The sequence below is a fragment of the Candidatus Phytoplasma fraxini genome (assembly GCF_038024965.1).
Classification (GTDB): domain Bacteria; phylum Bacillota_I; class Bacilli_A; order Acholeplasmatales; family Acholeplasmataceae; genus Phytoplasma; species Phytoplasma fraxini.
The window spans coordinates 57,672-173,014 of the sequence record NZ_CP146843.1; the positions used below are offsets into that span (position 1 = coordinate 57,672).

Consider the following 115,343-nt stretch of genomic DNA (forward strand, 5'->3'; position numbering starts at 1 on the left):
AAAAAATATTTCATTTTTGATAAACAATCTTTAAAGGTTAAAAATTTTAGAAAATTGGCTAAACGAGATGCTATTGTTTTTTCTAATCAAATCGAAGGGATTCATACTAAAGATAATAGGGTTGATAAAATTATTTTTTCACACGAAACAAATTTGAAAAACAATAATGAACAAGAAATATTAGGATATACTGAAGTATTTTAATTTAATTGATGATAATTTCATAAATATTCCAATTGAACCTAGATATATTTTACAATTTTATGGGATGTTATATCAATATACTAATAAGATTGGTGGCAAATATAAAACAGTTGATAACAATATTACTGAAATAAGGTCTGATGGTACACAACAAATTAGATTTCAACCATTAGCATGTGTTCTAGTATCATCCAAAATGGATGAATTATGTCAAACTTTTAATGCTAATTTTAATAACCCTAAAATAAACCAACTTATTTTAATACTTAATTTTGTTTTTGATTTTTTGTGTATTCATCCTTTTCTTGATGGAAATGGAAGAATTAGTCGTTTATCGACACATCTTCTTTTATATAAAAGTAATCATTTTTATTATAAATTTCTTCAAATTGACAAATTTATTTTTAAAACACAACAACAATATTATGATGCGCTCTTAAAAAGTTCTTTGGATTGGCACGATAATCAACATGATCCATTACCATTTATTTATTATATGTTAACTATTATTTTACAAAATTATCAATTTATTGACGAGTATTATAAGAAAGCAAAAATTAAAAATCCATCTATTGTTCAACTTCAAAGATATTTCGATAAACATCCTAAAAAAGATACTTATAAAAATAATTTAATTGAATTATTTCCGGGATTAAGTCTGCATACAATTAAATTCAATTTAATGCAATTGTTAAAACAAAATTATATAATTAAAAAAGGAAAAGGACGTAATACTTTTTATCAAAAAAATCTGCTTATGAAAAAAATATAAAAATGAAACATTCCTTGCAACCTTCTAATTGTTATTTGTGATAAATATTTCATTTATGCACATTTGAAAGTAATAGAAGGCCAGGTAGTGTTTGTTAGCTACCTTTATCACAAATACTTTCAAATCTACATAAATAAAATATAAATACATTTTTTTAATTTTCAAAGAATATAAAATAAAAAAGTTAAATCGTTTATTTTTTGTTAATAAACAATTTGACTTTTTTAGTTGATTTAATCAACTTTTTAAAAATCTTTTTTTAATTAAATGTTTAATTTTGAGGACACTGCGATTTGTTTTTTCATGAAAAATTATTATCTCCAAAAAGTTGTTTTTCAGTTCTTTCGATTAAATTATCTAAATCATCTTCTTGTGGAGTAAAACCAAAGACTTGTTGATATAATCTTTGATTTAAGTCTACTAAAGTATTTACTTTTGGTTCTTCTTTCAAATACAAAATTTTCTTTTGAAGATCAAAAGTATATTTTGTAGCCATGTTTAAATTCATTTGAATTTTAAAAGGCAGGGTTTTAATATTTTTTAAAAGTACTATTGTTTCATAAAGATCGGAATAATTTAAATATAAAGTTTGGTTATCTAAGTTATAATTAGTTTTTTATTTCTTTTAAACCATATAAATATTTATTCATTTTTTAAAATCTCTTTTTTTAGTTTGAACTATTTTTTGTAAGCAAAAAAATAAGTCAAACCGTTTTTTTAATAAATAGTTTGACTTAAATAACGAAATCTAAACTGGTTCCATTTTGATGGAACAGGACAAACAGCAGCCGCCGCCGCAAAAATGGCCGCCGATGATTGGGATAAAAAACATGAATTTAGTTTCGGTAATCTTCGTGACGCTATTTTCCAAGGTGCCGAATTATATATGGATGCTTTTTGGGAGCGTGGTATGTTAAAAGCAGTAAGTGGTGGAATAACTAAAAAAGCCGCTGGAATTATCGCGAAAGGTGGATTAATTATTCACGAAGCTCACCGTGTAGCCAATTTAGCCAAAGATTTATTTCAAAACGAAGATGGAACACCTAAAATGATGAGCAAAGAAACATATGAAACTATTACTAAAAGAATAGAAAAAGATTTAGTTGAAGCCAAAGCCGACTATAAAGACGCCGAAAAGAAACTAGAAGAATATAAAATTTGCATGAAAGATAATAATTTAAAAAACGAAATGCAAGTAGATAAAAAACAATTAACTGAATTTAAAAAACAAGATGAATCAGTTATAAAAGAATATAATGATATTATCGAAAATTTAATTTATAATAAAAATTTATTTTCTGATGCCACAAACAAACATAAAAAAAAATTGAATTAGAAGAACAAATAGAAGAAACAAATGAAGAAATCAACACTAAAAAAGAAGAATTAAAAAATAAATCACCAAACTACGCAAGAGCCCAAGAAAAAATAAAACAAAAAAAGATATAATAAATTCTTACAACCTATTACTAAGTAATTCATATATTAAACTTTTTTCTTCAATATTAATCAAATAAAAATGTATAATAGTAGTAATTAATTTCTTTAAAAGATAATACCAATTACCACTATTATCGGAAAGGCTATGAAATAATGAACTTTTTTAAAAAATATTGGATCGTTATTTTAATTATTTTCGTATTTATTGTCGGTATAGCATTATTAGGTATTAACAAACTAAATAAAAACCCCCAAAATAAAGACTCAGAAGATGCAATTTTAAATAATTTAGATTTTTTGCCGTCCCAAGACAAAATGAAAATTAAGCAAAAAAGAAAAGAAATAAAAGAATTAGAAAAAGAATTTTCTAATTTAATACAACAATGCAAAATCACAAAAAATTTTGACCCTTCAAAACCTATAAAGAATGAAGATAAACTAGGTACGATTTTGTTTCTGAAACAACAACGATTAAACAGTTTAATATATAATTTTGAATTACCATACATATTCGAAGGCGTAGATATTACCAAAGAACATCTAAAACTCATGATTACAACTGATAATTTTTTTGAAAGAGAAATTTTAGATTTAAGAAAAAATATCTACGAATTAAAACAAGAAACAGCGCCTCCAAAACCTAAAATTCAAATAACACAAGAAAAATATGATAAAATTAAATCTTACATCTTATCAGAAAACGAAAACGCATTTTTAACCTTAAATCTCCCAGAAGAAGAAAAAACTATAATTGATAAAATAAAAAATAGTTGGAAACTTTCATTAAGTTTTTTAAATAAAGAACAAAAACTAATTGACGAATACCAAAAAAATGCGATGATTATAATAAACAAATAAGTGAACTGGATTCCAAAAAAAATGAAAACGAAATCGAGATGTTAAATAATATGTTCAAACGCGACGAAGATTACAAAAAACTATTAGAAAAACGAAATAAAGGCGCTGAAATACAATATAAAGACGTAATTATATTCGACCTCAACTCACTCTACGAAATCACCTCAAATGAGGGATAAAATAAAAAGGATAATTGAATTAATGGTTAAATTCAAAAACCAATTTTTTTATAAAAATAAATATTTTTTACTTATATTATTTTTTTTAATCTTTGCCATTTTAAAGCAAAAAATTTACGCTTACCCTTTGTTAGAAAAACGTAATACAGGTCTTCATACAGATTTTAAAGAAGTTTCGAATGCTAAAGCTAATATAGTTGTTACCCATGGAATTGCTGAAAGTTCAAAAGAATACGAAAGATTATCAAATTTTTTAAATAACAATAATTATAATGTTTTACTTTATGACATTAGAAGTCATGGGCAAAGTAGAAACAATTCTAATGATATAGCAGATATTAATAATTTTAATATTTTAACAGATGACTTGCATTTAATAATTAACTCTTTAAAACGAAAAAATAATTTAAAAAATATTTTATTAGGACATAGTTTAGGCGGCGTGATAAACAATTGTTATATTTATAAATATAACAATGTAGAAGGCGTAATTAATAGTGGCGCCCCAACAAAAATAATAGATTCTGTAAATGCATTTATCGAAGAAGAATCAATACAAAATATACCAAATATTTCAGTAGGAATGAATTATGATAGATTATCAAGATTACCTTTAACACAAGAAATGAAAAATTTTAGAACTATAAATTACTTAACTCCAAATTTTGTAAGAAATACTATGGTTTTAAGTATTCAATATTTTCAAGAAAATTTAATAAATAATTCATATATTTATCCACAACCTCTTTTATTATTGCATGGGAGCTCAGATTCTGTTATTTTATCAGAAAATAGCCAAGAATTGTTTGATATCCTCACAGAATCTAATAAAACATTGAAATTGTATCCTGATATGTATCATAATTTATTTAATGATTTAGATAGTGAACAAGTTTATCAATATGTTATAGTGTGGTTAGAACAAATTGTATAAAAATTTAAATAAATAAAAAAAGCAAAAAAATAACTAATTAAATTATATAAAAATTAAAGACCCTACCCAGGGTCTTTTTCTTTTACCCAATCACAACAACAACTGGCAAGGCCATTAAACCAAAACCCCCAGGAGGCAAACAAATCATGATTAAAATCAAATCCTTAAAAAAGTTTTATTAACCATTTCTTTATTAATCACTATTTTATTCCATCACCCTATCTACGCCCATAACTATTTCCACGAACAAACAAAATCTAAAATAAAACTCGCTGACTACCAAACTTTTCAAAAAGAATGGTTAAACACCCAACCAAAAATGAAAAGATACGACATCAACATTCTAGAACTTGAAGATATCCCTAATATCTTAAAATATTACGATATTTCAACAGCCGTTGGTAAAAATATGCCACCTTCATATAATTCGTATAAGACCCCACAAATATTAAATTGGTACCTAAAAAATCTATCAAAAGACCTTTTAGGAATTTATTTTAAGCCACGTACGAACCCTTTTAAAATAGAATATCCTTATGGTGATTATAATTACACCTTAGAAGATCTCCTAAAATACGAAATCGCCATCGAAGAAGCCTTTGTCTTCTGGGATGCCAAACAAAAACCTCAAGAAATTCAACCTCAAATACATTTAGTAGTTAGTAATATCTTCACTGTTCACTTATGAAAAACAAAAAACTCAATTAGAAACGCGTAAATTATGGAATGAATATGTAGCTTATTTAGAAAAACAAATCGCAGAAGTAGAACAACAATTAAAAAATGATAAACAAAAATCAACTGTTCAAACTAATTTAAAAGCATCTAAATTAAAAAAAGAAAAAGAATTAATTGATTTACAAGATAAAGAACAATTATTGGCCGAAGTAGTTGAATTAGAAACGATTCTTATACCAAATACAGAAACTAAATTACAAAATACTAATTTAACAGAAAACAACAACAAACAATTAACCGAAGAAAAAACACGTTTACAAACTAAATTAACTGATAGTCAATTACAAATTCAAAAAATAGTACAAAAAATAAAAATCGTTCAAGAACTTGATAGTTTAGAAAAAGAAATGAAAGAAGAAAATGAAAACCCTTTAAAAACACTTTTAAAAACACGTCAAGAACAATTACAAACACAATTAGATATCTTATTCTCAACTTTAACAGAGGTTTAGGTTGTTTATTGTTCCCTGTTTATAATTGTGACACCTATTATGTATTACTTATTGCTTTATTTAAAAAATAAATTTTTCTAAAGTAGATTAAAAAAAGAAATTAATTATAAGGTTATTTTTTGTTATATAAAGAACTTTTTTCAAAAAGAGATTATCCAAAAAAAGATTAATATTTGTGATTTAACTAATTCTTTTTTTCAATAAAATTAAAAAAATTAACATATTTAGAATTAAATGTATTATTAGCTTATTTTTTATAATTTATTTCTGAGATAATAAAAATCGTTTTTTGGAAGAAAAAATATTTATTTTTGTGTCATTTTAATATCCATCCTGATGGTTGAGTTTTAAAGAATGTTATAATTTACCCAAAATATTATCAAGTTATTAATGAGTTCCTATTTTTAAATCATTACTAAAATTAATAAATGATACTTTTTTGTCTTGATTTATTAGAAGAAGCGGTAAGTAAGTTTAAAGATATTGAATTCAAAAAAATACATATTAACTACTTGTAATATATTATTGTTATCCTATGATATTAAGCGAAATAAATACTTTTTCATATTAAATTTATTAAGATACATTTATATGTTATATTTCACAATCATTTTGTGTCATATTGCATGCCGGTGATAAATATTAATCAAGAATTATATCAATTAATCTTATCTATTACACAATGAAACTAATTATATATTTAAACAATTTATAATCAGAAAAATGTATATAACTAGCAATTGTCATAATCAAAGAAATAATTTTTTGTAAAATTGATTTTTTTAAAAATAAACAAAATTTTTTTGTAATGAAATGAATTTTCTTTTTGAAATAAAGAAAAATAAATTTTGATTTTTTTTGTTTTTGTAATAATTGTGATTTAATCTTTTGTAATTGTTGAGAATGATTATCGATAAATGTACAAAAACAATTTTCTAATATATTAATGTAAAATGATAAATATTTAATATAATTCCTATGATATTTTAAATTATCTTCTAATTTTTGATAGTTAAAAAATGGATCATGGTTAAAAAATGGATCATAATCAGATGCATTCAAATAATATATTATATGCCCATTTCGAATAGAAGATAAAACACCATTTAAATAATGTTCGATTTTTGCTAAATCTGGTTGAGATATTTTTATACTTTTGATTTCGTCTGTAAAACGTTCATAAGGATAGTAATTACCAAAAAAGAATTCATAAATATCGAATATAATTTTTTCTAAATTTTTATAATGTTTGTCTTTTAAAGGTTTGTTTAAAGAATGATTATATTTTTGAATATCTTTTGATAATAAATTAAGTAATATTTTTCTATTTTTTAATTTATTAAATTTTTTAGTATTTTCCTTAATATTTCGTATTTTTTCTAAACAAATTTTACATTTTATAATTATATATTGTTTATAAAATATTTTTTCTAATATTTGTTGCGACAATATATAAAATAACCGCCATACAAAAGAAAAAATAATTAAAAATACTAATAAATAAATAGAAGATATTGAATTTTGACCTAAATTTGAATTTTTTGTCATATATTAAAAACACCCATAATTTTGAATTTATAAATATATTATAAACTTTTAAAATTAAAAAATAAGTTAGAAAGGAGAATAACGATTGAAACTGTTTAATAAAATTTATTTTGTTTTTTTGGTTTCGTTATTATTGAGTTCGACCGGTTTCATTATTTATGGTGTTGCGTAGAATAAAGACAAAAAGACAGAGGAAACCCAACAAGAAGAAATTAAAGAAGGTATTGATATTTTAGCACAACAATTAGAAAATTTACGTCAAGAGAATCAAAAAAAGATTTATGAATCGGATAAGCTTAAACGTCAAGATGATGTTTATAGACAACAAATAGATGACATTATCAAACGTCAAACTCATATTCTTAATCGTTTAAAGGAAATAACACCAGAAATAACGAAGAAAGAAGAAGAGTTAACCAACACTCCGGATACTGAAACAAATAAAAAAGAAACTCTTACTCAAGAAATTAACACTTTAAAAGAAGAAAAAACTATATTAGAAACAGAACAAGGTAAATTATGCACCCAATCATTAGAGTTATCAAAACAACGTGGCGCCTTATTACAAAGAAAACCGTCGTCGACAAAGAAATTAAACAACAAGACATTGTCATCGATAAAACAAGTAAGTTTGCGGTTTTACAAGAAGAAATAGATAATGTAACAGAAGCGATTAATTATAATGATGCCGAAAAAGAGAAAATCAGAATGACTGTTAATCAAAAAGGTATCGAATCAGAAGAAATTCAAAAATTAAATAATTATAGTTTATTTTTAGATAGTCAATTGTTATCTTTTAACAAACGCTTAGAAAAACTCCATCAAGATATTCAAAATATTAAAGAAAATAACATAGAATTAACAAAGAAAAAACCGACAACCTTATCTAATGTTTACGGGATGGAGGAAGAAAAATAACAGTTTTCTAATATTCTTCATTATTTAAAAGAAGGTAAGCATGTGTTAGGTTATCAAAATGTTAAACCGACGGGAATCTTATTATATGGTTCTTCGGGAACAGGAAAAAGTTATTTAATAGAAGCTGTTTGTGGAGAAACAGGAACACATTTTATTGAATTGGAACCTTCAAAACTGGATAAAACTTATGTTGGTGAAGGAAATGAAGAATTAGAAAAAATTTGGGCCGAAGCAGAATCCAAAGACAAATGTATTATCTTTGTCGATGAAATTAGTGGTTTAGCTAACCGCGAAGACAAAAATACAAATCAAACAGCTATCTAATATTGTTAATAACTTATTAACTAAATTAGATGGTTTTAAAAAAAGCGAGAAAAAAATTATTTTAATGAGAGCGACTAATCATTTAGAAAAAATAGATAGAGCGTTAAGAAGTCGTTTTCAACAAGAAAATAAAATTGATTATTTTAAAATAATAACTTAAACCCAAAACCAATAAGAAAATTATTAATAAAGTAAAAAAAATAAACAACCATTTTTTTATACAATTATTAAACATCCTTATTATTATTTTTATCTTTCTTATTTTTCTTTATTCTTAACTGTTGTTTTTTCCTCAGTTTTATTATTATCTGTTATAAATGGAACGTCAATATAACCTTTATAAAATAAAACACAACTAAATAAAAAAATAATCCCAAATACTAACAATAAAAAATTAATAAATCTATAATTACGTGAATAATAAGACATTTTTTTATATTTATATCCTTTCCACTAAATATTTTTTTTATATATAAAAAAAATTTAATTATCTTTTACAATAATTAAATTTTAAATATTCATAATAATTTAATACGTATTAATTAGTACGTATTATTTCAAGAAAAAAAGGTAGTCATAACAATATTTCAATTGCTCAAAACCACCTCGAAAAACAAAAAGAACCCTTTAAACTCGCCAATTACATCAGAGACCGTCATCCTTTCGACCGTTGAAATAATATAGGGCGAATTTATGATAAGACCACAGCGAATGGATTTAAATTTTCTAGATTATATACTAAAAGCGACAACTGTTTAGATGATTATGTCGATTTCTAAAAATAATTAAATAAAGGCCCAGACGGTAATTACTTAATCCTTAAATACAAAGGACCTAAACATTTCTTAGATCAAGATAAAGATTACTACCTAGGTGAGGATTTTGTTTAAAATTCCAATCACGAATTAACTCATTTCCACTTTCACTTCAACCCTATTCGTAAAACTTTATCCATCTTCAAAGATAAACATAATTATGACCCAATACAAGAAGCTGACATGAAAATAAAGATATAATGATGTTTGGTAAATAAAAAATCAAAGGAGATTTAATTAATGATTAAATTACAAAATCAATATCAATTTAAAATAATAAGTTTTTGTTTATTTTATTTTATTAGGAATTTTATTTATAACTAATAATAATTCTGTTATGGCGATGGAAAACAATGAATTACAAAATAGTTCGAATTTTAACGATAATAACATAGAAATACCTTTTGAAAATTTACTTAAACAACAAACAATTCAAATTAATAATTCTTTTCATAAAAAGAATATGGTTGAGTTCCATTTTGATGGAACTCAACCTTTATATAATCGCGAAATTATCGCTTATCATATGGATGAAAAAATAAATCACCAAATAATAATAAAAACTTTAAAATTTTTACCAAATTTTCAGAAAGGTTGTTTATTTCATTCCGACCAAGGCAGTCAATATATTGCCAAAGCAATTCAAAAAGCTTTACAAGTAAAAAATCTTATTCCCAGTTTTTCCGAAAAAGGCCAACCAGCACAAAACGCCTGCATCGAATCTTTTTTCAGTAATTTAAAAGCGGAATTTTTTTATTTAGAAAAAAAGAAAATTTAACTTTAAAATTTTTAAAACAACAAATCCCTTTATTTATCGAAAATTATAATCAAAAACGTCCTTTAAAATGTTTAGGTTATTTATCACCACAACAATTTAAAAATAAAAAAATGAAATAAAACCCCTTTTTTGATGAAGAATAAAACACCTTTATTATGAAGGCCAAATTTCACGTTTTTAGACATAGGATAAAGGCAATATAAAGATAAATTATTTTTTATCCTTTTAATATGAAGTAAAATGAGTCCATCCATCTAGATTTTTTTCTTTATTTAAAATATAATGAATTATGAATATTTTTATAAATATATAATGATTGTTGGAGATAAATTAAGAAAATATTTTGAAAAAAGAATTTTGCACAGTATAGTATAAAGTATTTTTGTATATACTTTTTTATATAAATTTTTTATATTGTATACTATATTTTTAAAATATTTATATTTATTTTATTTTTCTTTTTTCGGTTCTTTTCTTTCTTTTTCTTTTTAATAAATAAATTTTTTTAAAAAAATATTTTTTTTCATGCTATTATTAAAATAATTAATAAACAAATTAAATTTTTAAAACAAATCAATTGTTGACAAAATTATTTACATGTTATGATAAAAATAATTTTTTTACTTTTGCAATAAAAATTTTAAAAAAAATGTTTTTAAAATTTTTTTAATTTAATATATATTTTGGCCATATATTCAAAAAAGAGAAAAAACTAATATGAATCAAGAAAAAATTTACTATCAAAATTATTTGTTGAATAAAAATATGAAAAAAAATTTAAATAAAAGTTGTAATTTTGAACAACAACAAAGTTTAAAATCTGTTTTCTGTAACCCAAATATAACTAATAAAAAAGGTGTTGTTTATACACCTAATTTTATTGTTAAAAATATGTTATCAACAATTGGTTATTTAAGTCAAAATATTTTAAAAAAACATATTATCGATAATTCTTGTGGTGAAGGTGCTTTTTTAATTGAAATAGTGAATAGATATATTGAAAATGCCAAAGAAAAACGATTAACAGAAATAGAAATTGCCAAAGATTTAGAAATTTTTATTCATGGAATTGAAATTGATTATTTGTCGTATACTGTTTGCATTAATAATTTAAACCAAACGTTATTAAATAATGGTATTACAACACCTGTAAATTGGGACATTATCAACGGAGATACTTTAGAAATCGAAAAATATAATTATCGTATGGATTATATTGTGGGCAATCCACCTTATATAAGAATTCATGATTTAGACTCTAACACTAATTATAAAAAATATACCTTTGCTGCCAAAGGTATGTTTGATTTATATTTAATTTTTTTCGAATTAAGCATTAAAATGTTGAATAATAATGGTAGAACGATTTATATTTCGCCTAATTCTTATTTTACTTCTGTTTCTGGTTATAAATTTAGACAATATTTAATTGAAAATAAATTATTAAGTAAAATAATTAACTTAGGACATTTTAATCCTTTTAAATTCGTAACAATATATCCTTGTATTACTATGATTGATAAAAATAATAAAAGTGAAGTTATTGATTATTATGAATATGACGCAAAAAATTTATTAAATAAATTTATAGCTAAATTAAAATATATTCATTTTTTTATTAATGATTCTTTTTATTTTAGTTCTTTAAAACGATTAATAAATTTTAAAAAAATTATAACAATAGATAAAAATCCTTTTTTAAAAATTAAAAATGCCGTTTCTACTAATTTAGATTTTTTTATAATTCAAATTATCAAGGTGAATTTATTCGTTCTGCTTTTAAAATTTCAACATCTAAAATGACTAAGGTTTTTTATCCATATAATAATCAAGGAATTTTAATTCCTTTAGACAAAATAAAAAACAATAATCCTACTATTTATAATATTTTATGTCAAAATGAAAAAAAATTAAACGCAAGAAGTTTGCAAAAACAAAAATGGTATGAATTCGCAAGAACACAAGGAATTTTAGATATTGAAAAAGAAAAAATAGTTATTAATAATATCATTAAAAATTTAGAAAATATTAAATTCAAAATCCTTTCGCCAAGTATTGTTCCATATAGTGGTTATTATATTTTAACAGATAAATATGATTTTGAATTTATTAAAACAATATTAATGAAACAAGATTTTATTGAATATTTAAAAATACTTGGAAAATCTAAAAACGGCGAATATTATTTTTTTTCAACAACAGATTTACATTTATATCTTTCTTATCAAATGTCACAAATTTAAAGGATCATTTTAAAATGACAGATAATTTTGAAAAAGAATTAATAAAAGAAATTACAAACTCGTTTGAATTTGCAATATCAAAAGAAAATAATAATCGAAGTAGCAATAAAGTAAACACAATTCACAGTATAATTGCACAACATTTACAACAATTACTTGGTTGTAAATATAACGTCGTCACTGAATACAATGGCAAAAATGATAAAAATACAAAAATTAAAGGGAGATATAACGATAAAAAAGTAGATATAGCGATTAAAAGAAAAAATGATAATAAAATCATCTCTGGTATTGGTATAAAATTCCCATTAAGTAATTTTCATAAAAATAAAAATAATTATTTCGAAAATATGTTAGGCGAAACCTCTAATATTCGAAGTAATAATATTCCTTATTTTCAAATAATGATTTTACTCAAAATGATTCCGAATTTTTCTGATAAAAAAGAACCAATACCTTTTACTGTTGTAGATGAAAAATTACTAGAAAATTATGCGACTTTATCAAAAGATAATATAACATCTTTTTTTCATTCTCCCTTAAAAACTTTAATTTTGATATTAAAAGATAATATAAAAGTGAAAAAATTAGAATTTAAGAATAAAAAAGAATATTTTGATTTTTATAAAAAAAATCCATTTGAATTTAGTTTTTCTGATCTTGATAAAATTAAATTTGATTCGGGAGTTATTTTGAATGAATATGCTGTTTTCATTGAAAAAATGTCTTATTTAATAAAAGGTTTTGAATAAAAAAAATCAATTAATAATAAATTTTTGAAACGTTCTAATATACTTTTATCAATTGTTTTTGCTATTTTTTTTAACTAATAAAAGGTTTTTTCGAGACATTTGAAATTATTTTTACATTTTGTTAAAATATTTAAAAATTTTTAATACAAATTTAAAATATAATGAATTATGAATATTTTTATAAATATGTAATGATTGTTGGAGAGAAATTCATAAAATATTTATTTTATTTTTTATTTTTAATAAATAAAATTTTTTAAAAAATTATTTTTTTATGTTATTATTAAAATAATTAATAAACAATTTAAATTTCTAAAAATTATTTTTTTTAGAAAGAATTGTTACTTTTTAACGGTTCTGTTTTTAAGAACACTTTAAACTTATCTTCTAAACCTTTTTATAAAATAAAAAAAATAATTCAAAGTTTTTCACGTTTTTGGAATCGTCATTCGGTTATTAACTAAATTAAATTATCAAACACCTTGACAATATATCCAAAATTTAAAATAAATAATTTATATATATATCAATTTAAGAGAGAATAGATTTTCATTCATTTTTTTTGAATTAAAAAAATCTTTTTTTATAAAAAAACATAAAAATTATTATTTTTTAAAAAATAAATTTTTAGAACATTACACTTCATCGTTATATTTTTATTTTGTTCTGTATCAGATCAAGTATTGACTTTTGAAATATGAACTTGAATTCGAATATAAAATAATTACAAAAAATAAAATATAGATTTTATTTTTTGTAATTATTTTATTTTATAAATAAGTATATATTATAATTTGATGCAATTATTTTCTAAAAGAAAATTTATTTTTGAAACAAGTAATAAGTTAAAAATGTTTATTTTTTAATAAATATTTTTGAATAAACAATGTATAAAAAAATTATGCTGGTTTAATATTTTAGATGTATTAATCTGTATTTTGCTTATGATTTGCGCATATTATATTGTATAATTAAATTGGTATTTATATAATTTAATAAAAAATATAAATATTCAAAAAAATTATATAGTATGTAAATAAATATAATATTTCAAGTTTTTTTGTAATTATATTTGTTATAATTTTTACTTTAATAAAAATAAAATATATGAATAATTTAATGAATAAATATATCAGATAATTAATAAAAAAATGCATTCATAAAGGGTGTTTTATTAAAAAAAGAAAGATATTTATGAAAGATGAAGATGATATTTAATTATACCAAAGGTATTATTTTTTTTAGTTTTGGTTGTATTTTTTTAATATCTATTTGTGTTTTTTTGATCTTTTTTTTAAAATCAGGTTCAGACACAACAGAGACGAACGATTCAGATAGTAATGTGGAGATAAATCCAGAAATTAATTCTGAAAGTTTAGATACTTATGTCGAAGAACAAGAAACACCAACATCTATTGATAAAGTGCGCAAGTTCGAGCGTTTAATCTAGAGGATATTAGGGTTCCTTTGATATTGAAGGGTAATATATCACATTATTGGATTAACCTGAGAATGAAAATTCAATAAGGGAAAATAGCATGTCCAAAAAGCACTTAAATTTGTTAAGAGTGCGAAATGAAATTAAAAAAAGCATGAAGTTCTGATGAATTGAAGATATAATAAAATGATTGGAATTATTTTATATAATATTTGTTAGATTTAATAATTTTATTAAAATAAAATTATTAAATTAAGTCTTTGATTATTATCTTTATCGAATAATCAAATTATCCTTATTTTGAAAAAATACTTAATTTTATAAAAAGTTATTTGTCTAATAAAACAATTATTTTAAAAAGGTTATCCATGCAAAATTTAATATTTACCCAAATTAAATAGCTACCTTGGAAAAAGCTAAACAAACTTGAAATTATTTAATAATTTATGTCATTTTGTATGCTTGCAGAGCTTTCATAGTACTCGTAAAATATTTTTTATATATTTTACCAAGGAGAAGTTAATAACTATTACAAGGGGAAGGAAAGCAGAGAGAAAAAAATATTTATTTTTTCTAATTTAATAAAAATTACTACAATTTTTATAAATGAACTTGGAAAGCCGTATGCATAGGAATATGCCTGTACGGTTTGGGCGAGGGTTTTTATCAAAAATAATATTTTTATTGATTGCAAGATTTATAAAAATAAAAATAATGGTATTTTCTATTCGCATGAAGAAGATGTTGTAACGGATGATCAAAATTCTCAAAGTGTATTAAAACAAATTTCAGATTCTCCAGCTTTTAAGAAAACTTATGGTTTATTATATAAGGCAGGCAAAAAAACAATAGATAAAACAATTAGTTCTTTGACTAAGGTTAATATTTTTAAAAAAACTCCAGTTTTATCCAAAATAAAACCATAATATAATTTTATAAAACTAAAAATTTGATTTATAAATTTTTAGTTTTATTTATTAATGATTTTTGTTGTTTTTACATTAAAATGAAATATTAATTTAAATAATATATAAAATTATAATATAGTATAATTTAAATATATAATTTTTTAACATTCGAATGATTGTTGTGAAAAAAATTATATATTTAAATTATATTAATGCTTTTTATAAAAAAATAATTAAATAAAAATTTGTGCAAATTATTCGTATTGAATTTTATTTTGGCAAAAGATTTTAAATATAAATCAAATTTAAATAAATATTATTTTTTGTATTTTCAAAATAAAAAATTATATAAAGGAAATGATTGATTTTTATAAAAAAATAATAAGTGAGGAGAGAATTGTTTGTTATAAACCAGAAATATAAATGAATACTCTTGTAAATATAGTAACCCTTTTATTTGTTTTTATGATTTTTTGTTTTTTTTATTTTTTTAAAAAAAAAATAAATAAAACAATACAAGAAACAGATGATAAAATTAAAAGAAAATTATTAAAATCTAAATTAATTGCAGAAAAAATCATTTTAGACGCTGAATATAAAATTTCTTTATTAAAAAAAGAAGTTGAAGATGATTTGAATCAAAGACGAAAAATAATTATTAATTTAGAAGAAAAAATCATTCATAAAGAAGAAATGTTAGTTTCAAGATTTAAATATTTAAATGATAAAGAAGAATCTTTGTATACTAAAGAAAAAAAAATTCAAATTAATCAAAAATATTTAGAAGAACTAAGAAATAAAATTCAACAAATAATAATGCAGCAACAAGAAAAATTAGAACAAATTTCTGAGTTAACACAAAAAGAAGCGCAAGAAATTATATTTAAACGTGTTAAAGAGAATACTTATAAAGAAATGTTAGCTTATGAACATGCACAAGAAAGAGAATATAAATTTAAAATAAAAAATAAAGCTAAAAATTTATTAGTTTTTGCAATGCAAAAACTTTCAAGAGAAGTTGTTAACGAGCATAATGTAAGTATAGTTTTTTTAGAACAAGAGGAAATCAAAGGTAGAATCATTGGTAAAGAAGGTCGTAATATAAAATCTTTTGAACTTGTTACAGGTGTGGACTTGATAATTGATGATAACCCAAATATAGTTATGTTGAGTTGTTTTGACCCTATTAGAAGAGAAATAGCTAAGAGAACTTTAGAAAGTTTAATTGTTGATGGAAGAATTACTCCTGCAAGTGTTGAAAAAATATTTTCTAAAATATCTTCAGAGGTAGATGATTTTGTGCAAGAAATAGGAGAAGCAACCGTATATGAAGCTAAAATAGGAATGATTGAAGAAGAATTGGTGATATTATTAGGAAAGTTGCATTTTAGAACTAGTTATGGCCAAAATGTTTTAAATCATTCTTTGGAAGTATCTTTTTTAGCTGGTATTTTAGCTGCTGAAATAGGTGAAAATGAAATTATCGCTAGAAGAGCTGGATTGTTGCATGATATCGGAAAAGCTTTAGATCATCATATAGAAGGTAGTCATGTTAAAATTGGGGTAGATTTAGCTATTAAGTATAAAGAACCTATAGAAGTTATCGATACTATAGCTTCTCATCATGAAGAACAAGAACCTACCACTTTAATAGCTGTTTTGGTTTCAATCGCAGATACAATTAGTTCCACACGGCCAGGAGCTAGAAGAGAATCTATTAATAATTATATCCAAAGGGTAACGGAGTTAGAAAATATTGCTGATAGTATCGAAGGAGTAGAAAAAGCTTATGCAATTCGGTCTGGAAGAGAACTCAGAGTTATTGTAAATACCGAAGAAGTTGACGATTTAAATGTTTTTGTTATAGCTAAAAAAATTAAGAAAAAAATTCAAAATAATATTAATTATAATGGTTCTATTAAAATTACGGTTTTGAGAGAATTAAGAGTAATCGATGTTGCAGAAATTAATAGTTCAAATTTATAAATCATGAAGATATTATATTTTTGTTAAAATATTTTTCAATTATTTAATATATAAAGTGATTTTAAGTCAATATAATTTTATTAATAGATAATTTTATTTTTTTGAATATATAAAGAATATCAAATTTTAATTAAAATTAATTTTTAGAATAAATAAAATTTTAATTAATGATTAAAATAAAATAGAGAATTATTCATTAAAATTTTATTTGAATGGAATTATATGAAAAAGGTTATAGTTATCTCTGGGCCAACAGCATCTGGAAAAACAAGTTTATCTATTGAATTAGCTCGTTTTTTTAGAGGAGAAATTATTAATGCAGATTCGGTACAAATTTATAAAAAATTTGATATCGGTTCAGCCAAGGTTACTATTGAAGAAACTCAAAAAGTAAAACATCATTTATTAAGCGAAATCGAACCAGAAGATTATTATAATATTTATAATTTTCAAAAAGATGTTCGAAATTTAATTCCTAATATAAAATTACCTTTTTTAGTAGGTGGTAGTGGATTATACATCAAAGCAGCTCTTTTTGATTATGAATTATTACCCGAAGATCCATTTTTACATTATAGACTAAATATAGAAAATTTAACTTTAGAACAAATGTTAGAACAAATTCACGAACAAGATTCTGAATTGATTATAGATGAAAAAAATTCTTGTCGTATTATAAGTGCTTATAAACAAATTATGCAAAATAGTTTAAGATCTCAAAAAAAAGGTAAAAATACGCCTTTATTTGATATTTTGTTTTTATATTTAGATATCCCCAAAGATATTTTAAAAGAAAGAATTTGCACTAGATTAGAATATATGTTGCACAAAGGATTTATAGAGGAAGTTCAATATTTAATTAGTAACCATTCTAAAGCAAATTTTAATATTATAGGTTATCGCGAAATAAAAGCTTTTTTAGAAAACAAAATAAATTTAATAGATGCTAAAAAATTAATTATTCAAAATTCTTTAAAATATGCTAAAAGACAAAAAACATGGTTTAAAAATCAAATTTATTCTTTAAAAATTATAAATCCTTTTGAGAAACATTGGAAACAAAATACATTTAAGATGGTAGAAAAATTTTTACAAGATAACGGAGCAAGATATAATAATGATTAATACTAATGATTTTAAAATAGGACAAACTATTAAGTTGAATAATGACGCTTATCAAATTTTGCAATTTTTACATGTTAAACCTGGCAAAGGTGCAGCTTTTGTTAGAAGTAAATTAAAAAATTTAAAAAACGGTTATGTTATTGAACATATCTTTAATGCAGGTGTTAAAATTGAAAAAGCAGTAATTAATAAAATGAAATTACAATTTTCTTATGTTTTAGATAATAAATGCATTTTTTTAGATATTGACACCTATGAAGAATTTGCGATTTCTAAAGAAAAATTAGAAAAAATACTGCCATATTTAAAAGAATTTATGACGGCAGAAGTAATATTTGATGATAAACAAGATATTTTAGGTGTTTCTTTGCCTGATAAAATTTCTTTAAAAGTAATTCAAACTGATTTTTTAACAACAACTAATAATACACGTGTAACAACTTCTTACAAAGATGCTACTTTAGAAACAGGTTTAGTTATTAAAGTTCCTGTTTTCATCGAACAAGGCGAACAAATTATTATTAATACAGAAACAGGCACTTATGTTTCTAGAGGTGTTAAAAAGTAAGAATAAAAATTTTAATCATTGACTAGGTTTAATATACATAAAATAAAATAATTTAGATTTTTTTCATTAATATGTTAAAATTATAGTAGTTATATTCAAATAATAGGATGAATAAAATAATTTACAATTCAAAATAGGAGAATTAATAAATTTAAACATTATGGAACATAGTGATCTAGCTGATTATAATCTTAAAAAAATTTATAGTCTAAATTTTTTCATTAATGAAAAAGAGGTTATAAGATAAAAGTGGATTTATCAATAATTTCAATTTTTATAATTATTTGTTTTTTAGTTTTTTTGAATGCTTTTTTTTCTTCTATCGAAATAGCTTTGGTTTCTTTAAGTCAGAATAAAATTGATTTAGAAGTTAAAAAAGGTGTAAAAAAAGCTTGTAAAATAAAAAAAATAAAAGAAACGCCGAATTTTTTTTTATCAGTTATCCAAATAATAATTCATATTGTAACATTTTCACAAGGAATATTAATAAATATTGCAACTAGTCCTTATAATGATAGTTTTATATATTATAAGTACTTTATTGAAATATCAGTAATTTCTGTTTCTATTGTTTTAGGTGAATTAGTACCTAAAAGAATTGCTTTGGCTTATCCACAACAAACAGCTTATTTTTGGATTAGTCTTTTTAATGTAATTTGTTTTATAATAAAACCTTTAGTTTGGGTTTTTAATCAAATGAGTAATTTTATTTTATTTATTTTGAGAATTGATACAAGTGTTAAAAAAGATATTGTAAATGATGATGAATTAAGATTTTTATTAACTTCGTCTTATAAAACTGGCGAAATTAATAATAGTAGAAAAAATATGATTCAAAATGTTTTTGATTTTGATGGAACAACAGTTTCTGATATTATGAAACATAGAACCGAAATTGTAGCTATTAAATCTGACATTAGTAGAGAAGAAATTATAGAATTTATTTCCCGCGAAAAATATACCAGATTTCCTGTATATGAAGAAAATATGGACAGAATCATCGGAATTGTTCATGTTAAAGATATTTTTAAATTTTTGTTAGAAGACGTAAATAAGGATTTGTTTGATATTAAGAAAATTTTGCGGAAGGTTTATTTTGTTATTGAATTTCAAAACATTAGCGAATTATTCAAAGAAATGCAAATAAAACAAAATCATATAGCTGTTGTTGTTGATGAATATGGCGGAACTGCTGGTATTGTCACTATTGAAGATGTAATTGAAGAAATTTTAGGCGATATCGAGGATGAATATGATAAACAAATTAATGAAATTTTAAAAGTTTCAGATAAAGAATATATTATCCGCGGAACAATTCATTTACACGAAACAGAAGAACATTTAAAAGCTGATTTACCTGTAGAAGAATACGAAACGTTAAGTGGTTTTATTTTAGGCCAATTAAAAAGGATGCCTGAGAAAAATGAAACAATTAAAATTGCATATAATAATTGGCAATTTGAAGGTTTAAAATATGATGGATTAGTTATTCATAAAGTTCGTATTACCCAATTATAATTTTTTGTTATAAATTTATAAATTATTCAAAAATTTCTTATTAAAAATATTATTTTTTAAATATATTTTTTTAAAGAAATTTTTTTTTGGTTTTTTTTAAATTTTTAATAAAATTAACATAGAAAGTTTGAAATAATTGGAGACACTATTTCCGCAATCTTCTTTAAAAATATTAGAGAAGGAAATGCAAACTAATTTTAAAGTAGGTTTAACACAACAAGAAGCCACACAAAGAATTTTAAAACACGGACTTAATAAAATAAAAGAAACATCTAAAAATAGTTTTTATAAAAAATTTTTAGCTCAATTTCAAGATTATTTTGTGTATGTTTTATTAATTATTTGTGTGATAACTTGTTATATCGGTATTTTAGAAGACAAAAAAGAAGAATTAGCTGAAAGTATTTTAATTTTAATAATTATTTTGAGTAACGCCTTTTTAGGTTTTTTTTATGAAAATCATAAAGAATTTTGTTTTTTATTAATTCAAAAAAATACAAAACCTTATACTAAAGTTTTAAGAAATAAAAAAATAAGATTTATTTTAAAAGAAGAAATAGTTATAGGCGATATTATTATTTTAGAAGCAGGTGATATTGTTCCTGCTGATTCTAGATTAATTGAAGCTCATAATTTTCAAGTTAATGAAGCTATTTTGACAGGCGAAACTTTATTTATTGCTAAAAATAGTTATATTGTTCAAGATAAATTTTGTTTAATTGATTCTCCTAATTTAGTGTTTATGGATACTACAGTTGTTTCTGGACGTGCCCAAGGGGTTGTTATTAAAACTGGAATGGATACTCAAATAGGTAAAATAACTAAATTAATTACATCAGACGCAAAAGAGAAAACACCTTTACAAAAAAATATTCAACAATTATCTAAACATTTAATTTTCATTATTTTTATTCTTCTTATTATAAATTTTATTTTAGATTTAACAAAAAAATATTTTTTACAAGATCAAATATATTTAGTTACAATTAAAGAAATTTTTTTATCTTCTATTATATTAGCTGTTGCTGTTATTCCAGAAGGTTTATTATCTATAATAACAATTATTTTAGCATCAGGTATTAAAAGATTGATAAAGGATAAAGCTATTGTTAAAGATTTAAAAACTTTGGAAACTTTAGGAGCTATTAATATTATTTGTACTGATAAAACAGGTACTTTAACACAAAATAAATTGAATATTCAACAATTATATTTTAATTATGATAAAATTAATGTCCATTTTAATTCAAAAATAAAACCAATTGTTCATAAATTGCTTATTTATGGTATTTTATGTAATAATATTTGTTTATTTTCTAAGCAAATACAACGTAAAGATAAAGAAACTTTTTTATTTGATCCTGTAGATCAATCTTTTATAGATTTAGGTAATTTATATAAATTAGATATTCCAAAAATTCAAAGCGAAAATCCAAAAATAAAAGAATTCCCTTTTGATAATGAAAAAAAATTCATGATGACAATTCATCAAAAAGAAAATGACAAATTTGTAATAATAAAAGGAGCTGCTGAGATTGTATTTTCATTATCTAATTATATAGAATATCAAGATGAAATAATTGAGAAAAATAAAGACAATATTATAAAAATAGAAAAAGATTTAGATTTGATATCTTCAGAAGGTTATAAAGTTGTAGGTATTGCATATATAAAACTTAATTATTTAGATGATGAATTTGATTTTGAAAAAATATTGTTTAAAATGGATTTTAAAATTATTTTTTTAGGGGCTTTCGGGATAGAAGATCCTTTGCGTCCTGATATTGTTTGTGCTATTCAAAAATGCAAAAAAGCTTTTATTGATATTATTATGATAACTGGTGATCATCTTCAAACAGCTGTTAAAATAGCTTCAGATTCTAAAATTTTTAATTCTTTAGAAGATTTAGCTATTAACGGTGATGCTTTAGATCTTTTAAGCGAAGAAGAATTCGATATTAAATTACCTTTAATTAAAGTTTATGCTAGAGCCACTCCTGAACATAAATTAAAAATTATTCAAGCTTGGCAAAAAAAAGGTAAAATTGTAGGTATGATAGGTGATGGAGTTAATGATGCTCCTAGTATTAAAAAAGCTGATATTGGTATTGCTATGGGTATAACAGGAACTGATGTTACTAAAAAAATATCGGATATCATTTTAACTGATGATAATTTTAATACTATTCCAATCGCTATTAAAGAAGGTAGAAAACTTTTTGATAACATTAAAAAAAGTATTATTTTTTTATTAAGTTGTAATATAGGAGAAATATTTGTTATTTTATTTAATACTTTATTAGGATATTTGTTTTTTAATTCTGATTTTGTTATTTTAAGTGCTTTGCAGATTTTGTGGGTTAATTTGGTGACCGATTCTTTAGTAGCTATTGCTTTAGGTTTGGAATATCCTGAAGAAGATATTATGGATAGAAGACCACGTTTTGTGGATCATTCTTTATTAAATAAAAATATAATTAAAAAAATTTTAATTGAAGGTATAATGATTGGTAGTTTAACTTTTATAGCTGGTTTTATAGGTTTTAAATTGCATAAACATAATCAATCAGAACAATATGGACAAACTTTTGCTTTTATGGTGTTATCTTTATCGCAATTAATTCATGTTTTTAATTTTAGAAGTTTTCAAAAATCTCTTTTTCAATTGAAAACTAATTGGATTTTAATATTTTGTTTTTTGATTAGTTTCGGTTTACAAATAACTATTGTATTGGTACCTTTTTTTAGAAATAATTTTCGATTATCTTCGCTTTCTATTCCAGATATTATAATTATTTTATTTATATCTACCATCCCTTTATTAATTATAGAAATAAAAAAAATGATAATTAACCACCAATATATTAAATAAAAATAATTTGTAAAATTATTTTTATTTTTTTAATATTTGTATTATACTATATTAGTATTATAATTTTTTAAGGAGTAGTACTCAAGTTGGTTAAAGAGGCGTCCCTGCTAAGGACGTAGTCCATTAATATGGTGCAAGGGTTCGAATCCCTTCTACTCCGCCATTTTAATACAAATTTTTGTTTATGATTTTGTAAAAGAATATAATACAAATATTTTTATAAGAGAAACTATTTTATTTTGAATAATAAAATGAATAAAATTCGAATAATATTTTTTTAAATAAAAATTTTTATTCAATAGTTTGATTTTTGTAAATTAAATGTTAAAAAAATATTTTAATTTTGATATCAAATGAATTTTTAACATTAAATTGTAACAACTATCTTTAAAAGGTTGATTTTGATAAAAGACTTTTCCGATTAAACATAAAGTAATTTTATTACTTGAAACAGAAGCTTTTGTAGTCTAACATGAAATATCATTATTGTAACTAGTAACTTAAATATAAGGAAACTAATTCAACATTGTTTGTTTAACATTTTGACTTTCGCATTTGTTCCATTTTTACACAATTTTTAACTATAAAATGATTTTTTAAGGTTGAAAATTAAGTTTATAATTTCATATTTTTTGAAATTAACAAAAATAAGAGAGTAGATTAGTTCAATTTAAAAGTGTTTAATATTTTTTGTAATTTGTTAATTTCAAAAGATATTTTTGAAATATTTGAATATTTATATTATTTCATTATATAAACAAAGTTCAAAACAATATCAACTTATTATGAGGTAGGAAAAGACAAATCTCTTACTAAAATGTATTTATTATTTATTTATATATATTCTTATTTTCACACTATAATTACCATACCATATTATTTACAAAATTGAATTTTTCAATTTTTATGTTATTAAAAAAATTTTTAAATATTTACGATTGTTAATTTTTGAAATTATAACAATGTTATTATGTTGTTGTTTTTGTTTGGTTTTATATAATATATTGAAGTATGAGGATTTTAATGAATTTAAAAAAAATATCTTTTATATCTCATATGGTAAGTTTATCTTTAGTTTTGTATATGTTGGAACCTAACTTTCCTTATAAAACACAACTTACTCAAAACTCTTATATTATACTACCTAGTATTTCTTTGATGTTTATGGTATTAATTTTAGATTTTTATTACAACTTAATTGGTATTTTATTGTTTGGTGTGTTATCAGGTTGGTTTAATGTTGTTAAATATTTAGGAATTTATAATATTTTCAACTATAAAGAACAAATGGATGAATTAATTTTTGTTGGGAGTCAAATTTTAGTAAAACATTTTCTTTTTTATTTTATTTATTTAGGTTTATTGTTGGCTAAAAATTATCGAGAAAAACACAGAAAAATAGTTTTTAAAAAATTTTGGTTATTATTATTTTTAATAACTTTAATTCAAAATATTATTTTAACTGCAAATGGGATTTTTGTGTATGGTTATCTTTTTACAAAAGAAGTTTCTAAAGTTACTTGTTGGCCTTCTTGGTTACCTGATTTAACATCTTTAATTGATAAACATTTTATTTTGATTATTTGGATTTTTAATTTTATACCAACTTTAATAAGTAATTTTTTAGTTGGTATTTTAGTCACTTTTATATATAAACGCATCCAAACAACAAATTATTTATATATATTAAATAAATCCGAATAAAAAATAAATTTATTAAAAAACATGAGAAATAAAAGTTTTGATTGTGTCGATAATTTTATTATTTGAAATAAATAAAATATTTGAATCTAATTATTTATGAAAAATATTATTTTATGTATTTTTGTTGGATATAAAGAATATAATTAAATTTTTCCAATTATTGAGATTGTAGTTTATTTTCTATGATTAAATAATGCTTTTTTATAAACATCAATTATTTTTTTAGAAAATATTTCTTGTTTATAATTATAAGTAGATTTTTTAGCGTTTAATGATATTTCTTTATATTTAGTTTTATCTTTATAAAGGTAATTTAAAGCTTTAAGAAACTCTTGTTCATTATTATAAAAAAAACCATTTTGGTTGTTTTGAATAACTTTATTTAAAGCTTCATCATAACGTGCTATAACTGGCAAAGAGGCAGCTAAAGCTTCAATAAAGGTTAAACCTTGAGTTTCGAATAAAGAAGCATTAACAAAAACATGTCCTAATTGATAATATAATCCTATTTGATCATTAGGAATAAAATCCAAAAAAATAATTTTTTCTTTTAAATTCAATTTTTGAACTTTTTTTTGTAAATGTTTTTTGTCTGGGCCATCTCCGATAATTATAAATTTGCTTTGATTATTGTTCTGGTGGAAAATAGCAAAATAATCTATAAGAATATTGATTTCTTTTTCTTTAGAAATCCTACCAACAAATAAACAAACAAAATAATTTTTTAAATTTAATTTATCTTTTAAAATATTTATTTCTTCTTGAGAATAATTTTCAGAATCAAATTGTTTTAATTTAAGACCACTAGGAATAATTTGATAATTTTGTTCTATTTGATAACGTTGTGTCAAAAAATTGAAAGTTTTTTGTGTAGGAACAATTATTATATTAGCTTTGGAAATAAATTTTTTTAAAATATCATCTAAATATTTTGATATTATTTTTCTAAATATCCTTAGCCAAAGAAAATTATTTTTTTCTAAAAAAACATGATACATAGAATGCATTGTATAAATTAAAGGTAAATTTAATTGTTTATGAGCGTATAATCCTAAATGACCTATGCCAGCTTCTGTATGAACATGGATTATATCTAAATTTAAATTTTTTATTTGTGTTAGATATTTTTTATAACTTATAACTAAACGATAACCTTTTAAACTTTTTAAACAAACTGGTATTCCACCTTTAAGTCTGATTATATAAGGATCTTGTTCTTTTTTTTTAGGAACAGAATCTGTTGTTATAATGTAAACTTTATGACCTAAAGCTTCTAAACCTTGTCTTAAGGATTTAGTTGAAACGATAACACCGTCGATACAAGGTTCCCAACCATCTTTAAATAAACCTATTGTCATTATTGTAATTTAAATCATCTTTCTTATTTTATTTTTCAAAATTTATAATATTTTTAATTATTATATATATGTGTTTTCTTAAAATTTTATTAATAATAAAAACTAAGTTATAAAAAAATAATTTATATATATAATATTTTATATTATTTATTAATATTTATAATGTTATCTCGCATACTTTTTTGCTATTTATATTTAACAAGATTTAAAAAAATTGTGAAGATTATTAATGAAATGAAAAATAAACAAAAATCATAAAAAATATATTTTGATATTTTTGTCTTTATTTCAGTAATATAAATTAAAATTCAAAATATTTATATTATTTAAATTTAATTTTTTTTATGAATTGTTTTTTGTTTATTATTTTTTATAGACCAAAATATTGTAAAATAGAATCCAATTATATATATTGGATTTTTACATTTGTTTCTTTATTTATTTTTTTCTTTAATTGTATTAATTTGTAATTGAAATTTATTCTCTTATAAAGATGAAATTCAATATATTTATGATTAACATAATAAATTTATTTTATTTTTATGTTTTATATTTGTTTTGTATCGTTTTTGTATTTTTAATATTTTTTATAAAAAACAAAAATAAAATGATTCTAAATAAAATACAAAGGAAAATAATAGATAAGAATTATATTTAGATTTCAAAATTAGAATTGTTTATTTTAGTTAATCTTATTTATGATAATTGTTTGTATAAAAATTTTATGATTTAATTTTATTTTAACCAACATATTTTATAAACAAATTTGATAAAAGGTAATTCTTTTTAAGATGAGTAATGAACATAATTGTACAAAAAAATTATTATCAAAAAATTCTGATAATTATAAACGTTTAAAAAATTATATTTTAAAATTTTTTTTTATGATTTTAGTTTCGCTAGTAATGTATTATGCTGTTTTATTTTGTCTTTATTATAATAATAATAAACAATATTATGTTTCAGAAGACGGAGACTCAGCAGAAAATAATTATTGGATTAATATATTAAATTTAGGACTGAATGAAAGGTTAAAAAACAATAACTTAAGTTTTCCAGTTTTCTCATTTTCGAGTTGTTTTGTTTTTATTTATATAGGTTCTTTTTTTTGGTGGTATTTAATAACTCCTATTTTAGCATATAAGTATTTATATTCTGAAAACGGTTCAGATCCGAAAATATTGCATTGTTTATTTAAATCCTTTTTTATATTTTTGTTTATTGCTTCGATGATTTTTTGTATTTTCCCTATTCAATGTTTAGAAATAAAAGATTTCAAGGATATTACATCTAAAGATCATAATTCAATTTGTAAATTTTTGATCGTTAAAAGTAATTTGTTATTAAAACAAATTTATGATTTAGATTGTACTAGATTGAATTGTTTACCTAGTTTCCATGTTTCTAATAGTTGGTTTTGTTATATTCCTTTTCGTATAAAACAAAATAAAAAAATTCCTAAAAAAGTCATTTATTTTCAATTTATTATAGCTGTTTTAGTGTTTATTTCTACTTTTGTAATTAAACAACATTATATAATGGACGGTATATGTTCTATTGTTTTAGTAGAATTGATTTTTAGTTTAGTTTGGCTAAAAATTAAAAATAAAAAATAATAAAATTGCATTTTCAAAAAACTATTTTTATTATATAATTAAATATAAATAGAATAGTTTTTGGAAAATGTAATTTTATTTTATAATTTTATATATTTATATTGTTTGAATAATTTCAAAATGACATTTTAGTTTTTATTAATATAATTCTAAAAATTTTAAAGATAAAAAATTTATATAAAAAGGTAAATTAGATGCAATCAAATTATAATAAATTAGAACAAAAAATGAAAAAAATATACCATTTAAAAAATATTTTAAGTTTAATACATTGGGATATAGCTTGTAATATTAAAAAAGATTCATTAGAAAGTCGTACACAAGAAATTGTTACTATCGAAAATATAATACATCATAAATTAACATCTCAAGAAATACAAAATTTATTAGACAAAACTAAAAAAGATATTCTTTTATTAGATGATTGGCAAAAAGTTAATGTTACAAAGATAGAAAAACAAATTATTGAAGCTAATTTAATCCCGATAGAATTAACAGAAAAAATGACTATAGCAGCTACTCATGCTGAAGTTCATTGGCGTAAAGCAAAACAAGAAAATAATTATAATCTTTTTAAACCTTATTTGCAAAAAGTATTAGATTATACTAAACAAATTGCTAAAATAAGAGCCAATAAATTTAATTTAAGTTTATATGATGCTTTATTAGATAAATTCGATCTAGGGAGCACAACACAAGAAAATAAAGAAATTTTTGAAGTTTTAAAAAAAGAATTACCAATTATTATCAAAAAAACTTTACATAAACAAAAAGATATTGTTTTTCAAGACATACCGATGGATTTAGAAATACAAAAAAAACTTAATTATTATATTGCAGAAAATTTAGGTTTTAACATTCAAAAAGGTCGTTTAGACGAATCTACTCATCCTTTTTGTGGCGGAACTCCTTATGATATTAGAATGACAACAAGATATAATTCAAATAATTTTTTAGATTCTTTTTATGCTACAATACACGAAACAGGACATGCTTTATATGAACAAAATTTACCTGAAAATTATAAAAACCAACCTGTAGGGCAAGCTAAAGGTTTTCAATTTCATGAAAGTGAATCTTTATTCATGGAAAAACAAATTGGAAAATCCAAATCTTTTATTTTTTTGTTAAATAAAATTTTGAGAAATAAATTTATTCAAGAAGACCCAATGTTTGAAGTAGATAAATTATATCAACAAGTAAATCGAGTAAAACCTGATTTTATAAGAATATACTCTGATGAAATTACCTATATTTTACATATAATTTTGCGTTTTGAAATTGAAGAATTGTTAATAAATGATAAACTTAGTTTAGATGATTTACCTTATTATTGGAATCAAAAATCTCAAGATTATTTAGGTATAAAGCCGCGTAATTTTATTGAAGGTTGTCTTCAGGATATTCATTGGTCTCAAGGTTATTTTGGTTATTTCCCTAGTTATGCTAAAGGGATGATTATTGCTGCTATGAAAATGAAAAAATTAAAACGATTATATCCTGATTTAGAACACGATATTCGAAAAGGAGAATTTAAAAAATTAAATTCTTATTTGAATAAACATTTTAGAAATTTAGGTTCATTAAAAAAATCTAAAGAATTGTTATATATATGCACAGATGAACACAAAATTAATCCTTATATATTTTTAGATTATTTAAAAGAAAAATTTTTAGGATAATCCGAAGAATTGTTCTAAAATTTTATTTATCAAATTATTTAAGACTAACTATTCAGTTAGTCTTTTTGATTATTTTAGGAATTTTCTTAACAACAGAACTGTTAGAAAGACACAATTCATTCTAAACATTTATTTTTTAGAAATTCAAATTGTTTATTAATTATTTTTTTAGTAACATATAATAAATTTTGAGTTTGAAAAAAATAATCATTAAATAAAAAAGTTGTATTAAAAAAAAGAACAGTTTAATATTTTTGCTTTTAAAAAATGACCATTAATGGATATATCAATATAAATATTATTATATTGATAATAATTATTTTATTATAAAATGATAACTATTTTTAATATAATAATATTTTAAGTATAATATTAAGTAAGAGGTTTGTTTTATAAAAAAATGAAAAAAATAATAAAAATATCAGCTAATTTAATCACTCTTTTTAGAATTTTTTTAGTTTTTTTTATGTTGATTTTTTTATTTAATCAATACAAAAATCCCGAAACTACTTTATTAGAAGATAAATATGGAATTTATTTTATCTTAGTTTTTCTTTTAGCTTCTTTTACAGACTTTCTAGATGGTTATATAGCCAAAAATTTCAAACAACAAACTGTTTTTGGTAAATTTTTCGATCCTATTGCTGATAAATTATTAGTTATTGTTTCTTTTTTTTATATTTATAGACTATGTCATAGTAAACAATTATTATATGTAGACGATTCTAAAAATATTATCGAACATCTTGTGTTAAGTGTTTTGTTAATAAATATAATTAGAGACTTTTTAGTCATGGGGGTTCGTCTTATGGCTTTTGAACAAAAAACCATCATAACTGCTTCTTTTTTAGGAAAATTAAAAACTAGTTTTACTTTTATTTCTATTTTATTTATATTAATATCTCGACAAATTCCTCTAAATGCATATTTACAAAAAACCACATTAATGACATTAACAGTAATTTGTTTAATTATTAATATTTTTTTAGTGATTTTATCCGGTGCATACTATATCATCAAAAATTTTAAATTTATTCAAAAAAATTTTTAATTTATATAAAGAAAATTTACAAATTAAATTTACAAAGGTGTTAAAATGAATAACGAAAATGATAAAAAAAATATTTTAGAACAAATATTAAAAGATATCGAAAAACGTTTCGGTAAAGGTAGTATAATGAGGCTAAATTCTAACCAAATAAATAAACTTCAATTTATTTCAACTGGTTCTTTAAACTTAGATATAGCCTTAGAAATAGGTGGTTTACCAAAAGGTCGTATCATAGAACTATACGGTCCAGAAAGTTCAGGAAAAACTACTTTAGCTTTGCATGCTGTTGCTGAAGCTCAAAAAGCAGGTGGAAACGTTGCTTTTATAGATGTTGAAAATGCTTTAGATATAAATTATGCACAAAAAATTGGAGTTAACATAGATAATTTTATAGTATCCCAACCTGATTCAGGTGAAAAAGCTTTAGATATTGTTGAATCTTTAATTAAAAGTGAAAGCGTAAGTTTAATAGTAGTTGATTCAGTAGCCGCTTTAGCACCAGAAGCTGAATTAAAAGGTGAAAGCGGAGATTCTTTTATGGGACTTCAAGCTAGAATGATGGGCCAAGCAATGCGTAAACAGTCAGCTATCATTTCTAAAAGCAATACTACTGTTATTTATATTAATCAGTTAAGAGAAAAAGTAGGAATGATATATGGCAGTCCTGAAGTTACTCCTGGTGGCAAAGCCCTCAAATATTTTTCTTCTCTTAGGCTTGATATTAGAAGAACTGAATTTATTAAAGAAGATAATAATATTATAGGTATTAAATCTAATGTCAAAATTGTCAAATCAAAAATTTCATCTCCTTTTAAAATAGCTAGTTTTGAAATAATTTATGGACAAGGTATTTCTAAAATAGGAGAAATATTAGATTTATCAATTGCTTTGGATTTTATTGAAAAAAGTGGTTCTTGGTTCGCTTATCAAAATAAAAATATTGGTCAAGGACGGGACAAAGCAAAAGAATTTTTAGTTCAAAATACCAAAATTACTCAAGAATTAGAAAACAAAATTAAAAAACATTATAAATTAATTTAAATCTCATAAGTAAAGGATAATAAATGACATGAATGAAAAATATACATATAAAGGTGCTAATTGGAATGAATTAGAAGATGAATATACACAACACTTTTATGAACAAAATTTAAGTCAATTTTGGCGCCCTGAAGATATTAGTTTGCAAAGCGATCTTCATATATGGCACAAATTAACTCTTCAAGAAAAAGAAGCTTATTCGCGTAATTTGTTAATTTTAACTTTTTTAGATACTTATCAAGGTGATATTGGAATGCCTACTATTTTACGTTCTTGTCTACCTTGGGAACATCAAAAAAAAGCTACTCTTAATTTTATGGGTGCTATGGAAAATGCTGTTCATGCTAAAAGTTATTCTAATATTTTTATGACTTTTTTAAATAAACAAGAAATCCAAAAATTATTCAAATGGGGCGAATCACAACAAAATGCTCAAAATATTTTAAAACAAATTATTGATATTTACGAAGATTTAGAAAAACACATTTTACAATATAAAATGAATAATTTAGTATTAAATAGTGAAGCAATTAATATTGTTAAATGGAAAGCTATGGTGGCTTCTGTTTTTTTAGAAACTTGGTTATTTTATTGTGGTTTTTATTACCCTTTATATTTTTATGGTCAAGGCATGTTAATGCAAGCAGGAGAAATAATTAATTTAATTATTAGAGATGAAAGCGTTCATGGCGCTTATATCGGAAGATTAGCAAAAGAGTTATATTCTAATTTTTCGGCAAAACAAAAAGTGATTTTACAAAAATGGATGCATTCTTTAATAGATTATTTATATCAAGAACAAAAAGAATTAACTACTGTAATTTATCAAAAAGTTGGATTAGTAGATGATGTTAATGCTTTTGTACGTTATAATGCTAATAAAGCTCTTTTAAGTTTGGGTTTTTCTCAAAAATTTCCGTATGAAGGAATTAATCCTGTTATTCTTAATGGTCTCAACACTGAAACTAAAACTATGGATAATTTTTCTATGAAAGGTAATGGATACCAAAAAATGATATCTGAAAGTATCCAAGATGAAGATTTTTATTTTGAAGATATTAAATAAAAAAAATAATAAAAAGTATTAATGAAATATTTTTTTAAATAAACAAAAAAAGAGAGTTATATAATATATAACTCTCTTTTTTTGTTTATTTATTTTATTTTTATTAAGTTTATAATTTTTGAAAATGGCAGGGATATCAGGATTCGAACCTGAACAAGCGGTTTTGGAGACCGTTATGCTGCCGTTGACATCATACCCCTTTTATCCAAAAATATGGTACAGGTGACAGGACTTGAACCTGCACGCCCTTAAGCGCTAGATCCTAAGTCTAGTGCGTCTGCCATTCCGCCACACCTGCGCTTAATTATCTTGTATATTTTATATTTAAAATTGGCAGGCCCAGCTGGATTTGAACCAACGAATCACGGAGTCAAAGTCCGTTGCCTTGCCACTTGGCTATGGGCCTTTATAAATTCAAAAAAATAAAATATAAAAACATTATTTATATTATATAATGGGGCGGTTGATGGGAATTGAACCCACGAATAACGGCGCCACAAGCCGCGGCGTTAACCACTTCGCCACAACCGCCATTTCTTTTTATTAATATCATTTATATATTCTAAAACATATATAACATTTATTATTATACATGAATAAAAACAAAAATTATTTATTTTCAAAATAAAAAAATATTATTTTTTAAAAAAAAATTGTTATAATTGAATTGTACTTATTTACGAATGAATACTTTCTAAGATTTCATTCGAACAATAAGCACTTTCAATTCAAAATAATTTTATATATAAAGGAGTTGGATTAAATGTCTATTGTTAGTTTAATTAATAGAAATCAAGATTTATTAGAAAATGTATTTGAAGATTTTAAAAATAATTCTTTCTTCGAAAACTCTTATTTTTTAATGAAAACCGATATTAAAGAATATAATGATCACTATGTTTTAATAACCGAATTACCAGGATTCACTAAAGAAGAAATTAAAATTTCTTTAGATAATGGTTATTTAATTTTAGAAGCTATCCCTTCACATAAAAAAGAGGAAAAAACAGAAAAATTTAATTATCTAAAAAAAGAAAGAATAACAGGTGTTATTCGACGTAGTTTTAATTTAGGTGAACAATTTAATATCAAAGATATCGATGGTAATTTAGAAAACGGCTTATTAATATTAAAAATTAAGAAAAAACAGGAAGAAGTAAAACCTAAAGAATATTTAGAATTAAAATAAAAAAAGAAAACAAAAGTTTAGTTTAATCTTTTGTTTTCTTTTTGTTTATTTATTAAAAAAGTTTTGAAAAAATTTAAATCTTGAGGATTTACATATAAAACATTTTTATTAGAATCATAATAAGAAGCTTTATTATGATTATTATCCATTATTTTATTCAACATATATAACTGAACATTTTCAAAATCAGAAATTTTTTCAAATATTTCTTTCAAACTTTCTGGGATTTGTTTTGTTAATATTTCATTTTCTACATTATTTAAATTAGATTTTTCTTCGTTTACATTTTGAGAATTCGGTAAACTGCTATTAATAGACAGTTTTTGTATTTCTTTTTCTAAAATACTCATTTTTTGTTCTAATTTATATATTTCGAATTTATCTTCTATTTTGTTTTGATGTATTTTTTGATCTATCTCTAATTTTAAAAAATTATTTTGTTGTGATTGTTGATTTTTATTGTTATATTCTCGTTGTTTTAACTCTATCATTTTCAATTCAATCAAACTTAAATTTTCATGTTGTACTGGAGGAGTATTATTTATAGAAATATTAGAAGATTTGGGAATGTCATTATTTTGTTTTTGTTCTTTCGGAAAAAAATTAAAATTATTTATCAAAAAATTAAAATTAAATTTTATAACATAAAATAAAAATTGACATATTTTTATAATAACAAATAAAATAGGACCGGATAAAAATAACAAAAACACAATTATTCCAACAAGTGGCCAACCATTTAATTGACTAAAATATTCTTGAAACTTATTTAACAATTTAAACACTTCTCCTTTTTTCTATATATTAAATATAAGCAAAAACTTATTTAATAAAGAAATTGGTTTATACTTAAAATGTTATCACAAAATATATAAATTTATACTTTAAGATTTTTTTTCATAATTTAATTACATATATAATAATTGTAACATATTAAAATTAAAATATTATAAAAAAATAGTAAAATAAAATAAATTATAATAACCTAAATGAAAAAGAAAGTGTTGTTTATTCAAAAATGAAATTTCAAAATATAAAAAAATTTCAAACTGGTTTCAAAGCATTTATAAGTAAAGGTGATGTTGTTAAATTATCAGTTGCTTTCATTATGGGGCAATTATTTACTAAAGTTATTAGTTCTTTATCTAATGATATTATCATGCCACCAATTAATTTATTATTAAATAAACATTCTATCAAAGATTGGAAATTTTTTTTAAATGATAAAATTTCAATTAATTATGGTAATTTTATTCAGATTTTATTTGAATTTTTATTAGTATCTTTGATTATATATACTGTATTAATTTATTTTAAAGAAAAATTGATACAAAATAATGCAAATCAAGAAACAAATCTGCCTAAAGTAGACGTATACACTAAATTAGAATTATTAGAAAAAGAACAAATAGAAACTTTAAAAGAAATTAAAGATATTTTAGATAAAAAAATGAAATAAAAAAGTGAACTTTTTTATTTCATTTTTATTATTTTATAAATCTTTTTGGAATAATTAAGTTAAAATATTCAAATAAAAACCAAATCCTTTAGAACCTAAATGAACAGCAATAATAGATGAAATTGGTCCATAAATAGAAATTTTTATATCAGGATCATTTAATTTTTTAATTTCTGTGATCAAGTTTTGTAAATAAATATCATCTTCTACATACATCATATTAAGTTCTATAGGTTTTTGGGCAACTGAATTTTTAAATTTTAAAATAGATTTAATTAAATATAAGAAACAATTTTTCCAAAGTCTAACGTTTTTTTCAATTGTCAAAATACCCTGTTGAAATTTTAAAATAGGTTTAATTTTAAATAAATTACCAATAAAAAACTTAAATTGACTAATTCTTTTACTAATAACCAATTGTTTTAAATCTTCTAAAGAAAAATAACAACTACCTAATTTTTGTTCTGCCATAACTTTAATAAAAATTTCTTTATAGCTTAAATGAGTATTATAAACGTATTTATGAATTTGTTTAACAGCGAATAAAACTCCAGGACCGATATTTTCACTATCTATAACTGTAACATTGTCATTTCCTAAGATTTGTTTAGCTTGATAAGCGCTATTAAAAGTACCACTTAGTTTTTTTGATATTGTTAAACAAACTATATGTTCATACCCTGCATCTAATTGTTGACGAAAAGCTTTTAGAAATAATTGTGGATTAGGTTGACTTGTAGTTATTTGCTGTTTATGTTTTAAACAATTTAAAAAAAAAGCATTATCTTTTTTATCTAAATACTCTTTACCGTTTAAAATAATAGATAAAGGTACAATACAAATATCAGATAAAAAATTTACATCTATATTGTCGCCTATAGTAGAATCTACTACAAAACCTATTTTTTTGTTTTTGTTGATATTCATATATTTCATTAAAACTCCTTGAATAATATAACCGTAAAATAATACACCTAAGTTATGAAATTATGATGAACATTTTTTCAATGATAATTTCTTAAATTCAATTAGAATCGGAAACCATCTATCTTAAAAGGAAGAAGGTTTTTAGTATTTTTAAATAATAAAAAGAATATTTTAAAAGCATGAAATTATTTATTATAAAATTCAACAATTAATTGTTCTTTGATATCTTTTAAAAATTCATTTCTTTTTGGATATCTAATATATTTACCAATTAAATTTTTCTCATCTAAAGATACATATTCTGCTTTATTATGTTTTTTTTGAACCAAAGCTTTTTTGATGATTTCTAAATTTTGAGATTTTTCTCTAATAGAAATGCGTTGTCCAGGTTTAACACAATAGGAACTGATATCTACTTTATGAGAATCTACTAAAACATGACCATGTGAAATTAATTGTTTGGCTTGTGCTCTGGTTTTAGCTAAATTTAAACGAAAAACAATATTATCTAAACGTGATTCTAATAAAATTAAAAAATTTTCTCCATGAATTCCTTTTAATTTACCAGAATTATGAAAAAATCTTTTAAATTGTTTTTCTGACACACCATAAACGAAACGTACTTTTTGTTTTTCTTTTAATTGAATACTAAAATTACTTTTATCCTTTTTTCTTTTATATTTAATTATATTATTATTTTTACTTATTAATTCTTTTCCTGTTTCAGATAAAGAATAATCTAGATGTCGAGAAATTTTCCAGCTCGGATTTGTATAACGAGACATTTTTAAAATAAACTCCTTTTTGTAAATTTATATACAACTATTTTAAATTCATGAATACTCAATAAAATATATAATTTTTATAATTAAACAATAATAGGGTTATTTTATTAATTATAAAAAAAAATTGCAACAATAATAAAAAAAATATAATTTTAAAATTTAAAAACATTTATTTCATCATCTTTTATATTATAAAATAAAAAATAACTAATTGATAATCTTTTATAAAAAAGTGATGTTTGAAACATTTTAAAACAACTTTCTAATATTTAATTATATTTTAGAATAATAATAAAACTAAATAAATTCTTTTTAAAAAAATAATTTTTTCAATAAAATTATTTTTTTTTCTTATAAACTTTAAACAATATAAAAAACTTTTATATTAAATACTGAGGAGTTGAAAATTTTCAAACACTTTATTAATATTAGATTGTTATAATCATTCACACTCCTTTCGAGTGATGGTAATTATAAAAAATAATTTTTTAAGATCAACTATTTAGTTGATCTTTTTTTTGATATGGGCGAGTTCCATATTTAGGAACTCATCAAACCACCCTGATTTAAATTGTCTTGGTAAATCTGGGAGAAACAAGAATAAGAAATCTTGTTGTTTTTTTAAGAAATATTTTATGATTAATTTAAAAAAGAAGGTTTTACCAGTGTTAAAATCTCCATAGAGATATAAACTGGGTTTGATTTCTTCGTTTTCGAATTCTTTCCAATATTTTTGAACTATTTTTCTTTCAAAAGTGTCTATATTCATGTCTTTCAATTTTTCTAAATCTAAACTTTGATTAAAGAAAGAATGGTTTTTTTGAAAGTTATTTTGAAAACGATGAAATAAACTTTGGTCCGTTTCTCGATAAACTATTTGAAAATAAGGTTTGGTTTTTAAAACTAGTTGATAACCAAAAGGAGTTTCTTTTTGAGTTTTTAAATAATTTTCAATCGTTATTAAATCTTCTTCATGATAATCCTTGTCATAAACTAAACCTTTTAATTCGGGTAAAGTTTGAATTTGGTTTTTGATTGCTTCTTGATAATTAATGATGATCTGATTATCTTGTTCTTTGACAACTTTTGGATTTTCGTTTAAAATTTCTTTTAAAGATCTTTGTTTTTTCATGAAAAATTATTATCTCCAAAAAGTTGTTTTTCAGTTCTTTCGATTAAATTATCTAAATCATCTTCTTGTGGAGTAAAACCAAAGACTTGTTGATATAATCTTTGATTTAAGTCTACTAAAGTATTTACTTTTGGTTCTTCTTTCAAATACAAAATTTTCTTTTGAAGATCAAAAGTATATTTTGTAGCCATGTTTAAATTCATTTGAATTTTAAAAGGCAGGGTTTTAATATTTTTTAAAAGTACTATTGTTTCATAAAGATCGGAATAATTTAAATATAAAGTTTGGTTATCTAAGTTATAATTAGTTTTTTATTTCTTTTAAACCATATAAATATTTATTCATTTTTTAAAATCTCTTTTTTTAGTTTGAACTATTTTTTGTAAGCAAAAAAATAAGTCAAACCGTTTTTTTAATAAATAGTTTGACTTAAATAACGAAATCTAAACTGGTTCCATTTTGATGGAACAGGACAAACAGCAGCCGCCGCCGCAAAAATGGCCGCCGATGATTGGGATAAAAAACATGAATTTAGTTTCGGTAATCTTCGTGACGCTATTTTCCAAGGTGCCGAATTATATATGGATGCTTTTTGGGAGCGTGGTATGTTAAAAGCAGTAAGTGGTGGAATAACTAAAAAAGCCGCTGGAATTATCGCGAAAGGTGGATTAATTATTCACGAAGCTCACCGTGTAGCCAATTTAGCCAAAGATTTATTTCAAAACGAAGATGGAACACCTAAAATGATGAGCAAAGAAACATATGAAACTATTACTAAAAGAATAGAAAAAGATTTAGTTGAAGCCAAAGCCGACTATAAAGACGCCGAAAAGAAACTAGAAGAATATAAAATTTGCATGAAAGATAATAATTTAAAAAACGAAATGCAAGTAGATAAAAAACAATTAACTGAATTTAAAAAACAAGATGAATCAGTTATAAAAGAATATAATGATATTATCGAAAATTTAATTTATAATAAAAATTTATTTTCTGATGCCACAAACAAACATAAAAAAAAATTGAATTAGAAGAACAAATAGAAGAAACAAATGAAGAAATCAACACTAAAAAAGAAGAATTAAAAAATAAATCACCAAACTACGCAAGAGCCCAAGAAAAAATAAAACAAAAAAAGATATAATAAATTCTTACAACCTATTACTAAGTAATTCATATATTAAACTTTTTTCTTCAATATTAATCAAATAAAAATGTATAATAGTAGTAATTAATTTCTTTAAAAGATAATACCAATTACCACTATTATCGGAAAGGCTATGAAATAATGAACTTTTTTAAAAAATATTGGATCGTTATTTTAATTATTTTCGTATTTATTGTCGGTATAGCATTATTAGGTATTAACAAACTAAATAAAAACCCCCAAAATAAAGACTCAGAAGATGCAATTTTAAATAATTTAGATTTTTTGCCGTCCCAAGACAAAATGAAAATTAAGCAAAAAAGAAAAGAAATAAAAGAATTAGAAAAAGAATTTTCTAATTTAATACAACAATGCAAAATCACAAAAAATTTTGACCCTTCAAAACCTATAAAGAATGAAGATAAACTAGGTACGATTTTGTTTCTGAAACAACAACGATTAAACAGTTTAATATATAATTTTGAATTACCATACATATTCGAAGGCGTAGATATTACCAAAGAACATCTAAAACTCATGATTACAACTGATAATTTTTTTGAAAGAGAAATTTTAGATTTAAGAAAAAATATCTACGAATTAAAACAAGAAACAGCGCCTCCAAAACCTAAAATTCAAATAACACAAGAAAAATATGATAAAATTAAATCTTACATCTTATCAGAAAACGAAAACGCATTTTTAACCTTAAATCTCCCAGAAGAAGAAAAAACTATAATTGATAAAATAAAACAAACTTTAATTAAAAACATAGAACATAGTAAAAATGTTTTCCAACCTGAAATAAACCAACAACAAGAAAAATGCAATGATCTTTGTAAACAAATAATTAAACTCGATCCACAAGAAAGCAGAAATAAAATCGAGCGTTTAAACTCACAACTTTATCTTGCTGAAAATTATAAAAAAAATTTAGAAAAAAATTTAAATAAAAGTTTAGAAGAAAATAAAAATGTTGCTATAACCTCCAAATTTGACTTATCCCTCAACTCCCTCTATAAAATCACCTCAACTGAGGGATAAAAAATAAAAGGAGCATTATTAATGTTTAAACTTAAACATCATTTATTATTATTAAATATATTTGTATTTTTGGTTTAGGATTATTTTTAATTACTAGTAATAATTATATTATGGCGATGGGAAATAAAAATAGCAATAATAATGAAATTTCCAATGATGAAGAATATGCCTTATATGTACAAGCAGAATTTTCAATACAAAACGAATTAACAAACTTCAAATTCAATAATGAAAAAAAATCAGAACTTTTGTATAAACAAACTTGTATTACAAAAGCAATTCAAAAATATAATAAAAGAAAAAATAATCATCAATTATCAACGCCATATGATAATCAACCAGAAAGTTCTCAAAATAATTTACATTCTTTAACAGAAAATAATAATAATTTATCTGGCGATCTTCAATATATTAATTTAACAAAAAAAATTCTAATATATATTCGGTTGATAAACCAGAAAGTTCTAAAAAGAACGATTCTAAAAATAAAGGAGTGGTAATTCATGATTAAATTAAAAAATAAATTTCAAATAATAAGTGTTTTTATAAATAAAAGGAGATTTAATTAATGTTTAAATTGCAAAATCAATTTAAAATAATAAGTTTTTGTTTAATAATTTTTCTAGGATTTTTATTTATTTTCAATAATCAAGTAATGGCAGCACCTAAAAAAGAACATGGAAAGGAAATAGCATCTTCTAAAGAGCCAGAAAAAACAACTAAACAAGATGTAAAAAATTATTTTGAATTATACAATGCACTTGAAGAATATTCCGATGAAGATAGAAATAAAATTATTAAAATTTTACAAGATCCTGAATTAACACAAATGTTACAAAATAAAAACGAAAAGAAAACAAAAAAATTAAACGAAAAAGGTTCTTCTTCAAAAAAATCTGATGATTCTAAAAAATAATTTTATATGAATTAAGAATGGAGTTATATTTGAAAATGATTAAATTACAAAAAAAAATTAAAATAATTTATCTTTGTTTAATAACTTTTATAGGAATATTATTTATTTTGAATGATAATCAAGTTATGGCTATGAATAATAATCCATCATCAAATATAAACAATGAAATCATTATCAATAATATAGAAGAATTTCAAAACTTAATGTTATTACAAAGAAATTCCGTACAACAAATTATTAATGCTCTTTCTAATCACGCTTTTGAACCAGAAATATTAAATCTTTTAAATAGACATAATCAAATACATGGACAAATAGTAAATTATCAACAAAGATTGTTAAATATTCAACAACAAATGATAAGAAATTTTGATAATAATATGACCAGAATTCAACTTGAAAGTGAATGTTTGTCATTAGAAAATTCAATGATGATAGCTATTAATGGAACTCCGTTACATGCTTCTGAATCACAAATAAATGTATTAAGAAATATTCAAATAAATATAGATCAAACACAAGCACAAATTCAAAACATAATTCAACAAATAAGACAACAACAAAGAAATAATAATCCGAACAACAGAAGAAGATGTTAAATAAGTAAAAATCAAATTATCAATTTAATAATCATTAACCAAAGGCCCTTTCCAGGGTCTTTTTCTTTTACCAAAAACAAGCAACACGGATAGGGCGGCTATTTTAACTTAAACCATGAAAGAGGTGATCAGCTATAAAATCCCTAAAAAAGTTTTATTAACCATTTCTTGATTAATCACTATTTTATTCATTAACCCTATTTTCGCCCATAACTATTTTCACAAACAAACAAAATCTAAAATCAAACTCGCTGACTACCAAACTCTTCCAAAAGAATGGTTAGCCGCCCTGTCCTGTTCCATCAAAATGGAACCAGTTTAGATTTCGTTATTTAAGTCAAACTATTTATTAAAAAAACGGTTTGACTTATTTTTTTGCTTACAAAAAATAGTTCAAACTAAAAAAAGAGATTTTAAAAAATGAATAAATATTTATATGGTTTAAAAGAAATAAAAAACTAATTATAACTTAGATAACCAAACTTTATATTTAAATTATTCCGATCTTTATGAAACAATAGTACTTTTAAAAAATATTAAAACCCTGCCTTTTAAAATTCAAATGAATTTAAACATGGCTACAAAATATACTTTTGATCTTCAAAAGAAAATTTTGTATTTGAAAGAAGAACCAAAAGTAAATACTTTAGTAGACTTAAATCAAAGATTATATCAACAAGTCTTTGGTTTTACTCCACAAGAAGATGATTTAGATAATTTAATCGAAAGAACTGAAAAACAACTTTTTGGAGATAATAATTTTTCATGAAAAAACAAAGATCTTTAAAAGAAATTTTAAACGAAAATCCAAAAGTTGTCAAAGAACAAGATAATCAGATCATCATTAATTATCAAGAAGCAATCAAAAACCAAATTCAAACTTTACCCGAATTAAAAGGTTTAGTTTATGACAAGGATTATCATGAAGAAGATTTAATAACGATTGAAAATTATTTAAAAACTCAAAAAGAAACTCCTTTTGGTTATCAACTAGTTTTAAAAACCAAACCTTATTTTCAAATAGTTTATCGAGAAACGGACCAAAGTTTATTTCATCGTTTTCAAAATAACTTTCAAAAAAACCATTCTTTCTTTAATCAAAGTTTAGATTTAGAAAAATTGAAAGACATGAATATAGACACTTTTGAAAGAAAAATAGTTCAAAAATATTGGAAAGAATTCGAAAACGAAGAAATCAAACCCAGTTTATATCTCTATGGAGATTTTAACACTGGTAAAACCTTCTTTTTTAAATTAATCATAAAATATTTCTTAAAAAAACAACAAGATTTCTTATTCTTGTTTCTCCCAGATTTACCAAGACAATTTAAATCAGGGTGGTTTGATGAGTTCCTTTTTTTAATACAACTTTTGTCTTTAAAATTATTCTTTAAAACTTAAAATTAAGTGATAATTTAATATCTTTTCAAACTAACAAAGTATTTTCATTAGACGAAAAAAGTGTCTAATGTTTTTTATATAATTTGCTAGTTTCAAAAGATATTTATACTAATATTTTATCCCTTCACTATATAGTTAGGTAAAAAAAGTTAAAAACTCGTCAACAAAATGAAAAGAAAATGATTTTTATTATTAATAATAACATTTTATTGAAAAAAAGGCGCAAAAAGATACCTTTTTAAAAGGTCTGTTTTTAAAAGTTTTTTTAATTATTTTATCTTAAATTTGCGCATATTGGATAGGCGAAAGACAGTTTAATTTAGCTAAAAGCCATTTTTTATTCCAAAAAGCAGGAAATTGGTTAATGATGGTTTTTATTTTTGCTGACGATTTTTGGAATAAAAAAGGATCTCGATAAAATAAAATGCTTTTCATTTGGCCGAATAAGTTCTCAATGACCGCGTTATCTCTAGGTGTTGCTTTGCGTGACATACTAATTGAAAATCCTTTTTTGGTTAAAGTGTTTTGGATTTTTAAAGATTGATAAATTGAACCTTGGTCAGAGTGGATAATACAAGGATTTTTTAGTTTAGGAATTTTTTTAAGAGTATTTAAAACTAAATCTTTATTTTGTTGCTTAGAAACATGAGAAGCGACTATTTGATTGTTAAAAGAGTCAATAATACAAGAAAAATATAAAAAACCTTGGGGAGTTTTGAAATAAGTGATGTCGGTAAAGAGTTTTTGCATGGGTTGGGTTGTTTTAAAATCTTGATTAATTAAATTAGGAGCTATGTTTAAATTATCCTTTAAAGAACGATAATGATATTTATTTTTTTTGATTCTTAAACGACAACAAATCCCTTTTTCTTTCATGATGAGATAAACTTTTTTCTTAGTGATGGGTTCATTAAATGTTTTTTGGTATAAATCAGTAATTTTCCGATGACCGAAGAAATATTCGTTAATTTTACATAAAGATTTAATACGTTTTTGTTGTAAAAGATATTTTGCTTGTTTTAATTTTAATTTTTCTTTGGTTTTTAACCAATAATAATAAGTACTTCGTTTAATTTGGATAGTTTTTAAAATAGTGGTTAAATTTAAGTCTTTTTCAAATTTTTCTACTAAATTAAAGATAATTTTTTTATCTATCTTTTCTATTTTTTTAATTATTTGTTGTAATAAATTTATTTTTTTTTTAATTTTTGCATCTTAATACCAATTATCTTTATAAATTATTTGAAATATATCAACTATTATAACTCTAAAAGATTTTTTTATTTGATAAATAAGTGCTTTAGCTCGTTCATTTTTTTGTTTCATATATAATATCAATACTTAGGAAGGTAATTAATTTAAAAATTAAAGTTAATTTAATTATTAAAATAAATTAAAAAAAATAAAATTACCTAAAAAGAGGTTTTATATAAAATATCAAATATTACTGGTTGAATGAACTTATTAACAAAAAGGATAAATAAAAAATAACATGGTAACAAAGCGGTAATAAGATGGTAATAAAATGGTAATTTATAATTTATTTATTTGTTTTTAATTCTTTTTTATTTAAATTTGATAAGTAACTAGAACGTAGCTTTTTAAAATCTGATAACCTTTGTTTATCTTTTGTCAAAAAAGATTATAAAGTATTTTAAATCTTCTTTATGATAATAGATAATGTTGAATCCTTTTTTATAGTTAGTTTTAATGGGATTATGGTATTTATCTTGTTTTTGAGGAAGTCATTTAAGTTTGTTATTTCTTCAACTTTAAAAATAATATTACAAGTTATCATTTTTACTTTTAAAATTACGATTGTTATTGGCAATTTATTAGTAACTTTTCTTTTTAAAATTTAGACATTTCCCTTTATTTATTGAAAATATGGTTTTTTATTGGTTTTTATATTAAAAAAAGTTATAATTATTATTAAGTTTTGTTTTGTATTTTTAAGCGTTATTTATTTATTTTTATGCTTAAAAAGAACATAAACAAGCTTTAAATATTTTATTACAAAAAGGAGTTTAAAAAATGAGATTTATTACTATTAAAGGAAGAAAATATCGTCTAATACCTTTTTTAATTATTACTGGAGTTTTATTATTTTGTTTTTTCTTAATTATCGCTGCTGCTGGTAAAAATATCATGATGAAAAAAATGGAACGTGTAGAAAAATTAGAAAAAATAGACATTCCAGCTAAAACAAGAGCATTAAACGAACAATTACATCCAAAAAATTTGGAATTAGAAAAAGAAAATGAAAATTTAAAAAGCACTCCTTATGAATTTTTAAATTCCAATGGAGACAAAGAGTATTATAATTTATTCACTCATAAATTAATTAAAACAATTAAAAAAGATAATAGTGTTATTTGGAGCATGAAATCTAATGTTGATAACATCCTACAATACGTAAATTTAGGAGCTAGTGTAAAAAATTTAAAAGATGTAGGGTTTAGTTTTAAAGATATATTTGATAATGTTTGTCAGAATATAGAAATTTTAAAAGATGCTGGATATACTATTGAAGATTTTAAAAATATTGGGCTTACTTTTAGAGATATGTATTGGATTGGATTTACTTTAAAAGAATTAAAAGATTTGGGATATACTCTTAAAGATTTTAAATATTATGAAATTCCTTTAAGCAGTGTATTAAAAATAAAAGATCATAAATATACTATTAAAGATTTAAAAGATGCTGGATATACTATTGAAGATTTTAAAGAGGTTAAAAAAAATGTTGAAAGTATATATAACAGGTTTGAATATATGTCTTGGTGTGGTAATAAAAAATATATAAGTCTTGTATGCCAATTAAAAGATAATGGATCCACTTCAGAAGATTTCATGAAATTTGGGATTAGCTTAAAAAATTTATATGATTTCAATTTATTTACTATAAGAGAATTAAAAGATGCTGGATATACTCTTAAAGATTTTAAAGATGCTGAATTTAGTTTAAAAGAATTATATGAAACAGATTTATTTACTTTAGAAGAATTAAAAGATGTTGGATTGGTTATTGAATATTTTAAAGATGGTGCTGGATATGTTATTCGTTGGAATTGAATATTTTAAAGAGAAAAATAAAATGTTAAGAGATTTTAAATATCAAAAATGGTTAATTAAAAAAACTTAATTAACAAAGCTCTTTAATTTTTTTAAAAAAAACTATTAATAATAAAATAAAGATTCAATTAAATAGATTATATTTTATCTATTTATAGTTATTAAATAAGCGCTTAAGCGCGTTTATCTTTTTATTTAATATATAAATATATTAATAATTGGGAAGGCAATTAATTTAAAAATTAAAGTTGATTTAATGATTGAAATAAATTAAAAAAATAAAATTAATTAAAAAAGAGGTTTTTATTATATCGAATAATAATAATGATAAAAAATGATACAACGATATCAAATATCGAGTATCATTATCATTATCGATATAAAATATAAAATATCCCTAGTTAAATGTGTTTGTCTTTATATAGAATATTTGAGAGACAAACTGTCATAAAAGTGTCAGCGAAGTGTCATAAAACTGTCATTAAACTGTCATAAAAGTGTCAGTGAAATGTCATAAAAGTGTCAGTCTTGAGAAATATATTTATATTTAGGGTGTATCTTTTTCACCCGATAACCTTGTTTCGTTTTAGTTAAAAAGAATTGAATATATTTTAAATCTTCTTGACGATAATAGATGATATTTAAACCTTTCTTATAGTTTATTTTGATAGGATTATTATATTTATCTAGTTTATTGGGTTCTAGTTGGTATAATTGTAAGTTTTCTAGTTTATGAAGATTGATTTTGCCAATTAATTCTTTGATGATATTTTTAGATTCATTTTTATAATTGATTTGAAAGATATCATGATAGGTTTTAAGGGGGTTATTTTGGCTTTTAAGAGGGTTTAAATCTGAAAGTAATAGTTTGCTATTACTAGAAGAGAAATTATCATTAATTAAGGTTATTTTTGTTTGTTTAATTTCATCCAAGATTTGAGGATCGACGAAGAGAGTTTGGTTTTTAGGGCGATAATTGGCTTCTTGATAAGTATTTTTCTTTTTAGAATGGGTTATAATGGTCAGGTTGATTAAATCTTGTTTTAAAGTTTGTAAAAAGAGTTTAATTTGTTCTAAATCAGTAGGGGTGGTTTTGGTATTCCATCCGCCGATTTTAATTCCTTGATTAAGGTCGTTTTTCATTTTTATTTTCTCCTTTGGATTTGTTTTTGTAATTTTGTTAAAATATTTATCCATTTTTGGCCTAATAATTGAATGTGCGTGATTCATATTATTAATTTTATTTTTAAAGGTCATATAGGGCAAAATAATACTTTTGTTGTTGTTTAATTGGTATTTTATAATAAATAATTATTTAATTACTTCAACTTTATCTTCTCCAAAAAAATAAATAGCTAAATCGACTGTTTGTTTTTTTTCTGCTTCTTCATAGGAAACATAAGGGTCTAAAAAACATTTTTGATATGCTTCTTGGCCGAATTGTCGTAATAAATCATCAACATCTTTACAAGTTTTGTCATAAGGGGGCAAAATGCGTCTAATTTCATAAGGGATTTGTTGTTCTTTTATTTGTTCTCCTAAGGCTGCGTTTCTTTTTCTTCCAGTTTCGTCATTATCGAGGGCGATAATGACTTTAATCTTTTCTTTTTTGAGAATATCCATTTGGGTTTGGGAAAGTAATTGGGCGACACAAATTAAACCCACGACATTTTTTATGCCGTGTTGCCAACAACTAATGACATCAAAAAAACCTTCATGAATGATGATTGTTTTAGTTTTTTTTATATACGGTAAAGCTTTGAAAAAACGATAACTGAAATGAAAAGTAGGTGTTTGACTAAAATTATTGAGGGATTTATATTTAGGTTGCAAATAAGAAACTTCGCGAAAGTTATTTTGATAAAAATGAAATGTTTTATTATATCCATTTTCAATAGGGATAATGATGGAACCATGGAAAGTATCGTGATAATATTTTTTATTTTGTTGATTGGTTTTTTCTTTAACAAAACCATATTCAACTAATTTGGTTGTATCGATATTTTGTTTTTTACAATAATTTACTAGACGAAAAGATAAAGATTTATCAGATAATGGGGCATAACCTAGTTTAAATTCTTTAATGGTTTCTAGAGTTAATTTTCTTTTTTGAGTTAAATATTCTAATCCTAGGTGAGATTCGTTATTTCGGTTAGTAGTTAATAAATAATGATAATAATCTCTAATTTGGTTAAATAAAGGTGATATTTCTTTAAATAATTGTGTTTTTGTGGTGTTAATTTCTTTTTCATCAATTGGGTTGTTGATTTTATTGGGGTGGAATTGATATTTAAAAGGTTTGTAAGAAATATTAGGGGTTGAAGTTTTTTGTTGGATTAAGTTTTTAAATTCTTGAGTTTTCATAAAGTTATTAATTTTTTCGAGGGCGTTATTGAAGGTTTTAATTCCTCTTATTTCCATATAAACATCAATAATATCGTAATCTTTACAACATTTCCAACAATGAATTTTATTATCTGAAGTTAAACGGCAACAAGTTGGGTTGTTTCCTTGATGGATGGGACAAGGGAAACGATATTTGGTGTTGAAGTTTGGGGGTAAAATTTTTAATTTTTTTAATAAAACAATCATGGGAAAATTAGTTTTAATGCGTTTAATTTTGTCTTGATGATTCATTTATTTTAACTCCTATTTTTTTGATTAATAATAAGTTTCTATTTGATAAGGTAAAACATAACCGATTTCTTGGAAAGTTTGAGTACTCATTTCAAAGTGATAAATTAAGGTTTTTTTGGTACCACTTCTATTTTTTTTGATACATACTTCGATTATTTTTTGATTTTCATTGTCATCAGATTCTAAATAAAGTTGATTTAAGGTTGAATTATAAATATTTAAAGGTTTTTCTTGGTCTTTGGCTAGTTTTGGTCTAAATTCAGACATCATTAAGACGATATCAGAATTGGTTTCAATTCCACCACTTCCTTTTAAAGCGGTTATTTCAGGGGATTTTCCTTGGTAATTACTGTATGTATCTCTTGAAAATTGAGATAAAATAATAATAACGATGTTTAATTCAATGGCTAATTGTTTGAGTTTAGTCATAATTTCATCAATAGCTAGACGGTCGTTTTCTAAGTGGTTTGTGGTTTTGGTTATTTGAAGGTGGTCAATGACGATAATTTCTACTTGTTTTTCTAAATGAAGGTGATAAACTAAATCAATGACATAATCAATATTTTTGCTTTTATCATAACTAAATGATAAATTTATGTTGGTAAAAAATTGTTTTGCTATTTTCATCCTTTCCGTGCATTTGAGAGGTGTGATATTGGCATCTTCAAATTTTTTATCTAAAATAACATCTAGAGGAATTTGAGTTTGGTGGACTAATAAACGATTTAAATTTTCTTCTAAGGTCATTTCATAAGAAAATACTAAAATATGAGGATAATGAGAACTTTCTTGGTATTTAGTTTTGGCGATATCTAAAAGAAGGTTGTAGCCAAAAGTGGTTTTGCCTAAACCAGTATAGCCACCAATAGTGATGATTTGTCTTTTTTTGAATCCTTTAGTTGCTTGATTTAATCCACGGAAAATTTCTGATAAACGGTAATATTCTTCTTGAATTTTTTGTTTTGCTTGGTTGTCGGTGGCAAAAAACTCAGGATGACAAGAGGACATTTGATTTAAAGTTAATAAGGTTTGGTCGGATTTGTGAGGAATAAAAGCCATAAATTTTCTTAATTTATCAAAGATTTCTTGGTAATATAAATGTTTATGATAAGGTTCCTTATTTTCAAAAGAAGGGCTAATAGTTTTTAATAGTTGTTGAAACAGTTTTTCTTGGGTATAGGTGTGTTTTAAGTTATCTAAGAAATCAAGGTTATTTTCCTTACTAAAATCATTATTTCAAAAAGATAATGATTCTTTGGTAAAGTTATCTTTTGGAAAATTAGTTTGTAAATATGTTAATAACTCTTTGATTATATCGGTTTGAGATTTTATTTTATCCCAAGGATGAGTTGTTTGTTTTTCTAAAAATAAATATTTTAAAGTTGTAAATATTTTTGTATTTTTGGGGTTAAGTAGATTTTTGGGGTTAATTATTTGGCAGTAAAGGTTTAACTTTTCCCATTGACCTTGTTCGATATAATTTATTAGTTGTTTTAACGCTTTTTGTTCGTTAGTTAACATTTTATATTAACTCCTTTTTTTTATTTTTTAATGATATTGATGTTAGAAAAAGGGATGAATTTAGTGGTAATTAAGTTTTGTAAGAAATCGTTAGCTGAGTTGGAAAATAAGTTAATTACTTGATTAATCCCTTGAACTTTGCCTGAGTTGATTTTATTATTTAATCTTTGAGTTTCTTTTTCGTTGTTAGTTAATAAATAAAACTCAAAACGGGTGTCTAATTTTTTGAGTTGTTGGGCTTCTATCATGGTTTGTTTATAGCATTCGCGGAGACAAGTTTTGAAATTAAAAGCGATTATTCTTTTATTTTTAGTAAATAAAACTAAATCAAAGCGAATATCGGGGAAAAATAAATAAGCCTGGGATATAAATTAGTGATGCCTTTGTTTTGAAAATATAATAAAATGAGGTATTCATTGATTTTACCACGGATGACTTTTTGACTTTGAGAGTGATGTTTTTTGGTTAAAATAATGGTTGAGTAGATGGTGATGGTTTTCATATATTCATGTCAAAGTAAGTGAAAATGATGTTTTATGAAAAATTTTTTTTAAAATTTCAATGCATTGAGTGTTAGTATTAAATTGTTTAATTTGGTAAAAATTTTCGTTAGTTAACATCCATCTTACTTCCTTTCTAAAGAAAAAAGACCTTTTTTTTAAGGTCTTTTCTTCTTAATTTTTTCGTTTTCCAAGTAATGGTGCCGTCAGGTTTAATGGTTTTGATTTTCCCATTACGGTAATAAAAATAGAGATTACCGTTTTGACATTTTTTGATAACTATTGACATGATTTTTCTCCTAGATAATTCATAATTTTTTGAATATTAGATTGAATCGAATCATTCCGCTTAAGATTAATTTAGTTCCGCTTTGATAATGAGTGAGATAATGATAGTATCCTTGACGAACGGTTTGAAAATAAGGTAAAGGTTTTCTTTCGATGATATCTCTTTGATGGTTTTTTTGTTTTTTCTTTCTCGTTCTTGCTATGAGAGGGTCGATATCTAAATAAATTAATAAATCAGGTTTAAGGATTAAATTTTGGTGCGTAATTTGAAAAAGTTGTTGAAAAGAATGGTTTTCTTTTTGAAGAAAAGGAAATAATTGGTAAGCATAAGTAGAAGGTAACCAACGATCTAAAATAATTAATTGATTATTTTTTAATTGGGGGGAAATTAATTCTTCTTGAATTTGAGCCATATTAGCGATACTTAAATAAAAACGTGCCAGATAAGCTACTTTTTCAACATTTAAAAATAAATCTCTAATTTGAAGACCAATAGAACTACTCCCTAAACCTTGATAAATTTTGTTGGAAATCTTTTGGCAGTTCAAATGTTTTTGGAAGGCGTTAATTAAAGTTGTTTTACCACTTCCATCTAGTCCTTCAAAGATAATTAATTTCATTACTTTTCTCCTTTGAATTGAAATTTGGCATAAAAAAAGACCTTCGAACTGAAGGTCTTTGGTTTAATTAATATTTAATTTTAGTTAAGGTTTTTAAGTAAGTGGTTTGTTTTAGTTCTTCTTTGGCATTGGCTAAAAGTTTTAAATAATTTTTCCTATCGTTAATCATTTTGGTAATAAAGTTATTGTCTAAGTAAATTCTGACTACATGATAATCATTATCATTAAAATAAACTAAAAAATAAGCAAATTTAGCTTGTGAACAATAGAGTTGACATTGAACTTGAACCCAATAGTTTAAGGGTACTTCTTTGTTTGATAAAAAGCCATTCCATAATGTTGATATGTTGTTGTTTTCATCGCGATAAGGACATTTGATTTCTAAGAGAGTGTTGGTTTGTTGATTATAACCATCTAAGGAAGCGGAAAACATTTTTTCTTTGTCATCTGTAAAGATAGTATCAGGATAAGTTAGTTTGGTGGTTTTTTCAAAGAAAGCACGAGCAATTGGTTCAGTTTTATTTCCGTGTTCGGTGTATTTGTTGCTTGTGAAAGTAGTGCCAAAGATTTTGTCATGGACTAGTTGATTTAAGGAACGGAATTTATCATTACCTGTGATACTGCCGATTTCGGAAGCGTTAATGTATTTTTTTCGATGTTGATACCATTCTTTGGTACGTTGAGATAATTTGATTTGCATGGTTATTTTTCTTTCTTAAATAATGAGATGATATATTGGCCTAAATAATAAATAAATTTAATTATATAATGTAAAAATTTAAAAAGAAAATCAATTAAACATAAGAGATGAGGTAAAAATAATAAAATAATGGTTAATAAAACTAAATTAAGCTATTGGTTTTGATTATTAAAAAAACAATTACTTATAGCAACAAACCCATTATTTAACTTTGTTAACCAAGTATTAATGCGATTCCACATGATTATTAGTTTTAATAGTGGTTAGATATTGATAAAATCTAACTACGATGCCTTTCTTTAACCTTTGGATGCTTAATTGATAAGTAAAAAGATAGAATTTGATTAAATAATTAATAAAAATTAAAGGTGTTAATAAAATAGAGATAATGATGTTAATGGATAAAGATGGTAATATTTTTTTAATGAACATATTTAATAGTTCCTTTCTTTTTTTAAGTATTGGGTAATAAAAAAAGACCCTTGTGAAGGGTCTTTGGATGATATTTTAATTAAGAATCGAGGATATCTGGTTTTTTAGGTGGTCGGATTGTGTCTAAAAATTGATAATAAGTTCTTGTTTGCCAACGATCACCACCAGAACAACAATCGTTTCCGTCGATATACCAATCATCATTTGTCCAACCTGCTTCATATTTATAATAATGTGTATTACCGTTTTCATCATAAAGTGTTTTAGATGAACGACCTAATTTGTTTCTAATTGTTTCTCCTTGATAGGTACAACCATATTTGATATAACATTGGTTTAACCATGCAATATAATCTTTTTGGTAGTCCATTAAAATATCTCTTTTTGGTTTTGTATCTTGACAAGTAATCCGATATATTTTATCTTCAGTTTCAAAAGTATTTTTTAATAAATTAATAGCATATGAAATATTAATTTCTTTATAAGTGGGTTCGGTAATAGTTATAGGATTATTTCCACTTTTAGATTCTCTATTATATTCTCCTTCATAAGCATATAAATTATTGGCTCTTTTCCAATCTCGGATGTCTTTATAGGGGTTAAGAGAGTTTGGGAGATTAATGTGGATTGCTCTTTTTATAGTGTTGAAGATGAAAAGATAGATGTTTTTAGCGCCATTGGAAAGTTTTAAGAGATCTTGGATATTTCCTTGTTGAGGTTCTATGATACGAATTCCATCATCAAAATAAATGGCGTCGATTTGAATATCGTTTAGATTTTCTTGGGGTAAGGGAACGACTAAACCAGTATTAGGCGTGGTGTTATAACAACCTAATTTAATCAATTTTGGTTCTTCGATGATGTTATTTTCCATTAAATAATGATTGATTACTTCTTCTTTGTTTTGATCATTGAAGATGTTGCTAACTACTAAATTTATTTGAGGTTGGATTTCTTGAGATTTTTGTTTGGCATCCCAGAAGATAAAGGCTTCTTCGATGGCGATTTCGTATTTTAGGAGATCTTCTAAGGTATATTCGTAATCTTCATCATCGGGGTATTGGATATTAAAAGGATTAGGGCGATGTTTAAAATAAACCTCTAAGAGGCCTGAAGGAGGGTTTTTGAATTTGTTTAAGAAAAATTTACGTCCATAAGGGTTGTATGAGGGCTCTTCGAGATTATAAGTGGAAGTTTGGATATTGAAATATTCTAAGATATTAGGGATATCTTTTTTCTCTAGAACGTTGATGTCGTATCTTTTCATTTTTGTTTGGGTGTTTAACCATTCTTGTTGAAGGGTTTGGTAGTTTACTAGTTTAATAGTTGATTTGGTTTGTTTATGGAAATAGTTATGGGCGCAGATAGGTTGAATGAATAAAATAGTAATTAATAAAGAAATGATTAAGAAAACTTTTTTAGGGTTTTGGTTTTAGTCATGGTTTGTTTGCCTCCTTGGGGTTTTAGTTTAATGACCTTGTAAGTTGTTGTGTGTTTAGGTAAAAGAAAAAGACCCTGGGAGGGGTCTTCTTGGGAATTTATTAATTTTTGTATCTATTATTTATTATTTTAATAACTTATATTTAATTTTGCTAATTGTTGATTAAAATCGTTTATTAAATGGTATAAAATTGGGTTATTATAATAACCTCTATTGATAATTGTATTTCTTTGTTGTTCTAGATTTTTCATCATATTTATATAACAAAAATATCTTTTATTTAATATAGATTTGGTTTTTTGATCTCCGTTAGATGCAGATAACATAAATAATTCTTGTTTTTTTACGGACAAACTCCAAATCTTATTGTTTATTAGATATAAATGTTCCTCCGATGCTCTTGAATCTAATAAATTATTGTTTTCCATTGCCATTATTTGATTATTGTTCAAAATAAATGATAATCCTATAAAAGTTATTAAATAAAGATAAATTAGGTTCAATTGGTTTTTTAATTTTAACATTAATTAAATATCCTTTTATTTTTATCACTCAGATGGGATGATTTCATAGAGGGAGTTGAGAGGTTTTAAAGGATCTCCATAACTATTTTGGGAATTATCATAATCTCTTTGTAAGGAATCTTTTAGTTTTTGGGTGTTGGATAACATATCATTTAATGCTTTTATTTCGATTTCATCTTTTTTGGGATCAAGTTCACTTATTTGTTTATTATAACCGTCGCATTTGTTTTGTTCTTCATCTATATTTTGTTTATCTTCTTTTTCGAATTTTAATGTTTGTTTTTGTGAATTTCTAGCTTTTTCAATTGCTGTGATTTCTTCTTGAGAAAGACCTCTTAATGTAAAAACTTCGTTTTCATTTTCTGATAAGATGTAAGATTTAATTTTATCATATTTTTCTTGTGTTATTTTAATTTTAGGTTTTGGAGTTTCTAATTCGCGTTTAGTTCTTGGCAGATGATTGTCTTGTTTATCATTATCTAATTCTTCGTGATAATTTGATAAGGATTTTGGTTCTTGTTTGGTTTCATAAAGACCTTCAAAAATTCCAATAATAAAAGAAATAACTAAAACGATGATAATTAAAATAGCGATCCAATATTTTTTAAAAAAGTTCATTATTTCATAGCCTTTCCGATAATAGTAGTAATTGATATTATCTTTTAAAGAAATTAATTACTACTATTATACAACTTTATTTGATTAATATTAAAGAAAAAGTTTTTTACGCTGGGATAGGTATTAATTCAGGTATTTTTTTTTGATTAGTTTGTTTAATTCTTTTTTGGGCTCTTGTGTAGTTAGGGTTTTGAAGTTTTAGTTCTTCTTTGATTGTGTTTATTTCTTCGTCGATGGGTTCTAGTTTTATTTCTAGTTGTTCTTGTTGTAATATTTTTGGCTGTTCATTTTTGGCTTCATTACTTATTTCTTTTCTTTTAGTTTCTAATTCTTTAATAATATGAGTATATTCATCTATAATTGATCGATCTTGTTTTTTAAATTCAGTTAATTGGTTTTTATCTATTTGCATTTCATTTCTTAAATTATTATTTTCGATACGTTTATTATAATCTTCTAGTTTCTTTTGGTAGTCTTTTTGGTCGGCGTCGATTTTGGCTAGGTCGCGGTCGATGTCTTTGGTATACATTTCTAAGGCTTCTTTGGTAATCATTGGGAGTGATTCTTTGTTTTCATTCGCTACTTCGTTGTACATATGCCATAAACGGTGTCCTTCGTGAAGAATTAAAGTGGCTTTCGTCATCCCTTGTGAGAATTTACGTGTAAAAGTAATTGATTTACCTATTATTTTCATACCGTATTTAGCAGGGATTAAGTCAGTTATTTTGTCAAAGGCTTTGAATCCCCATTTGATGATATTACCAGCCGATGCTTCGTTTTCTTTTTCGTAGGTTTGCATACGAACATGCATGGCTTTATATTTTTCTTTTAAAACTTTGTATAAGTCTTGTTCTAATTTGATTTCTTCTATTTTTTTGTTGACTTGGTCGATGTTGTTTTGGATTTCGGCGCGGCGTTGTTCGATGGTGTTGATTTGGTTGAATAATGTTTGTTCGCACGATGTTAATTTATTGTAATCACGTTGTAAGGAATCTTTTAGTTTTTGGGCGTTGGATAACATATCATTTAATGCTTTTATTTCGATTTCTAATAATCCTATTTGACTTTTGATTTCAGTAATTTGTTTAACTAATGCTATCTTTTCATCATAAAGGATATCTAATTTAGTGCGTAATTTTTGTTTTTCAGTTAAATCAGTGGATTCCGCGATTTGTTTTTCTGTTAGTTTTATTTCTTTTTCTTTGTTGGCTAATGCTTCTTCTTTTTGTTTTAGTTGTTCTTTTAAGACATTAATGTTATTTTCAGTTTCTTGTTTTTGAGTTTTGATTTCGTTAATCTTTGTTTCTGTTTGATTTATGAGTTCTTCAATTTTAGCTTTTTGTTCTTGGGTTAATTCTTGGGCTTTGTAGAGTTCTTGTAATTCGGCCTCCACTTTGGTCAATTTTTGTTCCCAATTATCTTTTAGTCCTTGGTAGTTATTAATGACTTCATCGTACTTATCAATCGCTTTATCAATTTCATTTATTAATTGACCAGTATATTTACTGGATGGTTCTTTTGGTTTATGAAAGAAACATAAGTAAATGAAACTTAAAATACCAATAATAATTAAAAAATAAGTTAAATAGCCTTGCCAAGTTGTTGTTTTGTTTTTTTGATTGGTGGAAAGTTTTCTTTTAAAGAAAAGGACGATGCCAAAGATGGCGGAAGCCATTAAAAACCAAGTGAAATAAGATTTAAAGGTTAGATAAGTTTTAATTAAGCCTAAAGGTGTTTTCATAATTATTTACCTCCTTTCGCTTTAATTTCTTGTTCGATAGTGTTTAAAATGGTGTCATCTTGTGAGATTATCATTTTGTAAGCTTGTTTTAAATCTTCTTGATTGATTTCGTTTCTTCGTGTTTCTCCTTGGCCTCGGTTTTTAGCGAAGGTTGCTACTGTTGTTTTTAAGAGGTTTTCTAGAGTACGATTGGCTTTTTTAAATTGGTGGTTAACTGGTAACCTTTCTAAGGATTCATTGATAATATTGTATAAATATTTTTTCGCTTCTTCGCTGTAAGGATTTTTACGTTTGTTGATTAAGAATTCTAAAAAGGCTTTTCTTTCTTCTTTATTGCCTGGTTTGACTTCGATGTTATAGGTGAAGCGGGATTTGATGGCTTCATCAATTTAGTCGATGTGGTTTGTAGCCCCAATAATAAAGATAGGATGTTCAGGGTCATTTTCAAATGATGTCATTTCGGTTTTGAATTGGTTTACCACATTGGCGATTTCTGAACCAGCTTCTAACCCGCTTAAATTAGTAAAGATGGTTTCACATTCATCTAAGAAGATAATAGCTCCTTTTCCTTTTTGAGCTTCTTCACGGGCTGTCATAAATAAATCTTTTACTAGTTGTGGAGCAATTCCTTTATATTTTTGGGAAAAGATTGAACTGCTTACTTCAAAGAAAGGTAAATTAGTTTCTTTGGCTAAGGTTCTGGCTAAGGTTGTTTTCCCAGTACCAGGAACTCCATACATTAAAATGCCTAAGGGTGAATCAACCTCACCAATATTGGTATAGTTTTCTTTATTGTTAAGGTAATCAATAAAACCTTCTACGGCTTGTTTTTCTTCTTTGAAACCGATTAATTGGTTGAAAGAAGGGAATTTTTGGTTGTTAGAAGGAGTAAATAATGATTCTTCTTGATTATTTAATTGTTGTAAATTAGTGTTTGTTTCTTCTTGTGATTCTTTATTTGTATTGGTAATTTGGTTTTGGATTATATCTTTGTTTTGTTGGAGTTTGTCTTTTATTTCTTGGAGATTTTTATTTTGGATTTCTAATTTTTTATGATGGCTTATGAGGTTTGTTTCAGTTTCCGTTAAAGTTTGATGATGAATCCAAACATAAGTCCCTAAAAATAAGACCATAGATATTATTATGATTATTATTAAATTAGTTGAATTTTTATTTGATTTGTTTTTGATAGTCATCTGAGTTCCTTTCTAACAAAAAAAGACCAATTAATTATTGGTCTTTTGATGTTTTATTATGATAAATTAGTAATTTTATTTTCGATTGTTTGACTGCCGCTGCCATAAGCTTTTCCTTGGGAATCGACTAATTCGTAATCACAAATTAACTCTAATTGAGGGTTTTTATTAGTAATGATTTCTTTTTGTTCGATGCTAATTTGGATGTTAAGTTTTCCTAAGCTGTTTGAGTCTAAGATTATTTGTGGGCGTTTAGTATCATCGTAATCATTGTTATCCACTTTTAAACCAACATTTAAATATTTTTCAGGATTGGTAAAAGTTTGAAGTGTGTCATATTTAGTTGATATTTTCAAATATAAAGGAACATTAATATCCATTCCGTTGGAGTTTAGTGTCGCTTCGTGTTCGATCGTAATTAAGTGATTATATTTTTGTTCGTTTAAGTTTGGAATGGGAATTGGTAAAAGGGTTTTATCTTCATTATTTCCGCCTGTTCGTTCAATAGCGAAAAAAGGAAGATTGTTCATTAATTGAATTTTTTCTTTTCTTTGTTTAGAAAAGTAATTAGTTAAAGCGAAAATGGATGCGGTAGTGAAAAAGATAGCGATAATAATTGTGATAATAGTTAATATTTTATTTTTGTTTTTTATGTTTTTATTCATATTATTTAGTTCCTCCTGGGATGAGAGATTTAATCAATTCAAGAGAATTATTAATTCCTGTTGTTAACCAGGGAATTTTATTATCGTAGTAAATAATAATGACTTGTAAAATAAAATGTAAAATGATCGTTATGTAAGCTATTTTTTTTAATAAATTGCGTTTTTTTATTGGGATAATAGTTATATTTTCTTGTTTGGGGTTAGTCATTGTTTTTATTTCTTGGTTTTGGTTTGTTTCGTGAGTATTGGGTTTTGTTTTTGTCTTAATGATTTTATTCATATTTTTTTCTCCTTTGTTGGTTGATATTGGTTTATTCTAATGTTAAATCTTTTACTTTATCTTTAATGGTTTGAGAAAGTTTGAAAGAGACAACAGTTTTTGAAGGGATTTTGAGTTTTTTGCCTGTTTGGGGGTTTCTACCAGTGTAGGCTTTACGGGTTTTTAAAATGAATTTACCTATTTTAGAAGATAAAATTACTTCTTTGTTAGAAGTAATGGATTCTATTAGGGTACGTTCGAAAAGCTAAAAACAGAGCACCCTTTATCTTTTGGATAATGTAACAGCATTGACTGTGAAAACATCTTTTTTCGCTCCTTTTTTTATTATTAATAACTATATAATGCTTTTAATCCTGGTGAAAATTGGTAATTAAAAGTATAATATTGATATTTTTTTCAAATTGTTACATAGTTGTAGTAGTATTTTTTTTATTTAAATCATATTCATATATGAAATCGATAGTTTTATCATCATCTTATTATTCAATTACTTTAATTAGTTTTTCGTCTGCATCATATTCATGAATTCTATCAATTATTTTTCCATCAATTTGATAACGGATTTCTTTTACTAATTTTTTATTTGCATTATATTTATAAATTAATTCAATAGTTCCATCTTTTTGATATTCATTAATGACAATGGATGTAATGGATTTTCCATCATCTTTATAATATGTTTCTTTTATTAGATGTTCATTTGCATCATATTCATGAATATATTCAATGTTTTGACTATCTAAATTATATTGTGTTTTTTTCATTAATTTAGTTGTATTTTTATCATATTCAAATGGACAAGTTGTATTAATACATTCATCTTCATAATGAGTTTCTTGGATTAAGAATCCATTATCTTTAATCAATTCAAGTTCATAATCTATTCTGTTATCATCATCTTCATAAAATTCAATTTCTTGTTTGTTTGTCATAATTAGGCTCCTTTTTATTTTGAGTTTATTTTTTTTAGTTTTGGTTTTTAATTTGCTGCGGTTTTTGAAGTAAGTACCGCGGGCGATTTCAGTAATAGCGTCGCTCATATGATTTTTTATTCTCCTTTCTGGTTTTCTTTTAAAAAGTTAAGATGTTTAATATCAATGTTCTTTTATTTTAAAATGGTAAATTATCAGTTTGAGGTTTATTATCTAAAAAGATGACTTTATGGACGATAACTTTGGTATTTGTTTTCTTTTGGTCCTCGTTTTTGGTGTATTTTTGGACAGATAATGTTCCTTCTAGATAAATTTTAGATCCTTTATGTAAGTATTTATGAAAATTTTCAGCTTGGGTTCTAAAAACTACACAAGGAATATATTGAACTTTGTCTTTGGTTTGGTTAACAGCTAATTGAAAATCTATTTTTGGAATTTGTTCGTTATTACTGTTAATGTATTGTTTTTCGAGGTCATGTGTAATTCGACCGATTAATTGAACGTTGTTTAACATAATTTTATTTCTCTTTTCTAATTTTTAAATTTTTTAATAATTGGTAATAATGATTTCATGATTATTGTTTTTATTTGTCAAATTATGGGTAGTACTAGATTTAATACTTTGGAAGTAATAATTTTTAAATAATGCTCTAATTTCGGGAGTATCATAATTGGTGTATAACCATTTAGCTCCTCTTTTATCGGCTTTTTCGAGACAGTTGAATAATTTCACTTGTTCAGTAAAACTAAAAACTCCTTTGTAAAAAGATGATATAGTGATGTTTTTGCCGTTGTAATAAGGTGAGTCAATAAATACAAAATCATCTTTCTTGGTGGTGGCAATTATTTTTTGATAATCAGTACATAACAAGACATGTTTATTTTTTTGAAAATATTTTTGTAAGGAGAATATAAATCATTTAAATTTAATATGCCTGTTTTATATTTAGGCTTATAACCAAAATTTGTATATAAGGATGTATTATCTTTGTATCTTCAAATACCACGAAAACAATATTTACTTAAAATAAAGAAAAGTGATGCTTTAGTTAATCTCTTTTTCTTTTTTGTTAATAACAAATTATATTGTTTTAATAAGTTTTCACAAGTTGTTTTTTGTTGTTTTTGTTGTGATTTAGGATATTGATACATAAAGTTGTCAAAAGCTAATGCTTTATTATAAAAATCTTGAGGATTATATAAAATACTTTTCCATATTTGGATGAGTTGTGTGTCATTATCGTGTAAAATGGCTTTTTTTAGGCATTAAGGATAAATATAAAGCACCACTTCCTAAAAAAGGTTTGTAATAAGTTTTAAATTTTTTTGGAATTAAAGGTAAAAGATGTGGTAATAATTTCTTTTTACAACCAACCCAATTAATGAATTTTTGCATTTTTGTTCTATTTAATCCATAAATAAAATAAAAAGACAATATCCGATATAAGGCTTATCGTTGTGTTAGCTTTGATTCCTAAATTAAAATCAAAAAATAACGTCATAAGATTTGTAATTATAAAATCGATATAGGTTAAAGTTAAGATAATTAAAATATTTTTAGGTTTTAAGTTCATTGATATTTCCTTTCTTAATATAAAAAGACCTTATTCAGGTCTTTTTATTTTTTTAATTTATTGATGGCGATGTTTTTAAGAGTTTCTACTTGTCTTAAAGTTAAATTTAGTATTTGGGTGATTTCTTGATTGGAATAACTAGGTTGATAATCTTCGTTGATATTTCCTAAAGGAACTCCAAAATTTAATCTAATGACGTTAAACTCCTTTTTATTTAGTTTAGTTTTTAGTTTTTTTAAAAATAGTTCATGATTTACTTGTTTTAACCATAATTGATGAGGGTTAAGGATTTGATAATGCCATGTATGTTTTTCTTCTTGAAAAAAAGTGTTATTGGTTTTATGAGTTTTTTGAGGAATGCAAGGCAAATGACTTTTTCTTATTAATTCTCTGATTTCTGATTTTATAGTTGGTGTCGCATAAGCGATAAAGTCATAACCTAAATCTTGGTAATTATTGAGAGCTTTGATTAATCCTAAAAACCCTTCTTGGTATAAATCTTGTTTTTGAAGTACGCATGGATAATATTTAAATTTAGAAACTAGTTTTTTTACTAAGGGTAAATGTAAATCGATTAATTGATTACGCATTTCTAAATTCTTTTTATTTTTTAAAAAATCTTTAAATAATTTTTCTCTTAACATTTGATTCCTTTCTAAAAATATTCTTAGAAAAGATAGGAAATTATTTTTTAGTCTTTGAAAAGAAAAAAAGACTAACTTAATAGTTAGTCTTAAAGAATTTTTAAAAAGCAAAAAGTGTCTAAAGTTTTGGAACAGTTCAGTTTGATGAAGAATTAAATAAAAAAATGGATATTTTAAGAAATATTCAGTATTTATTTCTCGATGATTTAGGAGCTGAAAATTTGACAGTTTATTTTCGCGATGATATTTTATATCCCCTCTTAAACGCTCGTCAAGAAAAAGGGTTAATTACTTTTATTAACAGTAATTTCAATCCTCAACAATTAAGAGAACATTTTCAAATTACTAACGATAAGAACCAAATTATGAAAGCTTTTCGAATCATTAATCAATTACAGAAAATGTGTAAAGTTTATAGTTTTGATATGACTAATTATAATTTAAATCAATCTGACAAAGGAGTTTTAAAATGAAAATTAATTTAAAACAAAATAGCTGGGCTTGGTTCCAACATCGGAAAAATTTTGTTAATGCTTCGGAAATTGGAACTATTATGGGTTTAAATCCATATGAAACTCAAGAAGATTTAATTAAAAAAAAATTATTCGGTAGTTCTTTTATTTCTAATGAAGCGGTAGAACATGGAAAAAAAATGGAACCACAAGCCAATTTATTTTTTTCGGTGAAAACCAAAAGAAATTATGAGCCTTCAGTATTCACCAAAGATATTTTTTCGGCTTCTTTAGATGGATATCATCAAGCAAGTAATACGATGTTGGAAATTAAATGTCCTTTAGATAAAAATAGTTCCTCATGGAAAGATTTTTTTCAAAAGAACATTATTCCTTCTTATTACTGGGCCCAAATTCAATGTGGTTTATTCTGTTCTGAAAGTAAAAGTGCCTTTTTTTAGTGTACTTTAATCCTGAAGAATATGACCTTCAAGAAGTTTTTCTTAAACCTTCTTTTATTGAAGAAATGATTATTAAAGGGAGAGAATATCAAGCTTTATTAAAAAAATATCAAGCTTTGATGACAGAGGCAAAAGGAGCATCCCAATGAAGAAAACCAATGGATTGTTAATTAGGAACTATATTGTTGATGATACAATTTATGATTTTTCTTTAGGAAAATTATTTTTAAAAAAATAAAAAAAGAGGTTTTAAATAATGATTAAAAAAAATAACAAAAAAAATAAAAATCAACAAAAACAAGAAGCAAAATTCCGTTTTACTAAAGCGGATTTAATTCAACAAATCACTAAAGAAGGAGGAGTTACCATTATCGAAACAGAAGCTTTTTATGACATTTTTGAAAAAGTGTTAACAGAAGCGATTACTAATTATTCAGAAGTAACGTTATCTAATAAATTAGGAAAATTTGTTTTAAAAACTGTTCCCGCTGGTAGATTAACAACTCCTCAAGGTAAAAAAATTACTTATCCCGCTTGCACATCTGTTAGATTTCAAGTTTCTGATACTTTAAAACGAGCAGTCAAAAATATTAAACTAGCTTAATTTCTAAAAAATAATCCAAAATTTCTTTCTTACTTAATAAAAAGGTATAAGGTTATTTTACTCATTATCTCCTTTTAGACCTTATATCTTTTTATTAAGTAAGAAAGAAAAATAAAAAAGAAAGGAGGATAAAAAGAATGCCTTTTATCAAAAAAAACAATAAAACAAAAACAAATAACATTAAAAAGAAAATAACAAATTCCGCTAAGAAACAATCAACTCCAAAAATAAATAATGTTTCTATTGTGGAACAAATAAAACAACTTTTAAAAGAAATTAAATAAAAAAGGAAATCAATGATTATGTGGCTTTGGTTTCAATGGTTAATAACTTTTGTCAAAAAATGGTTATTAGTTCTTTTTGTCAGTTTGCTTACTTTTATAAAAGATTGGTTCCATGGTTTTACCATTGCTGAAATTTTGAATCGAAGATTCGATTTTATCGCTACTAATATTTTAATAACTAGTTTTTTAATAGGTTTTAAACCGATTTTAATTGGGTTAACAAATATTTTGTTATCACCTTTTCATGTCATCAATCTTATTTTTCAAAAATTTCGTTCTAAAAAATTAAATAATAAAGAAAAAGAATATATTCAATTAATAGTTCAAGAAGTTTATCATCATCAACGAGAAAAAGATAATAAAACATTAAAAAGTAACCTAATTGAATTAAAAGAAAGAGAGGAGACAGAAGAAAATGAGTAATTGGTCTTTTATTGTTGGATTCGCTTTCGCCTTTGGTTTTATTATCGGCAGCGTTTTTAATTTATTTATTATTAAATGGCTTGATAATAAAATTTATCATCGTCCTCAAAATAAGGAAATAAACCAAAAAACTCTTTTAAAAGAAGTAGAAAAAATGATGAATCAAAAAGATAAAAATTTAAAAGATTTATCTTTAACTATTAAAAATCTTCATATTAATCCCCAAGAAAAAGAAAAAGAAATATTAAAAAAAGATGATGTTACCCCAGTTAAAGAGATCACCTTTTAAAACAAGGGGATCAAATTATTAAAAATATTTTACAAAATTTAAAAATAAAGGAAAAGAAAAAAATATGACAAAAATTATTAATACTAAAAATAATGTTCCTAAACCTAAAAGAAAAAGAATCTGGAACAAATTATGCTTATTTATGGGTTTCTTAACTCTGTTAACAATTATAATAGGGAGTTATTATTATTTAACAAACAAACCTAAAATAGAAATAACTACCATTTTAAATTCTTGTGAAAAAGAAACCAATGAATTAACTATTTTAGAAGAAAAAATAACAACATTCCAAGAAGAATTAAAACAAGAAAATTTAACATCCGAAGTCAAAACGAATTTAGAACAAATTATTAAAAAACAACAAGAAAAAGAAACTGATTTAAAAAATTTCGTTACTTTTCAAGTGTATATGAATCATTTAACAAAAGAGATTCAAGCATGTGAAAAAGAATTAAAAGAAAATGAAGCTAAAAAAGAAACTTCATTGGCTAAAAAACATCATCTGGCAGAACAGAAATTAACGAAAGAAAAAGAATTACTTTCTTTAAAAGAAAAACAAAAATTATTCGGTGAAAAAGAAGAACTGAATAATCATGTTTTAAAACATTTAAAAGAAGAATTAAAAAATCCACAATTGACTCCTGATAAAAAAACTAAATTAGAAGAGGAAAAAACCAAAATCGAAAGCAGAATAACAGAAATTAATCAAGAAATCACTAAGTTAATTACTAAAATCGAATTAAAAAATAAAATTGCTACTGCAACAGAAGAAATAGAAACGGAAAAAGATGAAACTTTAAAACAACTTTTAAAAGAACGAAAAGAAATTTGCCAAAAACAATTAGAAAAATTAAGTTAATTGAGTAAAATATTTTGGTTTTGGGTTTTTCTTTATAGTTTCTGTTTCTGTTTTTATTTAGGAATGGGAGTTACTTATTATTTACTCCATAAAGAACCAATTATCAAAAAAGAAACCCCATTCCCTTCTCTTTCTCAAGAAACGATCGTGCCAGTTCAAAATAATTCTTTCAAAACTCCTTCTTCTGAAATTAATCGTTTTTATTATCAATCTATTATTCCGAACAAAAAAGAACATTTGGAGCATTTAGAAGTCTATGATGTTTTTTTAGGGGAAAATACAGGGATGAAAGAAGTTTTGGGTTGGTTAAAGTATTCTTTTCCCCAAAAAACCTTCAATCATCATTTCAGTTATGCATTATATAACGCTTTTGATACTGATAATAAAGTTTCTTTTGATTTTCGAATTAAAGAACCGCCTCCCAACAACTTTTTATTAGCGTATTTTGAAGGCGGTACGAGAGATGGTCAAAATGATAAATATACTTTAGAAGATTTAAAACAAATAGGTAATGGAGCTTCTCATTTATATTTCTTTTGGAGTTTAAATAAACCGTATCATTCTCAACCCGCTCCTTTTATTCCTGAAAATTACCATTTAGAAGTTATTTATGATAAAGGCACGAATTTTGGCGGACCTAGTTATTTATTCATTGACAAAATCGTCGTCAAAGACCTTCAAAAAGATAAGATTGTGGGTGTTTATCCTATTAATCAAAAAATCGAAGAATCTTTTGTCATCTTTAATTATGACTTTGAGTTAAAATTTCCTTTTTATAATTATGAAAAAAAAGGGATCTTATGGAACACTAATCATATTAAATCTTTAAAAAAGATTGATTTGTATGAAAAGAAAACAGGTCAACATCGGACTTTATATTACGATACGGATTAATCATTAAAAAGGAGATGATAGTAAAAAATGTTTATAGCGAAATTAATAAATAAATAAAATTAAAATATGAGAAAGGAGGATTTCGAGATGACTCTTTGGAAAAAAATTTATTTTATTTTTTTAGGTTTTTTTAGTCTTTTCATTATAGGAGTCAGTCTTTATTATGGGTTAAATAATAATAATAAAATAACTAATAATAATAATTCTTTTCATAATTCTGAAAACCAACAAACTTTATCTTTTTTAGAAAAAAGAATTAAAGAGTTGGAAGAAGAAAACCAACAAAAAATAAAGGAAGCGGACGAAATCCAAAAACAAGACGCCCTTTTAGATAATCAAATCCGTTTAAAAATGGATCAATTAAGAGATTATTTGGTTCAAATAGGTTCTTTACAGAAAGAAATCCAAACTCAAGAAGAAGAACTAAAAAAAGAATCCTTAACTCCTGAAGAAAAAACTGCTTTAGAACAAAAAATAAAAGCTTTAAAAGATCAACATACTGAAATTCAAACTAAAAAAAACCAATTAAATCAAGAAGCTTTAGCTTTAACTAAAGAAAGACAAACATTAAATCAAAATAAAAATGAGACTCAAAAAACCATTAGTCATCAAAAAATGGTCTTATCTCAAGTTACTCAATTTAAGGCACTGGAAGAAGAAATCAATGATTTAACGGAAGCCATTAATTATAATGAAGCCGAAAAAGAACAAATTAAAACTTTGTTAATTCAAAACGAAACTAATGAGGAAGAAACTCAAAAACTAAGAAATTATCAGTTATTTTTAGACCAACAATTATTCTCTTTTGACCAAAGAATTAAAAAGATTAACCAAATGATTGAAGTTTTAAAAAATCCTCAATTAGTCCAAGAAAAGAAAAAACCCAAAACTTTTCAAAATGTTTATGAGATGGTAAGAGAAAAAGCGGAACTGCTAAAATTAGTCCATTATTTTAAAGCAGACAAACACGTTTTAGGTTATCAAAAGGTCAAGACCTATGGGCGTTTTATTATATGGTCCCCCAGGAACAGGGAAAAGTCATTTAATCGAAGCTTTTTGTGGGGAAACAGGAACTCATTTTATTGAATTAGAACCTTCTCGATTAGATAAAACTTATGTTGGAGAAGGAAATGAAGAATTAGAAAAAATTTGGAACGAAGCAGAAAGTCACGAAAAATCAGTTATTTTTATTGATGAGATTAGCGGTTTAGCGAATCGTGAAGATAAAAATACTAATCAAACAGCTAATAACATCATCAATAACTTATTAACTAAATTAGACGGTTTTAAAAGAAGTGAGAAAAAAATTCTTTTAATGGGAGCTACTAATCACTTAGAAAAAAATTGATAGTGCGTTAAGAAGCCGTTTTCAACAAGAAATTAAAATTGATTCTTTTCAAAAAGAAGAAATCCCTGGCTTTCTTCAATTTTTAATTCTGCAAAATAACTATCGAATTAGTTATCATACTTTTAATTATTTAACTACTTTAGTCAATCGTTTACCTAAAGAAAAATCTTTTTCTAATCGTGATTGGGTCAAATTACTGACTGAAGCTTTTTTAAATTACGATCTTTACGCTTATCATTCACCTCGACATGAAGTAATGTTACCTTCTGATTTAGATGAAGCTTTAGAAACTCAAATTGGACAACCGAAAACCTCAGCAGAAATCAAAAAACGTCGAGAAGTTTGTGAAGAAGAATATCTGAAATGGAAAGAAGGAACATTAAAATATCTTGCCGATAATAAAGATATGACAACTGTTCAAAAAACTTATGTCTTTACTCGTTTCAACGGTTTAGATAAGTGTCAATATCCAGATAAAGTTCCGAAAGATTTAGCGCCTTTTATTAGAGAGCCTTTTGATAATTGGTATTATACTAATCAAATGCCTCCTTATAAAGGTCTTGGAGGCATCGATAAGGATTACTTTATAAGTGGGGGGTTTCATATAGATAATTTCAGTAAAAAAGATTCTAAATTTAACGATTCTTTTCTTAAACAAGGGCATACTATCGAAATGGACTATGAAGGACCTAAATACTTACTAGAAGAAGATAAGGATTTTTATGTTAATGAAGTAAAATGTCCTTTACAAGAAGATAAAAGGTTTGAATATAAAAGTAAAACTTACTACCTTCACTTCAATCCCAAACAACAATATATTACCTTGTATACAGAGAAAATGAATACGAAAGAGAAATAAAAAAACATTTACCACAAAAAGCGAGATAAAAAACAACTTTTAATCAAAAATTTTTATATAATCAAAATATATAAGTTTTTTTGATCTAAAAGTAAAAAAGAAGAGGATTTTTGTGGCTATACCACCGAAAAAAAAGAAACATTATGATTTTGATACTAAATTCCAAGTAATTATCGCTAAAGAAAAAGGAATGCCTAATAAAGAAATTCAACAAAAATTTCAAATTGTCGCTGTTTAACAAATTTATCGTTGGGTTAAATGGTTTAAAGAAAAAAAATTTTTTCATCTTCAACAAAAATTAGGTCATAGTTATACATATAAAAAAAATTATTTTTTATGGCAACAAAAAGAAGCAAAATTAAAAGCTGTTAAAAAAATAGTTCAACAAGAAGTTCAAAAACAAATTAAATATCATAATCAAATTATTAGTAAAGAAATTTATTTTCAAATAATTGATAAATACCGAAAAGAAGTTCCTTTAAAACCTTTAATTAAATTTTTGGGTCTTTGTAGAACTTCTTATTATAATTGGTTAGTTAAAAAGACAAGACCCAAAACATCTTTTTTAACCAATTTAGAAATCCAGATTCAAAAAATTTGTTTTCAAAAAAGATATCACAACAATATAGGAAAAAGTTTTTTTATTTGGGGTTATCGCCGCGTTTATCAAGAACTTGTAAATCAAAATGTTAAAGTAAACCCTAAAACTGTTTATCTCAAAATGAAAAAATTTAATTTATTGTGTCAAACCAGAAAAAATCGTTATCTTAAACGTAATCATAATAGAAATTATGTCCCTCTTTCTCAATTAAACCTTTTAAAAAACAATTTTCAAGCTACTCGCCCTTTCCAAAAACTGTGCGCGGATTTTACTTATTTACCTTATAGTCAAAATAAAACTCTTTATTTATCAGTGATTATGGATTTATATAATCGGGAAATTATGAGTTATCATCTTTCTGATTAAAGAGATGCTTATTTAGTTTTAACACCTTTAAACCAATTACCAACTTTAAAAAAACCTGGTTTATTTCATTCTGACCAAGGAGGAGAATATACTGGCCAAATAATTCAAACTACTTTACAAGCCAAAAACCTTATTCCTAGTTTTTCCGAAACAGGGAGTCCTTCACAAAATGCTTGTGTAGAAGCTTTTTTCGCTAATTTTAAATGTGAAACCGTTTATTTCGATAAAAGACAACATTTAACCAAAGAAAGATTAACTCAAATTGTTCACGCTTTTATTGAAAATTATAACACTCAAAGAAGAATGAAATATTTAAATTATTTATCTCCTTATCAATTTAAAATTCAAAAAGAACACCCACAAACTACTCTCAGATCATAATGAGAGCTTTACTTGTTGGTGTTCTTTTTGAAATAATGTTCAACCTAAAATAATTTATGACCTCCATGATAATTCAAAAAATTTAGAAACCATAAAATAGAGGTTGAAGTTAATCTTAAATTTACTCTATGAGGCCTCTAATAGCTAAAATAAGACATATTTATTAATTTAAACTTATATTATTAATAACTATATTTTAATAACGAATAGATACCTTATACGTTGTCATTTTTAATAAGATTATTAAATTAATATGACTATGCGGCCCTTTTTAATTTATTTAATATTTTTAATAAAAAAGTTTATATATATAAAAAAATTAATTAATAAATATTTTTAAAGTCTTGTGTCTTGTTTTTTTTAATAATTAATTCTATTTTAAAAAAAAATTAAAAATAATATTTATTAAATATTTTTAAAGTCTTGTGTCTTGTTTTTTTTAATAATTAATTCTATTTTAATAAAAAATATATATATAAAAAAATTAATTAATAAATATTTTTAAAGTCTTGTGTCTTGTTTTTTTTTTTTTTTTTTGATAAAAGACTTGACAAAATACATTTTTTATATTATAATAAAAATAAGACAACAAGACTTATAAAAGTATAATATATATATGTTTTCTTTTTTCTTTTTCTTTTGGTTCTTTTCTTTTTCTTTTTTCTTTGTTTAAAAATTTTTTGAAAATTTTAAAAAAGAAATTTTTATTTTTTTCAAAATATTTTTATTTTGTTGTTGACAATTTATTTTTTTGAGTTAGAATAAAAGTAATTAATAAATAGTTTGTTTTGCAAAAAAACGAATTTTAAACTGGTTCCATTTTGATGGAACTCAACCGCAAACCATTTATGAAAAGGTTTTTTTTAACAAAAGCTCCTAATTCACTGGGTACTTTCTCTGGATATTGACATTTATCTAAATCGTTGAAACGACTAAAAATAAAAGTTTTCTCCACGATAGTATTGTCTCTTGTTTTGATATTTAAACCTTTTTTCCATTCTCCTTATTGGTCTTCACATTCCTTGAGATGGGCTTCTATTTTGGCTGTTATCTTTTTAATCCCTAATTTAGTGTCTAGAGCTTCATCTAAATCCGAAGGTAACATAACTTCATGATTTAAACGAGTAAAAGCTAAACGGTCATAAGTCATAAAAGCTTCACTTAATAATTTCATCCAATCACGATTAGAAAAAGTTTTTTTTCATTTTTTTTTATTTTTTCTTTATCTGAATCCTTTTCTGAAATTTCTTCTATAGAGGGAATTTTATCTACTAAAGTATGAAGGTAGTTCAAAGTATGATAACTAATACGGTAATTATTAGCTAAAATTAAATATTTTAAAAAGCCTGGAATTTCTTCTTTATTAAAAGAATTAATGGCGATTTCTTGTTGAAAACGACTTCTTAAAGCGCTATCTATTTTTTCTAAATGGTTCGTAGCCCCCATTAAAATAATTTTTTTCTCACTTTTTTTAAAACCATCTAATTTGGTTAATAAGTTGTTAATGATATTAGAGGCTGTTTGAGAAGTATTTTTATCTTCTCTATTAGCTAAACCACTAATTTCATCGATAAAGATAATGGCTTTGTCATGTTCTTCTGCTTCTTGCCAGATTTGTTCTAACTCTTCGTTCCCTTCGCCCACATAAGTTTTATCTAAACGAGAAGGCTCTAATTCAATATAGTGGGTTCCTGTTTCGCCACAAATGGTTTCTATTAAATGATTTTTACCTGTTCCAGGAGGTCCATATAATAAAATTCCCATGGGTTTAACATTTTGATAACCAAGAACATTTTTCTCACCTTTCAAATAATGAAGAATGTTCGCAAATTTTTCTTTTTCTGCCTCCATTCCATAAACACTATCTAAGGTTTTGGGTTTTTTCTTAATAGTTTCGATTTCATTTTTTTGGATATTTGCAATATCGCGAAGGATCTTTTGGAGTCTTTTGTCAAAAGAAATTAATTGGTTATCTAAAAATAAACGATAATTTCTTAATTTTTTCGTTTCTTCTTGATTTGTATTTTCTTGAGTTAATAACTGACTAATTTTTTCTTTTTCCTCTTCATTATAAACCATCGCATCTCTTAAATCGGTTATTTCTTCATTCAAAACAGCTAATTTACTGGTTTTATCGATGATGATATTTTGTTCCCTAATTTGTTTTTCATTAACAGTTTGGATTTGTAATAAGGTATTGCGTTGTTTTAATAACTCGTCTGCAGTTGTTTGTAATTGGTTTTTTTCTTTCTTCAATTCTTCTATTTCTTGATTTAAACTATTAAGATCTTTTTGAAGTGTTTCTTTTTTTTCAATATCAGTAGCAGGAATGTTTTTTAACGCTTCTTCTTTGTCTGTTTTTTGTTTTTGTTTTTCGACTAAAAGCTTATTAATCTCGCTGTGTCGTTGAATATTCAAATCGATTTGTTGTTTATATGCGTCATCTTTACGTTTTAACTCATCAGTTTCATCGATCTTTTTCTGATTCTCTTGACGCAAATTTTCTAATTGTTGGGCTAAGGCATCTCCTTCTTCTTGGATTTTTTGTTGTGTTTCTTTTTGTTGTTGCTTCTCTTGAAGAGTGGTGTTTTTTTGTTTGAAAAACCCATAAATGCCAAGGATAAGAATACAACCTACTAAAGAACCAAGGAAAAGGAAATAAATTTTATTAAAAAGAGTCATTGAAACCCTCCTTTCTAATATTTTGATTTTATTTATTTAATGAGACATTGATCACTATACCAATCAACATAGAAGGGATAATAATAAGCATAAAGACGATGCAATGAAAAAGAAATTTTCCAAATTGATAAGTGAAAAACAATTTCAACGCCTCTTTTATTGTTTCCCGCCAACTTTTAGGATTTTTTTTATTCCACATCATAATATAAAGTTCTTTTTTGTTTCGTTCTTTTTTCGTATAAATCAATTTTTTTTAAAGATTTAATATGATTCGTAGACCATAACATACCATCCGGGGTGTAATTATAAAAAGGAAATTGAAGTTCAAAATCATAATTAAAAATAGTAAATTGTTCTTCGATTTTTTGATTAATCGGATAAATCGCCACAATTTTATCTTTGGCGATTTCTTTGACTACTATTTTATCAATGAAAAAATAACTCGGACCACCACAATTAGTACCTTGATCGTAAATAATCTCTAAATGATAATTTTGGGGTTGAAAAAGAAAAATATCTTGAAGAGGATTTGAAGGAGCATTTTTATTCCAAAAACAATATAAATGAGTGGCTCCGTTGCCCATTTTTTTTAAATCTTCTAAGGTATAAGTATCGTTTTTTCCTTCTCTGATTCCTCCTTCGAAATAAGCTAAAAGAAAATGTTCTGGCGGAGTTTCTTTAATACGATATTTAAAATGAACTGGTTCTGATGTAGAATCACTGGCATTATACAACGCATAACTAAAATCTTTTTCAAAAGTTTTGGTAGAAAAATGATACTTTAACCACCCTAAAACTTCTTTCATCCCTGTATTTTCTCCTAAATACACATGATAACATTCTGTCTTTTGATCAGTTTGTTCTTTTAAAGGTAAAAGAGAATGATAATAAAAATTATCAATGTCAGGAGATAAAGGTTTAAAAGCAGAAGGATTTGGTTCTTGTAATAAAAATGCTTTTTCTTTTTGAGGTTTTTGGGGGAGTGGAATTTTCACGGAGTTAGCTATTTGAAAGAAAAAACAAGCTATCAAAAAACCACTAGCGAATAACAAACAACTCAAACTTATTTTTATAATTTCGAGAAGGTTTGTTTTCATTAGTTATTAATTTAAAGTTTATGATTGCGCTTTTAAGTTGTCTTGACGTGTTTTTAAAAGAGATTTTAAAGATTCATCTTCGCCTATAGTTGCCAGTTCTTGTTCTAAATCATTCATTTCTTGAATTACTTTTATTTTTTGTATTATTTTTTGAATTTGTTGTTGACTTTCTTCTAGTTTATTTTTTAAACGTTGTTGTTCTACTTCTAATTTTGTTTTATCATCAGTTTTCAAGTCTTTATTTTTCAATTTACTTTCTATGTCTGGTAAAAGAATATTTTCTATTTCATCTTCTTCTGTTAATAATTTTTCTTGTTCTTGTAAATTAATTAACTCTTTTTCTTTTGTTAATTTAGCGGTTGTTAAAGCATGTTTAGTTGTTAATTTATGAGTATTATTATTTAATTTTTTTTCTAATTCTTGAATTTGTTGTTTTAAAATATTAACATAATTGTTCCATAAGTTTCTCTTTTCTAAAGTGGCTTTTTGTTTTTGATAAATATTAATGATTTGATTTAAATTTTCTTTAGTAGTGATATCAGATGTTTCTTTTAATTTTTGTTCGTAAACAGTAATTTTAGCTTCTAAATTTTCTAATGTTGTTAGTGGTTTGGATTCGCTATTAATACATGATACCATGGGTTGTGTAGTTTCTTGATTCGGTTTTCCTTTATTAAAGCTCCATAGAATGCCTATGCATAATAACCCTAAACACAATACTCCTAAATATAATTTACTCATTAATTTTAAATTTTTTTTCATTTTTTTCTTCCTTTCAATTATTTATTTTCAAAATAATTTCATTTTTTTAATTATTGTTTGGTAAGGCGAAATTGTTTTAAATATAACGGATTAAAACTGTTATTTTTAAATTTTGGTTGTTTTCACGTATTCATTTCGGTTTCTAATATTTTGGCATCGGTCATCTTTCCATTTTCTTTTTCTCCGTCCTTTTTTAATTCTGTTTTTAAATTTTTAATTGGTTTAGGTTTCATCATTTCTTTATCAGCAACCTCTAATTTTTTAGTTATTAAAGAACTATCAGGAAAAAATAATTTCTTCATGATAAACATTAAAATAATTGTAAAAGTCGCTCCAAACAAAAAACCCAAGGTAAAATGAAAATCATTCATCGGTTAATTCCTCTTTTTCTAGGTTGTTTTTTCGTTTAGCGTTTTGTTTAGCTGTTCGAAGTTGAACTTTAATTTTTTGTTGTTCGATTTGAGCTGTTAATTCTTTTTCTTTTTTTTCTAATGCGGTTTCTTTCGCTAATAATTTTTGTTGTTTTTGTTCTAATTGAGCGTATTGATTTTCTAAATAGTTTAATTTTTTATTTGGAAAAAAAAGCCCTAAAATTAAATCTCTGATACCAAAACATATCTTTTTAATTAAAAGAAAAATAGGATTAAAACCGCAAACAACTAAAATCGTCAATAAAGTCGTTTGAATATTATCTAATCTTCTAGCCAAAATTTCTTCTGTTGTAAAACCTTGAAAATAATGCATGCCGATTGAAAATAAAGAAATAAAAAAAGCCCTCAGAAAATTCATTTTATTTTCTTCCTTCCTTTATTTAATTTGTTTTAAAAGTTTTTCAATCTGGTTAATAATAATTTCATTAGAATTCTTTTTATTCTTAGTTGTTAATTTTTGAGGTGAACGAGTAATATTTTTATTTTTCACAAAAGCACTTTTATCTAAAATAGATTTTTTCTTTTTTTCAAAGGCATTAATAATTTCTCCTTTCCGAAGGATTAATCTTTTTCTCTTGCTTCCAAATATTTAAAGAAAGAAGCTTATATCAAAACTTTAAATATCTGGAAGCAAGAGAAAAGATATTTATGATTTAATTATTTTTTAATAGCTTGTTTTAAAGTATTAGAAAATTTAAAATTTACTTTTTTAGAAGCAGGATATGTAATCATTTTCCCTGTGGACTTAAATGTCATTTGATCATTTTTAAGTTTGATGGCTTTCATTTTAGGTCTTGTTTTGGGTGGAATATCTTGAACTACAAATTTTCCTAAACTTGTTCCTAAAATTACTTCCTTGTAATTAATAATAGTGTCGAATAAAATTTCTTCGAATAAGTTATAAAAAGATTCGGTTTCTTTAACCGTTACGTCCTCTGCTTCAGAAATTTGTTTAATTAATTCTTTTTTATTTATTTTTTCATTTATTTTTTTCATTTTTCCTCTTTTCTTATTCCCTTTCACAGGAGAAGATAAAAATTAATAAGGAGTCAGACGGCAAAAGATAGCCGATTAGCTGAACAAACATTTATCTTCTCCTGTGAAAGGGAATGTGTTTTTTATTTTTTCATTTGTTCACGATAACCATTTAATTTCTTTTGATATACCGCATAAATATTTATCATGTTTTTAATAAAAGTTTCATCTGCTAAAATTTCTTGACATATATAATCTTTATCATTGATATAAACTAAAAAATAAGCTTTTTTAATGTCAGCATAATATAAACCGCATTGGACTTGTGCCCAATAATAAGGTGGTATAATGCCATCTTTGCAAAATACTTTCCAAGATGGACCATCTTTTTTTAAAGGACATTTAATTTCTAACATCGTTTTAGAGGCTTTATGATAACCATCTAAAGATGATGAAAAAATATCTTTTGTAAAGACTGTTGGCTCGTAATTTCTTTTCATTTTAATACAAAAAAATAAATTCGCTTTGGGTTCATTTTTTTTACCATGCTCGACAGCTTCATTACTTATAAAAGAACTCCCAAAGAGTTTCTTTTTAATTAAATCTTCTTGGGTTTCATAAGGATTTAGACCCATAATAGTTCCTATTTCAGAAGCGTTGATGTAATTTTTACGATGTTGAAACCACGCCCAGCTAATTTTGTTTTAAATCAATTTTCATTTTCTTTGTTCTTTCTAATTCATTTGTTAATACGCCTTTAAAATATTAAAAATTGTTAATTAAACTCCTTAATTAAAGCTTCATCAAGAACAAAATAAAATCGAATTAAAAACTTTTATTATTGATGAAACCCTAATAAGGGTTTCAATGTATAAATAAAAATGCTGTTATTCAAATAACAAATACTCAAATATAATCATTAAAAGATTTAAAGGATGATAAAACTCATTTAATAGCGTTTTATCTATAATAAATATTTACGAATGAACTAACTCCAACAAACATTGACAAAATTTCAAAAAGGAATGCATTATTTTTAATAGTTTAACGTCATATTAAGGACGTGAGAAATTATTTTTAATGTTAATAATTTGTAATAAGAATTTCTATTTTATTTTTGTTATTTTTCATTTTTTTATCCTTTTTTGTTTTGGTATTATTGATATAAATTTTTTAATTGATTATTTGAATTTAAAGTTAATGTGTAATATTGACAATTAATATTTAATTTATTAATAATTTTTGTCGCTACTTTCATATTCTGTTTATCATTTTTAATTTTTAAATAATCGATTAATTCTTCTTTTAATAATGAAGTATTAATAATGATTGGTAAATTATTCTGACTTCGATATTCAATTATGGATAATAAAATGTCATTTCGAAAATGTTCTGACATGGTTCCAAACCCGAAATCATCAATTAATAAAATTGGTACTTTTGTTAAAATATCCATTTTCTTATCGACTGTTTCGTCATACCAGTTCTTATGAAATTGTATGATGAAGTTTGGCATATAAAGCCGCAAAAACATTTTTCCTTGTTCTAATAAAGCTTTCATTAATAAATTAAAAAAAGTTGTTTTTCCAGTATTCATTTCTCCGTATAAAAATAAACTATTTTTATGTTCGTAGTTTTGAAAATATTTTTTTAAAATGTCTCTCATTTGTGGGGTAAAATCATTAATATTTAATTTTTTAATTTCTTCTAAACTGAGATTGACATTGAATAAATGGTGTTGTTTATTAATTGCAAGTTCAATTAAAAATTTTTTGTTTTCAACTGTCTCTTCTAAAATGACTGCTAGATGGGGTTTTAATTGTAATTTAGGTTTGTATAATGATATCTTGTTTTCTCAAGCTTTTTTATCTTGTAAATATGCATTGACAGTTAATAATTCATTATTAGTAAATTGATGCTTTTCAAATTCTTTTTCTTTTTTAATTTCGTCCTTTATTTTTTTAAAAACATCAATTTCCATTTCATTTTTCATTTTTTTTACCTTTCTTGGTAGTGAGTTTCTTTTGTTGTTCCATTTTGGTTGTATTCGCATTCATGAATGTAATCGATGGTTTTTCCATCATCTTGATAATGAGTTTCTTTTAATAAATTTTCGTTTTTATCATATTCACTAATATAAAAAATAGTTTTTCCATCTTTTCGATAATGCATTTCTTTTACTAAATTTTCACATTTATCGAATTCTTCAATGAAATCAATTGTTTTGAGGTCATCTAAATAAAATATTTTTTGTTTGTTTTGCATTTTTTTATTTCTTTTTATTTCGTTTTTTAATTAATATTTTTTATTTCCATTCGATGCTGTCGTAGAGTTTTTTTAAATATTTATCACCGTGAAACTTATCGTCTTTCGGTGCTTCATTATAAAAAGTAGCGTTTATTGATAATTTTTTTTTTATTTTATTAAATGAATATTTTTGTTTTAAATCTTCTAAGATGATAATTTCAAATGGCCGAGGTTTGAAATCTTGAAGTAATTGATTTATTTTTGGTAAATCTTTTTGGTTGATGAAAAAACATTTTTCTTCAATATTGAAATTTGTTTTTATATTTTTTTTAGTTGACATCAAAATATGAAAACAATTATATCCTGTTAAATTTTCTAAAATTTCTCTTAAATCATAAATATATTTCATTCAAACTCTTTTTAACTCCTTATTAGTTTGACTTTTAGGCAAAAGAAAAAAGTCAAACTGTTTTTTTAATAAACAATTTGACTTTTTAATTTGAGACTTTCTGGTGGTTCCATATTTAGAAACTCACCCAAACAAACCAAAAAAACATCAAACACACACAACAACTGGCAAGGACATTAAACTAAAAATAAAAGGAGGCAAACAAACCATGAGAGAACTAAAAATATTACAAAAACAAATTAACAAACTTACTATCAAAATTGATTTATGTTATAATGAACTTATAAACAAAAAGGGGTTTCAAATTATGGACAAAAACAAAAATCCAGCAAAAATCAACATTTTTGATGTCGCTAATTATATTATTAGTCAAAAGCATGAATTAAACCATTTAAGATTACATAAAATAATTTATTTTTCACATATTTCATCTTTAATAAAAAGACAAATGCCTTTGATTAATGAACGTTTAGAAGCTTGGCTATATGGTCCAGTTTTCCCTATTTTATATAAAAATATAAAAGAAGATAATGAAGGTTTTATTGTTAAACCTTCAAATAAAGGCGACTTTAAAAAATTAAACAAAGAAGAAAAAGAAATCATTGATAATGTTTTAGAACAAATGAAAAAGTATAAACCTTTTGAAATTTCCGATATTACTCATCAACAAAAACCTTGGAAGGATAAATTTTATCAACCAACACCTAATTGGGAAAAAGAAATTACAAATCAAGAATTAATTGAATATTTTTCTAAAAAAAAGAATTTTTTTGAAGTGGATTAAAATATAAAAAATGAGTATATTTGAAACAAAAATTAAAGAAAAAGAAAATAAGAATAAAATAGAAGACTTAGTTTATAAAATTAATTATAATATCGATAACATTTGTAATATTATTCCTTCATGTATAGGTAATTTAAAAAAACTATCTGAAAATGGTTTTCGTGATATTGTTTTAATAGGATTAAAAATTATTTTAAAAGAACAATATAATCCTACACCAGAAACTTTTAATAGCAATGGAAAATGCGATATGTATATTAAATTAAACAAAGAAATAACTTATATTTCTGAATTTAAAATATGGAGCGGAAAAAACATAATAAATAAAACATTTCAACAATTATTCGAATATTTAAATTGGCAAAGCGAATCTTCTATTATTTTTCTAAATACAAAAAATAAAAATTATGAAAATATCAATAAAGAAATTAAAGAATGGATTGATGAAGAAGTTCAAAACAACAAATGTCGAATATTTAATGAAGAAAAAAATCAATGGTTCATTGAATATACAGATAGTACAAGAGAAAGAAAGTATAAAATATATTTAGCTTGTTATGATTTTTATAGCAAGTAAGAAAGAAATTAAAAATTTAGATATATCAATATTAAACTCTCTTGACTCAATCAACTAAAAAAATAATCAAAGTTAAAAAATTATTCAAAAATAAACATTTATTAATTCAACCAAAATGACCATCTCATGGTCTTTTTCTTTTACCCAAACCAAACCACATATTAAAATTAATAGACTGGGGAACCTTGGCAACAGAATGGATTTAAATATCATATCAAAAATTATAAAAATAAATGTAAAATTGATATAAAATAAATATTTTTTTAAAAACAACCATAAAAATTAATAAAATTAAAGCCATCTTAATACAAAGTCATATAATTTTAATATCATTATATATGAAGGCTTTAATTTTAGTTTTTTTAGGCCTCAGAGAGCATATTTAAAATCAATGGCGCCGCTATTTTTATAATTTTTATTATTTATCATCAATTTTTAAATTTTAAAATAAATTATTTATTAAAAATTTTTAAAAATGTGATGTAAATGTAGATGTAAAAATCATAAAATTAATATAAATATTTAATTTTAATGACAAAACGATGTTTTCAAAAAATTTTTTAAGATCTAGTTCTAGATCTAAAAATTTTTCTTTTCTTTCTTTTTTCTTTTGGTTCTTTTATTTTTAAAAAAGCTTCGCTTTAATTTTATAAAATTTTTTTTCTTTGTCAAGTCCTTTTTTATCAAAGACAAGATTTTTAAATTAATTTTGTTGTTAAAAAAATTATTTCTATGTTATTAGAAAAATAATTAATAAACAATTTGAATTTCTAAAAATATTTTTTTAGAATAAATTAAGACTTTTTAAAGTTCCGTTTTTAAGAACACACCAAAATAATTAATTCTATTTGAAATAGAAATTATTTTCTCTTAGAAAGTCCTAACCATTTTATAATTCTTAAAATCAAAATTCCAACAACCAGTTGAAAACAAAAGTAAAATAACTGCATTATAAATATCATTAAGGTATTTAAATTTATATTATTATTATCCTAAATTCTAAATGAAGTAATAAAAATAGTACTTATGTAAGAAATTATAAAAAGAATTTTAGTCATATCGCGTAATTTGGGAGAAATTTTCAATTTTGCCTTAAAACCAAAAGAAACAGCAATTAAAAAAGTTGTATACTTTATTAAAGGGATACAAAAATAAAAACTTATTACCCATAATATACCTGAAATAACGAAAGGTATGAAAAAAGTCCAAAATATTTTTAGTTGTGTGTCGTCAAAATTTTTAAGGTTTGGTTCTAAACTTGTTAATTCTGACTGTAATTCTTTCATTTTTTCGACATGTTCTGCCTTGTTTGAATCGAAGTCTGTTGATTTCTTACTTTGGACTTTGTATTTCTGCAATAAATCTTGATATTTACGTTTATCTTCAATATTTAAAGTAAATTTATCTGTAGTATTATAAAAATAATAAATTATTTATTCAATTAATGAAAATTAAAAATGTTAATTATATAAAGTGCTTATAATTGAACTCTTATTACAATCATAAAAATATAAACAAAAACTCCTCTACTTTGGAAACAAGTTAATTTACTTTTTTTCTTAATCTTAATTAAGATTAAGAAAAATATTATTAAAAAATAACTTTTAATTAATGAAAATTAAATATAACTGAATTTGTTTGATTTGTATTATAACATATTTTATAAAAATAAAATTATTTATAATAATAAAATATTTTTATTTTTATAAAATATGTTGAATATTGTTTCTTCGAACTCGACAATAAATTAAAATAATGGTTTTGTTATTAGCCTTTTTAAATATTTTTTATGTTCCATTTTTGTTTAATGATTAGGTTAAATTGTTTCTTTAAAAAAAAGATATTATCCTTTTGTAAAGAAAAAAACTATAAATAACAGAAAAAATTCTAAAAAAAATTCAAATTAAATAATTAATTTAGAATTTTTTTTATTTGGGATAAAGAAATATCACCTTCTCTAAGGATTGTCCATTGAGACAAAGTAGTATCAAGAATAGTAGAATTTACATTAGATATAAAGTTATTATTAAGATAAATATAATCTACTTTATTTTGATATTGTTTTTTAATCTCTAAATAATCATTTAGAGGTGGTTCACCGCTTTTATTCACAGAAGTTGTTTTTAAAGGACCTGTATTTCGTAAAATTTCTAAAGCAAGAGGATGATTAGGAATTCTAATTCCAATTGTTTTTTCTTTTGTTAGATTGAAATATTTTTTATGAGTAAACACGATAATAGTTAAAGGACCAGGCCAAAAAAAAAGAGCTAATTTTTGAATTTTATTATCTATTAAAGCTATTTCTTTTATTTGTTTTAAATCAGAAAATAAAACACTTATTGGTTTATTAGGATCTCTATTTTTAATTTGATAAATTTTTGTTAAACCTTTGTAATTATAAATAGAACATCCTAAACCATAAACTGTATCTGTTGGAAAAATAATAATTTGGTGTGAATGCATAATTATATTTTGATTTTTTCTTCTAATTGTTTTTGATTAAATTCATTAATTAAAGGTTTTAAGATTAAATCTATTTCACCTTCCATAAAAAAATCTAATTTTTGTAAAGTTAAATTAATACGGTGATCGGTAATTCTATTTTGAGAATAATTATAAGTTCTTATTTTAGCGCTACGATCTCCTTTACCAATTAATTTTTTTTTAATATTGTTTTGTTGTTGTTTTTGTTCATGATTTATTTTATCAAAAATTTTATTTTTTAATAACTGAAAAGCTTTTTCTTTATTTTGATGCTGGCTTTTAGCAATTTGACAAGCGACACTGTCGCCAGTAGGTAAATAAGTCAAACGAACTGCTGATTTAGTAGTATTGACTGATTGACCACCAGGACCACTAGAATTAAAGGTATCTATTCTAATATCGTTCCAATTTAAATTTATTGTTTTTTCTTCTGTATTAGAGGAAACTAAAATTTTTATTGTAGAAGTATGAATTCTTCCTCTTTTTTCTGTTTCAGGAACTCTTTGAACTCTGTGTATTCCTGATTCATATTGTAAACAAGAGTAGACATTATCCCCATATATTATTATTTCGACACAAAAAATACCATTTTTATTACCAGGAATTAAATTAATAACGTCTACTTTCCATTTTTTATTTTCAGCATATTTCACATAAGCGCGAAATAAGTCAGCTACAAAAAGATTGGATTCATTTCCACCAGCAGCTGCTTTAATTTCCATAATAATGCTTTTGTCATTTTTTGTTTCTTTGTCTAATAATATTTTTTGTAAATGCTCTAATTTTTCTTTTATTCTAATATCTAATATTTTTTGTTCTTCTTGGAATAAAATATTTAATTCTTTTTCCTTTTGCATATTATTTTGTGAAATTATATGTTTAATTTTGTCGTTTTCTTCTACTAATTCAAGATATTCATTGTAAATAGAAATAATTTTTTTTAATTCATTTATTTGTTTCAAAAGTTCGATATTATTCAAATTATTAGCGTCTTTTGTTAATTTTTTTTGTAAAATTAAATATTTTTCTTTCATTAACTTAAGTTGCTTTAACATTTCTATTATATCTCCTGTATGAAATCCAAAATAAATAAATTTTAATAATTTTAATCTATTGCCTTAAACGAAAGACAACTTAAATTAAAATGAAATTTTTTTATTCCTACTGAACCTTGCCTATTTTTAGAAATAATTAATTCAGTATATCCTAAATCTGATAATTGATTTTGCAATTCTTTATTATAATAATTTGGTCGATATAAAAACATAACAATATCAGCGTCTTGTTCAATACTTCCAGAATCTCTTAAATCAGATAAAATAGGTCTTTTATCTTCTCTTTTTTCAACTTCACGTGATAATTGCGATAAAGCAAGAACAGGAATTTTTAATTCTCTAGCCATTTGTTTTAAACTTTTAGAAATATCAGCAATTTCTTCTTGACGATTATAAAAAGATTTCGAATTAGGTCTATGTGATTTCCCTATTAATTGTAAATAATCAATAATAACAAAATCTAATTTATTTTGATTTTTCATTTTACGACATTGCGCTCTAATATCTAAAATATTAGCGCTAGCAGAATCATTAAAAAAGATATTTAAATTTTGTAAATTTGTAGTACTTGCTAATTGTAATAAATTTTTTTCTTCTTCATTTAAAAAACCTAATTGAATTTTTTTATGTGAAATTTGAGTTTCAGAACTTAACATTCTGGAACCTAATTGTTCGTTTGACATTTCCAAACTAAAAATAATAATATTAGCTTTATTATTTCTTTTCGCTATATTTATCGCAAGATTAGACATGAAAGTACTTTTTCCCATTGAAGGCCTTGCTGCTAAAATAATTAATTCTTCTGGTTTCAAACCTAAAGTTATATCGTCTAAATTAGTAAAACCAGTACTTAAACCGATAATTTTGTTTTCTGCTTTATTATAGATAGTTTTATGTATTATATCTTTTAATAAAATTTTGATATCGATAAGATTACTAGTTTTCTTTTTTTTAGATATTTGAAAAATTTTTTCTTCAGTAATATCTAAAAAATTTTTAAAATCGATATCATGATTACTAATACCTTCATTATAAATTTCTGATGCAGTAGTTATTATTTCTCTTTTAAGAGAAGCATCAAGAATAAAATCGATATAAGTATCTAAATGATAAATAGAAGGAATATTGTTAGTTAATTGTAATAAATATTTTTTGCCATCAGCTAATTTTTGTTTTTGTTTTTCTAAAATATTAAACACTGATAAATAATCAATATCTTTGTTTTCTTTAAATAAAGTTTTCATAGCTTCGTAAATATATTGATGTTCAATATTAAAAAAATCTTCTGTTTCTAACTTATCCATTAAAACTAAAATTTTTTTAGGATCTAAAAAAATGATACCTAAAATAGATTGTTCTAATTCTAAAAAAAAAGGTAATTTTATATTTTTTTCATTCATTTATATCTAACTATTTCACTTTAAGAATTTTATAAAATAATTCAAATAATATTTTTTATATAATTTTTATTTTGCTGCATCTTTAATGTTTATAAAAAAAGAAGCGATAATATCTTTTGTTAAAATTACTTTGGCTTTATATGTTCCTAATGAATTAATTTTTTTGTCTACAATAACTTTTTTTTTATTAATCAATATATTGTGTTTTATATGAAATTCATCTATTATTTGTTGTGAAGTTATTTTCCCATACATTTTACCAGTAGGACCAAAATTCGACATTATATCTATTTGTTTATTATCTATATCTTTTTTTAACTGTTGCATTAATAAATTATTTTTTTTGTTCTCTTCTTCTTGTAACATTTGTTCTGTTTGAATTTTTTGAATATTATTTTTAATAGCTAAAAATGCTTTTTTTTCTTTAATTAAAAAATTACCATAACCAGAATTTATTTTAATGATGTCGTATTTTTTACCTTTATTCGGGATATCTTCTAATAAAATAATTTTCATATTCATCGAACTTTCTTTATATTTTTAAAAAATATATTGATTTATTTGAATTATTATAAGATCTTTTTAGATATTTAAGATTTTATTTTTTTGGGTTGTAAATAACAATCATAATTATTCATTATTTTGTTAATAATTAAATAATTATGATTGTTATTTTTATCTTTTAATTATTTTACTTTTTATTAATTTATATTTTCTTCTTATTTAATTATTGCCATAATACGCGCTAATTTTATAGCTTTAGATAAACGTTTTTGCCATTTAACTGTATTTTTATTAAATCTACTTGGTAAAATTTTACCCCTATCAGTAATAAATTTGCTTAGTAGTTTTTCATCTTTGAAATCAATTCTATCGAATTTGTTTTCAGTAAAAAAACAAACTTTTCTACGTTTTTTAAAAAATTTTTTTGTTTTTTGCATTGTTTTATTCCTTATATTTAAAAATTATATTAAAAAAGCTTTAAAAAGGTAAATCTTCTTCATTTCCGATCATTAATTGATCATTAGCTTTATTTTCATTGGTATTTTGATTTGTTTCATTTTGATTTCGGATATCAATATATTCATTATCATTTTTTAAATTATTTTTTTTAGAATCTAGAAATTGAATATTTTCGCAACTTACTTCTGTCCAAAATTTTTTTTGATTATTATCTTCGTAATTACTAATTCTAATACTTCCTTCAACTCCTAAAAGTGAACCTTTAACAACATATTTAGCTAAGTTTTCTGCGTTTTTGTTCCAAACCGAACAATTAATAAAATCAGCTTCTTTAACTCCAGCTTTATTAGTAAATTTCCTGTTTACTGCTAAAACAAATTTAACTAATGGAATATCTCCATTAATAAAAATTAATTCAGGATCTTTAGTAATACGTCCTACTAAAATGACTTTATTTATCATATTATTATTTAATCTCTTCTACATATGACGTGTCTAATAATTTCTTCTCTAATATTCATTACACGATTAAATTCTTTAACCATATCATTATTGGCTTCTACTAAAAAACCACTATAAAAACCTTGGTTAAATTTTTTAATAGGATAAGCTAATGTTTTTAATTCTGGTTTAGAGTATTCTAAAATTTTTCCTTCATTTTCAAAAATATTGCTAATATTTTTGTTGATCTCATCGATTTCTTTTTCGTTTAAAGTAGGTTTTAGAATATATAATATTTCATATTGTCTCATATTTTATAATAATTCTCCTTATAAGTTTTTTAAAAAAATATTAAAAATTTTTTAAAATTTTTAAATAAAATAAATTTTACAAACGAATTCTATTTTATATAGAATAATATTATTATACTAAATTTTAAAAATTTAATTTATATATTGTTTATAATTTAAATAATTTTAATTTTTATTTTTTAATAAATAACGATTATTTTCATTTTTACTGCAACTTTCAGAACAACTACCTAAATATTTTTTTTCGTTTTCTTCATTACATAAAATTTGTTTGTTACAACTTGGATTACCACAATTAATATATCTTTCACATGGAGTTTGATTAAAAAAATCTTTACCAACTATAATATGTTCTGTTTGATTCACTTTATCAGCTATTCTTTGATCAAAAACATAAACTTTACCGTCAAATAATTTACCTTTTGTTTCTGGATCTTGACTATAATTGATAATACCACCTTTTAACTGATATACTTCATTGATTTGTTTTGAACGCAATAAAATAGATGCTTTTTCACAACGAACACCGCCAGTACAATAAGTTAAAATTTTTTTATTTTTTAAAAAAGATAAGTTTTTATCTAACCATTCAGGAAAATCACGAAAATTACTTATTTTAGGGTTAATAGAGTTACGAAAATGTCCTAAATCATATTCATAATCATTTCTAACATCTAAAACGACAACATCTTTTTCTTTTAACATTTGAAAAAATTTTTTAGGTTCTAAATAATTATTTGAATTATATTCTGGAAAAATATCTTTTTTTAATTTTAGTGCTACTATTTCTTTTCTTACTTTGACAGATAATTTTGAGAAAACATGTTTATAATAAGTGGATATTTTGAAATCAATATTTTCAAAACCTTTTGTTTTTTTTAAATACTTTATATATTCTAAAATACTTTCTTTTGAACCTGATAAAGTACCATTAATTCCTTCAGAAGAAACGATAATTCTACCTAAAAGATTTAATTTGGAACAATATTTTATTTGTAAATTTTTAAAATGTTTAGGTTCTTCGATGTGAATATATTTATAATATAAAATAATTAAATAAAGTTCTTTTTCATTAGACATTATAAACACACAAATCCTTTTTTTAAATAAATGAAAATTAATACAAATTAAATATTAAATTAATTTAAGAATACAAAATTCTTTTTATAATTGAGAAAATACATTTTTTTATATATCATTATTATAATATAAAAAATAAAAAAACTAAATTATTTTAAGAATGAATTTATATTTTTGATATTTTAGTTAAATATAATATCGCTTATAAAATAGGAAAAATATATAAATGCCTGAAAAATATATTGTTTTATAAAAAAAATTATTTCTAATATTTTGATAAAAAAATTTGTAATATGTATAAAAAAACTTATATCTGATGTATTTTTGCTTATATTTTGTGTTTGAATTGATGTTGATTCAAAAATGTTTTTTATTTTTTCTGTTTTATTGATGAAATGTTTGTAGTTATATGCAAATTTATCTTTATTTTCAATATTATCTTTTAAAGTTGTTATTTCTTTATCTTTGTGTTGAATAGTATTTTTGGAAGTTGTTATTTCTGCATTTTTATTTTCGATATTATCTTTTAAAGTTGTTATTTCTGCATTTTTATTTTCAATATTATTTTTTAAAGTTTTTATTTCTTTATCTTTGTGTTGAATAGTATTTTTGGAAGTTGTTATTTCTGCATTTTTATTTTCAATATTATTTTTTAAAGTTTTTATTTCTTTATCTTTGTGTTGAATAGTATTTTTGGAAGTTGTTATTTCTGCATTTTTATTTTCAATATTATCTTTTAAAGTTGTTATTTCTGCATTTTTATTTTCAATATTATCTTTTAAAGTTGTTATTTCTGCATTTTTATTTTCAATATTATCTTTTAAAGTTGTTATTTCTGCATTTTTATTTTCGATATTATCTTTTAAAGTTTTTATTTCTTTATCTTTGTGTTGAATAGTATTTTTGGAAGTTGTTATTTCTGCATTTTTATTTTCAATATTATTTTTTAAAGTTTTTATTTCTTTATCTTTGTGTTGAATAGTATTTTTGGAAGTTGTTATTTCTGCATTTTTATTTTCAATATTATCTTTTAAAGTTTTTATTTCTTTATCTTTGTGTTGAATAGTATTTTTGGAAGTTGTTATTTCTGCATTTTTATTTTCAATATTATCTTTTAAAGTTTTTATTTCTTTATCTTTGTGTTGAATAGTATTTTTGGAAGTTGTTATTTCTGTATTTTTATTTTCAATATTATCTTTTAAAGTTGTTATTTCTGCATTTTTATTTTCAATATTATCTTTTAAAGTTGTTATTTCTGCATTTTTATTTTCAATATTATCTTTTAAAGTTGTTATTTCTGCATTTTTATTTTCGATATTATCTTTTAAAGTTTTTATTTCTTTATCTTTGTGTTGAATAGTATTTTTGGAAGTTGTTATTTCTGCATTTTTATTTTCGATATTATCTTTTAAAGTTTTTATTTCTTTATCTTTGTGTTGAATAGTATTTTTGGAAGTTGTTATTTCTGCATTTTTATTTTCGATATTATCTTTTAAAGTTTTTATTTCTTTATCTTTGTGTTGAATAGTATTTTTGGAAGTTGTTATTTCTGCATTTTTATTTTCAATATTATCTTTTAAAGTTGTTATTTCTGCATTTTTATTTTCAATATTATCTTTTAAAGTTGTTATTTCTGCATTTTTATTTTCGATATTATCTTTTAAAGTTTTTATTTCTTTATCTTTGTGTTGAATAGTATTTTTGGAAGTTGTTATTTCTGCATTTTTATTTTCAATATTATTTTTTAAAGTTTTTATTTCTTTATCTTTGTGTTGAATAGTATTTTTGGAAGTTGTTATTTCTGCATTTTTATTTTCAATATTATCTTTTAAAGTTGTTATTTCTTTATCTTTGTGTTGAATAGTATTTTTGGAAGTTGTTATTTCTGCATTTTTATTTTCAATATTATCTTTTAAAGTTGTTATTTCTGCATTTTTATTTTCAATATTATCTTTTAAAGTTTTTATTTCTTTATCTTTGTGTTGAATAGTATTTTTGGAAGTTGTTATTTCTGCATTTTTATTTTCAATATTATTTTTTAAAGTTTTTATTTCTTTATCTTTGTGTTGAATAGTATTTTTGGAAGTTGTTATTTCTGCATTTTTATTTTCAATATTATTTTTTAAAGTTTTTATTTCTTTATCTTTGTGTTGAATAGTATTTTTGGAAGTTGTTATTTCTGCATTTTTATTTTCAATATTATTTTTTAAAGTTTTTATTTCTGCATTTTTATTTTCAATATTATCTTTTAAAGTTGTTATTTCTGCATTTTTATTTTCAATATTATCTTTTAAAGTTGTTATTTCTGCATTTTTATTTTCAATATTATCTTTTAAAGTTTTTATTTCTTTATCTTTGTGTTGAATAGTATTTTTGGAAGTTGTTATTTCTGCATTTTTATTTTCAATATTATCTTTTAAAGTTGTTATTTCTTTATCTTTGTGTTGAATAGTATTTTTGGAAGTTGTTATTTCTGCATTTTTATTTTCGATATTATCTTTTAAAGTTTTTATTTCTTTATCTTTGTGTTGAATAGTATTTTTGGAAGTTGTTATTTCTGCATTTTTATTTTCGATATTATCTTTTAAAGTTTTTATTTCTTTATCTTTGTGTTGAATAGTATTTTTGGAAGTTGTTATTTCTGCATTTTTATTTTCAATATTATCTTTTAAAGTTTTTATTTCTTTATCTTTGTGTTGAATAGTATTTTTGGAAGTTGTTATTTCTGCATTTTTATTTTCAATATTATCTTTTAAAGTTTTTATTTCTTTATCTTTGTGTTGAATAGTATTTTTGGAAGTTGTTATTTCTGCATTTTTATTTTCAATATTATCTTTTAAAGTTTTTATTTCTTTATTTTTATTTTGATATTATTTTTAAAGTTGTTATTTCTGCATTTTTATTTTCAATATTATCTTTTAAAGTTTTTATTTCTTTATCTTTGTGTTGAATAGTATTTTTGGAAGTTGTTATTTCTGCATTTTTATTTTCGATATTATCTTTTAAAGTTTTTATTTCTTTATCTTTGTGTTGAATAGTATTTTTGGAAGTTGTTATTTCTGCATTTTTATTTTCGATATTATCTTTTAAAGTTTTTATTTCTTTATCTTTGTGTTGAATAGTATTTTTGGAAGTTGTTATTTCTGCATTTTTATTTTCGATATTATCTTTTAAAGTTTTTATTTCTTTATCTTTGTGTTGAATAGTATTTTTGGAAGTTGTTATTTCTGCATTTTTATTTTCGATATTATCTTTTAAAGTTTTTATTTCTGCATTTTTATTTTCAATATTATCTTTTAAAGTTTTTATTTCTTTATCTTTTGAAAATAATAAATTTGAATATTTTTTTGCTTTTTCATTTATTTTATATAATTTTTGATGTTTTAAATTTAAAGCTGTTAAAAGTTTAGAAGTTAATAAAATTGAATCTTCTTCTACTTTTCCATCTAATTCTTCTTTAAATATATTATATTGTTCTGGCGGCGTTATTATTTCTGATGTTAATATTTGTTGTGTGTTTATTAATATTTTTTTATTAAATATACAATTGGACATAAATATGTATAAAATAAATAAAAAAAGAAACATTATACTAAAACAAAAATAAATTTTTGTATTTTTATTTGATTTATATGTCATTTTTTTATAAACTATTTTTATTGAATTAAAAATTTATTCATATTTTAATAAAAAAAATAATTTATAATTACTTTCTAAATTAAAAATACTAAATTATTCAAAAACAAATTACAAAATAAACAATTGTGTTTGGTTCAAATTATTTTATTATTTTGTATAATTTATTTCTTAAATCTTTTTAGTATTTTTAAAATTTTTATTATTGATTTTTAATTTTTTTATAATTTATTTTTAATTTTTTTATAATTTATTTTTAATTTTTTTATAATTTTATATTATGAATTGGAATTTGATTTTTATGATAAATAAAAAAATAATTTTATTCATTATTTGAATATTTTAAATTTAAAACTTTTTTAATATTTTTTTGTGTATTTTTAAAATAAATATAAATATATATTTATATTTATGAATTTAATTATTTTAATCAAAAAAACCATTTAATCAATTAAATTATAACATAAATATATTGTTTTTTAATTATTTATTCAATATTAATTACAAAAAAATTAATAAATAATTTGACTTTATAACGGTTACGTTTTTAAGAACATTCCATAATTTATTTATTTTTTTGTTTTATTAGGCGTGAGATACGTCTTTATAAAAAAGATATCAAACTAGGTCGGAAAACTAGAAAAAATAATGCAAATAAAAGAAAAAGCACTTAACATGAGTTATTTAAATAAATATAATTATATATTATGCGGACAAGCTTTCAATTGGATTCCCATAATAGCTGAAAGAGTAATTATAATCCGTTAAGCCCAATCTGTTAAAATCATATCCAGCATTTTTTAAATCTTTTGTTTTATAATTATTGTTTTTAAAATCCTTTATAGAATAACCAGATGTTTGTAAAGCTTCTGTTTTATATCCAGCATTATATATAGCTTTCAAATCATATCCTTTTTTTGTTAAATATGTTAAATCATATCCAGCATCTTTTAAAGTTTTCAAATCATATCCAGCTTCTTGTATTTGTTTAAGTTCATAATCAGCATTCATTATTTCATTAAGTGTAAATCCAGCTTTTTTTAATTCAGCAGCAGTAAAGCCAGCTTCTTTTAAAGCAACAATTTTCTTATTGTTTAAATCATGACCGCCAAAGCCTGAATCTAAAAACGCTTTTAAATCAAAACCACTGTCTTTTATTTCTTTCATAGGGAAACCAATATGTCTCAATTCCCAAGGAGTATAACTATCTTCTTTAAAAGATAATAAGGTTTTGCTTTCGGATTTTAAAACTTTACCTTTATTAATTTTCATTTCTAATTTATATAAATTTAATTCAGTTTTTCCCGAAGCTTCAATTAAAGCTTTTTCTAAATGTTTATCATCCATCAAATAAGCTTTTTCTTTAAAAGCATACATAGACGCATTATCTAAAATTTGAATCATTTGGCGTTGTGATTGATGTTTTGGATGATGATTTAAAGCAGAAGCCATTAATTCTATTATTGGAGCAGTTTTTAAATTATTCGTTTTCGGATATTTCTTAGCAACAATAAATTTTAAAAATTGTAATCTTGCTTCTTCATCTAAATAATCAACTCTTAAATAGATAATTAATACGGTTTTTAATCGCTTCATTAATTTTGTCATAATGATTAGTCACTCTAATAAAGAAAATAGGTGTATCAGAATTATTTTTTACTGATGTTAACTCTTCTTTAAAAGCATTAACAACATTGATTATTTCTACGGATTCCTGAACGGTATCCATTTCAGCCAAGGCCATTTCACATTCATCAATAAAGACAATACAAGGTGCTAATTCTCTCGCTTTCTTAAATAATTCTCTTGCTTTTTGGACTGTATCACCACGATAATGAGAGCTGAAAGAAGAACCCCCAACTTGAATGAAAGGAAAATTAGTTTCTTCCGCTAAACCTTGGGCCAAAACTGTTTTCCCAGTCTCAGGTTCTCCATATAATAAAACTCCAGTCGGCGCTTTAAAACCGTATTCTTTCGCTTTTTGTGGATTAGTTAAAAAATCTTTAAATCTAGTTAAAGTTTCTTTTTCTTTTTCCATGCCAAATAATTGTTGTAAATTTAAAAGTTGTTGATTATTAGAACTATCATAAATCTCTAATTCTAATAAGGGTCTCGCCTCTTCTTGTTGTTTTGTTAATTTAGCTTTTTCAAATCTAAAATTTCTTGATGTGTTTTTAAACCTTCTTGATGTTCTTTATAATCATATATACGAATGATTAAAGTAAGATATACCAGCGATTAAACTAGATGCCCCTAACAAAACCATAATCGCTATAAAACCTGTATAAGAACGCATTTTATTATTATCAATCATTATTTATAAAATCCTTTCTAAATTATTCAAGTGTAATTAATTCACTATTAACGGCGTATTGCAGATGATTTTTATTACTTTCGATAGCTTCTTGAATAACATTATCTGCTTTCATTTTTTCATAATCAATTGTATAATCAATATATAATGTTAATTTTTTGGAAGTCGCAGGTTGACTTGTTGTACCATGGATTAAGACATCATCACTACGATCCCATCTAAAATTACGGCCAATATATTTATGTTCTTCTTTGCCGTCTAATTGTGCTTTAATAGCTTTTTCAACTTTCACACGTACTTGATTTTCAGAATAAACTCTTGAATCTAAAAAAACATTATAAACACAAGTAATTTTATTATTTTTTAAAATAGGAATCTCTGTGCTTAAATAAGTTTTGGGCGTAATCCATTCAACCTCTTTTTTAGTATCTTTTTGTAATGATTCAGCAGCATTATTGGAAACTTTAACTACTTTTAAAAAACCTTTTATTTCTTCTTCGCTTGGTAAAGGTACTTGGCGACCAACTGGAATATCGAAATTTTCTTTTATTTCAGTTTTATATGTTAAAAAACGATGCGCTAATAAACCACCAATACTTAAAAGAGCTAATAAAATCATTATTGTTTTGAATGATATTATTTTTTTAGTTTTATTATTTATTGACATTTTTTCTTTTTCCTTTATAATTTCTTTTTTTAATTAAGTTTTAAATTCTTCAATATAAGCTTCTAGTACTCGATCTAAATCTTGAATTATAATTTTGTTTTCTTCTGTGTCGGGTTTTTCGTAATGTCTTTTAATCGCATTTGAAGCAGCTTTTTTGAATAAAGATAATAATTGCCTGGTATTTTGTAAAGCAGGATAAGCTTCTAATTTATCAGCGATAACATTTAAATGTTCTTTGGCCTCCGGAGTTATTTTAGCTTCTCGTCCTAATTGGTCTTGTTTGAAAATATGTTCTGCGGCGTAAGTAGTTAAAAATGTTTTTCTAGCTTTTAAATCAAAAGGCTTCACTAAAACTTTATAATCGAAACGTGATAAAATAGCATTGTCTACATCTTCTAAATGATTAGTTGTTCCGACGAATAAAATAGGACTCTCAGGATTGAATTTTAAACTTGTTAATTGATTTTTAAATTTAGTAACCACATTTTTAGTCGCTTGATTTTCAGCTGTCTTTAAATTATGCATGGGTATTTCGCACTCATCAATACAAACAATCACTGGCGCGAATTTCTTAGCAAAATAAAACAAAGCATCTACCATTTCGATAGCTTCTTTTTGATTAAATTTTTGAAATAAAGTACCGTCTAATTCTATATAAGAATAGCCAGCCTCAGCAGCACAAGCACGCGCTAAAGTTGTTTTCCCTGTCCTCAGGCACTCCATGAAAAATAACTCCTGTTAGAGGGGGAAAACCATAATCTTTTAAAGCGCTTGGAGTTTTCACGCCCTGCATAAAATAATCTAAAGCGGCTTTTTCTTTTTCTAAACCGATTAATTGATGAAATCTTTTTTGATGTTTCATTTGTTCTAAATTATAAATATCGAATTCTTCTATATATTTAAAAGGGTCAAAAGGCAATTCATCATCTACTTTATTTCCTTTTAATTTATCTGTTAATAATTGTTTTTTATTTTGAGGTTGAGATAATTCTAATGGCTTTTCTTTAACTTCTTGAGTTGCAAAAGAAGGCATCAAAAACTTTGAATAACGAGAACATAAAAATAGGATTCCCAAAGCGCATCCCATCCAACCTAATAAACCCATCATTAATAACCACAAATTACTTTTAAAATGTGATGTTGGGGATTGTTGATTTAATTTCAAAATTAATCAACCTTTCTAATAGGACTGATATTCTTTTGTAAATAATATGCTTTATGATAAAGATCGATTTTAGTTAATTTATTTTGCAAGTATACTTCATGAATATTTCTATAAATAATTATTGTATCATAATTATCGTAATTTTTTTGATGGAAGTAGACATTTGTTTTCGTATCTATCAGAACACCTTGTGGATTAAAAGTGTCTTGTTTGATAATATTACCCGTACCATCCTCCCATATTTTATATTTATTATAAGAAATTGAGACTTCTTGGGGTGTATCATAAGCCATCTGAGTTGAGTTCCCTTTATAAACGTCATAATCAAATTTGATAAAAGTTGAACTGTCTTGAAAAGGTTTTCTTTGTACTTCTAATAAGTACTGGTTATAACTAAGGAATGCCCATTCCAAAGGGTCCGCTTCTCTCATTTCAAACGATAATACTGATGGTTTTGTAAACCACCGACCACCAAATGCTAGTCTTGTTAGATAATATGTAATACCAGACAGACGAGTGCCTGAATGACAATTATAACCAGTTAAATTGGTAGTCCAATCATTTTTACTATCATCCCAACCCCGCAAATCATATAATTCGCGCGTCATTTGCCCACTACCACTTTTTGTCTCAGCTTTGTTCCAAAAATCATAAAAAGAATAATAAATGTCCTTCCGAAATAGTAATGTCCCACTAGGAATGCGACGTTCTTTTTTAATAATTTGTTTTGTTATACCGTCAACATTCTTTATAACACAATTTTTTAACTGTTCTTTTAAAATGACTTGATAAATGTCTTGCGGTTCGGGATTAGTTTGTTGATAAATGTTATCATAATATAATTCATATGTTCTTTGCGGATTATGTAGAGGTATTATGAATGTTTCTTGAATTTGATAATTAAAAAAACGAAAATGATAACCTAAAATACCAGTCATGAAGAATAAACAAGTAATTAAAACTATAATATAAATATATTTAATCTTGTTTTTATTGCATACCATAAGATGATAAATCCATCCTTTTAATATTTAAATTAATATCTTTTTTAAAATTTTCGTTATCTTTTTTTTGTTTTTTTAAATCTTTAATAATTTGTTGCAACTTAGCTATTTCTTGCTGATTATTTTTTTCTTTATTATTTGTTTGCTCTGAGTTATCATCCCAAAATATAGATAATTGTATATTAATCTTTTCATCTATTAAAGAAAAGAAAGTAGTTATTTTGTTTTGTTCATTTAAACAAGGTAATAAAATTTTGATATTATTTTTAAAATCAATGGGTCGAATAACAGGATAAGTAGTTCCTGTACATAAACTAATAACTTTTTTATTTATTTTATTAGTATGAAGAAAGTAATATATAAAAAAAAGTGAATTATTAAGGACTCTAATTTGAATAAAACCAGTTGAAGCTACATATTCTTGTCCATCTTGTTCTCGAAATAACAGATTATTTTGTTGATAAGGTCTTACTTTCGCGGAATAATATGTCTTGTTGTTGTAAAACGTTTTTAGCAGATTTAGGTGTATTTTGAATTGTTGTTTTTTATAGTTAATAATTTGGCCTTTTTTAACAGAAGCTAAATCTAAATAAATAAATTTATAATCAGGTTTTTTAGTTGGTGGATTGATATCCGCTATTTCTTCTAATCTAACTTCTTTCCATTCATCTATGAATCCTTTAAATCTTAAAATAGGTTTTTTTGTATTTATATTTTTTGTAAAAATCATATCCTCATATCCGTTCTTTTATTATATGTTCTTTATTTTTAATATAATTTAATTATAATGCATAAAACTTCATAAATAACTTTTTTTTATATAAATAAACGATTCATTTGTTCAATGCCTTTTTTCTTTTGTTTCAAATCTGGATGGACATATAAATCTAATGTAGTTTTAATATCCGAGTGTCCTAATAAAGCACTGACTGTCTTATAATCTGTTTTAGCTTCAATCATCCGAGTAGCAAACGTATGTCTTAAAGAATGAAAATTAATAGGTTTTAGATTTAATAAATGCATAATAAAAATATAATGTTCTCGATATGTTCGCGGCTCAATAGGTTTTATATCATTAGATAAAATAAAATTAGAAGATAATTTATTTTTTTTAAAAGTTCTTAAAATCATTAATAATTGATTCGATAAAGGAATTTCTCTAAAAGAACTTTGAGATTTAACAGGACCAATAACTACTATTGTTTTTTTATAATGTTGTTTATTAGGAATATTATTCTCATCTAAATAAGTAATTCTTTGGACTGTTCTTTGAACTTCTATAAAACCATTTTCAAAATCTATATCACTCCATTTTAAACCACATATTTCTCCAATTCTTAATCCTGTTTGTAAAGTCATTAAAAGACCTAAATTTTTAAAATTAATATTTTTAATTAAATAATTAATAATTTTCTTTTGTTGTTTAATATTTAAAATGTTTAATTTTTTACTAATATTATTTTTAGGATATTTTATTTCATCCCAAATAAGATTAGGCCATGCATAATTTTTATAACCAAAATGAATAATCATTTTTAAAACAAGCATAAATCTCTTAATAGTACTTATTTTTAATCCTATGTCAACAAGTTCAAAAATATATTGTTGAACTTGTTTTTCAGTAATTTCAGAAGCATAATTAAACTTTTTAATTAAATGACCTTGAATAGTATGATAATAAGTAGCGATAGTTGTTTTTTTTAATTCTTTTTTTCTTTCTTTAAGCCATTCTGAAGATACAAAAGCAAATTTTTTTGTTAATAACATTAATACATCCTTTTTAATCAAAATTAAATGAAAGTAAAATTATATAAATAAAAACTAATTACATTCATATTTCATTTATATTATAAATACAAAAAAACCTATTTTAAGATTTAAAGGATTCATAGATGAATGGAAAGAAGTTAGATTAGAAGAAATAGCGGATATATAAAGAGGAAAAGGTGTTATTAAAAAAGATTTATCGACTTCCATAAATAAACATAATAAATATTATGTTGTCTCAGACGGCAATAAACCTTTAGGTTATTATCATAGTTATAAGTTTCATCGAATATTATTACTATTCATTGGGTTTCCTTCTGATTTGTTTTATGGGACCTCTATTTCTACTTGTATTTTGATTTTTAAAAAATGTCGTCGTCTTGAAGATAAAGATCATATTTTATTTATTAATGCTTCTGATAAATTTGAAACAGATAAAAAACAAAATATTTTATCAAATGAACATATTGGCGAAATCTTAGAAACATATATTAATAAAAAAGAAAAAAATGGTTATTCTACTTTAATATCTTTAGACAAAATTAAAAACAATGATTATAGTTTGAATATTTCTAACTATGTTTCAGAAACAATAATAGAAGAATCAATTTCATTAGATAAATTATTAGAAAATATCGAAACTAAGAAACAACGAATAAAAGATATAGATAAAGAATTAGATGTTTTTTTGAAAGAATTAAATATCATAAAATAATTTTGTAATTGAAATTTCTAAATTAATTGATAAATTAATGTAATTTTAAATTTTGTAAATAATAATTATTTTTTTATTTTAGATCAAAATTTGGGTAAAATGAGGTATTCATAAACTTGAAACACTTTTTTATTTTTTTAAAATCTTGCTATTCTCCAAAAGTTTAGACATTTTTTATTTTTTAAAAATTTTTTAAGACTAACTGAATAGTTAGTCTTTTTTTCAAAAGAATAAAAAAATAATTTTATAATTTATTTTTAAAATTCAACATAAATAATAAATTATAAAGAATATGTTGTAATTAAATATATTCGGATATTACAAATAATAATTTTTTATATTATCCAATTTTGAAATGCTTTTTTATTATGATTTTGGTAAACTTGATGATATTCGGTATATTAGAAAGCAAATTTTTTTATTAAATTAATCTTTAAAATAATCATTTGTAATATTTATAAAAATTTACTTTTGAAAATAAAAATTATATTTCTTTAATTTAAAAAGATATCAAAGTATTGACTTAATTTATAAGTCTTCAAGAACAACTTTTGTCTCAAAAAGAAAATTACAATACTTTAGAATATTTTTTATGTCTTTTTTATAAAAAATTATTAATTAGTTATTTTTTATTTTATAATATGAAAGATGATTAAATAAAATGTTTTTTAATTTAATTTTTATTACTCTTTTGTGCAAAATTATTTATTTATACATAAATTAAATCAAAAGATAGACATTATTACAAGGCAGCGAAGCTACCCTACAATTATGTAATAAACACTTTTTGTATTTTATTTCTATATCAAAACATTTTTGATATGTAGCTTAATAAAATTAATTTAAAGTCAAATAAAAAGTCAAAATGTTTATTTTGGAGAGTTCTTTAAAAATTATACTTTGTTGAGACTTTCGAGTGGTTTTATATTTTGGAACACAATAATGTTATAATATATTTAGTTTTAATTTATTTTAAATTTTTAAAAATAATAGAATAATTTGCATTTAAATAACTTTAACAAATAAAAGGATTTTTAATAACTGAAATATGAAAGAATATAAAATTATAGATGGTTTTTTATTTAAACAAATGATTATAAATGGTACTTTTAATTTAAAAAAAAATCATCAAGAAATAAATAATCTTAATGTTTTCCCTGTTCCTGATGGCGATACTGGAACTAATATGTATTTGACTATGATGGAAGGAGTTCGAAAACTTCAAAACATAAATGAAACTTCAATTGTTAAAGTAACTAAAATTTTGTCTGATGCCTTGTTAATGGGGTCTAAAGGAAATTCAGGAGTTATTTTATCTCAATTTTTTTCTGGAATTCATGAATATATTTATAATTTGAAAAAAAAAAATATTAATTCTAATGAATTTATTGATTCTATGGTTAGCGGTTATAAGAAAGCTTATGCATCAGTTATTGAACCGGTTGAAGGAACTATTTTAACTGTTTTTCGTGAATCTATTGAAGCAACTTTTAAACAAAAAGACAAAATAAAAACAATTAAAGAAGTTATACAAACAATTATAAAAAACGCTAAAATTTCCTTAAGCCGCACTCCTATGTTATTATCTGTTTTAAAGCAATCAAAAGTAGTTGATAGCGGTGGTAAAGGGTTTATTTTTATTGTAGAAGGAATGCTGTTGTATTTAGAAAATATTTGGTTAAAAGACGATGATATAATAAATACATCATATTTACAAGAAAAACATCATATTAATAAAAATACCGAATTAAAATATATTTATTGCACAGAATTTATTTTTAAATTAAATCAAAATAATCAGTTTGATATAGATGAATATAAAAAAACAATGAATTCTCATGGTGATTCTTTGATTTTGTTTACAGATAATAATTTGTTAAAAATTCATATTCATACTAATTTTCCTGATAATATTTTAAAAGAATTTTTGCCCCTTGGTACATTAGTCAAATCTAAAATTGATAATATGCAAAAACAAAAAAAAGATTTTATTGCAAGTAATCAGGTTTCAAATAATAAGAAATTAATTCAATATTCTCTTGTTACTTTTGTTAATGGTTTCGGCGAAGATATCGAAATAACTTTTAAAGAGTTACATTCTGATATTGTGATAAATTTACAAAAAAAAAAATATTCATCAAACGATTTACAATCGATATTTAATAAAATTAAAGCCGAAATAATTATAGTATTTCCGAATGAACATGAAATAATTTCTATGATTGAAAAAATTCGTCAATTACAACCTCATTTAAATATTCAAATTATGCCAACTAGAAGTGTTGTCGAAATTTATAATGCACTTTTAGTTTTTCAACACGATCTTTCTTTAGAAGAAAATTTAAATAATATTCATATGAATATGCAAAAAATTAAAATTAGCAAAATAATTGATTCAAAATATTTAAATAACATAAAAAAAGAAAAACTTGATTTAGATGGTTTTGCATCTTTATTTCAAGAAAATATTATAGAAAATCATAAAGATTTGTTTTTTTTAGCTAAAAATTTATTAACAAAAATGATTAATAAAAAAAACATTTTTTTAACTATTTTTTATTATAAAAAAGATATTTTTAAAAAAAATTTAAAAAAAATAGAATCTTTTTTAGCAAAAAAATTTCCTGATCTTGAAATAGAAAAAATAGAAATTGATAATAATATTTATCCTTATATTTTTTCTTTAGAATAATTTTTTATTATTTTTGTGGGTATGGCGAAATTTGGTATACGCGCATGCTTGAGGGGCATGTAAATTTTTTTTGTGAGTTGGAGTCTCACTATCCACACCATTTTTTATAAAATTTAATTTTTATTTTTTGTATTATAATAAAGTATAATTAAAATTATTTTTAGTAATTTTTTATTATAAAAACAAAATAAAATGATTTTCGAATTGATTAAAGTTATAAATAAAAATTATATTTTTTAAAAAAGAAATTAGTTAAGAAGGAAGGTTCGAAATATTAAAAAAAGATTATTTTTTTTTGATATCGACGAAACTTTATATAGTAGTCATAAAAAAGAAATTTTACCTCAAACTAAAAAATTAATTCAGGAATTATCACTTATGCCTAATACGATATTAGGAATTGCTACGGGTAGAAATTATTCGAATTTAAATGTTCTTAAGGAATTATTACCTTGTTTTAAATATTTAGTTTTAATTAATGGTGCTTTAGTTTTAGAAGACAATCAAATTATCGAAGAGAAAACACTTCCTTTGAATTATATTAATGTTGTTTTAGATCGAATAAAGTTATATCATAAAAATAGTAAAATCATAGCTTCTGGCATTAGCATGAATAAAACAGCTTTTTTTTATAATGATAATTTACAACAAATAGATATTATTGATTATTGGCATACACAATTTGATATTCCAATTGATAATCAATTTCATTTGAAAGAAAAAATTTTTATGTTGAATATTTTCGGTGATGAACAATACAAAATAAAATCTTTTTTAGATAAATTAGGTTATTTTCAGATTTACTATTGGAAAAATCATATTGATGTAACAATGAAAAATATTAATAAATTATATGGTATTCAAAAAATTAAAACAAAATATCCTGATTATGAGTTAATTTGTGTCGGTGATGGATGCAATGATAAAGAAATGTTAGATTTTGCTGATATTGGTATTGTAATGGATAATTGCGAATATCCAGAAGTTAAAGCAAAAGCTAATTTAGTAACTAATCATATTTTAGATAATAAAATGTATGATTTTTTTAAAAAACATAATTTAATTTAAAATAAGTTAATTTTTTCATTCATTATTTTATGATAAACAAATTTCTTTTGCTTAAAATCAAAAATTGATGATTTTTTCATATTATTTTCTGTGAAAATTAACATGGGTAAAGGATTTTTTAATGGATCAAAAAACAAAAGATTTATATGTTTTTACAGAAAAATTCCAAAATTTAAAAGAACTGGAAAAGAATGTTTTTTCTAAAATTGTTAATAAATTATTTCAAGTAAATTATTTGACTATTCAAAAAGCAGAAGATACAAATGATTATCGTTTTATTTTATTACATAAAGAACTTTTTTTCTTTTTTTTTCAACTTTCGGATTTCCAATTAGAAATTAGAAAATATGATGAAGTTATTTTTATTAAAAATTTAAATAATTTTAATAAATTAAAATTAAAAAAAGAAGAAAGTTTAATTTTATTAATTTTACGTATTTTGTTTCAACAAAAAAAAGAGATTAAACCTAATGGAGAAATTATTCAAATATATTTACAAGATATTTATCATAAATTAAATAGTATTGGTTATAAAGAAATTAAAAAAATAACTAAAGAAAAAACAAGAAATATTTTAACTTTATTTAAAAGGTATAATATTATTAATTATGTAGATAATGATTTATCTGATGATTCACTAATTATAATTTATAATACTATTCTTTATTTACTTGATTTAAATATGATCGACCAATACAAAGAATCATTAAAATTTGAAAATTGATAAAATTAAAATGAAAAAATTAACTAGAATAAAATTAATTAATTGGCATTTATTTTCTCATCAAGATATAGAAATCAGAGATAATGTTTTGATTTCGGGTGAAAATGGTGTAGGAAAGTCTACTTTATTAGATGCTCTACAATATGTTTTGATAGGAGAAAAAAAAGGTGTCAAATTTAATATAGCTGCTAATGATATTGCCAAACGTTCTTTAGAAAGTTATATTAAAGGAAAATTAGGTCTTGAGAATAAAGAATTTTTAAGAAATAAAAATGTTATAACTCACATTGCTTTAGAATTTTATGATGAAATAAAAGAAGAATATACTATTTTAGGTTGTGTTTTAGAATTACCTTATAAAGGTTTATTAAAAGATAAATTTTATCTATTTTCTGGAATTTCATTAAATAAAAATATTTTTATATTTGACAATCAAATTAGAAATATCAAAAATATGCGTGAATATTTTAGAACTTTGGATAAAAATTTTGATTTTTTTGATACCAAACAGCAATATCGAAATGCAGTGGGTAAATTTTTGGACATTAATATTTCTAAATATTTAAAAATATTACCGAAAGCATTAGCTTTTAAACCCTTGAATTTACAACAATTTATTTTTGATTTTTTGTTGGAAGAAAATCCTATTAATGTTAATAGTTTAAAAAATAACGTACAACAATTAAAAAAAATTGAATTTCAAATGGAAATAGAAAAAAAGAAATTAAAAGAGTTAACTAAAATTATAGAAATAGAAAAAAATTTAAAACAAATAAATAATCAAATCAAAATTCATTCTTTATCAGAAAAAATGCTTTTAGTTCATCAAAAAGAAAAACATTTAAACAAAACATTAATTCAAAAAGAATTAATTGAAAAAGAATTAATTGCATTGATATCTCAAAAACAAAAATATAATGAAACTATTGAGCAATTGAATGATTATATTTTGAAATTACAAACCAATAAAATTCAAAATAAATCAGGATCTGTTTTATACACTTTACAAATGGATTTGGTTAACAAACAAAGAAATTTTGAACAAATTCAAGACAAAATAGATATTTTAAATAAACAATTAAAAGCGGAAATGTCTATTTTAGAAAATTTGTTTCTTTTAGAAAAAGAAGTTATTTTAGAAGAAAATTATCATACAATTAATTCTTTTTTAACTGAACCTACAAAAAAAAATTCTATTTTATTACAAACAAATTTTAATAAAACATATAATTATTTTTCTCAAAAAATTATTAATATCAATATAGTTCAAAATAATTTAAAAAAAGAAATACTTCTTTTACAAAACGAAATTAATAAAAATAGTTATGAATTAGAAATGATTAACAAAAGTTATATTTCTAATAACAATCATTTTGTTAAAATAAATAATTTATTAAAAGAAAAATTAAACGAGAAATATAATAAAAATATTTTTGTTTATCCTTTGTGTGAATTAATAGAAGTTAAAGATGAATTATGGAGGAACGCTATAGAAGGTTTTTTAGGTTCTAGAAAATTTAATTTAATTATAGATTATCGTTATTTTGATTTTGCTTTAAAAATTTATGAAAAATTACAAGACAATTTAAAAATTTATGATGTTGGTTTAGTGAATACAGAAAAAATTCCTGATATAAAAGATAATTATGACAGTTTAGCTTCTTATATTTCTAGTGAGAATAAAGATGCTTTAAAATATATCAAAATATTATTATCTAATATTAAATGTGAATTAAATATGGCAAATTTGAAAAATCATAAAACAGCTATCACCCCTTCAGGAATGATTTATAGTAATTATACTGCAAAAAAATTAAATCCAAAAACTTATCAAATTCCTTATATAGGTGTTAATTCTTATAAAATACGTCAAAATATTATTTTGAATAAAATGAATTTACAAAAAGAAGAATTAATGCAAAAACAAAATAAATTCAGACAAAATGATACTATTCTTGCTTTAATTCAAAAAAGTAAAATTTTTTCTATTATTAATTTAGATTTTGTCTCTTTGTTAGAACAAAAACAAGAAACAGAATTAAATTTAGTTAACATTAAAGACAAGATAAACAAATTAAGTCTTGATGTGAATTTAACTCAATTAGAAAATAATATTGTGCAATTGCAAGAAGAATCACAAACAAAAAAACAAGAATTAGAAAATATTATGTTCAAGATTTCTGAAAATAAAAATAAAGAAAATATTTATGTTAATCAGATTCATAATTTAGAAAAAGAACTTTTCAAATATAAAGATGAATTATTAGTGGAAGAACCAAAAGAAATTATTAATATCGAAGCGGCTTCTGTTCAATTGAATAATTATTTACATGAATATCATAATAATTACGAAATTATTTTTAAAAATATTCAAGAAAATTTGAAAAATATTGAATATCAAAAAAATATTTTAAAATTAGATCTTATTTCTTTAATGAAAATATATATCGAAGATTATAATTTATTAAATGTGGAACCTAAATTAGAAAATTTTGTTTTTTTTATGAAAGAATATAATTTGATTAATTCTAAAAATTTAATTCAATACGAACAAGAAGCTAAAGAATTAAGTATTAAAACAGAAATCATTTTTAAGGAAGAATTTATCAATAAATTAAAAAAAAGCATTATAGAAACTAAACAACAAATCGATAATTTAAATCAAATTTTACAAAATAGACCTTTTGGTAATGATTATTACCAAATTATAACTAAACCCTCTGATGATATTGAATATCAAAAATATTATTCTTTTTTTATCAAAGATGACAAATCAGAAGAAATGAATTTATTACATGAAAATGATTTATCATATAAAGATGAACTTTTAAATGAATTATTTCGAAAGATAATGTCTTTTGAGAAAGAATATGAAAATATAACTTATCAATTTTTAGATTATCGCAATTATTTAGATTACGATATTAAAATTTATGATAAAGAAGGTAATTTTTCTTTTTTTTCTAAAATTTTTAGAGAAAAATCAGGTGGAGAAACGCAAATACCTTTTTATATAATTATGGCTATTTGTTTTGAACAATTATTGGTAGACAACAGTAAATCTAAAAGCTGTTTAGTTTTTTTTGACGAAGCTTTTAATAACATGGATGAAAATAGAATAGATGCCATGATGTCTTTTTTTAATAATTTAAGAATACAATTTTTTATTGCTATTCCCCCGCAAAGAATTTTTAATATTTTGCCATATGTAAATACTAATTTAATTGTGGTTAAAGAAAATAATTATGCTATTATAGAAAGTTTTATAAAAGATATTTAAAATTTTTTTATCTTATACTTGGATTCCACAATAGTTGTTATTCACATTAATAGATAAAATATTTTTTTTATTAATTAGTTTACAATAAAAGTATATTTTTTAAAAAATTTGAAAATATTTTTTATAAATGCTTAATTGAATAAAAAGGTAGTTTAAACAAATGTCGCGAAATATCAAAAATATAAAAAAAATAATTTATTTTTTTTTAAGCACTATTTTGTTTTTGATTAATTCTGTTCTTAATATTTTTACTTTATTTTTGTTTTGTCATTTTATAAGTAAACTATTTTTACCACCACTTAAAAATATTGCCATTTTTAAATTTGATGTTTGCCGAGTTGTGAGTGGGAGTATGGAACCAACAATTATGACGTATGATTATGTTCTAGTTAAATATCTTTCACCATATGATAAACCTAAACTAAAAGGAGTCAAAACAGAAGGCTTTCAAAATAGCGATATTGTAATTTTTCAGGATGATTCCAAACCAGTACCTATTATTCATAGAGTTATAGAAAATCTTATAGAGTCAAACAAAATTAAAACTCGAGGCGATGCTAATACAGCAGATGATGCTCCAATACCTTACGATAGAGTTTTAGCTAAATATGTTTGTAAATGGACTTTTTTCCACATAATATGGATAATAATTATTTGTACGCTTTTTATTTGTTTTATGAATTACATAAGAACATTATTTTCTGAATAATAAATTTTATTACGACAAATTTTAAGAAATAATTAGGTGAAAATAAATGTGGGAAAAATTTTTTTGTCAAGAAAAAAAGAAAATATATTTTCAAAAAATGATGAATTTTATACAAAATGAAATTAAAAAAGGAAAGAAAATTTATCCTTCTTTTGAAAATATTTTTGAAGCCTTTCGCTTAACTCCTTATCAAAATGTAAAAGCTGTTATTTTAGGTCAAGATCCTTATTTTAATTTTAATCAAGCTCATGGTTTATCTTTTAGTGTATTTAATAATAAAACCCCTTCTAGTTTAAAAAATATTTTTAAAGAATTAAAAAATGATTTAAATTTGATTTCTTACAATAATAATTTAACTTCATGGGCTTTAGAAGGAGTTTTATTATTAAATAGTGTTTTAACGGTGGAAGATAGTAAACCTTTAAGTCATCAAAATATCGGTTGGAAAGAGTTTACTCAAAATATTTTTAAATTTTTGAATCAAAAAGAAAAAGTAGTTTATATTTTATGGGGTAAATTCGCTCAAGAATATACTCAAAATATTAATTTAGATGAAAATTATATTTTGAAAAGTTCTCATCCTTCACCCTTGTCAGCATATAAAGGATTTTTTGGAAATCATTTTTTTTCTAAAACGAATTCCTATTTAATTAAAAATAATATTTCTCCTATTAATTGGGTTTTAAATAAATAATAAAAAATCATATTTTATAAATATAATTAAAAGTTGGATCTTGATTTTATGACAAATTATGTTACGGTTAAATTAAAATTAGAGCAATTTCAAATATTAAAAAAAAAATATAAAAATTTTATTATTCCAAATACTGTAAATAATATTTTTTTAACAATTAAAAAACCCCAATTAAGGATTACTTGTTATAATAACGGTACTTGTTTATTTCAAGGCAAACTTGAATATATACAACAAATTTTAAGCTTAGATTTAGATAATCAATTTCATATAAATATTGGTGAAGCGAAAGAAATAAATAGTGAAACAAACATCGGTTCAGATGAAGTGGGTATGGGTGATGTTTTTGGACCTATTGTTGTTTGTTCTGTTTTAGTGACCGAACAACAAATTCCTTTTTTACGAGACATAGGAATAAAAGACTCTAAAAAAATATTAGATAATAAAATTAAAAAAATTTTTTCAATCGTTCAAGATAAATTTGTTTATTCTGTTAAAATATTGAAACCCTGTGAGTTTAATATTTGGATTAAAAAATATAACATGAAACATATCCAAGCTTTATTACATAATCAAGCTATTTTGGAACTTATAAACAAAACAAAAGACACAAGAAATGTTGTTTTAGATCAATTTGTGAATTCTAAAAAATATTTTCAATATTTACAAAATGAAGAACAAATATATAGGAAGATTCAATTCGAAACCCGAGCAGAAAGTAAATATGCCAGTGTTGCTTTAGCTTCTGTTATAGCAAGAGCTGTTTTTTTACAAGAAATGAATAAATTAAAAGAACAAATAGGTTATGAATTATTATTAGGAGCAGGTTTTAAAGTAGATGAACAGATATATAAAATTTATCAAAAACATAAAGAATTGGTTTTTTTTCAAAAAATAGCTAAATGTAATTTCAGAAATGTTAAAAAATATTTTAGTTAATTTTTTTCAATTACTTTTAAAATATATTTATATAATTCAAATTTGAAATAGCTATTTTGTTTATTTTTCAATTAATTTATTAAATAAAATAATTTGTTTATGCAAAAAAGAGGTAATATAATGTCTACTGTTTTTACTAAAATAATTCAAAGAAAAATCCCTAGTTATATTTTATACGAAGATGACATAGTTATTGCTTTTTTAGATATTTCACAAGCTACTAAAGGACATACTTTGGTTGTTACTAAAAAGGAATATAAAACAATTGTTGAAGTACCAATAGATATTTTTAAACATCTTTTCGAGATAGTACACAAAATTAGCCAAACTTTAATTAAAACTTTCAATTGTCAAGGTATTAACTTGATAAATAATAATGGGATTATATCAGGACAAACAATATTTCATTATCATGTTCATTTGTTACCTCGATTTTTTTCAAAAGAAATACAAATTATTTTATCTGATAATAGTAATAAAAAAAATCATAGTTATTATGAACAAATGACAAAAAATATTGTGAGTAATTTAGAAATATAATGTTTTATTATATTAAAATAAATTAAAGGATAACAAAATAAAGGTTAAAAATATATATGAAATGGCCAATAAAAAAAAATCCAAAACAAACTGTTATGGAAGAAATTTTAAATGCTGTTTCTCATGGCTTAATGGTTCCAGGTAGCGTTTGTATTTTTTGTATTTTTTGTTGTAAATATTCATTTGATTTGTCTTTGTTTTTATTAACTTTCACTATGTTTATGCTTTATTTTATGAGTTGTTTATATCATTCTTTATCTTTTACAAAAGCTAAAAAACAATTTCAAAGATTCGATCATATTTGTATTTATTTGTTGATTTGGGGTAGTTTTTTACCATTTTTGTTTTTAAATAAAAAGGAAATTGATTTATTTACTTTAATTTTTTTTATTTTACAATCTCTTTGTATATTGATAGGAATATTATTTAAAATATTTAAAATGAAGCAAGGAGAACGAATTCATTTTATTTTATTTTTAATATTAGGATGGAGTGGTATTATTGTTATATTCCAAAATAGAACAATTTTTTTTGCTTTTGATAATTTAATATTGTTATTTCTTTTTTTAGGAGGTTTGTTTTATAGTATCGGTACTATTTTCTATGTTAAAATATATAAAAAATATTTTCATTTTATTTGGCATTTGTTTGTTATTTTAGGTAATTTATGCCATGTATTTTCGATTTATAATTTTGTTTTGTTTCATATACAACAATAAATAGTTTTTATTTTTGAAAATAATATATAATATGAATATGGATAATGAAATGAAATTAATTTTAGCAATAATTTCTAATGAAGATGCTAATAAAGTACAAAATTATTTAAATAAATATAATTTTTTTCACACTAGATTAGATATCAAAGGAGGATTTTTAAAAGAAAATAATACTACTTTTGTTATCGGTCTAAAAAAAGATAAAGTAGAGCAAGTGTTAGAAATTTTTAAAGAGCATTCTCAAAAAAAAACACAATTAATTCCAAATAATGTTTTAAATGAAATGAGTGCTTTTTCAGATTTATCTTCTGAAATTACTGTCGGCGGCACTACTGTTTTTGTTTTAAATATAGAAAAATTTTTACAAATATAAAATTCTTTATATATAAAAAAAGTTTACAAATAAAGGAAGTGAATTCATTATAATGGCTTTAACTAAAGAACAAAAAAAAAATATTATTTTACAAAATGCTAATTATGAAACAAATACAGGTTGTACTCGAGTTCAAATTGCTATATTATCAGCTGAAATAGAAGAATTAAATAAACATTTAAAAGAACATCCTTCTGATTTTCATTCTAAACGTGGTTTATTAATGAAAAATAAAAAAAGAAGTACTTTAATGAAGTATTTAAAAACTCAAAAATAAAATTTTTTAATTAAGTATTGGAAATATAAAACAAACTATCTTAATTTTTTAAGATAGTTTGTTTATTTTTTATATTTTATTTTTATATTTGGAGCGAATGAGGGGAATCGAACCCCCGTCCTATGCTTGGCAAGCATGAGTAATAGCCACTATACTACATTCGCGATTTGATTTTTTAAAAATCAAAAAAAGCTTACTATGTAAGTATAGCATAAAATAAAGTATATATAATAAATATATTATTCAATGGTGCCTCAAACAAGAATTGAACTTGTATTTTGTCATTACCATTGACATGTTTTGCCATTAAACTATAGAGGCTACTTTATTATATTGAATCTTATAAAACATTCAATTATTTTAATTATAATAAAAAAACTTTTAAATTGTAAATTAAAATAATGTTTATTTTATCAATATTTATTATATAATAAAAAAGGTGTTTCATCTAATTATATAACGTATATAAAAAGGAGTTTTAAAATTAATTAATGGAAAACAGAACAAAAATTAAATTCCAAGGCGTAGTAAAATGGTTCGACGTAACTAAAAGTTTTGGTTTTATTAAAACAGTAAAACCTATTGGCGAATATTCATACAACGAAATTGCAGAACAATTTTCTTTAGATGAGGCGGAAATAGAGCAATTTATTGACAATAGAGACAGATCAGAAGATGATTTATTTTGTCATGCAAATTCTATTATAGAAGGTAATAATGAAACTATACCTGGACATTATCAAGAAAGTAAATATAAAAAATTAAAAGAAAATGATAAAGTAGAATTTTTTATTAAGTTAGTTAAGGGCAGAGAACAAGCTTGTTATATTGTTTTAGTTTAAGTTTATATCAAAATTAATATTTTGAAAAAAAAGATTCTATTTGTTGAGTCTTTTTTTTTAATTAAAAAACAATTTATTTCTTTTTTAATTAAAAAAGAAATAAAAATTATAATAATAAAACTGGAATATTTTTTAATGAAAAAATTTAGTAGTGAATCAGTTACCAAAGGGCATCCTGATAAAATAGCAGATCAAATTTCAGATTCTTTATTAGATTTTTTTTTACATCATGATTCTGAATCTAAAGTAGCAATCGAAACAGCGGTAACAAAACAAAAAGTTATTATTTTAGGCGAAATTAAAACTTCTTTTAAAATATATTTTGAAAATATTGAACAAATCATTAGACAAGTTGTTAAAGATATTGGTTATGATAATGAAAAAGACAATTTTTGTTATCAGAAATTATCTATTTTAAATTTAATTCATGAACAATCAAAGGAATTAACAAAAATTGTTAATAAAGGTGCAGGAGATCAAGGTTTAATGTTTGGTTACGCAACAAACGAAACAAATCTTTTTTTACCTTTGGCATTTTGTTTAGCTAGAAATTTATCTTTAAAATTAACTGAAGTTAGAGAAAAGAAAATTTTACCTTTTTTAAGACCAGATGGTAAAACCCAAGTCACTTTAGTTTATGATGATCAAAATAAACCTATTTATATAGATTCTATTGTTGTTTCAACTCAACATACAGATAATATTACTCAAGAATTTTTAAAACAACAAATTTTAAAATATGTTATCGAACCAACAATTGAACCACGTTGGATTAATAACAAAACTAATTTTTATATTAATCCTTCTAAAAGTTTTATTATTGGTGGTCCTTCTGCTGATGCTGGTTTAACAGGAAGAAAAATTATTCAAGATGCTTATGGTAGTGAAGTTCGTCATGGTGGTGGTTGTTTCAGTGGAAAAGATCCTTCAAAAGTTGATAGAAGTGGCGCTTATATGGCTAGATATTTAGCTAAAAATATTGTCGCTTCTGGTTTATGTGATAAATGCGAAATACAAATTTCTTATGTTATTGGTTTGTCTCAACCTGTGAGTGTTTTTATAAATACTTTTGGAACTAATAAAGTATCAGAATCTTTAATTCTTGAAACTATTGAACAAAATTTTGATTTAAGTCCGCAAGGTATAATTAAACAATTAAATTTAAAAAAATCTTTTTTTCAAATAACTGCTTGTGAAGGACATTTTGGACGAAATGATAATTTATTTACTTGGGAAATATTAGATCAAGTTTCACTTTTCGCTAAATTATTGAAATAAAACAAGTTTTTTTAATAACTTATATACATTTTTTGGATTTTGTTAATCAATTATTTTATAAATTTTAAAAAGGATTTTATTTTAATATGAATAATTCTAAGTTAGTCAAAGAAATAACTTCACGAGAGATTGATTTTGGTCGATGGTATAAAGAAATTTGTTTAAAAGCAGAATTAATTGATTATTCAGATATCAAAGGTTTTTTTATTTATTTACCTTACGGTTATAGTATGTGGGAATCTATTAGAGAATTTGTTGATAAAAAATTAAAAAAAAATAATCATCAAAACGTTTATTTTCCTTTATTTTTTACTGAAAATTTATTTAAACAAGAACAAGAACATATTAAAGGGTTTTCTCCTGAAGCTATAACGATTGAAGAAGTTAATAATGTAAAGTTAAAAGAAAAAATGATTTTACGACCGACGTCAGAAGTATTGTTTTCTAGATATTATTCTAAAAAAATATTTTCTTATCGTGATTTACCTAAATTATTTAATCAATGGTGTAACGTTGTACGTTGGGAAAAAACCAATAAACCTTTTTTAAGAAGTAAAGAATTTTTATGGCAAGAAGGGCATACAGTTCATGCTACCAAAGAAGAAGCTATAAAAGAAACTATTTCAATATTGAATTTGTATAAAAAATTAGGAAAAGAACTTTTAGCTATTCCTTTTATTTCAGGAAAAAAAACAGAGTTAGAAAAATTTAAAGGTGCTGTATGGACTTATTCTATAGAAGCTTTAATGCATGATAAACAAGCTCTTCAAGCTGGTACTTCTCATTATTTAGGTACTAAATTTTCTGAAAAATTCCAAATTAAATTTCAAGACAAAAATTTAAAAACACAATTAACTGAACAAACTTCTTGGGGAATTTCTACAAGATTAATAGGAGCTATTATTATGGTTCATGGAGATGATGAAGGATTAGTATTGCCACCTTATATCGCTCCTATTCAAATAGTTATTATTCCTATTCAAACACATAATTCAGAAGTTGTAACAAAAGCTAATGAATTATATAAAAAATTATCTAAAAAATATAGAGTTGTTTTAGATAATCAAAATAAAAATATTGGTTTCAAATTTAGTTATTATGAATTAAAAGGAGTTCCTTTAAGAATAGAATTAGGTTTAAGAGATTTAAAAGACAATAAATTGACAATCTTTATAAGATATAATTTTCAAAAACAAACAATTGAAGAAAAACAATTCTTAAAAGAAATCCCGATTTTATTAAAAAATATTCATAAAAAAATGTTTCAAAAAGCTTTGAATTTTTTAAATCAGAATATATTAGAAGTGACAACTTATGAAGAATTCAAACAAAATATTAAAAATATAGGTTATATCAAAATGAGCGTTCATGAAAATGAAGCAGAACAAATTATAAAAAATGATACAGGAGCAACAGCAAGAGTTGTTGTTTCACAAAAATTAATTAATAAAATATGTCCTGTAACCAAAAAAAAGGCTAATCAAACTATTTTATTTGCTAGAGCTTATTAAATTTTTATTTTTTAAAAATTAAAAATTATTTTGTG

124 protein-coding genes, 7 tRNA genes and 6 pseudogenes (1 of these 137 only partly in view) are annotated in these 115,343 nt (G+C 23.2%); 69 read left to right on the plus strand and 68 right to left on the minus strand.

The genetic code is table 11. The features are described 5' to 3' along the window. Both AADV48_RS00320 and AADV48_RS00325 read left to right on the plus strand, forming a co-directional pair. On the plus strand, positions 1-204 hold the 3' portion of the coding sequence (locus AADV48_RS00320) for a hypothetical protein (RefSeq protein ID WP_341266629.1). Its footprint begins 36 nt before the window's first position; 204 of the gene's 240 nt are visible here — the last part of the coding sequence; its start codon lies off the left edge, out of view; the stop codon is at positions 202-204. Positions 205-235: 31 nt separating this feature from the next. Then, entirely contained in the window at positions 236-976 is a 741-nt protein-coding gene (locus AADV48_RS00325) for a Fic family protein (RefSeq protein WP_341266854.1), read from the plus strand. Positions 977-1,277: 301 nt separating this feature from the next. Here AADV48_RS00325 and AADV48_RS00330 read toward each other — a convergent pair whose 3' ends face one another. Continuing rightward, the gene (locus AADV48_RS00330; RefSeq protein WP_341266363.1) at positions 1,278-1,472 is read right to left on the minus strand and encodes a hypothetical protein; all 195 of its coding nucleotides are present in this window, start codon (positions 1,470-1,472) and stop codon (positions 1,278-1,280) included. Positions 1,473-1,778: 306 nt separating this feature from the next. Here AADV48_RS00330 and AADV48_RS00335 point away from each other — a divergent pair, with 306 nt between their 5' ends. The 5 genes from AADV48_RS00335 (at position 1,779) to AADV48_RS00355 (ending at position 5,577) form a co-directional block, all read left to right on the plus strand. Beyond that, positions 1,779-2,312 carry a hypothetical protein gene (locus tag AADV48_RS00335; RefSeq protein WP_341266630.1) on the plus strand — a complete coding sequence of 178 codons (534 nt, stop codon included), beginning with the start codon at positions 1,779-1,781 and terminating at the stop codon, positions 2,310-2,312. A 257-nt stretch (positions 2,313-2,569) separates the two neighbouring features. After that, on the plus strand, positions 2,570-3,274 hold the full coding sequence (locus tag AADV48_RS00340) for a hypothetical protein (protein WP_341266631.1): 705 nt from the start codon (positions 2,570-2,572) through the stop codon (positions 3,272-3,274). A gap of 306 nt (positions 3,275-3,580) precedes the next feature. Continuing rightward, complete coding sequence (locus AADV48_RS00345; protein WP_341266632.1) at positions 3,581-4,387, plus strand: alpha/beta fold hydrolase; 807 nt, start codon at positions 3,581-3,583, stop codon at positions 4,385-4,387. 319 nt (positions 4,388-4,706) lie between these two features. Beyond that, on the plus strand, positions 4,707-5,075 hold the full coding sequence (locus tag AADV48_RS00350) for a hypothetical protein (protein WP_341266633.1): 369 nt from the start codon (positions 4,707-4,709) through the stop codon (positions 5,073-5,075). 190 nt (positions 5,076-5,265) lie between these two features. Continuing rightward, positions 5,266-5,577 carry a hypothetical protein gene (locus tag AADV48_RS00355; protein WP_341266634.1) on the plus strand — a complete coding sequence of 104 codons (312 nt, stop codon included), beginning with the start codon at positions 5,266-5,268 and terminating at the stop codon, positions 5,575-5,577. 675 nt (positions 5,578-6,252) lie between these two features. Here AADV48_RS00355 and AADV48_RS00360 read toward each other — a convergent pair. Continuing rightward, positions 6,253-7,125 (minus strand): hypothetical protein, encoded by an 873-nt coding sequence (locus tag AADV48_RS00360; protein WP_341266635.1) that lies wholly within the window; start codon positions 7,123-7,125, stop codon positions 6,253-6,255. 519 nt (positions 7,126-7,644) lie between these two features. On the opposite strand from AADV48_RS00360, the gene AADV48_RS00365 reads away from it, so the two are divergent. The 15 genes and pseudogenes from AADV48_RS00365 to AADV48_RS00435 all read left to right on the plus strand — a co-directional run bounded on the left by AADV48_RS00365 (position 7,645) and on the right by AADV48_RS00435 (position 25,074). Continuing rightward, positions 7,645-8,043, plus strand: coding sequence for a hypothetical protein (locus AADV48_RS00365; protein WP_341266636.1), 399 nt, complete (start codon positions 7,645-7,647; stop codon positions 8,041-8,043). A gap of 9 nt (positions 8,044-8,052) precedes the next feature. Next, positions 8,053-8,515: pseudogene (locus AADV48_RS02930) on the plus strand (AAA family ATPase); the annotation flags it as partial. A 1,010-nt stretch (positions 8,516-9,525) separates the two neighbouring features. Further along, complete coding sequence (locus AADV48_RS00380) at positions 9,526-9,960, plus strand: DDE-type integrase/transposase/recombinase (RefSeq protein ID WP_341266638.1); 435 nt, start codon at positions 9,526-9,528, stop codon at positions 9,958-9,960. Between the two features lie 35 nt (positions 9,961-9,995). Continuing rightward, positions 9,996-10,079, plus strand: coding sequence for a hypothetical protein (locus AADV48_RS02935; protein WP_423064663.1), 84 nt, complete (start codon positions 9,996-9,998; stop codon positions 10,077-10,079). A gap of 598 nt (positions 10,080-10,677) precedes the next feature. Further along, positions 10,678-11,763 (plus strand): HsdM family class I SAM-dependent methyltransferase, encoded by a 1,086-nt coding sequence (locus AADV48_RS00385; protein ID WP_341266639.1) that lies wholly within the window; start codon positions 10,678-10,680, stop codon positions 11,761-11,763. After that, on the plus strand, positions 11,760-12,203 hold the full coding sequence (locus AADV48_RS00390) for a hypothetical protein (RefSeq protein ID WP_341266640.1): 444 nt from the start codon (positions 11,760-11,762) through the stop codon (positions 12,201-12,203). Before AADV48_RS00385 ends, AADV48_RS00390 begins: the two co-directional genes overlap by 4 nt. Before the next feature lie 14 nt (positions 12,204-12,217). Then, positions 12,218-12,955: a hypothetical protein gene (locus AADV48_RS00395; RefSeq protein WP_341266641.1), complete on the plus strand. Its 738-nt coding sequence runs from the start codon at positions 12,218-12,220 to the stop codon at positions 12,953-12,955. Positions 12,956-14,156: 1,201 nt separating this feature from the next. Continuing rightward, positions 14,157-14,405 carry a hypothetical protein gene (locus AADV48_RS00400; protein WP_341266642.1) on the plus strand — a complete coding sequence of 83 codons (249 nt, stop codon included), beginning with the start codon at positions 14,157-14,159 and terminating at the stop codon, positions 14,403-14,405. 1,319 nt (positions 14,406-15,724) lie between these two features. After that, entirely contained in the window at positions 15,725-17,287 is a 1,563-nt protein-coding gene (rny, locus tag AADV48_RS00405) for a ribonuclease Y (protein WP_341266643.1), read from the plus strand. Between the two features lie 222 nt (positions 17,288-17,509). After that, positions 17,510-18,412: a tRNA (adenosine(37)-N6)-dimethylallyltransferase MiaA gene (gene miaA, locus AADV48_RS00410; RefSeq protein ID WP_341266644.1), complete on the plus strand. Its 903-nt coding sequence runs from the start codon at positions 17,510-17,512 to the stop codon at positions 18,410-18,412. Then, entirely contained in the window at positions 18,405-18,980 is a 576-nt protein-coding gene (efp, locus tag AADV48_RS00415) for an elongation factor P (RefSeq protein WP_341266645.1), read from the plus strand. The genes miaA and efp overlap by 8 nt, the downstream gene beginning before the upstream one ends. A 249-nt stretch (positions 18,981-19,229) precedes the next feature. Continuing rightward, entirely contained in the window at positions 19,230-20,498 is a 1,269-nt protein-coding gene (locus tag AADV48_RS00420) for a hemolysin family protein (RefSeq protein ID WP_341266646.1), read from the plus strand. Positions 20,499-20,634: 136 nt separating this feature from the next. Beyond that, positions 20,635-23,370, plus strand: coding sequence for a cation-transporting P-type ATPase (locus tag AADV48_RS00425; protein ID WP_341266647.1), 2,736 nt, complete (start codon positions 20,635-20,637; stop codon positions 23,368-23,370). Positions 23,371-23,441: 71 nt separating this feature from the next. Then, positions 23,442-23,533: transfer RNA gene (locus AADV48_RS00430), tRNA-Ser, on the plus strand. 860 nt (positions 23,534-24,393) lie between these two features. Continuing rightward, positions 24,394-25,074 (plus strand): hypothetical protein, encoded by a 681-nt coding sequence (locus tag AADV48_RS00435; protein WP_341266648.1) that lies wholly within the window; start codon positions 24,394-24,396, stop codon positions 25,072-25,074. 173 nt (positions 25,075-25,247) lie between these two features. Here the strand turns inward: AADV48_RS00435 and AADV48_RS00440 are convergent, their stop codons facing one another. Next, complete coding sequence (locus AADV48_RS00440; RefSeq protein WP_341266649.1) at positions 25,248-26,432, minus strand: glycosyltransferase; 1,185 nt, start codon at positions 26,430-26,432, stop codon at positions 25,248-25,250. 791 nt (positions 26,433-27,223) lie between these two features. Between AADV48_RS00440 and AADV48_RS00445 the strand changes: the two genes are divergently transcribed. The 5 genes from AADV48_RS00445 (at position 27,224) to nrdF (ending at position 32,888) form a co-directional block, all read left to right on the plus strand. Further along, positions 27,224-28,048 (plus strand): phosphatase PAP2 family protein, encoded by an 825-nt coding sequence (locus tag AADV48_RS00445; protein WP_341266650.1) that lies wholly within the window; start codon positions 27,224-27,226, stop codon positions 28,046-28,048. 194 nt (positions 28,049-28,242) lie between these two features. After that, entirely contained in the window at positions 28,243-29,730 is a 1,488-nt protein-coding gene (locus AADV48_RS00450) for a carboxypeptidase M32 (RefSeq protein ID WP_341266651.1), read from the plus strand. A 400-nt stretch (positions 29,731-30,130) separates the two neighbouring features. After that, entirely contained in the window at positions 30,131-30,781 is a 651-nt protein-coding gene (locus AADV48_RS00455) for a CDP-alcohol phosphatidyltransferase family protein (RefSeq protein WP_341266652.1), read from the plus strand. A 45-nt stretch (positions 30,782-30,826) separates the two neighbouring features. Further along, complete coding sequence (gene recA / locus AADV48_RS00460) at positions 30,827-31,822, plus strand: recombinase RecA (protein ID WP_341266653.1); 996 nt, start codon at positions 30,827-30,829, stop codon at positions 31,820-31,822. A 28-nt stretch (positions 31,823-31,850) separates the two neighbouring features. Further along, the gene (nrdF, locus tag AADV48_RS00465) at positions 31,851-32,888 is read left to right on the plus strand and encodes a class 1b ribonucleoside-diphosphate reductase subunit beta (protein ID WP_341266654.1); all 1,038 of its coding nucleotides are present in this window, start codon (positions 31,851-31,853) and stop codon (positions 32,886-32,888) included. A gap of 125 nt (positions 32,889-33,013) precedes the next feature. On the opposite strand, the gene AADV48_RS00470 is transcribed toward nrdF, so the two are convergent. The 4 genes from AADV48_RS00470 to AADV48_RS00485 all read right to left on the minus strand — a co-directional run bounded on the left by AADV48_RS00470 (position 33,014) and on the right by AADV48_RS00485 (position 33,419). Next, positions 33,014-33,088, minus strand: a tRNA-Trp gene (locus tag AADV48_RS00470). A gap of 14 nt (positions 33,089-33,102) precedes the next feature. After that, positions 33,103-33,186, minus strand: a tRNA-Leu gene (locus tag AADV48_RS00475). A 33-nt stretch (positions 33,187-33,219) separates the two neighbouring features. Further along, positions 33,220-33,294 (minus strand) — tRNA-Gln (locus AADV48_RS00480). Positions 33,295-33,343: 49 nt separating this feature from the next. Further along, a tRNA-His gene (locus tag AADV48_RS00485) sits at positions 33,344-33,419 on the minus strand. Positions 33,420-33,651: 232 nt separating this feature from the next. Here AADV48_RS00485 and AADV48_RS00490 point away from each other — a divergent pair. Continuing rightward, positions 33,652-34,077: an Hsp20/alpha crystallin family protein gene (locus AADV48_RS00490; protein ID WP_341266655.1), complete on the plus strand. Its 426-nt coding sequence runs from the start codon at positions 33,652-33,654 to the stop codon at positions 34,075-34,077. 17 nt (positions 34,078-34,094) lie between these two features. On the opposite strand, the gene AADV48_RS00495 is transcribed toward AADV48_RS00490, so the two are convergent. Continuing rightward, complete coding sequence (locus tag AADV48_RS00495) at positions 34,095-34,853, minus strand: hypothetical protein (RefSeq protein ID WP_341266656.1); 759 nt, start codon at positions 34,851-34,853, stop codon at positions 34,095-34,097. Between the two features lie 242 nt (positions 34,854-35,095). Between AADV48_RS00495 and mscL the strand changes: the two genes are divergently transcribed. After that, positions 35,096-35,536: a large conductance mechanosensitive channel protein MscL gene (gene mscL / locus AADV48_RS00500; protein WP_341266657.1), complete on the plus strand. Its 441-nt coding sequence runs from the start codon at positions 35,096-35,098 to the stop codon at positions 35,534-35,536. 54 nt (positions 35,537-35,590) lie between these two features. Here the strand turns inward: mscL and AADV48_RS00505 are convergent, their stop codons facing one another. From AADV48_RS00505 to AADV48_RS00520, 4 genes are all read right to left on the minus strand, one after another. After that, positions 35,591-36,463 carry a DegV family protein gene (locus AADV48_RS00505; RefSeq protein WP_341266658.1) on the minus strand — a complete coding sequence of 291 codons (873 nt, stop codon included), beginning with the start codon at positions 36,461-36,463 and terminating at the stop codon, positions 35,591-35,593. Positions 36,464-36,648: 185 nt separating this feature from the next. Then, entirely contained in the window at positions 36,649-37,248 is a 600-nt protein-coding gene (gene rpsD, locus AADV48_RS00510; protein ID WP_341266659.1) for a 30S ribosomal protein S4, read from the minus strand. A gap of 502 nt (positions 37,249-37,750) precedes the next feature. Continuing rightward, positions 37,751-38,380, minus strand: a complete 630-nt coding sequence (locus tag AADV48_RS00515; RefSeq protein WP_341266660.1) for a hypothetical protein — start codon at positions 38,378-38,380, stop codon at positions 37,751-37,753. Further along, a complete protein-coding gene (locus AADV48_RS00520; RefSeq protein ID WP_341266363.1) occupies positions 38,377-38,571 on the minus strand; it encodes a hypothetical protein in 195 nt (64 codons plus the stop codon). Before AADV48_RS00520 ends, AADV48_RS00515 begins: the two co-directional genes overlap by 4 nt. A gap of 306 nt (positions 38,572-38,877) precedes the next feature. On the opposite strand from AADV48_RS00520, the gene AADV48_RS00525 reads away from it, so the two are divergent. The 7 genes from AADV48_RS00525 to AADV48_RS00560 all read left to right on the plus strand — a co-directional run bounded on the left by AADV48_RS00525 (position 38,878) and on the right by AADV48_RS00560 (position 43,487). Next, positions 38,878-39,411, plus strand: a complete 534-nt coding sequence (locus AADV48_RS00525; RefSeq protein ID WP_341266630.1) for a hypothetical protein — start codon at positions 38,878-38,880, stop codon at positions 39,409-39,411. A gap of 257 nt (positions 39,412-39,668) precedes the next feature. Beyond that, positions 39,669-40,571 (plus strand): hypothetical protein, encoded by a 903-nt coding sequence (locus tag AADV48_RS00530; protein WP_341266661.1) that lies wholly within the window; start codon positions 39,669-39,671, stop codon positions 40,569-40,571. A gap of 110 nt (positions 40,572-40,681) precedes the next feature. Beyond that, positions 40,682-41,071: a hypothetical protein gene (locus tag AADV48_RS00540; RefSeq protein WP_341266662.1), complete on the plus strand. Its 390-nt coding sequence runs from the start codon at positions 40,682-40,684 to the stop codon at positions 41,069-41,071. A gap of 68 nt (positions 41,072-41,139) precedes the next feature. Further along, positions 41,140-41,487, plus strand: coding sequence for an SVM family protein (locus AADV48_RS00545; protein ID WP_341266663.1), 348 nt, complete (start codon positions 41,140-41,142; stop codon positions 41,485-41,487). A 35-nt stretch (positions 41,488-41,522) separates the two neighbouring features. After that, positions 41,523-42,086 (plus strand): SVM family protein, encoded by a 564-nt coding sequence (locus tag AADV48_RS00550; RefSeq protein ID WP_341266664.1) that lies wholly within the window; start codon positions 41,523-41,525, stop codon positions 42,084-42,086. A gap of 574 nt (positions 42,087-42,660) precedes the next feature. Further along, a complete protein-coding gene (locus AADV48_RS00555) occupies positions 42,661-42,855 on the plus strand; it encodes a hypothetical protein (RefSeq protein WP_341266363.1) in 195 nt (64 codons plus the stop codon). Next, positions 42,852-43,487: a hypothetical protein gene (locus tag AADV48_RS00560; RefSeq protein ID WP_341266665.1), complete on the plus strand. Its 636-nt coding sequence runs from the start codon at positions 42,852-42,854 to the stop codon at positions 43,485-43,487. Before AADV48_RS00555 ends, AADV48_RS00560 begins: the two co-directional genes overlap by 4 nt. Positions 43,488-43,766: 279 nt before the next feature. On the opposite strand, the gene AADV48_RS00565 is transcribed toward AADV48_RS00560, so the two are convergent. Beyond that, positions 43,767-44,693, minus strand: coding sequence for an IS3 family transposase (locus AADV48_RS00565; protein ID WP_341266857.1), 927 nt, complete (start codon positions 44,691-44,693; stop codon positions 43,767-43,769). An 828-nt stretch (positions 44,694-45,521) separates the two neighbouring features. Between AADV48_RS00565 and AADV48_RS00570 the strand changes: the two genes are divergently transcribed. Further along, entirely contained in the window at positions 45,522-46,562 is a 1,041-nt protein-coding gene (locus AADV48_RS00570; protein WP_341266666.1) for a hypothetical protein, read from the plus strand. A 522-nt stretch (positions 46,563-47,084) separates the two neighbouring features. Here the strand turns inward: AADV48_RS00570 and AADV48_RS00575 are convergent. From AADV48_RS00575 to AADV48_RS00675, 22 genes and pseudogenes are all read right to left on the minus strand, one after another. Continuing rightward, positions 47,085-47,705 carry a phase variable surface lipoprotein gene (locus AADV48_RS00575; protein ID WP_341266667.1) on the minus strand — a complete coding sequence of 207 codons (621 nt, stop codon included), beginning with the start codon at positions 47,703-47,705 and terminating at the stop codon, positions 47,085-47,087. Between the two features lie 168 nt (positions 47,706-47,873). Continuing rightward, a complete protein-coding gene (locus AADV48_RS00580; RefSeq protein WP_341266668.1) occupies positions 47,874-49,199 on the minus strand; it encodes a toprim domain-containing protein in 1,326 nt (441 codons plus the stop codon). Positions 49,200-49,223: 24 nt separating this feature from the next. Beyond that, a pseudogene (locus tag AADV48_RS00585) lies at positions 49,224-50,720 on the minus strand (replicative DNA helicase). Between the two features lie 20 nt (positions 50,721-50,740). After that, positions 50,741-51,340 (minus strand): annotated as a pseudogene (locus AADV48_RS00590) (hypothetical protein). A 188-nt stretch (positions 51,341-51,528) separates the two neighbouring features. After that, a complete protein-coding gene (gene tmk, locus AADV48_RS00595) occupies positions 51,529-52,128 on the minus strand; it encodes a dTMP kinase (RefSeq protein ID WP_341266669.1) in 600 nt (199 codons plus the stop codon). Positions 52,129-52,195: 67 nt separating this feature from the next. Continuing rightward, a complete protein-coding gene (locus AADV48_RS00600; protein ID WP_341266670.1) occupies positions 52,196-52,828 on the minus strand; it encodes a lambda-exonuclease family protein in 633 nt (210 codons plus the stop codon). 225 nt (positions 52,829-53,053) lie between these two features. Then, complete coding sequence (locus AADV48_RS00605) at positions 53,054-53,260, minus strand: hypothetical protein (protein ID WP_041624809.1); 207 nt, start codon at positions 53,258-53,260, stop codon at positions 53,054-53,056. 79 nt (positions 53,261-53,339) lie between these two features. After that, on the minus strand, positions 53,340-54,527 hold the full coding sequence (locus tag AADV48_RS00610; RefSeq protein WP_341266671.1) for a hypothetical protein: 1,188 nt from the start codon (positions 54,525-54,527) through the stop codon (positions 53,340-53,342). 302 nt (positions 54,528-54,829) lie between these two features. Next, on the minus strand, positions 54,830-55,225 hold the full coding sequence (locus AADV48_RS00615; RefSeq protein WP_341266672.1) for an SVM family protein: 396 nt from the start codon (positions 55,223-55,225) through the stop codon (positions 54,830-54,832). A gap of 24 nt (positions 55,226-55,249) precedes the next feature. Further along, positions 55,250-55,843 carry a hypothetical protein gene (locus tag AADV48_RS00620; protein WP_341266673.1) on the minus strand — a complete coding sequence of 198 codons (594 nt, stop codon included), beginning with the start codon at positions 55,841-55,843 and terminating at the stop codon, positions 55,250-55,252. A gap of 106 nt (positions 55,844-55,949) precedes the next feature. Continuing rightward, a complete protein-coding gene (locus tag AADV48_RS00625; protein WP_341266674.1) occupies positions 55,950-57,584 on the minus strand; it encodes a DNA double-strand break repair protein Rad50 in 1,635 nt (544 codons plus the stop codon). A gap of 2 nt (positions 57,585-57,586) precedes the next feature. Then, positions 57,587-58,780: pseudogene (locus AADV48_RS00630) on the minus strand (AAA family ATPase). Positions 58,781-58,836: 56 nt separating this feature from the next. Continuing rightward, a complete protein-coding gene (locus tag AADV48_RS00635; protein WP_341266675.1) occupies positions 58,837-59,445 on the minus strand; it encodes a hypothetical protein in 609 nt (202 codons plus the stop codon). 1 nt (position 59,446) lies between these two features. Further along, positions 59,447-59,725, minus strand: a complete 279-nt coding sequence (locus tag AADV48_RS00640) for a hypothetical protein (RefSeq protein WP_341266676.1) — start codon at positions 59,723-59,725, stop codon at positions 59,447-59,449. A gap of 31 nt (positions 59,726-59,756) precedes the next feature. Continuing rightward, positions 59,757-59,966: pseudogene (locus tag AADV48_RS00645) on the minus strand (HU family DNA-binding protein); the annotation flags it as partial. A 163-nt stretch (positions 59,967-60,129) separates the two neighbouring features. Further along, positions 60,130-60,195 (minus strand): annotated as a pseudogene (locus tag AADV48_RS02940) (hypothetical protein); the annotation flags it as partial. 9 nt (positions 60,196-60,204) lie between these two features. After that, entirely contained in the window at positions 60,205-60,765 is a 561-nt protein-coding gene (locus tag AADV48_RS00650) for a DUF2963 domain-containing protein (protein ID WP_341266677.1), read from the minus strand. 70 nt (positions 60,766-60,835) lie between these two features. Continuing rightward, on the minus strand, positions 60,836-61,171 hold the full coding sequence (locus AADV48_RS00655) for a single-stranded DNA-binding protein (protein WP_341266678.1): 336 nt from the start codon (positions 61,169-61,171) through the stop codon (positions 60,836-60,838). A gap of 33 nt (positions 61,172-61,204) precedes the next feature. Then, positions 61,205-61,528 carry a DNA adenine methylase gene (locus AADV48_RS00660; protein ID WP_341266679.1) on the minus strand — a complete coding sequence of 108 codons (324 nt, stop codon included), beginning with the start codon at positions 61,526-61,528 and terminating at the stop codon, positions 61,205-61,207. 125 nt (positions 61,529-61,653) lie between these two features. Beyond that, entirely contained in the window at positions 61,654-61,809 is a 156-nt protein-coding gene (locus AADV48_RS00665; protein WP_341266680.1) for a hypothetical protein, read from the minus strand. Positions 61,810-61,894: 85 nt separating this feature from the next. Then, positions 61,895-62,053 (minus strand): DNA adenine methylase, encoded by a 159-nt coding sequence (locus tag AADV48_RS00670; RefSeq protein WP_341266681.1) that lies wholly within the window; start codon positions 62,051-62,053, stop codon positions 61,895-61,897. 222 nt (positions 62,054-62,275) lie between these two features. Continuing rightward, on the minus strand, positions 62,276-62,875 hold the full coding sequence (locus AADV48_RS00675; protein ID WP_341266682.1) for a sigma-70 family RNA polymerase sigma factor: 600 nt from the start codon (positions 62,873-62,875) through the stop codon (positions 62,276-62,278). 164 nt (positions 62,876-63,039) lie between these two features. Between AADV48_RS00675 and AADV48_RS00680 the strand changes: the two genes are divergently transcribed. The 15 genes from AADV48_RS00680 to AADV48_RS02945 all read left to right on the plus strand — a co-directional run bounded on the left by AADV48_RS00680 (position 63,040) and on the right by AADV48_RS02945 (position 70,696). After that, positions 63,040-63,348 carry a hypothetical protein gene (locus AADV48_RS00680; protein WP_341266683.1) on the plus strand — a complete coding sequence of 103 codons (309 nt, stop codon included), beginning with the start codon at positions 63,040-63,042 and terminating at the stop codon, positions 63,346-63,348. Then, positions 63,345-63,788, plus strand: coding sequence for a lambda-exonuclease family protein (locus tag AADV48_RS00685; protein ID WP_341266684.1), 444 nt, complete (start codon positions 63,345-63,347; stop codon positions 63,786-63,788). The genes AADV48_RS00680 and AADV48_RS00685 overlap by 4 nt, the downstream gene beginning before the upstream one ends. After that, entirely contained in the window at positions 63,788-63,937 is a 150-nt protein-coding gene (locus AADV48_RS00690; RefSeq protein ID WP_341266685.1) for a hypothetical protein, read from the plus strand. Before AADV48_RS00685 ends, AADV48_RS00690 begins: the two co-directional genes overlap by 1 nt. A 107-nt stretch (positions 63,938-64,044) precedes the next feature. Further along, on the plus strand, positions 64,045-64,392 hold the full coding sequence (locus AADV48_RS00695) for an HU family DNA-binding protein (protein ID WP_341266686.1): 348 nt from the start codon (positions 64,045-64,047) through the stop codon (positions 64,390-64,392). A 137-nt stretch (positions 64,393-64,529) separates the two neighbouring features. Further along, positions 64,530-64,676: a hypothetical protein gene (locus AADV48_RS00700; RefSeq protein ID WP_341266687.1), complete on the plus strand. Its 147-nt coding sequence runs from the start codon at positions 64,530-64,532 to the stop codon at positions 64,674-64,676. A gap of 18 nt (positions 64,677-64,694) precedes the next feature. After that, positions 64,695-65,099: a hypothetical protein gene (locus AADV48_RS00705; RefSeq protein ID WP_341266688.1), complete on the plus strand. Its 405-nt coding sequence runs from the start codon at positions 64,695-64,697 to the stop codon at positions 65,097-65,099. Then, the gene (locus tag AADV48_RS00710; protein WP_341266689.1) at positions 65,092-65,388 is read left to right on the plus strand and encodes a hypothetical protein; all 297 of its coding nucleotides are present in this window, start codon (positions 65,092-65,094) and stop codon (positions 65,386-65,388) included. The genes AADV48_RS00705 and AADV48_RS00710 overlap by 8 nt, the downstream gene beginning before the upstream one ends. A gap of 64 nt (positions 65,389-65,452) precedes the next feature. Next, complete coding sequence (locus tag AADV48_RS00715; protein ID WP_341266690.1) at positions 65,453-66,247, plus strand: hypothetical protein; 795 nt, start codon at positions 65,453-65,455, stop codon at positions 66,245-66,247. Between the two features lie 63 nt (positions 66,248-66,310). Beyond that, positions 66,311-67,141: a hypothetical protein gene (locus tag AADV48_RS00720; protein WP_341266691.1), complete on the plus strand. Its 831-nt coding sequence runs from the start codon at positions 66,311-66,313 to the stop codon at positions 67,139-67,141. Between the two features lie 87 nt (positions 67,142-67,228). Beyond that, entirely contained in the window at positions 67,229-68,227 is a 999-nt protein-coding gene (locus tag AADV48_RS00725; RefSeq protein WP_341266692.1) for a hypothetical protein, read from the plus strand. Beyond that, complete coding sequence (locus AADV48_RS00730) at positions 68,139-68,489, plus strand: ATP-binding protein (RefSeq protein ID WP_341266693.1); 351 nt, start codon at positions 68,139-68,141, stop codon at positions 68,487-68,489. The genes AADV48_RS00725 and AADV48_RS00730 overlap by 89 nt, the downstream gene beginning before the upstream one ends. A gap of 256 nt (positions 68,490-68,745) precedes the next feature. After that, positions 68,746-69,348, plus strand: coding sequence for a hypothetical protein (locus tag AADV48_RS00735; protein WP_341266694.1), 603 nt, complete (start codon positions 68,746-68,748; stop codon positions 69,346-69,348). A gap of 112 nt (positions 69,349-69,460) precedes the next feature. Next, complete coding sequence (locus tag AADV48_RS00740) at positions 69,461-69,586, plus strand: hypothetical protein (protein WP_341266695.1); 126 nt, start codon at positions 69,461-69,463, stop codon at positions 69,584-69,586. A 261-nt stretch (positions 69,587-69,847) separates the two neighbouring features. Further along, positions 69,848-70,315 (plus strand): IS3 family transposase, encoded by a 468-nt coding sequence (locus tag AADV48_RS00745; RefSeq protein WP_341266696.1) that lies wholly within the window; start codon positions 69,848-69,850, stop codon positions 70,313-70,315. Positions 70,316-70,447: 132 nt separating this feature from the next. Then, complete coding sequence (locus tag AADV48_RS02945; RefSeq protein ID WP_423064664.1) at positions 70,448-70,696, plus strand: integrase core domain-containing protein; 249 nt, start codon at positions 70,448-70,450, stop codon at positions 70,694-70,696. 805 nt (positions 70,697-71,501) lie between these two features. On the opposite strand, the gene AADV48_RS00750 is transcribed toward AADV48_RS02945, so the two are convergent. From AADV48_RS00750 to AADV48_RS00810, 13 genes are all read right to left on the minus strand, one after another. Then, on the minus strand, positions 71,502-71,651 hold the full coding sequence (locus AADV48_RS00750; protein WP_341266697.1) for a hypothetical protein: 150 nt from the start codon (positions 71,649-71,651) through the stop codon (positions 71,502-71,504). Positions 71,652-71,699: 48 nt separating this feature from the next. Next, the gene (locus AADV48_RS00755) at positions 71,700-71,870 is read right to left on the minus strand and encodes a hypothetical protein (protein WP_341266698.1); all 171 of its coding nucleotides are present in this window, start codon (positions 71,868-71,870) and stop codon (positions 71,700-71,702) included. Continuing rightward, complete coding sequence (locus tag AADV48_RS00760; RefSeq protein WP_341266699.1) at positions 71,867-73,378, minus strand: AAA family ATPase; 1,512 nt, start codon at positions 73,376-73,378, stop codon at positions 71,867-71,869. The genes AADV48_RS00755 and AADV48_RS00760 overlap by 4 nt, the downstream gene beginning before the upstream one ends. 188 nt (positions 73,379-73,566) lie before the next feature. Further along, positions 73,567-74,475 (minus strand): hypothetical protein, encoded by a 909-nt coding sequence (locus tag AADV48_RS00765; protein ID WP_341266700.1) that lies wholly within the window; start codon positions 74,473-74,475, stop codon positions 73,567-73,569. A gap of 18 nt (positions 74,476-74,493) precedes the next feature. Beyond that, on the minus strand, positions 74,494-75,237 hold the full coding sequence (locus AADV48_RS00770; protein ID WP_341266701.1) for a hypothetical protein: 744 nt from the start codon (positions 75,235-75,237) through the stop codon (positions 74,494-74,496). Positions 75,238-75,359: 122 nt separating this feature from the next. Beyond that, on the minus strand, positions 75,360-75,608 hold the full coding sequence (locus tag AADV48_RS00775) for a hypothetical protein (protein ID WP_341266702.1): 249 nt from the start codon (positions 75,606-75,608) through the stop codon (positions 75,360-75,362). Then, positions 75,601-76,026, minus strand: a complete 426-nt coding sequence (locus AADV48_RS00780; RefSeq protein ID WP_341266703.1) for a hypothetical protein — start codon at positions 76,024-76,026, stop codon at positions 75,601-75,603. Before AADV48_RS00780 ends, AADV48_RS00775 begins: the two co-directional genes overlap by 8 nt. Positions 76,027-76,325: 299 nt before the next feature. Further along, a complete protein-coding gene (locus tag AADV48_RS00785) occupies positions 76,326-76,664 on the minus strand; it encodes an HU family DNA-binding protein (RefSeq protein ID WP_341266704.1) in 339 nt (112 codons plus the stop codon). Between the two features lie 122 nt (positions 76,665-76,786). After that, positions 76,787-77,278, minus strand: a complete 492-nt coding sequence (locus AADV48_RS00790; protein WP_341266705.1) for a lambda-exonuclease family protein — start codon at positions 77,276-77,278, stop codon at positions 76,787-76,789. A gap of 521 nt (positions 77,279-77,799) precedes the next feature. Beyond that, positions 77,800-78,309 (minus strand): hypothetical protein, encoded by a 510-nt coding sequence (locus AADV48_RS00795; RefSeq protein WP_341266706.1) that lies wholly within the window; start codon positions 78,307-78,309, stop codon positions 77,800-77,802. Between the two features lie 189 nt (positions 78,310-78,498). Beyond that, entirely contained in the window at positions 78,499-78,636 is a 138-nt protein-coding gene (locus tag AADV48_RS00800; protein ID WP_341266707.1) for a hypothetical protein, read from the minus strand. Between the two features lie 5 nt (positions 78,637-78,641). Continuing rightward, positions 78,642-78,908, minus strand: coding sequence for a DUF2963 domain-containing protein (locus AADV48_RS00805; RefSeq protein WP_341266708.1), 267 nt, complete (start codon positions 78,906-78,908; stop codon positions 78,642-78,644). Between the two features lie 40 nt (positions 78,909-78,948). Continuing rightward, the gene (locus tag AADV48_RS00810) at positions 78,949-79,299 is read right to left on the minus strand and encodes a hypothetical protein (RefSeq protein ID WP_341266709.1); all 351 of its coding nucleotides are present in this window, start codon (positions 79,297-79,299) and stop codon (positions 78,949-78,951) included. A gap of 208 nt (positions 79,300-79,507) precedes the next feature. Between AADV48_RS00810 and AADV48_RS00815 the strand changes: the two genes are divergently transcribed. Together AADV48_RS00815 and AADV48_RS00820 are read left to right on the plus strand one after the other, a co-directional pair. After that, positions 79,508-80,083 (plus strand): Panacea domain-containing protein, encoded by a 576-nt coding sequence (locus tag AADV48_RS00815; RefSeq protein WP_341266710.1) that lies wholly within the window; start codon positions 79,508-79,510, stop codon positions 80,081-80,083. Positions 80,084-80,093: 10 nt separating this feature from the next. Then, a complete protein-coding gene (locus tag AADV48_RS00820; protein WP_341266711.1) occupies positions 80,094-80,660 on the plus strand; it encodes a hypothetical protein in 567 nt (188 codons plus the stop codon). A 992-nt stretch (positions 80,661-81,652) separates the two neighbouring features. On the opposite strand, the gene AADV48_RS00825 is transcribed toward AADV48_RS00820, so the two are convergent. The 18 genes from AADV48_RS00825 to AADV48_RS00910 all read right to left on the minus strand — a co-directional run bounded on the left by AADV48_RS00825 (position 81,653) and on the right by AADV48_RS00910 (position 98,947). Further along, complete coding sequence (locus tag AADV48_RS00825) at positions 81,653-81,946, minus strand: hypothetical protein (protein WP_341266712.1); 294 nt, start codon at positions 81,944-81,946, stop codon at positions 81,653-81,655. Between the two features lie 625 nt (positions 81,947-82,571). Then, the gene (locus AADV48_RS00830; protein WP_341266713.1) at positions 82,572-83,123 is read right to left on the minus strand and encodes an L-threonylcarbamoyladenylate synthase; all 552 of its coding nucleotides are present in this window, start codon (positions 83,121-83,123) and stop codon (positions 82,572-82,574) included. A gap of 2 nt (positions 83,124-83,125) precedes the next feature. Next, the gene (locus tag AADV48_RS00835) at positions 83,126-84,199 is read right to left on the minus strand and encodes a peptide chain release factor 1 (RefSeq protein ID WP_341266714.1); all 1,074 of its coding nucleotides are present in this window, start codon (positions 84,197-84,199) and stop codon (positions 83,126-83,128) included. A gap of 50 nt (positions 84,200-84,249) precedes the next feature. Continuing rightward, positions 84,250-85,599, minus strand: coding sequence for a replicative DNA helicase (gene dnaB, locus AADV48_RS00840; protein ID WP_341266715.1), 1,350 nt, complete (start codon positions 85,597-85,599; stop codon positions 84,250-84,252). 66 nt (positions 85,600-85,665) lie between these two features. Continuing rightward, positions 85,666-86,121, minus strand: coding sequence for a 50S ribosomal protein L9 (rplI, locus tag AADV48_RS00845; protein WP_341266716.1), 456 nt, complete (start codon positions 86,119-86,121; stop codon positions 85,666-85,668). A 197-nt stretch (positions 86,122-86,318) separates the two neighbouring features. Further along, positions 86,319-86,540: a 30S ribosomal protein S18 gene (gene rpsR, locus AADV48_RS00850; protein WP_341266717.1), complete on the minus strand. Its 222-nt coding sequence runs from the start codon at positions 86,538-86,540 to the stop codon at positions 86,319-86,321. Positions 86,541-86,580: 40 nt separating this feature from the next. Then, positions 86,581-87,024 (minus strand): single-stranded DNA-binding protein, encoded by a 444-nt coding sequence (locus AADV48_RS00855; protein WP_341266718.1) that lies wholly within the window; start codon positions 87,022-87,024, stop codon positions 86,581-86,583. A gap of 8 nt (positions 87,025-87,032) precedes the next feature. Then, positions 87,033-87,314 carry a 30S ribosomal protein S6 gene (gene rpsF, locus AADV48_RS00860; protein WP_341266719.1) on the minus strand — a complete coding sequence of 94 codons (282 nt, stop codon included), beginning with the start codon at positions 87,312-87,314 and terminating at the stop codon, positions 87,033-87,035. A gap of 165 nt (positions 87,315-87,479) precedes the next feature. Beyond that, a complete protein-coding gene (locus AADV48_RS00865) occupies positions 87,480-88,394 on the minus strand; it encodes a rhodanese-related sulfurtransferase (protein WP_341266720.1) in 915 nt (304 codons plus the stop codon). A 2,859-nt stretch (positions 88,395-91,253) separates the two neighbouring features. Further along, positions 91,254-91,949, minus strand: coding sequence for a hypothetical protein (locus tag AADV48_RS00870; protein WP_341266721.1), 696 nt, complete (start codon positions 91,947-91,949; stop codon positions 91,254-91,256). A 786-nt stretch (positions 91,950-92,735) separates the two neighbouring features. Beyond that, complete coding sequence (locus tag AADV48_RS00875) at positions 92,736-93,626, minus strand: hypothetical protein (protein ID WP_341266722.1); 891 nt, start codon at positions 93,624-93,626, stop codon at positions 92,736-92,738. Continuing rightward, positions 93,583-94,068 (minus strand): ATP-binding protein, encoded by a 486-nt coding sequence (locus tag AADV48_RS00880; RefSeq protein ID WP_341266447.1) that lies wholly within the window; start codon positions 94,066-94,068, stop codon positions 93,583-93,585. The genes AADV48_RS00875 and AADV48_RS00880 overlap by 44 nt, the downstream gene beginning before the upstream one ends. A gap of 298 nt (positions 94,069-94,366) precedes the next feature. Next, complete coding sequence (locus AADV48_RS00885; protein ID WP_341266723.1) at positions 94,367-95,011, minus strand: hypothetical protein; 645 nt, start codon at positions 95,009-95,011, stop codon at positions 94,367-94,369. Positions 95,012-95,044: 33 nt separating this feature from the next. After that, on the minus strand, positions 95,045-95,734 hold the full coding sequence (locus tag AADV48_RS00890) for an ATP-binding protein (protein WP_341266724.1): 690 nt from the start codon (positions 95,732-95,734) through the stop codon (positions 95,045-95,047). Then, complete coding sequence (locus tag AADV48_RS00895; protein WP_341266725.1) at positions 95,682-96,176, minus strand: hypothetical protein; 495 nt, start codon at positions 96,174-96,176, stop codon at positions 95,682-95,684. Before AADV48_RS00895 ends, AADV48_RS00890 begins: the two co-directional genes overlap by 53 nt. A gap of 2 nt (positions 96,177-96,178) precedes the next feature. Further along, complete coding sequence (locus AADV48_RS00900) at positions 96,179-97,180, minus strand: hypothetical protein (RefSeq protein WP_341266726.1); 1,002 nt, start codon at positions 97,178-97,180, stop codon at positions 96,179-96,181. Further along, positions 97,167-97,910 carry a restriction endonuclease subunit S gene (locus AADV48_RS00905; protein WP_341266727.1) on the minus strand — a complete coding sequence of 248 codons (744 nt, stop codon included), beginning with the start codon at positions 97,908-97,910 and terminating at the stop codon, positions 97,167-97,169. The genes AADV48_RS00900 and AADV48_RS00905 overlap by 14 nt, the downstream gene beginning before the upstream one ends. 86 nt (positions 97,911-97,996) lie before the next feature. Continuing rightward, the gene (locus AADV48_RS00910) at positions 97,997-98,947 is read right to left on the minus strand and encodes a site-specific integrase (RefSeq protein ID WP_341266728.1); all 951 of its coding nucleotides are present in this window, start codon (positions 98,945-98,947) and stop codon (positions 97,997-97,999) included. A gap of 304 nt (positions 98,948-99,251) precedes the next feature. Between AADV48_RS00910 and AADV48_RS00915 the strand changes: the two genes are divergently transcribed. From AADV48_RS00915 to rpsO, 12 genes are all read left to right on the plus strand, one after another. After that, complete coding sequence (locus tag AADV48_RS00915; protein ID WP_341266858.1) at positions 99,252-99,662, plus strand: N-6 DNA methylase; 411 nt, start codon at positions 99,252-99,254, stop codon at positions 99,660-99,662. Between the two features lie 1,048 nt (positions 99,663-100,710). Beyond that, positions 100,711-102,354 (plus strand): DAK2 domain-containing protein, encoded by a 1,644-nt coding sequence (locus AADV48_RS00920; RefSeq protein WP_341266729.1) that lies wholly within the window; start codon positions 100,711-100,713, stop codon positions 102,352-102,354. Positions 102,355-102,627: 273 nt separating this feature from the next. Next, positions 102,628-103,422 carry an HAD family hydrolase gene (locus AADV48_RS00925; RefSeq protein WP_341266859.1) on the plus strand — a complete coding sequence of 265 codons (795 nt, stop codon included), beginning with the start codon at positions 102,628-102,630 and terminating at the stop codon, positions 103,420-103,422. A 121-nt stretch (positions 103,423-103,543) separates the two neighbouring features. Then, the gene (locus tag AADV48_RS00930) at positions 103,544-104,146 is read left to right on the plus strand and encodes a DUF4194 domain-containing protein (RefSeq protein ID WP_341266730.1); all 603 of its coding nucleotides are present in this window, start codon (positions 103,544-103,546) and stop codon (positions 104,144-104,146) included. Next, on the plus strand, positions 104,136-107,426 hold the full coding sequence (locus tag AADV48_RS00935) for an ATP-binding protein (RefSeq protein ID WP_341266731.1): 3,291 nt from the start codon (positions 104,136-104,138) through the stop codon (positions 107,424-107,426). The genes AADV48_RS00930 and AADV48_RS00935 overlap by 11 nt, the downstream gene beginning before the upstream one ends. Before the next feature lie 160 nt (positions 107,427-107,586). Further along, the gene (locus AADV48_RS00940; protein WP_341266732.1) at positions 107,587-108,135 is read left to right on the plus strand and encodes a S26 family signal peptidase; all 549 of its coding nucleotides are present in this window, start codon (positions 107,587-107,589) and stop codon (positions 108,133-108,135) included. Between the two features lie 46 nt (positions 108,136-108,181). Next, positions 108,182-108,829: a uracil-DNA glycosylase gene (locus AADV48_RS00945; protein ID WP_341266733.1), complete on the plus strand. Its 648-nt coding sequence runs from the start codon at positions 108,182-108,184 to the stop codon at positions 108,827-108,829. 48 nt (positions 108,830-108,877) lie between these two features. After that, positions 108,878-109,768: a ribonuclease HIII gene (gene rnhC / locus AADV48_RS00950; RefSeq protein ID WP_341266734.1), complete on the plus strand. Its 891-nt coding sequence runs from the start codon at positions 108,878-108,880 to the stop codon at positions 109,766-109,768. Positions 109,769-109,888: 120 nt separating this feature from the next. Further along, a complete protein-coding gene (locus AADV48_RS00955) occupies positions 109,889-110,308 on the plus strand; it encodes an HIT family protein (RefSeq protein ID WP_341266735.1) in 420 nt (139 codons plus the stop codon). 56 nt (positions 110,309-110,364) lie between these two features. Then, entirely contained in the window at positions 110,365-111,027 is a 663-nt protein-coding gene (trhA, locus tag AADV48_RS00960; protein WP_341266736.1) for a PAQR family membrane homeostasis protein TrhA, read from the plus strand. 31 nt (positions 111,028-111,058) lie between these two features. After that, positions 111,059-111,400: a cyclic-di-AMP receptor gene (locus tag AADV48_RS00965; protein ID WP_341266737.1), complete on the plus strand. Its 342-nt coding sequence runs from the start codon at positions 111,059-111,061 to the stop codon at positions 111,398-111,400. Between the two features lie 52 nt (positions 111,401-111,452). Then, positions 111,453-111,677 (plus strand): 30S ribosomal protein S15, encoded by a 225-nt coding sequence (rpsO, locus tag AADV48_RS00970; protein WP_341266738.1) that lies wholly within the window; start codon positions 111,453-111,455, stop codon positions 111,675-111,677. A gap of 89 nt (positions 111,678-111,766) precedes the next feature. On the opposite strand, the gene AADV48_RS00975 is transcribed toward rpsO, so the two are convergent. Then, positions 111,767-111,841: transfer RNA gene (locus AADV48_RS00975), tRNA-Gly, on the minus strand. An 83-nt stretch (positions 111,842-111,924) separates the two neighbouring features. Further along, a tRNA-Thr gene (locus AADV48_RS00980) sits at positions 111,925-111,998 on the minus strand. 170 nt (positions 111,999-112,168) lie between these two features. Between AADV48_RS00980 and AADV48_RS00985 the strand changes: the two genes are divergently transcribed. The 3 genes from AADV48_RS00985 to proS all read left to right on the plus strand — a co-directional run bounded on the left by AADV48_RS00985 (position 112,169) and on the right by proS (position 115,308). Further along, positions 112,169-112,519 carry a cold shock domain-containing protein gene (locus tag AADV48_RS00985; RefSeq protein WP_341266739.1) on the plus strand — a complete coding sequence of 117 codons (351 nt, stop codon included), beginning with the start codon at positions 112,169-112,171 and terminating at the stop codon, positions 112,517-112,519. A gap of 135 nt (positions 112,520-112,654) precedes the next feature. Continuing rightward, positions 112,655-113,797 (plus strand): methionine adenosyltransferase, encoded by a 1,143-nt coding sequence (metK, locus tag AADV48_RS00990; protein ID WP_341266740.1) that lies wholly within the window; start codon positions 112,655-112,657, stop codon positions 113,795-113,797. An 86-nt stretch (positions 113,798-113,883) separates the two neighbouring features. Next, positions 113,884-115,308, plus strand: a complete 1,425-nt coding sequence (proS, locus tag AADV48_RS00995; protein WP_341266741.1) for a proline--tRNA ligase — start codon at positions 113,884-113,886, stop codon at positions 115,306-115,308. Positions 115,309-115,343 lie beyond the last annotated feature (35 nt).

What these genes read in the sequence shown, in the direction of transcription:
- rpsF (WP_341266719.1), bottom strand. Translation starts at nt 87,314, where the DNA reads ATGAGACAATATGAAATATTATATATTCTAAAACCTACTTTAAACGAA.
- AADV48_RS00945 (WP_341266733.1), top strand. Translation starts at nt 108,182, where the DNA reads ATGTGGGAAAAATTTTTTTGTCAAGAAAAAAAGAAAATATATTTTCAA.
- AADV48_RS00765 (WP_341266700.1), bottom strand. Translation starts at nt 74,475, where the DNA reads ATGAAAACAAACCTTCTCGAAATTATAAAAATAAGTTTGAGTTGTTTG.
- AADV48_RS00705 (WP_341266688.1), top strand. Translation starts at nt 64,695, where the DNA reads ATGTGGCTTTGGTTTCAATGGTTAATAACTTTTGTCAAAAAATGGTTA.
- AADV48_RS00635 (WP_341266675.1), bottom strand. Translation starts at nt 59,445, where the DNA reads ATGAATAAAAACATAAAAAACAAAAATAAAATATTAACTATTATCACA.
- AADV48_RS00400 (WP_341266642.1), top strand. Translation starts at nt 14,157, where the DNA reads ATGAAGATGATATTTAATTATACCAAAGGTATTATTTTTTTTAGTTTT.
- AADV48_RS00390 (WP_341266640.1), top strand. Translation starts at nt 11,760, where the DNA reads ATGACTAAGGTTTTTTATCCATATAATAATCAAGGAATTTTAATTCCT.
- AADV48_RS00555 (WP_341266363.1), top strand. Translation starts at nt 42,661, where the DNA reads ATGGCTACAAAATATACTTTTGATCTTCAAAAGAAAATTTTGTATTTG.
- AADV48_RS00955 (WP_341266735.1), top strand. Translation starts at nt 109,889, where the DNA reads ATGTCTACTGTTTTTACTAAAATAATTCAAAGAAAAATCCCTAGTTAT.
- AADV48_RS00810 (WP_341266709.1), bottom strand. Translation starts at nt 79,299, where the DNA reads ATGAAATATATTTATGATTTAAGAGAAATTTTAGAAAATTTAACAGGA.
- tmk (WP_341266669.1), bottom strand. Translation starts at nt 52,128, where the DNA reads ATGAAATTAATTATCTTTGAAGGACTAGATGGAAGTGGTAAAACAACT.
- AADV48_RS00905 (WP_341266727.1), bottom strand. Translation starts at nt 97,910, where the DNA reads ATGATTTTTACAAAAAATATAAATACAAAAAAACCTATTTTAAGATTT.
- AADV48_RS00330 (WP_341266363.1), bottom strand. Translation starts at nt 1,472, where the DNA reads ATGGCTACAAAATATACTTTTGATCTTCAAAAGAAAATTTTGTATTTG.
- AADV48_RS00730 (WP_341266693.1), top strand. Translation starts at nt 68,139, where the DNA reads ATGGGCGTTTTATTATATGGTCCCCCAGGAACAGGGAAAAGTCATTTA.
- AADV48_RS00670 (WP_341266681.1), bottom strand. Translation starts at nt 62,053, where the DNA reads ATGCAAAAATTCATTAATTGGGTTGGTTGTAAAAAGAAATTATTACCA.
- AADV48_RS00700 (WP_341266687.1), top strand. Translation starts at nt 64,530, where the DNA reads ATGCCTTTTATCAAAAAAAACAATAAAACAAAAACAAATAACATTAAA.
- AADV48_RS00620 (WP_341266673.1), bottom strand. Translation starts at nt 55,843, where the DNA reads ATGAACTTTTTTAAAAAATATTGGATCGCTATTTTAATTATCATCGTT.
- AADV48_RS00365 (WP_341266636.1), top strand. Translation starts at nt 7,645, where the DNA reads ATGCACCCAATCATTAGAGTTATCAAAACAACGTGGCGCCTTATTACA.
- AADV48_RS00795 (WP_341266706.1), bottom strand. Translation starts at nt 78,309, where the DNA reads ATGAGAGACATTTTAAAAAAATATTTTCAAAACTACGAACATAAAAAT.
- AADV48_RS00665 (WP_341266680.1), bottom strand. Translation starts at nt 61,809, where the DNA reads ATGTATCAATATCCTAAATCACAACAAAAACAACAAAAAACAACTTGT.
- AADV48_RS00450 (WP_341266651.1), top strand. Translation starts at nt 28,243, where the DNA reads ATGCAATCAAATTATAATAAATTAGAACAAAAAATGAAAAAAATATAC.
- AADV48_RS00440 (WP_341266649.1), bottom strand. Translation starts at nt 26,432, where the DNA reads ATGACAATAGGTTTATTTAAAGATGGTTGGGAACCTTGTATCGACGGT.
- AADV48_RS00725 (WP_341266692.1), top strand. Translation starts at nt 67,229, where the DNA reads ATGACTCTTTGGAAAAAAATTTATTTTATTTTTTTAGGTTTTTTTAGT.
- AADV48_RS00780 (WP_341266703.1), bottom strand. Translation starts at nt 76,026, where the DNA reads ATGAATTTTCTGAGGGCTTTTTTTATTTCTTTATTTTCAATCGGCATG.
- AADV48_RS00575 (WP_341266667.1), bottom strand. Translation starts at nt 47,705, where the DNA reads ATGAAAAACGACCTTAATCAAGGAATTAAAATCGGCGGATGGAATACC.
- AADV48_RS00350 (WP_341266633.1), top strand. Translation starts at nt 4,707, where the DNA reads ATGAAAAGATACGACATCAACATTCTAGAACTTGAAGATATCCCTAAT.
- AADV48_RS00835 (WP_341266714.1), bottom strand. Translation starts at nt 84,199, where the DNA reads ATGTTAAAGCAACTTAAGTTAATGAAAGAAAAATATTTAATTTTACAA.
- AADV48_RS00815 (WP_341266710.1), top strand. Translation starts at nt 79,508, where the DNA reads ATGAGAGAACTAAAAATATTACAAAAACAAATTAACAAACTTACTATC.
- AADV48_RS00940 (WP_341266732.1), top strand. Translation starts at nt 107,587, where the DNA reads ATGTCGCGAAATATCAAAAATATAAAAAAAATAATTTATTTTTTTTTA.
- AADV48_RS00580 (WP_341266668.1), bottom strand. Translation starts at nt 49,199, where the DNA reads ATGAATCATCAAGACAAAATTAAACGCATTAAAACTAATTTTCCCATG.
- AADV48_RS00775 (WP_341266702.1), bottom strand. Translation starts at nt 75,608, where the DNA reads ATGAATGATTTTCATTTTACCTTGGGTTTTTTGTTTGGAGCGACTTTT.
- AADV48_RS00505 (WP_341266658.1), bottom strand. Translation starts at nt 36,463, where the DNA reads ATGAATATCAACAAAAACAAAAAAATAGGTTTTGTAGTAGATTCTACT.
- AADV48_RS00785 (WP_341266704.1), bottom strand. Translation starts at nt 76,664, where the DNA reads ATGAAAAAAATAAATGAAAAAATAAATAAAAAAGAATTAATTAAACAA.
- AADV48_RS00655 (WP_341266678.1), bottom strand. Translation starts at nt 61,171, where the DNA reads ATGTTAAACAACGTTCAATTAATCGGTCGAATTACACATGACCTCGAA.
- AADV48_RS00525 (WP_341266630.1), top strand. Translation starts at nt 38,878, where the DNA reads ATGGCCGCCGATGATTGGGATAAAAAACATGAATTTAGTTTCGGTAAT.
- metK (WP_341266740.1), top strand. Translation starts at nt 112,655, where the DNA reads ATGAAAAAATTTAGTAGTGAATCAGTTACCAAAGGGCATCCTGATAAA.
- AADV48_RS00570 (WP_341266666.1), top strand. Translation starts at nt 45,522, where the DNA reads ATGAGATTTATTACTATTAAAGGAAGAAAATATCGTCTAATACCTTTT.
- AADV48_RS00540 (WP_341266662.1), top strand. Translation starts at nt 40,682, where the DNA reads ATGGCGATGGGAAATAAAAATAGCAATAATAATGAAATTTCCAATGAT.
- AADV48_RS00965 (WP_341266737.1), top strand. Translation starts at nt 111,059, where the DNA reads ATGAATATGGATAATGAAATGAAATTAATTTTAGCAATAATTTCTAAT.
- mscL (WP_341266657.1), top strand. Translation starts at nt 35,096, where the DNA reads ATGAAATTTCAAAATATAAAAAAATTTCAAACTGGTTTCAAAGCATTT.
- AADV48_RS00735 (WP_341266694.1), top strand. Translation starts at nt 68,746, where the DNA reads ATGTTACCTTCTGATTTAGATGAAGCTTTAGAAACTCAAATTGGACAA.
- AADV48_RS00985 (WP_341266739.1), top strand. Translation starts at nt 112,169, where the DNA reads ATGGAAAACAGAACAAAAATTAAATTCCAAGGCGTAGTAAAATGGTTC.
- AADV48_RS00550 (WP_341266664.1), top strand. Translation starts at nt 41,523, where the DNA reads ATGATTAAATTACAAAAAAAAATTAAAATAATTTATCTTTGTTTAATA.
- rnhC (WP_341266734.1), top strand. Translation starts at nt 108,878, where the DNA reads ATGACAAATTATGTTACGGTTAAATTAAAATTAGAGCAATTTCAAATA.
- AADV48_RS00830 (WP_341266713.1), bottom strand. Translation starts at nt 83,123, where the DNA reads ATGCATTCACACCAAATTATTATTTTTCCAACAGATACAGTTTATGGT.
- AADV48_RS00340 (WP_341266631.1), top strand. Translation starts at nt 2,570, where the DNA reads ATGAACTTTTTTAAAAAATATTGGATCGTTATTTTAATTATTTTCGTA.
- AADV48_RS00360 (WP_341266635.1), bottom strand. Translation starts at nt 7,125, where the DNA reads ATGACAAAAAATTCAAATTTAGGTCAAAATTCAATATCTTCTATTTAT.
- AADV48_RS00870 (WP_341266721.1), bottom strand. Translation starts at nt 91,949, where the DNA reads ATGTCCAATTGTATATTTAATAAAAAAATATTAATAAACACACAACAA.
- AADV48_RS00760 (WP_341266699.1), bottom strand. Translation starts at nt 73,378, where the DNA reads ATGACTCTTTTTAATAAAATTTATTTCCTTTTCCTTGGTTCTTTAGTA.
- AADV48_RS00910 (WP_341266728.1), bottom strand. Translation starts at nt 98,947, where the DNA reads ATGTTATTAACAAAAAAATTTGCTTTTGTATCTTCAGAATGGCTTAAA.
- AADV48_RS00820 (WP_341266711.1), top strand. Translation starts at nt 80,094, where the DNA reads ATGAGTATATTTGAAACAAAAATTAAAGAAAAAGAAAATAAGAATAAA.
- AADV48_RS00685 (WP_341266684.1), top strand. Translation starts at nt 63,345, where the DNA reads ATGAAAATTAATTTAAAACAAAATAGCTGGGCTTGGTTCCAACATCGG.
- AADV48_RS00395 (WP_341266641.1), top strand. Translation starts at nt 12,218, where the DNA reads ATGACAGATAATTTTGAAAAAGAATTAATAAAAGAAATTACAAACTCG.
- AADV48_RS00625 (WP_341266674.1), bottom strand. Translation starts at nt 57,584, where the DNA reads ATGAAAACACCTTTAGGCTTAATTAAAACTTATCTAACCTTTAAATCT.
- AADV48_RS00825 (WP_341266712.1), bottom strand. Translation starts at nt 81,946, where the DNA reads ATGAAAGAATTACAGTCAGAATTAACAAGTTTAGAACCAAACCTTAAA.
- AADV48_RS00455 (WP_341266652.1), top strand. Translation starts at nt 30,131, where the DNA reads ATGAAAAAAATAATAAAAATATCAGCTAATTTAATCACTCTTTTTAGA.
- AADV48_RS00920 (WP_341266729.1), top strand. Translation starts at nt 100,711, where the DNA reads ATGAAAGAATATAAAATTATAGATGGTTTTTTATTTAAACAAATGATT.
- AADV48_RS00600 (WP_341266670.1), bottom strand. Translation starts at nt 52,828, where the DNA reads ATGCAAATCAAATTATCTCAACGTACCAAAGAATGGTATCAACATCGA.
- AADV48_RS00890 (WP_341266724.1), bottom strand. Translation starts at nt 95,734, where the DNA reads ATGGAGTGCCTGAGGACAGGGAAAACAACTTTAGCGCGTGCTTGTGCT.
- dnaB (WP_341266715.1), bottom strand. Translation starts at nt 85,599, where the DNA reads ATGAATGAAAAAAATATAAAATTACCTTTTTTTTTAGAATTAGAACAA.
- AADV48_RS00900 (WP_341266726.1), bottom strand. Translation starts at nt 97,180, where the DNA reads ATGGTATGCAATAAAAACAAGATTAAATATATTTATATTATAGTTTTA.
- rpsD (WP_341266659.1), bottom strand. Translation starts at nt 37,248, where the DNA reads ATGTCTCGTTATACAAATCCGAGCTGGAAAATTTCTCGACATCTAGAT.
- AADV48_RS00710 (WP_341266689.1), top strand. Translation starts at nt 65,092, where the DNA reads ATGAGTAATTGGTCTTTTATTGTTGGATTCGCTTTCGCCTTTGGTTTT.
- AADV48_RS00755 (WP_341266698.1), bottom strand. Translation starts at nt 71,870, where the DNA reads ATGAAATTATTAAGTGAAGCTTTTATGACTTATGACCGTTTAGCTTTT.
- AADV48_RS00805 (WP_341266708.1), bottom strand. Translation starts at nt 78,908, where the DNA reads ATGCAAAACAAACAAAAAATATTTTATTTAGATGACCTCAAAACAATT.
- AADV48_RS00640 (WP_341266676.1), bottom strand. Translation starts at nt 59,725, where the DNA reads ATGAATAAAATCATTAAGACAAAAACAAAACCCAATACTCACGAAACA.
- AADV48_RS00615 (WP_341266672.1), bottom strand. Translation starts at nt 55,225, where the DNA reads ATGTTAAAATTAAAAAACCAATTGAACCTAATTTATCTTTATTTAATA.
- AADV48_RS00610 (WP_341266671.1), bottom strand. Translation starts at nt 54,527, where the DNA reads ATGAAAAGATACGACATCAACGTTCTAGAGAAAAAAGATATCCCTAAT.
- efp (WP_341266645.1), top strand. Translation starts at nt 18,405, where the DNA reads ATGATTAATACTAATGATTTTAAAATAGGACAAACTATTAAGTTGAAT.
- AADV48_RS00720 (WP_341266691.1), top strand. Translation starts at nt 66,311, where the DNA reads ATGGGAGTTACTTATTATTTACTCCATAAAGAACCAATTATCAAAAAA.
- rny (WP_341266643.1), top strand. Translation starts at nt 15,725, where the DNA reads ATGAATACTCTTGTAAATATAGTAACCCTTTTATTTGTTTTTATGATT.
- AADV48_RS00520 (WP_341266363.1), bottom strand. Translation starts at nt 38,571, where the DNA reads ATGGCTACAAAATATACTTTTGATCTTCAAAAGAAAATTTTGTATTTG.
- AADV48_RS00435 (WP_341266648.1), top strand. Translation starts at nt 24,394, where the DNA reads ATGAATTTAAAAAAAATATCTTTTATATCTCATATGGTAAGTTTATCT.
- AADV48_RS00790 (WP_341266705.1), bottom strand. Translation starts at nt 77,278, where the DNA reads ATGGGTCTAAATCCTTATGAAACCCAAGAAGATTTAATTAAAAAGAAA.
- miaA (WP_341266644.1), top strand. Translation starts at nt 17,510, where the DNA reads ATGAAAAAGGTTATAGTTATCTCTGGGCCAACAGCATCTGGAAAAACA.
- rpsO (WP_341266738.1), top strand. Translation starts at nt 111,453, where the DNA reads ATGGCTTTAACTAAAGAACAAAAAAAAAATATTATTTTACAAAATGCT.
- trhA (WP_341266736.1), top strand. Translation starts at nt 110,365, where the DNA reads ATGAAATGGCCAATAAAAAAAAATCCAAAACAAACTGTTATGGAAGAA.
- AADV48_RS00770 (WP_341266701.1), bottom strand. Translation starts at nt 75,237, where the DNA reads ATGAAAAAAAATTTAAAATTAATGAGTAAATTATATTTAGGAGTATTG.
- rplI (WP_341266716.1), bottom strand. Translation starts at nt 86,121, where the DNA reads ATGAATATGAAAATTATTTTATTAGAAGATATCCCGAATAAAGGTAAA.
- AADV48_RS00335 (WP_341266630.1), top strand. Translation starts at nt 1,779, where the DNA reads ATGGCCGCCGATGATTGGGATAAAAAACATGAATTTAGTTTCGGTAAT.
- AADV48_RS00445 (WP_341266650.1), top strand. Translation starts at nt 27,224, where the DNA reads ATGAGTAATGAACATAATTGTACAAAAAAATTATTATCAAAAAATTCT.
- AADV48_RS00650 (WP_341266677.1), bottom strand. Translation starts at nt 60,765, where the DNA reads ATGAGCGACGCTATTACTGAAATCGCCCGCGGTACTTACTTCAAAAAC.
- AADV48_RS00695 (WP_341266686.1), top strand. Translation starts at nt 64,045, where the DNA reads ATGATTAAAAAAAATAACAAAAAAAATAAAAATCAACAAAAACAAGAA.
- nrdF (WP_341266654.1), top strand. Translation starts at nt 31,851, where the DNA reads ATGAATGAAAAATATACATATAAAGGTGCTAATTGGAATGAATTAGAA.
- AADV48_RS00545 (WP_341266663.1), top strand. Translation starts at nt 41,140, where the DNA reads ATGTTTAAATTGCAAAATCAATTTAAAATAATAAGTTTTTGTTTAATA.
- AADV48_RS00490 (WP_341266655.1), top strand. Translation starts at nt 33,652, where the DNA reads ATGTCTATTGTTAGTTTAATTAATAGAAATCAAGATTTATTAGAAAAT.
- recA (WP_341266653.1), top strand. Translation starts at nt 30,827, where the DNA reads ATGAATAACGAAAATGATAAAAAAAATATTTTAGAACAAATATTAAAA.
- AADV48_RS00380 (WP_341266638.1), top strand. Translation starts at nt 9,526, where the DNA reads ATGGAAAACAATGAATTACAAAATAGTTCGAATTTTAACGATAATAAC.
- AADV48_RS00865 (WP_341266720.1), bottom strand. Translation starts at nt 88,394, where the DNA reads ATGTCTAATGAAAAAGAACTTTATTTAATTATTTTATATTATAAATAT.
- AADV48_RS00715 (WP_341266690.1), top strand. Translation starts at nt 65,453, where the DNA reads ATGACAAAAATTATTAATACTAAAAATAATGTTCCTAAACCTAAAAGA.
- AADV48_RS00875 (WP_341266722.1), bottom strand. Translation starts at nt 93,626, where the DNA reads ATGAAGCGATTAAAAACCGTATTAATTATCTATTTAAGAGTTGATTAT.
- AADV48_RS00530 (WP_341266661.1), top strand. Translation starts at nt 39,669, where the DNA reads ATGAACTTTTTTAAAAAATATTGGATCGTTATTTTAATTATTTTCGTA.
- AADV48_RS00560 (WP_341266665.1), top strand. Translation starts at nt 42,852, where the DNA reads ATGAAAAAACAAAGATCTTTAAAAGAAATTTTAAACGAAAATCCAAAA.
- AADV48_RS00880 (WP_341266447.1), bottom strand. Translation starts at nt 94,068, where the DNA reads ATGGAAAAAGAAAAAGAAACTTTAACTAGATTTAAAGATTTTTTAACT.
- AADV48_RS00385 (WP_341266639.1), top strand. Translation starts at nt 10,678, where the DNA reads ATGAATCAAGAAAAAATTTACTATCAAAATTATTTGTTGAATAAAAAT.
- AADV48_RS00515 (WP_341266660.1), bottom strand. Translation starts at nt 38,380, where the DNA reads ATGAAAAAACAAAGATCTTTAAAAGAAATTTTAAACGAAAATCCAAAA.
- proS (WP_341266741.1), top strand. Translation starts at nt 113,884, where the DNA reads ATGAATAATTCTAAGTTAGTCAAAGAAATAACTTCACGAGAGATTGAT.
- AADV48_RS00885 (WP_341266723.1), bottom strand. Translation starts at nt 95,011, where the DNA reads ATGTCAATAAATAATAAAACTAAAAAAATAATATCATTCAAAACAATA.
- AADV48_RS00605 (WP_041624809.1), bottom strand. Translation starts at nt 53,260, where the DNA reads ATGTTCATTAAAAAAATATTACCATCTTTATCCATTAACATCATTATC.
- AADV48_RS00800 (WP_341266707.1), bottom strand. Translation starts at nt 78,636, where the DNA reads ATGAAAAATGAAATGGAAATTGATGTTTTTAAAAAAATAAAGGACGAA.
- AADV48_RS00930 (WP_341266730.1), top strand. Translation starts at nt 103,544, where the DNA reads ATGGATCAAAAAACAAAAGATTTATATGTTTTTACAGAAAAATTCCAA.
- rpsR (WP_341266717.1), bottom strand. Translation starts at nt 86,540, where the DNA reads ATGCAAAAAACAAAAAAATTTTTTAAAAAACGTAGAAAAGTTTGTTTT.
- AADV48_RS00675 (WP_341266682.1), bottom strand. Translation starts at nt 62,875, where the DNA reads ATGTTAAGAGAAAAATTATTTAAAGATTTTTTAAAAAATAAAAAGAAT.
- AADV48_RS00855 (WP_341266718.1), bottom strand. Translation starts at nt 87,024, where the DNA reads ATGATAAATAAAGTCATTTTAGTAGGACGTATTACTAAAGATCCTGAA.
- AADV48_RS00680 (WP_341266683.1), top strand. Translation starts at nt 63,040, where the DNA reads ATGGATATTTTAAGAAATATTCAGTATTTATTTCTCGATGATTTAGGA.